Annotated in this window: 67 protein-coding genes and 2 pseudogenes (2 of these 69 only partly in view); 26 read left to right on the forward strand and 43 right to left on the reverse strand. The window is 43.0% G+C overall.

The features are described from left to right. Together tnpB (H8796_RS06320) and H8796_RS06325 are read left to right on the forward strand one after the other, a co-directional pair. A protein-coding gene (gene tnpB / locus H8796_RS06320; RefSeq protein WP_233530879.1) for an IS66 family insertion sequence element accessory protein TnpB crosses the window boundary here: on the forward strand, positions 1–193 show its 3' portion. It extends 149 nt beyond the left edge of the window; 193 of the gene's 342 nt are visible here — the last part of the coding sequence; the start codon falls outside the window, past its left edge; it ends in the stop codon at positions 191–193. 88 nt (positions 194–281) lie between these two features. Further along, positions 282–1,880, forward strand: coding sequence for an IS66 family transposase (locus tag H8796_RS06325; RefSeq protein ID WP_117937447.1), 1,599 nt, complete (start codon positions 282–284; stop codon positions 1,878–1,880). 183 nt (positions 1,881–2,063) lie between these two features. Here the strand turns inward: H8796_RS06325 and H8796_RS06330 are convergent, their stop codons facing one another. The 3 genes from H8796_RS06330 to H8796_RS06340 form a co-directional block, all read right to left on the reverse strand. Beyond that, the gene (locus H8796_RS06330) at positions 2,064–2,240 is read right to left on the reverse strand and encodes a TonB-dependent receptor plug domain-containing protein (RefSeq protein WP_117937448.1); all 177 of its coding nucleotides are present in this window, start codon (positions 2,238–2,240) and stop codon (positions 2,064–2,066) included. 21 nt (positions 2,241–2,261) lie between these two features. Beyond that, the gene (locus tag H8796_RS06335) at positions 2,262–2,612 is read right to left on the reverse strand and encodes a carboxypeptidase-like regulatory domain-containing protein (RefSeq protein WP_117937450.1); all 351 of its coding nucleotides are present in this window, start codon (positions 2,610–2,612) and stop codon (positions 2,262–2,264) included. 302 nt (positions 2,613–2,914) lie between these two features. Next, positions 2,915–5,761, reverse strand: a complete 2,847-nt coding sequence (locus tag H8796_RS06340) for an alpha-galactosidase (RefSeq protein WP_117937452.1) — start codon at positions 5,759–5,761, stop codon at positions 2,915–2,917. A 152-nt stretch (positions 5,762–5,913) separates the two neighbouring features. Here H8796_RS06340 and H8796_RS06345 point away from each other — a divergent pair. The 16 genes and pseudogenes from H8796_RS06345 (at position 5,914) to H8796_RS06420 (ending at position 34,521) form a co-directional block, all read left to right on the forward strand. Next, a pseudogene (locus H8796_RS06345) lies at positions 5,914–6,829 on the forward strand (IS982 family transposase). Positions 6,830–6,997: 168 nt separating this feature from the next. Next, complete coding sequence (locus H8796_RS06350; RefSeq protein WP_233530412.1) at positions 6,998–8,107, forward strand: glycerophosphodiester phosphodiesterase family protein; 1,110 nt, start codon at positions 6,998–7,000, stop codon at positions 8,105–8,107. A 31-nt stretch (positions 8,108–8,138) separates the two neighbouring features. Further along, the gene (locus H8796_RS06355) at positions 8,139–11,135 is read left to right on the forward strand and encodes a SusC/RagA family TonB-linked outer membrane protein (protein ID WP_117937456.1); all 2,997 of its coding nucleotides are present in this window, start codon (positions 8,139–8,141) and stop codon (positions 11,133–11,135) included. Between the two features lie 13 nt (positions 11,136–11,148). Next, a pseudogene (locus H8796_RS06360) lies at positions 11,149–12,924 on the forward strand (RagB/SusD family nutrient uptake outer membrane protein). Positions 12,925–12,979: 55 nt separating this feature from the next. Then, complete coding sequence (locus H8796_RS06365; RefSeq protein ID WP_117937457.1) at positions 12,980–14,431, forward strand: right-handed parallel beta-helix repeat-containing protein; 1,452 nt, start codon at positions 12,980–12,982, stop codon at positions 14,429–14,431. 19 nt (positions 14,432–14,450) lie between these two features. Then, positions 14,451–15,344: a fimbrillin family protein gene (locus H8796_RS06370; RefSeq protein WP_117937459.1), complete on the forward strand. Its 894-nt coding sequence runs from the start codon at positions 14,451–14,453 to the stop codon at positions 15,342–15,344. 18 nt (positions 15,345–15,362) lie between these two features. After that, a complete protein-coding gene (locus tag H8796_RS06375) occupies positions 15,363–17,513 on the forward strand; it encodes a fimbrillin family protein (RefSeq protein WP_117937461.1) in 2,151 nt (716 codons plus the stop codon). A 61-nt stretch (positions 17,514–17,574) separates the two neighbouring features. Beyond that, positions 17,575–18,477 carry a glycerophosphodiester phosphodiesterase family protein gene (locus H8796_RS06380; RefSeq protein ID WP_187343950.1) on the forward strand — a complete coding sequence of 301 codons (903 nt, stop codon included), beginning with the start codon at positions 17,575–17,577 and terminating at the stop codon, positions 18,475–18,477. Between the two features lie 17 nt (positions 18,478–18,494). Then, entirely contained in the window at positions 18,495–21,002 is a 2,508-nt protein-coding gene (locus H8796_RS06385; RefSeq protein ID WP_117937465.1) for a family 20 glycosylhydrolase, read from the forward strand. A 123-nt stretch (positions 21,003–21,125) separates the two neighbouring features. After that, positions 21,126–22,769, forward strand: a complete 1,644-nt coding sequence (locus tag H8796_RS06390) for a DUF6377 domain-containing protein (RefSeq protein WP_117937467.1) — start codon at positions 21,126–21,128, stop codon at positions 22,767–22,769. Positions 22,770–22,979: 210 nt separating this feature from the next. Next, on the forward strand, positions 22,980–25,985 hold the full coding sequence (locus H8796_RS06395; RefSeq protein WP_117937468.1) for a TonB-dependent receptor: 3,006 nt from the start codon (positions 22,980–22,982) through the stop codon (positions 25,983–25,985). After that, on the forward strand, positions 25,985–27,520 hold the full coding sequence (locus H8796_RS06400; protein ID WP_187343951.1) for a RagB/SusD family nutrient uptake outer membrane protein: 1,536 nt from the start codon (positions 25,985–25,987) through the stop codon (positions 27,518–27,520). Before H8796_RS06395 ends, H8796_RS06400 begins: the two co-directional genes overlap by 1 nt. 30 nt (positions 27,521–27,550) lie before the next feature. After that, a complete protein-coding gene (locus tag H8796_RS06405; protein WP_117937469.1) occupies positions 27,551–29,041 on the forward strand; it encodes a glycoside hydrolase family 30 beta sandwich domain-containing protein in 1,491 nt (496 codons plus the stop codon). A gap of 22 nt (positions 29,042–29,063) precedes the next feature. Beyond that, positions 29,064–31,061, forward strand: a complete 1,998-nt coding sequence (locus H8796_RS06410) for a DUF5125 domain-containing protein (RefSeq protein WP_117937470.1) — start codon at positions 29,064–29,066, stop codon at positions 31,059–31,061. A gap of 185 nt (positions 31,062–31,246) precedes the next feature. Continuing rightward, positions 31,247–33,499, forward strand: coding sequence for a glycoside hydrolase family 3 C-terminal domain-containing protein (locus tag H8796_RS06415; RefSeq protein WP_117937471.1), 2,253 nt, complete (start codon positions 31,247–31,249; stop codon positions 33,497–33,499). 212 nt (positions 33,500–33,711) lie between these two features. Further along, a complete protein-coding gene (locus H8796_RS06420; RefSeq protein WP_117937472.1) occupies positions 33,712–34,521 on the forward strand; it encodes a Fic family protein in 810 nt (269 codons plus the stop codon). 291 nt (positions 34,522–34,812) lie between these two features. On the opposite strand, the gene H8796_RS06425 is transcribed toward H8796_RS06420, so the two are convergent. The 3 genes from H8796_RS06425 to H8796_RS06435 form a co-directional block, all read right to left on the reverse strand. Further along, on the reverse strand, positions 34,813–36,378 hold the full coding sequence (locus H8796_RS06425) for an IS66 family transposase (RefSeq protein WP_187343914.1): 1,566 nt from the start codon (positions 36,376–36,378) through the stop codon (positions 34,813–34,815). 86 nt (positions 36,379–36,464) lie between these two features. Beyond that, positions 36,465–36,815, reverse strand: a complete 351-nt coding sequence (gene tnpB / locus H8796_RS06430; RefSeq protein WP_004296723.1) for an IS66 family insertion sequence element accessory protein TnpB — start codon at positions 36,813–36,815, stop codon at positions 36,465–36,467. Then, on the reverse strand, positions 36,803–37,207 hold the full coding sequence (locus tag H8796_RS06435; protein ID WP_122138311.1) for a hypothetical protein: 405 nt from the start codon (positions 37,205–37,207) through the stop codon (positions 36,803–36,805). The genes tnpB (H8796_RS06430) and H8796_RS06435 overlap by 13 nt, the downstream gene beginning before the upstream one ends. A gap of 524 nt (positions 37,208–37,731) precedes the next feature. Here H8796_RS06435 and H8796_RS06440 point away from each other — a divergent pair. Both H8796_RS06440 and H8796_RS06445 read left to right on the forward strand, forming a co-directional pair. After that, the gene (locus H8796_RS06440) at positions 37,732–38,220 is read left to right on the forward strand and encodes a hypothetical protein (RefSeq protein WP_117936413.1); all 489 of its coding nucleotides are present in this window, start codon (positions 37,732–37,734) and stop codon (positions 38,218–38,220) included. A gap of 195 nt (positions 38,221–38,415) precedes the next feature. After that, a complete protein-coding gene (locus tag H8796_RS06445) occupies positions 38,416–40,125 on the forward strand; it encodes a DUF5597 domain-containing protein (RefSeq protein ID WP_117936519.1) in 1,710 nt (569 codons plus the stop codon). 54 nt (positions 40,126–40,179) lie between these two features. Here H8796_RS06445 and H8796_RS06450 read toward each other — a convergent pair whose 3' ends face one another. From H8796_RS06450 to dapB, 4 genes are all read right to left on the reverse strand, one after another. Continuing rightward, positions 40,180–40,815: a WbqC family protein gene (locus H8796_RS06450; RefSeq protein WP_117936415.1), complete on the reverse strand. Its 636-nt coding sequence runs from the start codon at positions 40,813–40,815 to the stop codon at positions 40,180–40,182. A 69-nt stretch (positions 40,816–40,884) separates the two neighbouring features. Beyond that, the gene (gene lepB / locus H8796_RS06455) at positions 40,885–41,826 is read right to left on the reverse strand and encodes a signal peptidase I (protein WP_117936417.1); all 942 of its coding nucleotides are present in this window, start codon (positions 41,824–41,826) and stop codon (positions 40,885–40,887) included. A 42-nt stretch (positions 41,827–41,868) separates the two neighbouring features. Continuing rightward, complete coding sequence (gene lepB, locus H8796_RS06460; protein WP_117936419.1) at positions 41,869–43,353, reverse strand: signal peptidase I; 1,485 nt, start codon at positions 43,351–43,353, stop codon at positions 41,869–41,871. A 35-nt stretch (positions 43,354–43,388) separates the two neighbouring features. Further along, positions 43,389–44,153 carry a 4-hydroxy-tetrahydrodipicolinate reductase gene (gene dapB, locus H8796_RS06465; protein ID WP_117936421.1) on the reverse strand — a complete coding sequence of 255 codons (765 nt, stop codon included), beginning with the start codon at positions 44,151–44,153 and terminating at the stop codon, positions 43,389–43,391. A gap of 83 nt (positions 44,154–44,236) precedes the next feature. On the opposite strand from dapB, the gene H8796_RS06470 reads away from it, so the two are divergent. Then, a complete protein-coding gene (locus tag H8796_RS06470) occupies positions 44,237–45,526 on the forward strand; it encodes a DUF2851 family protein (protein WP_117936423.1) in 1,290 nt (429 codons plus the stop codon). Between the two features lie 75 nt (positions 45,527–45,601). Continuing rightward, positions 45,602–46,162 carry a hypothetical protein gene (locus H8796_RS06475; protein ID WP_004313843.1) on the forward strand — a complete coding sequence of 187 codons (561 nt, stop codon included), beginning with the start codon at positions 45,602–45,604 and terminating at the stop codon, positions 46,160–46,162. A gap of 86 nt (positions 46,163–46,248) precedes the next feature. On the opposite strand, the gene H8796_RS06480 is transcribed toward H8796_RS06475, so the two are convergent. The 5 genes from H8796_RS06480 to H8796_RS06500 are packed head-to-tail and all read right to left on the reverse strand — an operon-like array spanning position 46,249 to position 54,582. Further along, on the reverse strand, positions 46,249–46,764 hold the full coding sequence (locus H8796_RS06480; RefSeq protein WP_081353364.1) for a DUF1573 domain-containing protein: 516 nt from the start codon (positions 46,762–46,764) through the stop codon (positions 46,249–46,251). Positions 46,765–46,804: 40 nt separating this feature from the next. Next, positions 46,805–48,958, reverse strand: a complete 2,154-nt coding sequence (locus tag H8796_RS06485) for a DUF4838 domain-containing protein (RefSeq protein ID WP_117936425.1) — start codon at positions 48,956–48,958, stop codon at positions 46,805–46,807. Further along, positions 48,933–51,902, reverse strand: coding sequence for a hypothetical protein (locus tag H8796_RS06490; RefSeq protein ID WP_117936427.1), 2,970 nt, complete (start codon positions 51,900–51,902; stop codon positions 48,933–48,935). The genes H8796_RS06485 and H8796_RS06490 overlap by 26 nt, the downstream gene beginning before the upstream one ends. Before the next feature lie 26 nt (positions 51,903–51,928). Beyond that, the gene (locus tag H8796_RS06495; protein WP_004298138.1) at positions 51,929–53,404 is read right to left on the reverse strand and encodes a glycosyltransferase family 2 protein; all 1,476 of its coding nucleotides are present in this window, start codon (positions 53,402–53,404) and stop codon (positions 51,929–51,931) included. An 11-nt stretch (positions 53,405–53,415) separates the two neighbouring features. After that, the gene (locus tag H8796_RS06500) at positions 53,416–54,582 is read right to left on the reverse strand and encodes a HEAT repeat domain-containing protein (protein ID WP_008649008.1); all 1,167 of its coding nucleotides are present in this window, start codon (positions 54,580–54,582) and stop codon (positions 53,416–53,418) included. A 325-nt stretch (positions 54,583–54,907) separates the two neighbouring features. Here H8796_RS06500 and H8796_RS06505 point away from each other — a divergent pair, with 325 nt between their 5' ends. The 3 genes from H8796_RS06505 (at position 54,908) to H8796_RS06515 (ending at position 60,193) form a co-directional block, all read left to right on the forward strand. Beyond that, entirely contained in the window at positions 54,908–56,278 is a 1,371-nt protein-coding gene (locus H8796_RS06505; RefSeq protein WP_115485242.1) for an LruC domain-containing protein, read from the forward strand. A 115-nt stretch (positions 56,279–56,393) separates the two neighbouring features. Next, positions 56,394–57,086, forward strand: a complete 693-nt coding sequence (locus tag H8796_RS06510) for a DUF6250 domain-containing protein (RefSeq protein ID WP_117936429.1) — start codon at positions 56,394–56,396, stop codon at positions 57,084–57,086. A gap of 35 nt (positions 57,087–57,121) precedes the next feature. After that, on the forward strand, positions 57,122–60,193 hold the full coding sequence (locus H8796_RS06515) for a chondroitinase family polysaccharide lyase (RefSeq protein ID WP_117936431.1): 3,072 nt from the start codon (positions 57,122–57,124) through the stop codon (positions 60,191–60,193). A gap of 417 nt (positions 60,194–60,610) precedes the next feature. On the opposite strand, the gene H8796_RS06520 is transcribed toward H8796_RS06515, so the two are convergent. The 23 genes from H8796_RS06520 to H8796_RS06630 all read right to left on the reverse strand — a co-directional run bounded on the left by H8796_RS06520 (position 60,611) and on the right by H8796_RS06630 (position 105,835). Beyond that, entirely contained in the window at positions 60,611–61,897 is a 1,287-nt protein-coding gene (locus tag H8796_RS06520) for a DcaP family trimeric outer membrane transporter (RefSeq protein ID WP_117936521.1), read from the reverse strand. Positions 61,898–61,951: 54 nt separating this feature from the next. Further along, complete coding sequence (locus H8796_RS06525; protein WP_117936433.1) at positions 61,952–62,896, reverse strand: tRNA-dihydrouridine synthase family protein; 945 nt, start codon at positions 62,894–62,896, stop codon at positions 61,952–61,954. A gap of 144 nt (positions 62,897–63,040) precedes the next feature. Further along, entirely contained in the window at positions 63,041–64,081 is a 1,041-nt protein-coding gene (locus H8796_RS06530) for a DUF5017 domain-containing protein (protein ID WP_187343952.1), read from the reverse strand. A 30-nt stretch (positions 64,082–64,111) separates the two neighbouring features. Beyond that, positions 64,112–65,884, reverse strand: a complete 1,773-nt coding sequence (locus H8796_RS06535) for a RagB/SusD family nutrient uptake outer membrane protein (RefSeq protein WP_117936435.1) — start codon at positions 65,882–65,884, stop codon at positions 64,112–64,114. A gap of 27 nt (positions 65,885–65,911) precedes the next feature. Further along, on the reverse strand, positions 65,912–69,070 hold the full coding sequence (locus tag H8796_RS06540; protein WP_117936437.1) for a TonB-dependent receptor: 3,159 nt from the start codon (positions 69,068–69,070) through the stop codon (positions 65,912–65,914). Between the two features lie 159 nt (positions 69,071–69,229). Then, positions 69,230–70,765, reverse strand: coding sequence for a sulfatase-like hydrolase/transferase (locus H8796_RS06545; protein ID WP_117936439.1), 1,536 nt, complete (start codon positions 70,763–70,765; stop codon positions 69,230–69,232). Positions 70,766–71,057: 292 nt separating this feature from the next. Then, a complete protein-coding gene (locus tag H8796_RS06550; RefSeq protein ID WP_117936441.1) occupies positions 71,058–75,116 on the reverse strand; it encodes a two-component regulator propeller domain-containing protein in 4,059 nt (1,352 codons plus the stop codon). Between the two features lie 195 nt (positions 75,117–75,311). Beyond that, positions 75,312–76,607: an acetylxylan esterase gene (locus H8796_RS06555; RefSeq protein WP_117936443.1), complete on the reverse strand. Its 1,296-nt coding sequence runs from the start codon at positions 76,605–76,607 to the stop codon at positions 75,312–75,314. 5 nt (positions 76,608–76,612) lie between these two features. Further along, complete coding sequence (locus H8796_RS06560; protein WP_117936445.1) at positions 76,613–77,683, reverse strand: endonuclease/exonuclease/phosphatase family protein; 1,071 nt, start codon at positions 77,681–77,683, stop codon at positions 76,613–76,615. A gap of 22 nt (positions 77,684–77,705) precedes the next feature. Further along, positions 77,706–79,478, reverse strand: coding sequence for a RagB/SusD family nutrient uptake outer membrane protein (locus tag H8796_RS06565; RefSeq protein WP_117936447.1), 1,773 nt, complete (start codon positions 79,476–79,478; stop codon positions 77,706–77,708). 11 nt (positions 79,479–79,489) lie between these two features. Next, on the reverse strand, positions 79,490–82,522 hold the full coding sequence (locus tag H8796_RS06570) for a SusC/RagA family TonB-linked outer membrane protein (protein WP_117936449.1): 3,033 nt from the start codon (positions 82,520–82,522) through the stop codon (positions 79,490–79,492). Positions 82,523–82,534: 12 nt separating this feature from the next. Continuing rightward, a complete protein-coding gene (locus tag H8796_RS06575; protein WP_117936451.1) occupies positions 82,535–84,373 on the reverse strand; it encodes a RagB/SusD family nutrient uptake outer membrane protein in 1,839 nt (612 codons plus the stop codon). 19 nt (positions 84,374–84,392) lie between these two features. Next, positions 84,393–87,632, reverse strand: a complete 3,240-nt coding sequence (locus H8796_RS06580) for a TonB-dependent receptor (RefSeq protein WP_117936453.1) — start codon at positions 87,630–87,632, stop codon at positions 84,393–84,395. Between the two features lie 28 nt (positions 87,633–87,660). Further along, positions 87,661–89,409 (reverse strand): hypothetical protein, encoded by a 1,749-nt coding sequence (locus H8796_RS06585; protein ID WP_117936455.1) that lies wholly within the window; start codon positions 89,407–89,409, stop codon positions 87,661–87,663. Positions 89,410–89,446: 37 nt separating this feature from the next. Beyond that, a complete protein-coding gene (locus H8796_RS06590) occupies positions 89,447–92,956 on the reverse strand; it encodes an alpha-galactosidase (protein ID WP_117936457.1) in 3,510 nt (1,169 codons plus the stop codon). Next, positions 92,953–95,052 carry a glycoside hydrolase family 36 protein gene (locus H8796_RS06595; protein ID WP_117936459.1) on the reverse strand — a complete coding sequence of 700 codons (2,100 nt, stop codon included), beginning with the start codon at positions 95,050–95,052 and terminating at the stop codon, positions 92,953–92,955. Before H8796_RS06595 ends, H8796_RS06590 begins: the two co-directional genes overlap by 4 nt. 12 nt (positions 95,053–95,064) lie before the next feature. Beyond that, positions 95,065–96,219: a sugar MFS transporter gene (locus H8796_RS06600; RefSeq protein ID WP_117936461.1), complete on the reverse strand. Its 1,155-nt coding sequence runs from the start codon at positions 96,217–96,219 to the stop codon at positions 95,065–95,067. A 136-nt stretch (positions 96,220–96,355) separates the two neighbouring features. Continuing rightward, positions 96,356–97,957 carry a hypothetical protein gene (locus tag H8796_RS06605; RefSeq protein ID WP_117936463.1) on the reverse strand — a complete coding sequence of 534 codons (1,602 nt, stop codon included), beginning with the start codon at positions 97,955–97,957 and terminating at the stop codon, positions 96,356–96,358. 22 nt (positions 97,958–97,979) lie between these two features. Continuing rightward, the gene (locus H8796_RS06610) at positions 97,980–98,558 is read right to left on the reverse strand and encodes an SIS domain-containing protein (RefSeq protein ID WP_004310374.1); all 579 of its coding nucleotides are present in this window, start codon (positions 98,556–98,558) and stop codon (positions 97,980–97,982) included. 5 nt (positions 98,559–98,563) lie between these two features. Then, entirely contained in the window at positions 98,564–99,532 is a 969-nt protein-coding gene (locus H8796_RS06615) for an ROK family protein (RefSeq protein WP_117936465.1), read from the reverse strand. 5 nt (positions 99,533–99,537) lie between these two features. Continuing rightward, the gene (locus H8796_RS06620) at positions 99,538–101,940 is read right to left on the reverse strand and encodes a glycoside hydrolase family 2 protein (protein ID WP_117936467.1); all 2,403 of its coding nucleotides are present in this window, start codon (positions 101,938–101,940) and stop codon (positions 99,538–99,540) included. Positions 101,941–102,062: 122 nt separating this feature from the next. Beyond that, positions 102,063–104,699, reverse strand: a complete 2,637-nt coding sequence (locus H8796_RS06625) for a family 78 glycoside hydrolase catalytic domain (RefSeq protein ID WP_117936469.1) — start codon at positions 104,697–104,699, stop codon at positions 102,063–102,065. Between the two features lie 125 nt (positions 104,700–104,824). Next, positions 104,825–105,835, reverse strand: a complete 1,011-nt coding sequence (locus tag H8796_RS06630; RefSeq protein ID WP_117936471.1) for a LacI family DNA-binding transcriptional regulator — start codon at positions 105,833–105,835, stop codon at positions 104,825–104,827. Positions 105,836–106,022: 187 nt separating this feature from the next. Here H8796_RS06630 and H8796_RS06635 point away from each other — a divergent pair, with 187 nt between their 5' ends. Continuing rightward, entirely contained in the window at positions 106,023–106,664 is a 642-nt protein-coding gene (locus H8796_RS06635) for a carbohydrate-binding family 9-like protein (protein WP_117936473.1), read from the forward strand. 84 nt (positions 106,665–106,748) lie between these two features. On the opposite strand, the gene lpxA is transcribed toward H8796_RS06635, so the two are convergent. The 5 genes from lpxA to H8796_RS06660 form a co-directional block, all read right to left on the reverse strand. Next, positions 106,749–107,519, reverse strand: coding sequence for an acyl-ACP--UDP-N-acetylglucosamine O-acyltransferase (gene lpxA / locus H8796_RS06640; protein ID WP_008641754.1), 771 nt, complete (start codon positions 107,517–107,519; stop codon positions 106,749–106,751). An 18-nt stretch (positions 107,520–107,537) separates the two neighbouring features. Continuing rightward, positions 107,538–108,929 carry a TolC family protein gene (locus H8796_RS06645; protein ID WP_117936522.1) on the reverse strand — a complete coding sequence of 464 codons (1,392 nt, stop codon included), beginning with the start codon at positions 108,927–108,929 and terminating at the stop codon, positions 107,538–107,540. Positions 108,930–108,940: 11 nt separating this feature from the next. After that, positions 108,941–112,369 carry an efflux RND transporter permease subunit gene (locus H8796_RS06650; RefSeq protein ID WP_117936475.1) on the reverse strand — a complete coding sequence of 1,143 codons (3,429 nt, stop codon included), beginning with the start codon at positions 112,367–112,369 and terminating at the stop codon, positions 108,941–108,943. A gap of 16 nt (positions 112,370–112,385) precedes the next feature. Next, the gene (locus tag H8796_RS06655) at positions 112,386–113,561 is read right to left on the reverse strand and encodes an efflux RND transporter periplasmic adaptor subunit (RefSeq protein ID WP_117936477.1); all 1,176 of its coding nucleotides are present in this window, start codon (positions 113,559–113,561) and stop codon (positions 112,386–112,388) included. Positions 113,562–113,743: 182 nt separating this feature from the next. Beyond that, positions 113,744–115,343, reverse strand: partial view of a glycoside hydrolase family 2 TIM barrel-domain containing protein gene (locus tag H8796_RS06660; protein WP_117936479.1) — the 3' portion only. It continues 1,508 nt past the right edge of the window; 1,600 of the gene's 3,108 nt are visible here — the last part of the coding sequence; its start codon lies off the right edge, out of view — the gene reads right to left on this strand; the stop codon is at positions 113,744–113,746.

Consider the following 115,343-nt stretch of genomic DNA (forward strand, 5'->3'; position numbering starts at 1 on the left):
TCATGCGGAAACCGGCGGCTTGGTTCTGTACGAGAAGCTGCTTGAAGAGGGCACTTTTAAACTGCCCGATTACGATCCCGGAACGAAGTCATATCCCATGACCTGGAGCGATCTGGTGATGATGGTTGAAGGTATAAGTGAGGACAAGAAAAACCGCCAGAGGCGTCTGCGGGATCTGAAAAGCAGATGGTGATACTTCGAAAAATACTGAAAATAAACCGTTTGCATGTTTGCTTATCCCATGTTTTTTCATTATCTTTATGTCATAAATAAATCGGGAAATGACAAGGGAAGACACATTACTACAACTGATAGAGTCCTTGAAGGAACAGCTTTCCGCGATGGCGGAGACCAACCGCAAGCAGAATGAAACGATTGTCTCGCAAGCCAGAACAATCGAGGAACTCCGTAGTACGATAGTTGATCTGAACGCTTCACTGGCATGGCTGAAGAGGAAAGTGTTCGGGAAGATGAGTGAAAAATGCAAGCCCATCAATAACGGGGACCCCATGCTCTCTTTTGAATACGGCGGTCTGGAACAGATCGAGGCGGAAATCGAAGAAGCCCGAGGTAAAGCGGCTGCGCAGATTATCGTCCCGAAAGTCCAGGTCGCCGAAAAGACATCCCGCCGTAACCGGGTGATGATGGATGACCTGCCCGTGGTTACTGTCATAATCGAACCGGAAGGCCTTGATCCTGAAAAATACGTCAAGATAGACGAGGAACATACCAGAACGCTGGAAATGAAGCCGGGGTATCTTTACGTGAAAGATACGGTACGGCCCACGTATGCGCTCAAGGATGACACACAAGCGATAGAGAACGGAGAGAAAGCCGTGATAACCGCTCCCATGCCGTTAATGCCCATATACAAGGGAATGCCCGGCGCGTCCATGCTCACGGAGATGCTCCTGCAGAAGTACGTGTATCATGTCCCGTTCTATCGGCAGGTGAAACAACTGGAACATCTGGGGGTGAAACTGTCAAGGAAAACCCTGAGCGGCTGGTTCAAGCCTGTCTGCGAACTGCTGAAACCACTTTACATGGAACTTAAAAAGGAAGTGTTGTCTTCCGACTATGTACAGGTCGATGAAACCACACTTCCGGTTATAAACCATGACAAACACAAAGCGGCGAAGGAATATATCTGGATGGTCCGAGCGGCCATGCCGCACCTGCTCTTTTTCCATTATGACAACGGTTCACGCGCACAGAAAGTGGCGGTAGAACTTCTGAAGCCGTTCAAGGGATACCTTCAATGCGACGGCTACTCCGTTTATGATATTTTTGAGGAGAAGGAAGACGTGCATCTGTGTGCCTGCCTTGCGCACGTACGTCGTCATATAGAATCTGGAAAAGAAGAAAATCGGGAATATGCCATGCAGGGACTTAAACTCATACAGGACCTGTATAACGTGGAGCATATGGCCGATGAACAGCAACTATCCTATGAAGAACGTGCAAAATTACGTCAACGGCTGTCTAAACCCGTGCTTGACAGCTTCGAACTATGGCTTGAGAACACGTATCCCAAGGTTCTTAAACGCAGTCTTATGGGAAAGGCCATAGCTTATGCATATCCCCTCATGCCACGAATGAGGCATTATCTGTATGACGGACGGATTTTTATAGATAACAATAGAGCGGAGAATGCACTAAGACCAATAGTGCTGACCAGAAAAAACATGCTGTTCTGTGGAAATCAGGAAGCTGCCGAGAATACGGCGGTTATATGTTCGTTACTCGGCTCGTGCAAGGAATGTGGAGTCAATCCACGCGAATGGTTGAACCATGTCATTACCAAACTACCATATTATCTCGAACCTAAATCGAACAGGGATCTCCGGGAGTTACTTCCAAACAGGTGGACATCTGCATAGGACAAGTCCATGGACTGTCCATGGAAAATCCACGGAAAATCCGTAGACAATCCACTACGCTGTCTCTTCTGAAACACGATAAGTTGCACACAACTGATTAGACCCAACCAGCATCTTACGTTGGTTATGTGTGAGCCAAAAATCCCCAAAATCCAAATATGCAAGATGGAGTTGCTCAACCGCTTACGTTGAAAAAGCGTCTTTGATGATAGAAATGGATTCGATGTTGGCTGGATTCACACGATATAGGTCTCCTTCCACTCCGTTAATCAGCACTAACGGACTACTGCCATTGATGGAGTTGGTTCCACGAATGTTAATGCTGGCACCATTGCCCGGATTACCAGAAGAGGTTGTGATATTTAGTCCTGACGCTTTGCCTTACAACATGTGTGTAGCAGTGGATGCTGAACGGTCAATGAACTCTTTGCTGGAAACGGTAGAGATGACACCGGTCAAGTTGACCCACTTCTGTGTGCCATATCCTACTACAACCACTTCTTCGAGTGTTTTTGTTAAGGTGATATTCAAGAACGATTTTCCTTTTACAGAAATCGTCTTGGTGATCATTCCAACATATGAAACGCTTAGATGAGCACTGGGGTACACCTTGATGGAAAATTTTCCGTCAAGCTCGGAAATCATTTCGTTATTGGTGCCTTCTTCTTTGACAATGGCTCTGATGACAGGCTCACCGTTTGGGTCGGTGATTGCCCCTTCTACGATTTTAATAGATGATTTTTGCTGAGTGTTTTTTTTATGGTTAGCACGATTTTGTTTCCATTCAGGGTGTAAGAAACCGGTGTGCTGTTTATTTTTAACGTAACTTTACGCTTTATGTCGATTTGAGCTAAACAAGTATTTCGTTTCTTTCTTAATCTTTGAAAGGCTTACTTGGATGAAACTTTGTTCTTCATGAAGCGTAACTGTCTTATTTTGTGTAAAACAGTCATATTTAATATAAACAACTGTAGTTTCTCATTGTTTGTAAACTACAGTTGTAAATAATGGAAGTACGAAAAAACGGGGGACCATTAGAGAACTCTATATATTGCTTCTGCTATCTTCTTCATGCCTTCGTCATCGGGATGGGCGATGATGAAATCTTTGGTTACAGTATATGGTTTTCCGTGTATGTTATAAAGAGTGTCTCCGACTTTCGGACGTGAATCATACAAGCGGTCTATCCAGTCAATCGGAATATAAGTGAGTCCATGCATATGCGCAGCGTTGATGATGGCACGTTCTTTTTCATCATCCTTCCAGAAACAGCCGGTGATGACTACTTTGTCTGCTTTCCGCTTGCAATATTCTACCAATCGGAGGATACCTGATTTGAATGCTTCCTTATCTTGTACGTTTTCTCCCAGGCGGATAACGATCACATCCTTGTCTGTAGTGTGAGCGCCAATCAGTGAGTCGATACTGCAATTCAAGTTACGTTCCCAATAGGCGATGTTCAGCGGGGTAAGCACTGTGCCGGGACGGTTTTGCGAGAGCATCTTCTCCAATTGATGGCAATAGTCGTTTTCTTCTTTGGATGCTGCCATGCCCCATTCGGAGAACCATTCGATGTCCGCTTTATATTCGTGGCGGGTGATAGAGTTGCCTAAGCAAAGAACACGTAACGGAGGGCGTTGTTCTATCCGGTTGTCGGAAAATGAGGAAGTTACTTCTTCCAGATAAAGTACGCGGCTGGCATATTCGTTTTGTTTCGAAGGTTCCACTCTGTGGGTAGAGGGAATTTCCAGTCCGTTGTCATTCAGATATGCACCGCTGAAACTTTTACCTTCAAATTTTAAAGGTTCGGTGTCGATGCGGTTCAGCTCATGTACCTTATAATATTTGTCCGGATCAAGTCCTGCCATCTTCACCTGTGGCAAGTGCTGGTTGCAGAAATGTTCCGTTTTCCACCAGTAGAATACGGCTTTGTCCTTTTCCGGCGATACATACATCAGCGAAGCTACGCCCTGTTTGTCATACGGAGAAAGTAAACGGTAAATATCTCCGAACTGTACGACGGGGCGTATTGTTTTGTATTCGGCAATGGCGTTTCTGCACAATGCCTTTTCCTCTTCCGTCATATTCTTGGGCTGTATTTCCATACCTAAGCGTCCGCTCATCGCTACATCAATACGGAACTTCAACGGAACGGAACGCGATGTCTGATGGTTAGGGCTTGCGCTGATATGTGCCCCCATGCCGATGGCGGGGAAGAAATAGGAAGTGCCCCATTGGATGTAGATACGCTGAAGTGCATCTGTATTGTCGCTTGTCCAGAATTCATCGAAGTAGGGTAGTACGCCGTAGTTGACACGTCCTCCGCCGCTGGCGCATGCCTGCATCGTCAGTTGCGGATGGTTGGTGCGGATGCGTCGGCACACGTTCTCAAAGCCCCGGTGGTATTCGATGTTCAGGTGGCTTTGGTTGTCTTTGGTCAGGTATTGCGAACCTTGGGTGATGATGGACATATTGGCGTCCCACTTGATATAGTCAATGTCGGGATAGGAGTTCATCAACTCGTCCACCGTCTGTACGATAAAATCCTGCACTTGCGGGTTGGAAAGGTCGAGCACGACTTGTGTGCCGCCGCGGGCGCATACCACTTCCCGCTCGGGTGCCTTGATAATCCATTCGGGGTGCTTTTCGTACAGTTCGCTTTTGGTATTAGCCATTTCCGGTTCCAGCCAGATGCCGAACCGTATGCCATGTTTCCGGGCGTTGTCAAGTAATGATTGCAGGCCGCCAGGGAGTTTGGTCTTGTCTACGGTCCAGTCGCCCAAAGCATAAGAGTCGTTTTTGCGTGGATATTTGTCGCCGAACCAACCGTCGTCCATTACAAACAATTCGCCTCCCATGGCAGCGATATCACCCATCATCTGGTCCATGCCCTGTTCGTTGATGTCGAAATAGACGCCTTCCCAACTGTTCAGCAGAATTTTGCGGGGAGTGTTCCCGTTGGCGAGTTTATGCAGGCGTGCCCATTGATGGAATTTCCGGCTGCATCCGCTCATCCCTTCGTCGCTGTAGGTCAGTGCCAATGTGGGGGTGCGGAACACTTCTTCTTTTTTCAGATTGTACCAGGAGTTTTCTTCGTTGATGCCGGCGAGGAAATGGTGCCAGTCGTCTTCTTGCGTGTCAATACGCAGTTTGTAGTTGCCGCTGTAGCAAAGTGCTGCACCGATGACGCGTCCCGTGTTCTCCTGCGGTTTGCCGTCGAGCGAGAACATCACTTCTGCATGTGCCGATTGGGAGTTGCGTACCCCGTCCGTGTTTTTGATGACTTTCATACCCGGTTGCAACGCTTCCTGGCAGAGTTGTCCTTCGTTTGCCCAAGCACCGGAAAGATGTGCCAGCCAGACATTGCCACGGCGGACAGGCAGGTAGGCGGAAGCAAACTGCTGAAGTTGGACAGGCTTCTTCTCTTCGTGACGGATTTCAGTCCATGTCTCGATGACATCCGCATCCTGCCATGCTTTGTAGCAGATGTTGACGAAGAAAGGATACACTTTGTCTTTCAGTTCTATCACCGTCAAAATGGCATTTTCTTCTGTAAGGCGTGTTTCTTTTACGCCTATGACTGCCATTTGAAGTGTCAGGTTGCCGTCGGCATGGCGGATGGATAATGCCGTTTCGCATGGATATCCGATTCCGTAGGCGGGATAAGCATTTCTCCCGCGTGCTGTTTCGCAAATGCTTCGGATATCCGCATCGGAGGTGCGTGAGCCGTAATACAGTTGTTCCGGTGTACCGCCGTTTGGTGCCGAGAGGAGCAACTGTGTATGGGGAGTGGATATGGAAACATTTTGCGCTGGCAGAAGTGTAGACAACAGCCAGACGGAAATTAGGAAAAACAGACTTTTTTTGTTCATAATTATCATAATAGTAAATTACACTAGTGTCCCATTAAAACTGGGACAAATTAAAAATTACCCCAGTTCGGGATAAGAAATAGTTCATAAAAAAGTTGGTAGTCTCATAAATATTTTGTACCTTTATAACTGAAAATTAAACAGTTACAAACATATTTAATATGACTACCGATTACAAAGTTACAGAATTATTTTGTATAATAGACGAGTTTTGCAAACATTTTTTTTGCAGAAAATGCAGGAAATCTACTTGAAGACAATAGCGGAGTCAAGCGTAGACGTCGCCAAGCGTCGTTGTCCGACAGTGAAATCATGACCATTCTGTTGTATTTTCATTTTGGTACATTCCGCAATTTCAAGCACTACTACCTGTTCTTCATTAAGGGTACGATGAAGTCTTATTTTCCGAAAGCCGTGTCGTACAACCGCTTTGTGGAGTTGGAAAGCCGCGTGTTCTTCCAGCTCATGTTCTTCCTTAATCTGGGAGCTTTCGGAAGATGTACCGGCATAACATTCGTTGATTCCACGATGATACCCGTATGCCATAATCTCAGGAGATATGCCAATAAGGTATTCAAGGGAATTGCTACTGACGGAAAAGGAACAATGGGTTGGTGCCATGGCTTTAAGCTCCACCTTGCGTGCAATGACAGAGGCGAGATAATAGCCTTTGTCCTTACAGGCGCAAATGTCAGCGACAAGGATCCGAATGTGTTCAAGGTTCTCGCTAAACGTTTGTATGGCAAGCTGTTCGCTGACAAAGGCTATATTTCGCAGAAGCTGTTTGACTTCCTCTTTGAGGATGGAATACAGCTGGTGACAGGGTTGCGCGTAAACATGAAAAACAAGCTGATGCCGTTCTATGACAGAATGATGCTGCGCAAGAGATACATTATCGAAACCATTAACGACATGCTGAAGAATACTGCACAGATTGTACACTCACGCCATAGATCTGTAAGCAACTTTATCATGAACCTTATTTCAGCATTGGGAGCATATTGCTTCTTCGACAATAAGCCAAAGGCATTGCAGGGATACTGCATCGAAGACACCAAACAGCTGTCACTATTCTAAGGGCAAAACAACTTCTTTCAGCTTTCTGTTATTACCCACTCCTAATGGCATGGGGAGGAGGCGTATTCACGCTGCATTTATATTGTATAAGACACTCGGTTATCCCGAACTGGGGTATTACTGCATTTTTTTGTTCCGGAAAAAGGAAGAAGAACAAAGCGCCAGCCTATAAGCTGGATCTGCTGTTGGGCTATTCTACTGGGAATAGTTTGCAACGCTTGCTCTGACGACGATCCTGTGAAAAAGAATCCTTACCTGCAAGTGAGTACTCGTGCCATGCTGAAAGAGGTGGTAGAGGTCAAATTCAACAACATTGATGGAAATACCGATATTACTGTCGATTTTGGTGACGGGACGGTTAAGGAGGGGAAAGCTGCCACCCCTATCACTTATGCCTATACCCAGAGTGGTGACTATACACTACACGTTACGGCAGGTCAGTATGAGGTGCAGAAGAGAATCCGCATCTATAATCTGTTGGCGCTGACGGAGGCGATGAAGCAATTCAGAGAGCCGAATAACAAAAAAGTATGGGTCATGACACACCGGGCACATACGTCCGACAGAACTGTTCCCGAGAATTCAGTCTCTTCCGTAGAGGATGCCATTGATTCAGGAGCTGAAGTGATTGAGTGTGATACTCATGTGACAAGTGACGGAGTGGTAGTGGTATGCCATGACCAGACGATCAATGCTACTACGAACGGCACAGGCGACATCACGAAAATGACCTATGCGGAATTACAAAACTACAACCTGAAAGACCGGAATGGTCGGGTAACCGACGAAAAGATGCCTACTTTGGAAGAGTTTCTGAAAGCAGGACGCGGTAGAATCTATTACAATCTCGACTACTCTCCGCGTACAGCTACTTCGCAACAAGTGGTGGATATCGTGATGAAACTGGATATGATGGAATCTGTATTCTTCTACTGTAACAGTGCGCAGAAAGCGGAAGAAGTATTGGGCATTACTCCCAAGGCACATGTGTATACATGGACAGGAAGTCATAAACCGATGATAGGATTACCGGGCAACTACTTCGTGCAATACAGCTACCTGACGAATGGGAAAAGCACTCCTTTGGGAAGTTCAATCAATGATGGAATGCTTGCTACGGTGAATATGCTTCCTGCCAGTGGCAGTAGTGTGTCCGAATGGACGTTGAACGAGACTTATCTGGATGAACTCTTGCAAATCTATCCGATGGTATGTATGATACAAACGGATTTACCGGACTTGTTGATTCCGGCATTACAGGCAAGAGGGCTTCGTTAACTTTATCATCTAATATAAAAATCATCTATTTATGAGAAATATTTATTGTAGAACATGTACCTGTCTGTTAGGTATATTGCTGATGCTGTTTTCCGGCATCCAGGCAAGAGGAGCTTCCTGGGAAGTGCAGCAGGAACGTAAAATATCCGGTACGGTGATCGATGAAAAGGGGGAACCTGTCATCGGAGCTTCGGTGGTGGTTGTAGAGACAAAGCAAGGTAGCATTACCAATATGGACGGTAAATTTCAGGTGAGTGCTCCGCAGAACGGACATTTAAAAATCTCTTATATCGGTTATGAAACACAAGAAGTGGCTATCAAGGACCGGCAATTACTAAAAATTGTGTTGAAAGAAGAATCCACTGCTTTGAATGAAGTGGTAGTGGTGGGGTATGGTACGATGAAACGGAAAGAAATGACTTCGGCTATTTCGCATGTCGGTGCGAAAGACCTGAATCAAATATCTAGTCTTGATGCTTCCATGTTGTTGCAGGGAAAGGTATCCAGTGTCTCTGTTTCCAATACGGCTTTGGCCGATCCGAATAGTACGGGAAGTATTCAGATTCGTGGTATATCATCACGTAATGCCGGATTGGGTCCGTTGATTGTTGTAGATGGAGTGCCGGGAGGTGATATGACGAATATTAATCCTGCGGATATTGAATCTATCGATGTGTTGAAGGATGGTGCTGCTTCCGCTATTTATGGTACACGGGGTAGTAACGGTGTTATCCTTGTTAATCTGAAAAAAGGAACCCGTGACGGAGAAGTGCATACTACTTACAGTGCTGCCGTCACTTTCAATAAAGCAAAGAAAGAGCTGGACATTATGAATGCGGAGGAATATCGTGCTTATCGTACGGTGTCTAATCCACTTTCCGATATGGGAGCCAGTACAGACTGGTTTGATGCCGTTACCCGTTTGGGAGTGACACACATGCACACGTTAACCTTCTCCGGAGGTAATGCGAGGACCAATTATCGCGTAACAGCCGATTATCGTAAAGCGCAGGGAATCGACTTGCGTTCCGACCGTCGGGAATATGGTGCACGTGCCACCATCAGCCACACAACGAAAGATGGCCTGTTTACGTTCGCAGCCAATATGACTCCCCGCGTCATCGACCGGAACAAGTCAGCCAGTGTGTATGGCAGCGTTATTAAGAATAATCCGACGATGCCGGTTTATGATTCCGAATCAGCTAATGGGTACTATCGTTTTCCGTCCGGAGGAGATAGCTCGAATATTGTTGAGCAATTGAACGAGGAAGAAAATGGTACGGAGATTAAATTGCTGGAATGGAATGCTACTGCTACCGTTAATTTGCTGCCGTTGTTTAATCCAACAAACCCGAATATGGTCTTGAAATCACAGGTTACTGTTTCACAGTATCAGGTGGATAAGTTCAACGGATGGTTCATACCATCTACTTACGGTCCTAATGTGAATTCGGGCGTTGCCGGAAAAGCGAGCCGAGACTTTGATAAAAACACCAATAACAATCTGGAATGGGTGACCAACTTCTCTACACGTATTAAGGATCACCAAATCCGTGCAATGGTAGGTTATAGTTATAATTACGGTGTAAGTTCGGGTATGGGAGCCGAAAACTGGGATTTCTCTTCCGACGGATTGACGTATAATAATCTGGGCTCCGGTCTGGAAGCAGCCAAAGAGGGAAAGACCATGATGAGTTCTTATAAGAATGACCATAAGCTAATCAGTTTCTTCGGACGTGTCAATTATGACTGGAAAGAGCGCTATCTGTTTACTTTCTCTTTACGTCACGAGGGCTCTTCCCGTTTCGGTGAGAATCATAAATGGGGTAATTTCCCGGCTGTGTCTGTCGGCTGGCGTATTTCGGATGAGAAGTTTATGAAAGGATTTTCATGGATTGATGACTTGAAAGTGCGTTATGACTATGGTGTAACCGGTAATCAGGAAATAGGTAACTACCAGTCTTTGGCTACTTATAAGGCTTATGGCTGGTATCAGTATGGGGGCAACAACTTCCATGTATGGGGGCCGAGTAAGAATGTCAATTCGGAACTTCGTTGGGAGAAGGGACACAACCAGAATATCGGTTTGGACTTCTCGCTTTTTAAACACAAGGTGACCGGTTCATTTAACTATTTTCACCGTAAGCAAAGCGACTTGCTCGGTAGCTATTCCGTATCGGTTCCACCTAATTTGTTCTCTACAATCTATGCCAATGTAGGTACATTGCGCAATACCGGTTTCGAGCTTGATATAACTGTTAATGCTGTTCGGACAAAAGACTTTACTTATAGTTTCACATTAGTAGGTGCTACTAATAATAATAAGTTTGTCAGCTTCTCCAATGATGTGTACAAGGGACAGAAATATTACTCTACCTGTAATATGGCAAACCCCAATAATCCGGGATATTTGCAGCGGATTGAAGAGGGAGAGCGTATCGGTAACTACTTCACATACCGTTATGCGGGAGTGGATAAAAAGGGTGACTGGTTGATTTATGACAAGAAGGGAAATGTAATCCCTGTATCCCAAGGTACGGAAGAAGACAAAGCAGTGACCGGAAACGGTTTGCCGAAATTCACCGGTTCTATGACGCACAACTTCACTTATAAGAACTTCGATTTGACTGTTGCTCTCCGCGGTGCTGCCGGATTTGACATCTTTAACGTGCACGATTTCTATTTCGGATTACAGAGTATGAGTACCAATCAGTTGACCACCGCTTATTCGAAGAATGCACATATTACAACAGGTAAGAATGTGATTACCGACTATTTCATCGAACCGGGTGATTACCTGAAGATAGACAACATTACTTTAGGATATACGATGAACCTGAATAAGAAGTACATCGAAAAGATACGCCTGTTCGGTACAGCTAACAATCTTTATACGTTTACGAAATTTACGGGTGTAGATCCTTCTACATACGAAGTGAATGGACTGACACCGGGTACTTTCGGAGGAGGATACAACTATTATCCATCTGCTTTCCAGTTTATTTTAGGTTTACAAGTAAGTTTTTAAAAGAAAAACAATTATGAGAATAACAAAATATATTATAGGATTGGGTATGATGGCAGGTACAGTGTTAGGCCTACCGTCTTGTACTGATCTGTCGGAAACGGTGTATGACCAGGTAATGTCCAAGAACTATTATAACACGAAACAGGATGTTATCAACGCTGTCTTCCGTCCTTTTGAACACATGTACTGCTGTATCTGGATACGTCATGAGAATGAAGAACTACCGGCGGACCAACTGATTACTCCTACTCGTGGTACTTGGTGGTACGATGGAGGACTGTGGGAAATGTATCATCGTCATCAATATGATGATATCAATCAAGGGGACTGGTTGAGTGAATGGGACAACTTTTATGTAGGCATTGGTCAATGCAATATGGTATTGGATGACTTGGCACAGTTGAACCCGTCTAATTTTGGTTTAAGCGACAGTGAATTTGAAAGTTTTAAAGCGCAGCTGCGTTGTATGCGTGCCTGGGGGTATCTCCGTTTGTTGAATACACATCGCAACTGTATTCTAACAACCACATCGGATCAGGCAGTGAACGAACTACCGGAGAACCGGAAACAAGTTTCTCCGCAGGTGATGTTCGATTTCATCGAAAGTGAATTGAAAGACTACTGTCTGACAGCTTTACCCTCCAAGAGTGGACAATCCGGCAATGGCAGCCAGCAGGGACAGTTTACCAAAGCTGCTGCGGCATCTTTATTGGTACGCCTCTATCTGAATGCAGAAGTATGGATCGGCCAGGCCAAATGGCAGGAATGTATCGATATGTGTAAACGTATCACTGGGGGAGAGTTCGGATATTATACGATTGCTGATAATTGGTATGAACCTTTCGATTGGAATAATGAAATGTGCAATGAGGTAATCTTTGGTTTCCCCGGTTCTTATGGACTGACCAGCTGGCATTTGCAAAATGACAGAAGAACGGTTTACGGCCGTGGTTTGCCTTATGGCAGTGCGTATTACCTGAAGATAGAAGGAAATGGTGAACGGAATCCAAAATATGCGCTTTCACCAAGTTATGACAACCAGTAACCACGAGAACTGTTTGATTATAGCTTGGGAATGGTTACCCGGAAGTTTGCTAAATATCAGGGAGATATACGATATAAGCAATATATAAACACGGGTAATAACACACGCGAAGGTATGTTCTTTCTTGAAGGTAAGATTGCCAACTCTGCTGTCAGTGGAGGATATGCCAAGAATCCGGATAATCAATATGTGATTTATTTGCGTGACCAAGTCGGACGATTTGAGGGAAATGCAGAGTCTGGTTATATCTCTAATCCGGCTTATAAGGAATCCAAGTTAGGCAATGGTGATTTCAATTCAGGACTTTACTGTGTGAAGTATCCTTTCTATCCGTTTACCGGAGGTTATTATATCGAGTCTGACTACACGGAGATTCGTTTGGCCGAGATTATTTATTCGCAGGCTGAATGTCTTCTCCGTCTCGGACAAGCGGGTGAGGCCGGCAAGTTGCTGAACAGCGTGCGTAAACGCAACTACGAAAACTTTACAGCGAATATCGCTTATCAGCCGGAAGGTAACGTTGTGCTCGATCTGAAAGAAATGTTGGATGAGTGGGGACGGGAATTTCTGGCGGAAAGTCGTCGGCGTACAGATCTGATCCGCTTTGACAGGTATCAGGAAGCATGGTGGGATAAATCACGGGATGCAGACGATCATTATGAGTTGTTCCCCTTGTCGCAGACGCAACTGGAACAGAATGAATTTCTGAAACAGAATCCCGGTTATCCGGATATTTCCCGGTGAAATCGGTGAATTTGTGATTATTCTTATCTAATGTACAAGTTAAAAAAGAAAGAAAATGAAAAATAGATTATTCATAATATCGAAACTATGTATGCTGGCTTTCATGATTCTGTTGGCACAGGGATGCCAGGAAGATTATGAGATGATAGACCCGCCTATGATGACGGATTACGATGACGATCTGGACGAAGAAGTGATTATGCAGAAAGGATTGGAGAGTTACTTTGTGACTCAATTCGGTGAAGGTGAGATGGATGGCAGCTCTTGGGAACAGGCGCTGGATGCGGCTGGCTTTCGTAAGTTGTTGAGCGGTTCAATCGATCTCTCCAAGAGTACGATTTATATGAGTCAGGGAAAATATATAATGTCCGAAGAGAGTGGGCTTGGTGTAATCGTTCGCAAGGATGTCAAAGCGATTAAGGGCGGATATAGCCAGTTTAGTGAAGGAACGGATGTTTCGGCACGTGATATAGATGCGTATGTGACAGTCATCAGTGGTGATGTGAACGGAAATAAGCAGGCGGATGCCGGTGATTGTGGTTTGTTGCTTGTCAAGAAGGGGCATATAGCTATTGAAGGGGTTACTTTTCAGTATGGATATGTATCTGAAGCAGATGCCAGTGCTACCGAATGTGGTAGTGGAATTTATGTGAGTGGCAGTGCCAGTGATACTTCTATTGAGTTGACCGATTGCGTGATTAGAGATTGTAAGTCGGGAGTAACGACTTCTGCCAAGCAGGGTGGCCCGGCTGTTTTTGTCTTGTCGGGACAGGTACAATTGAATAAGGTAAGCTTGTTGGACAATACGGCTGCAGGTCGTGGAGGAGCTGTTCGTTGTAGTAGCAAGACGGCGGTGGTATTTATGAATGGCTGTCTGCTGAAAGGTAATTCTCATAACGGTTCGTGGGGAAATGGTATTCAGATGTCGGAAGGACATATTTGTATAAACAATACCACGCTGATAGAGAATATGGGGACAGGTGCCGCCTTGAACGGAGGAGGTAGCATACTGCTGACTAATAACACAATCATTGGAAATGCGAATGATAGTCATGGGGCTGTACGCTGTGAGACGGGAGTTGGCGGTGATACGAAGTTTATTAATAATCTGTTGATTTCTGAAAATCCTTCGGCTCCGAGTTTTAATCTGAATGGTAGTAACTTTGAGGCTTTCTCGAAGGGATATAATGTGTATCAGCGTGTGACGGGAATAACGATGAGTGCATCCGATACGGCTTATCCTAATCAGGTGAACGGTGCGCTGAATGAGGAGGGAGTGTATGTGTGGGATCTCAATCAGATTGGTTCGGTAAAAGGATATGCTACCAGACAGGCGGTGATAGAAGTTGCGAAAAGCTTTAACCCGGTGGCTTCGCCTATTACTAATTTGGGAGAAGTGTTTGTGGAATGGATCGGTGAAGATGCTTTCGGAATAGACCAGCGGGGAGTGACTCGTAATGTGAATAAGATGCAGGCCGGTGCTTATGATGCTGTTCTGACCAATTAAACCCTAAAACGACTGTAACATGAAGAAGATATTTTATATAATAGCCTTGGGCGTCGGACTAGCCGGATGCTCAAATAATGAGGATGAATTATTGTCAACGGGTAGTTTCCCAGAAGACCATGTAATCCGTATCATTACAGAAGTAAATGAACCTTTGTCGCGTGCAGGGTATGATGCAACGAATCTGGAACGTTTCGGATTGATGATCCGGAATAGCGAGAATGCTGCTTATAACTATCATAAACAAATGGTTGGTTCCGGAAGTGCCTGGAGTACGTCCGACGGTCAGCAGATGCTTTGGGATGCGGAAAGAACGCCGGTGACGATGATAGCGTATGCGCCTTATATGAATGAAGCCGCTCCGGATGCCTCTTTGGCAGTCAATGCTCTTACCAATCAGGCTACTGAAGAGAACGTGAAGTCTTCCGATTTTTTGTTAATGAAAGCAACAGTCGACCCGGAGCAGGATTTAACTGCGGATGGAAAGCTGAAAATCTCTTTGAGTCATGCCATGAGCAAGCTGATTATAAAAATCACAGTCAATGGAACGGCAGATGCTGCAATGAATAAGTTAGGGGATATGTCTATCAATGGGGCTGTTGTTAATGGCATTTGTGATTTGTCGGCAACGGTTCCGATGGTTGTTCCTGCGCCAGATGCGGTGGTCGCTACTGTGGCTCCCTATAAAGGGGTGGAGTCTTGCGAATGTATTCTGCCTCCGCAAAAAATAGCAGAGGGCTTCTCTGTGAACTTCAGCTATGACGGAAAACTGTATATCTGGACTGCAAAGGAAGCCATTGAATTGGAAAAAGGAGTGGAACATACTTTGACTCTGAATGTAAACACAACTGTCCGATTGGCTGGTAAGATGGCCAGAAATTGGGCAACCGGACAACTTATCAACCGGAATTAAAGAAGGAGGAGATAAACTATGAAGATTACAAAACTGATATTGGCTGCCTATTTGTTGATGGGTATGGCGGCTTGTGATACGGATAAGGATATAGCTGTGTACAGTGAAGATTCCGGTGCTATTCAGATTGAAGCTGCTATTAATACCGTCTTTACACGTAGTAATCCCGGTGCAACGGGAGATCAGCAGAAACAATTTAATGAGGGTGATGAAATTCAGTTAAGTTGTGAGGATGGATATCTGAATTATGTACTTTCGGAAGGAAAATGGGTGCCGACTGATAATTATTATTTAAGATGGGGGGAGGAACCGGTAACTTATTCGGCTTTCTATCCGGTAGTGAACGGAGCCAGTACGGCTAATTTTACACTTCCCACAAACCAGCAACGTTTGGAAAACCTGGCTAAGGCCGATTATATGACGTGTACCGTAGAGAATGCAATAGACGACGGATCCCGTATTCTTCGTTTGGGTATGAACCGGAAAATGGCAAAAGTGATTATGACGCTTGCAGATGTAGGCGGACAAGCTAAGGTTCAGGGAGTAAAGATTGGTTCCTATCAGGGATATACAAACGGGGAAGTGGTATCGGGTACTTCTTTAATATCCCCTTTCATTACAGTTCCCGAAGGTGGTAAGGCAGGACAGGATGGTTGTACGTATACTGCCATTGTGGCTCCCGGAAAAGCCGGGACAACTGCTACCTTTGTTTCCTTAAACTATTTGGGCGAAGATCTGGTGCTGCCCGGTATACCGGAACTGAAATCTGGAAAGTGTTATGAATTCACATTAAAAGTGGAAGGCTCGATCATAACTATCAGTGAACCGATTGTTTCTCCGTGGGATAGCGGTACTTTGCCGGGCGGAGATGCGGAAGAACTGCAACTGGCCGCTTACTATGTGAAAGAGCAACCTGCCGGAAATGCAACCGGTATGGATTGGGATAATGCAATGGGAGTAGATGCATTACGCAACTTATTGCAAACGAATAGTAACAGTGAAATTTCCAATGCTAATGCAGCCAAACTAGATGGTAAAAAGATTTATGTAGCTGCGGGCTCTTATGAGATTGCGAAAGAAAACTCCGGAGTGAAGATGGAATATAGCGGTTATAGTAAGCAAGTGGAAATAACGATTGAAGGCGGATATAATCCTTTAAGCACGGGAACGGATTTAACGAAACGTGACGTTGCTAAATACACGACTGCTTTCGTCAGAAATACCAGTAGTGGAGCATCTGCGACGTCCAACTCTTTATTAGTATTGGGTAATCAGACAAATATTATTTTCGATGGCTGTACTTTCAATGGACAATATGGATTGAGTGATGCAGGAAGTGTTCGTGCCGTGTTTGTTGCGGCAGGTGGAGGTGACGCAACCCTGCAACTGAATAATTGTGTCATAAAGAATTTCAATCGCGGAAGCGATGGTGGAAGCGATGGTGGAGCAGCCGTTAAAGTATCAAAAGGAAGAGTCTTGTTAAATCAGGTGGAGATGGTGAGCAATAAAGCGACAGGGCGTGGAGGAGCCATCACTACTACCGCAGCAAACAGCTTCCTGTTTATGAATAATTGCTTGTTGCATGAGAATTATGCACCAACCGCTTGGGGAACTAGTATTCATGCCGGAAATGGATATGTCTGCATGAATAATGTAACTGTACTTGGCACGGCAGCTACAGGAGGAAATAGTATCACTGTCAACGGAGATGCCTACTTTATGCTTGCCAATACTACGATTGTTGGAAATTCGGGCAATCCGAATGGTGTCTTCCGTGCAGGGAAAAATGCTTCTCTTGTGGTCAACTCTTTATTTGCCAAAGGAGCCGGAAACAGAACTATTTATGCAGGTAATATCACTTCCGGTGGATACAATGTATATCAGGCGGCAGATGCCGGTTGGGGAGCAGTTGCTACGGATACGGATTATTCATCTCAAACTCTTCCTGCTGCTACTTTAACGGATGGCGTTTATCAATGGACTGTGACCGGTGTTATTGACGAATTTGCAACCAGGCAGGCTGTGATTAATGCAGTGAAATCCTTTGATGCAACTGTGGGACAGCAATTTGTAGACTGGGTTGGTGAAGCCGGCTTTGGAGTAGACCAGCGTGGAGCAACCCGTAATGTCAACAAGATGCAGGCTGGTGCTTATGATGCAGGGTTGTAACTGTGGCCAAAATATAGTAGGTATTGAATGAAGTAAGAAGATTAAATAACAAATGAAAGATATGAAGAAAAGCAAGGTTATAGTGCTTTTGTTACTGCTCTGTCTGCAGCCAGGTTTCCTGGCTGCACAACGGGCGGAACTCATTCGCAAAGATGTGTTGAATCCACACTTAGATAAGGTTTTAGTGGTGGCGCATCGCGGAAATTGGAGTATTGCCCCCGAAAACTCTTTGGCGGCTATCGATAGTGCTATTCAGATGAAAGTGGATATTGTAGAGATAGATATCCGTAAGACGAAAGACGGTGAGCTGGTTCTCATGCATGACGATACGGTAGATCGTACTACTAATGGTACAGGAAAAGTAAAAGATAAAACGTTGGCTGAAATAAAGCAACTCCGGCTGAAAGACAAGGATGGTCAGTTAACGGAATATACTGTTCCTACTTTGGAAGAAGCATTGTTGGCAGCCAAAGGTCAGATTATGGTTAATCTGGATAAGGCCTATCCTATTTTTGATGATGTATATATTATATTGAGAAAAACCGATACTGCTGATTTAGTTATAATGAAAGGTGCTCAACCGGTGGAGACGGTGAAGCGGGAGTTCGGCTCTTATCTGGATAAGGTGATCTATATGCCTGTCGTAACGATTGATGAGGAAAAATCGATGAAGGTTGTTGAGGATTATATGGAACAGTTGCATCCGGTTGCTTTTGAGCTTTGTTACAGAAATGCTTCTAGCCTGGTACCAGCCAAAATGGAACGCAGGCTGGCAGGGAAAAGTCTGATCTGGTATAATACTTTGTGGGCCTCTCTGGCAGGCGGGCATGATGATGAGGCTGCAAAGAAAGATCCGGATGCTAGTTATGGGTATCTGATAAACAAGTTGGGAGCACGAATCCTTCAAACAGATAGTCCGGCTTTTATGCTCAATTATTTGAGAAGTAAAGGATGGCATGACTAATTACTAAGACTAAATTTATGAATGATATAAAATTTTCTTTATGGACAGTAGGGTGGCTGTGCATCCTATTCTTTGCAGGCGGTTGTAAATCGACGAATGATTCGGGAGCTCCGGTTTCTTTAACTTGGGAGATGGGAAACTACGATGAGAATGGTAAATATTATGAAAATTCATTTGTACTGAAGAATATATCAGATACTCCTGTAGGAAAAGAATGGGAGATTTATTATTCGCAGTTTCCCCGTACTATCCGGCAGGATGCTTCGTCACCGGTTAGAGTGGAGCAAGTGAATGCAACCCTTTTTAAAATGTATCCGGGAGAGGGATTTATCTCATTAGCTCCGGGAGATTCATTGAAAGTGATTTTCCAGTGTGATGGGGAAGTGCCAAAGAATTCGCATGCGCCCGAAGGAAGCTACTGGGTGAGCCAGTCGGGAGCATCGAAAGGTAAGCCACTTCCTGTAACATTGAATAACATACCATTACCTATGACGGAATGGCAAAGAACGATTGCCCGGAAAACGTATGAAACAAACCTTCGTTTGAACAATGCAGTTACTCCGGAGTTTCATTCAACGGATATAATACCTTCCATAAAAAAGGTGGTTACTACCGTAGGTAATATCTTATTAGAAAAACAACTAGCTTTGACTTTCCATGAGGATTTTGCCAATGAGGGAAAACTGCTAAAAGAGAAACTTTCCGGATGGTATGGCTTGGAAGTAGTGCCGGAAGCTCCGGTAACCATTACTCTGAATTACCTTTCTGACAAGAAGAAAGCAGTTAATGAGGAATATTATGAGTTGAGTATCGACAGTCAGCAGATAAGGATTAGCGCTACTACTCCACATGGCATTTTTAACGGAACGCAGACCCTGTTGGGGTTACTGAAAGGGCAGGAAAGCCCGTTCCGGTTGGAAGCAATGTCTATAAAGGATTATCCGGATTTATTATATCGGGGACAGATGTTGGATATTGCCCGGAATTATACAACGGTGGATCACTTGAAGAAACTGATTGATATTCTATCTTCTTACAAACTGAATGTGCTTCAGTTCCATTTTTCGGATGATGAAGGTTGGCGACTGGAAATTCCGGGCTTAGAAGAACTGACTGCCATCGGATCACGACGGGGACATACTACCGATGAAAAAGATAGGTTGTATCCGGCTTATGATGGTGGATATGATCCGTGTGCCGCTACATCGGGAAATGGTTATTATACCCGGGAGGAATTCATTGATTTATTGCGATATGCAACCGAAAGACATGTGCAGGTAATTCCGGAAATAGAATCTCCCGGCCATGCGCGTGCGGCGATTGTAGCAATGAATGCACGTTATCAGAAATACATCGATACAGACCCGGAGAAGGCGAAGGAATATCTTTTGAGTGATTTGCAGGATACTTCCCGATATGTTTCCGCACAGGCCTATACGGATAATGTTATGAATGTAGCCTTACCTTCTACTTACCGTTTTATGGAGAAGGTGATTCAGGAAATAGTGAGCATGTATAAGGAAGCGGATGCACCACTGACCACCATTCATTTAGGCGGTGATGAGGTGGCTAAAGGGGCATGGATAGGATCACCCTTATGCAGAACGCTCATGGAAGAACAGGGAATGGAAAAGGCACATGATTTGGCCGAATATTTCATTACCCGGGTGGTTGATTGTTTACAACAGCATAATTTATCTTTTAATGGTTGGCAAGAAGTAGCTTTGGGGCATAAGAAAGATACTCATACTTATTTGTCTCAACACGCAGCCGGTATCAATTCGTGGAAGACTGTTCCTGAATGGAAAGAGGATGAAATTCCTTATCAGATAGCCAACAACGGTTATCCGGTTATTCTCTGCAATGTGAATAACTTCTATCTGGATTTGGCTTATGATGCCCATCCCGATGAACCGGGACATTTCTGGGGTGGATACGTGGATGAATCCAAAGCATTTTCCATGCTTCCGTTCGATGTCTATCGTTCCTCCCGTACGGATATGGCGGGTAATCCGGTTGAGATCAGTTCCGCAGGAAAAGGAAAAACGGCATTGACTGCATCCGGCAGGAAACAGATAAAAGGTGTACAGGCCCAACTGTTTGCCGAAACAATTCGAGGATTTCAATGGGTAGAATATTATATGTTCCCTAAAGTGATGGGACTGGTAGAACGTGGCTGGAATGCGCATCCGGATTGGGAAGTCCTCTCCGGAGCAGCAGAGCAACAGGCTTTTGACCGGGATCTGGCACTATTTTATGAGAAAATCAGTGTAAAGGAAATGCCTTATTGGAGCCGGATAGGGGTAAACTTCCGTTTACCTCATCCGGGACTCTTCGTCAGAGGCGGACTTCTGTATGCGAATACTCCTATCGAAGGAGCACAGATACGTTATACGACGGATGGAACTGAACCGACGATTGATTCGATGCTATGGGAGGCCCCTGTAACCTGTCAGTCTGCTGTTGTAAAAGCAAAACTTTTTTATAGGGATAAGCAAAGTGTAACCAGCTGTTATTTACAGTAATTAGTGGAATAGTATAATAGATGTACTTTTAATTTCTATCTGTTTTATTCTTTAAAATACGAAGATTTTCTCTACATTTGTCTTTATTAGTCTTGTAATCTTCTATTAAAGTTTAATACTCCGATGAAAAAAAAGTACCTGTTGTTTCTTCTACTTCTCTCTTTTCCACTATATACCTGGGCTGATAAGACCCTGGACTCGCTGTTGAATGTACTTGATTTGACGATTCGGGAGCATGAGACTTATGTGGTTCAACGTGAATCACGTATCAGACATCTTAAAGAACTGACACACGGAATAGAAGTTAATTCTGTGGAACATTATAACCTGAACAGTCAGATATACAAAGAATATAAAGCCTTTATTTGCGACTCTGCAATCCATTATTTGAATGAAAATATACGGATTGCGGAGCGCTTGCATGATATAGACCGGAAGATAGAAAGTCAGTTGCAGCTTTCATTATTATTATCTTCAACGGGAATGTACACGGAGTCTATTGATGTTTTAGAATCGGTAGACCGGCAGAAAGTCGTATCCCGTTTAATAGCTGATTATTACACTTGCTTTGACCATGTGTATGGCGAATTGAGCGTTTATACCCAGGATAAAACTCTTTCAGGACATTACTGGAGTATCTCGCAGGCATATAGAGATTCTTTATATGCCATATTGCCTCCAGAATCGGAAGAATACCTACTGATGTATGAAGCATCACTTCGCGATCAACGCCAATATAAGGAAGCCCTGAAAGTGAATGACCTCCGGCTGGCAGAGATAGAAGCGAACACTCCACAGTATGCATTGGTCACTTACTATCGTTCTTTGATTTACAAGTACAGTAATGATAGCTTGGGAGAGAAACGGAATCTTTGCCTTTCTGCTATATCGGATATCCGTTCTGCCATTAAAGACCATGCCTCGTTGTGGATGCTTGCCCAGCTACTTTACGAAGATGGTGATATGGAACGTGCGTACCAATATATGCGCTTTTCCTGGAATGCGACGAAATTCTATAATGCCCGCCTGCGTAGCTGGCAGAGTGCCGATGTACTTTCATTGATTGATAAGACCTATCAGGCTATGATTGAAAAGCAGAATGACCGTTTGCAACAGAATCTGCTGCTTATCACCGCATTACTGGTGCTATTGATCGTAGCTTTAGGTTATATCTACCGTCAGATGAAAAAACTGGCAGATGCAAGAAATCATCTTCAGGTAGCTAACAAGCAGCTAAACGGATTGAATGAAGAATTGAGGCAAATGAATAGTTGCCTGTCTTCTACCAATATAGAACTTTCGGAGTCCAATCAGATTAAAGAAGAGTATATCGCCCGTTTTATAAAGTTATGTTCTACCTATATCAATCGGCTGGATGCTTACCGGCGTATGGTGAATAAGAAAGTATCTGCCGGACAGATTGCAGAGTTATTAAAGATAACGCGTTCGCAGGATGCTCTTGACGAAGAACTGGAAGAATTATATGCAAACTTTGATACAGCCTTCTTGCATCTCTTCCCTAACTTTGTGGGGAAATTCAATGACTTATTACAGGAGAATGAACAGATTTTGCCGAAGAAAGGCGAGTTATTGAATACTGAACTGCGAATCTTTGCTTTGATACGTCTGGGTATTGAAGACAGTTCACAAATTGCAGAGTTTCTTCGTTATTCGGTGAATACAATTTATAATTATCGGGCGAAAGTAAGAAATAAAGCCCGTGGTTCGAGAGAAGATTTTGAAGATTTAGTACGAAAAATTCGCTAATTCAGACTGTAAACTAACCACTTTTTTAGATATGTGTAACGAATGTAAATAGTTGATAATAAGTGGATTGTTGTTTTGTGTAATCCACTTATTGTCCCCTCCTTGTTAGCTCACTTTAATTTCTTTATACTTTTGACCTGTGCTTCGAAAGTAATGAGAGTAGCTCATTGCTGACAAGCGTCTTATTATTAACTTTAAAACTTAGTACGCATGAAAAAAAACAGGCGAAAAATCCTTTCGGGGAGTCGCAAGATTTTCTTTGCTATCTTGGCAATGTTTTTATCTTTGAGTGCATCTGCACAGCAAATTACTGCATCCGGTCAGGTCCTGGATGCTCAAAAAGAACCGCTAATCGGTGTTAGTGTACAAGAGAAAGGTACGTCTAATGGAGCAATTACCGATTTGGATGGCAACTTCACATTAAACGTTCAGCAAAACGCCATTTTGATATTCTCTTATGTGGGTTATAAGTCGCAGGAGGTAAAGGCAGCCCACCAGATGAAGATCACACTTCAGGAAGATAATGAAGTACTTGATGAAGTGGTGGTCATCGGTTATGGTTCGGTGAAACGGAAAGATGTGACTACCGCTATCTCCTCCGTATCTACCAAGGATTTGGATATGCGGCCTATCGTTTCGGCAGGACAGGCCATTCAAGGTAAAGCGGCCGGTGTCTCGGTGATTCAGCCTAATGGTACGCCGGGCGGTGAAATGTCTATCCGTGTACGTGGTACTACTTCAATGAATGGTAGTAATGATCCGTTGTATGTAGTGGACGGAGTACCTGTAGACAATATCAAGTTCCTTTCTCCGAATGATATTGAGAGTATGCAGATATTGAAAGACGCTTCATCGGCATCTATCTACGGTTCACGTGCCGCTAACGGAGTCATTCTGATTACTACGAAGGCTGGTGCAGCCGGTAATGCCAAAGTATCTTTGACAGCCCAATTCGGTCTGAACAAAGTAGCCGATAAAGTAGAATCCTTGAATGCAGCACAATATAAAGAGTTGCAGGATGAAATCGGGCTAGTGTCTTTACCAGACGGATTACCCGATCGTACTGACTGGTTTGATGAAACGTATACAACAGGAAAGACTCAAAATTATCAGGTAGCTGTATCCAATGGTAATGAGAAGATGAAATATTATTTCTCTGCGGGTTACCTCAAAGAACAGGGAGTGTTGGACATCTCTTATTACAAGCGTTACAATTTCCGGGTAAATCTGGAAAACCAGGTTCGTAAATGGCTGACAGTAAGTGCTAATATCTCATATTCAGACTATACAAGCAATGGAGGTGGGGCAATGGGAACAGGTTCGAATCGTGGTGGTGTTATTCTGGCTGTTATCAATACACCGACCTATGCGCCGGTGTGGGATGCTTTGAACCCTAATCAGTATTATAATAACTTCTATGGAGTGGGTAATATCACAAATCCATTAGAGAATATGGCCCGCGCGAAAAATAATAAAGACAAAGAAAACCGCTTGTTGGCATCGGGTAATATATTGCTGACTCCACTCCCGGAACTGAAGTTCAAGTCTACTCTTACTCTTGACCGTCGTAATGCCGTTAATACTACTTTTCTTGATCCGATTTCTACTGCTTGGGGACGCAATCAGTACGGTGAGGCTTCGGACAATCGAAATATGAACACGGTTCTGACATTTGATAATGTGCTGACTTATAATAAAAACTTCAAGAAACATGGCTTGGAAGTAATGGCCGGTTCGTCATGGACGGATTCAGACTATTCCAATAGCTGGATCAACGGCTCTCACTATCGTAGCGATCTGATTCAAACACTGAATGCTGCCAATAAAATATCTTGGGATAATACAGGTACAGGTGCGTCTCAATGGGGAATTATGTCATTTTTCGGACGTGTAGCTTATAACTTCGACAGTAAATACCTGGTAACAGCTAATCTTCGTGCCGATGGCTCTTCTAAATTACATCCCGATCATCGTTGGGGCATATTTCCCTCATTCTCTGCTGCCTGGCGTATTTCTTCGGAAAAGTTCATGGAGAACCTGACATGGATTGACGATTTAAAATTGCGTGGTGGCTGGGGACAAACCGGTAACCAGTCGGGTATTGGTGACTATGCATATTTGCAGCGTTACAATATCGGTCGTATTGAATGGTTTAAGAAAGGTGGCGAAGGTGATTCGACTGATTACGCAAATGCTGTTCCTACCATTAGCCAGGCAAACTTACGTACATCTGATTTAACATGGGAAACCACGACACAGACCAATATAGGTCTGGATCTGACTATATTGAATGGACGGTTGACGTTTAATGCCGACTATTATTATAAGAAGACCAAAAACATGTTGATGAATGTGTCATTACCAGCCGGTGCGGCAGCAGCTACGTCTATTGCCCGTAACGAGGGTGAAATGGTAAATAAGGGTTTTGAGCTTTCTATTAGTTCGAAAAATCTCCGTGGAGAAGCATTTACATGGGATACAGATTTCAATATTTCTTTTAATCGGAATAAATTGACAAAACTGGAATTACAGAAAGTTTATTACGATGCTAAAACAGCGGATGTAGTGAATGACTATGTGGTGCGTAATGAACCGGGACGTGCTTTGGGAGGTTTCTACGGCTACATAAGTGATGGGGTAGACCCTGAAACCGGCGAATTGATGTATCGTGATTTGAATAACGATGGTAAGATCTCATCTTCCGACCGTACCTATATCGGCGATCCGAATCCGGACTTCACTTATGGTATGACCAATACATTCTCTTGGAAAGGCTTTAATTTGAGCATCTTTATCCAAGGCTCTTATGGAAATGATATTTATAACGCTTCACGTATCGAAACGGAAGGTATGTATGATGGTAAGAATCAATCGGATCGTGTATTGAACCGCTGGAAAATTCCCGGACAGATAACAGATGTGCCTAAGGCTAATTTCAAATTGCTCAATTCTACCTATTTTGTAGAAGATGGCAGTTATCTAAGATTGAAAGATGTTTCCTTGTCCTACAACTTTAAAGGTAAACTGTTGAAGAAATGGGGGATCACCCGTTTGCAACCTTACTTCACGGCTACTAACCTGCTGACATGGACCAGCTATTCGGGAATGGATCCGGAAGTAAACCAATGGGGTAACAGTGGTACGGTACAAGGTATCGATTGGGGTACTTATCCGCATTGCAGATCATATGTGTTTGGTATTAATGTTGAATTCTAATGAAAGGAAAGATTATGAAACTAAGAACTATATTTTACGGATTAACCTCCGGTTTGCTATTGGGACTTTCTTCCTGCTCGCTGAATTATGAGCCATTAGACACCTATTCGGATGTGACGGAAGGAGTGACAAGTGATGGTACAAAGATCGTATTCAAGGATAAAGCTGCAGTCGAAAGCCATCTGACAACGCTTTATAATCAGATGCGTGACCGTCAGGAACATTGGTATGTGGATTTACTTTTGATTTCAGACTCCCATTCGGATAATGCTTATGCCGGTACTACCGGAGCGGAAGTTGTTCCGTTTGAGAATAATTCGATTGAAGGTTCCAATTCTGTGTTGGAACGTGACTGGAACCGTTATCTGGAAGATGTGGCCCGTGCTAATAAACTCATTTGTAACATTGACCTGGTGACAGATAATTCGTTGACTACTGCCGAACGGGCACAATACAAAGCAGAAGCGAAGATATTCCGTGCCATGGTAATGTTTGACATGGTACGTCTGTGGGGAGATTTTCCGGTGATTACAACGGTAGCTGATGATATTACTTCTGAAAACATTGATGAGGTATATCCGCAATATTTCCCCAAACAAAATACGGAACTTGAAGCTTATCAACAGATTGAAAGAGATTTGTTGGATGCAGTGCTGTATGCTCCGGATAATACTCCGGGGAATAAGACGTTGTTTACCAAGTCTGTGGCTCGTACCTTACTGGCTAAAATTTATGCCGAGAAACCTTTACGGGATTATACGAAAGTTATCCAATATTGTGATGAGGTGAAAGCTGACGGTTTTGATCTGGTGGATGATTTCAGTGATTTGTTTGGAATGAATGCTGCAGGAACAGATGCGAGGATGCGTAATACGAAAGAGTCGATTCTTGAAGCACAATTTACTTCCGGAGCAGGTAACTGGTGTACATGGATGTTTGGGCGTGATCTCGTGAACTGGAATAACAACTTCACGTGGGCGAAATGGGTGACTCCATCACGTGACTTGATTAGCGCTTTCAAACAGGAAGGGGATGAAGTCCGTTTCAAAGAATCAATAGTCTATTACGATTGTAATTGGAGCAACTATTATCCGTCTGATAATTATCCGTTCATGTATAAATGCCGTTCTGCCAACAGCAGTATCATCAAGTATCGTTATGCCGATGTTCTGTTGCTGAAAGCAGAAGCGTTGATTATGCAAGATACCCCGGATTTGGAAGGAGCAGCCGATATAATAGATGAAGTTCGCGAACGTGCCAAGTTGGGAGCACTTCCCACCACCGTCCGTTCAAATAAGAACCTCCTGCTGAATGCCTTGCTTAAGGAACGTCGGTTAGAACTGGCTTTTGAAGGGCAACGATGGTTTGATTTGGTCCGTCTGGACAAGGTAGAAGAGGTGATGAATGTAGTGTATTCTAAGGATTCAGGTCGTAAGGCGCAGATTTACACTTTTGATAAGAACTCCTATCGTTTGCCAATCCCGCAGTCGGTAATTGACGCGAATGATAAGATTCACCAAAATCCGGGTTATTAATTCAACTAAAAACATAGAAAACTTAAGATTATGATAGACATGAGAAATATAGCATTAACTTTTCTTGGATGCTTCACCATATTAGCTGCATGCAGCAACAGTGACGATGCGGAAAAACCGGTTGCACCTGTTCCAACCGGAGATGTGACCATTTATGCGACCACTAGCAGCCTGACTCGCGATTTGACTCGTGATGCCGTTAATTTCAGCTTGAAAGATAATTTGGCACCTACTTCAATCACATTGAATCCGGCTGAACAATATCAGACAATGGATGGCTTCGGAGTAGCCATCACTGGTGCTACTTGTTTTAACCTTCTGCAAATGAAACCGGAAGATCGTCATGCTTTCCTTACGGAAACGTTCTCTGACGACAAAGGATTCGGATTTAGCTATATCCGTATTTCCATCGGCTGCTCGGATTTTTCATTGAGCGAATATACTTGTTGCGATACAAAAGGTATTGAACATTTTGCTTTGCAGAGTGAAGAGAAAGACTATATTCTTCCGATTCTGAAAGAGATTCTGAACATTAATCCTTCTATTAAAGTTATTGCCGCTCCTTGGACTTGTCCAAAATGGATGAAAGTAAAGAGTCTCACAGACCTTACTCCGCTGGATTCATGGACAAACGGTCAGCTGAATCCGGTCTATTATCAGGATTATGCTACTTATTTTGTGAAATGGGTACAAGCATTTAAGGCTGAAGGTATTGATATTTATGCTGTGACTCCCCAGAACGAACCGTTGAACCGTGGTAATTCTGCTTCACTTTATATGAGTTGGGAAGAACAGAGAGACTTTGTGAAAACAGCACTCGGACCTAAATTTAAAACAGCCGGACTGGCTACGAAGATTTATGCATACGATCATAACTATGATTATAGTGATATTGAAACGGAAAAGAACTACCCCGGCAAGATGTATGAAGACGCAGCAGCTTCCCAATACCTGGCCGGAGCAGCTTATCACAACTATGGCGGGAATCGCGAAGAGCTTTTAAATATACATAAAGCCTATCCTGAAAAGGAACTTCTTTTCACGGAGACTTCTATCGGAACATGGAATAGCGGACGTGATTTGTCGAAACGATTGCTGGAAGATATGAAAGAAGTAGCATTGGGTACGATCAACAACTGGTGTAGGGGAGTGATAGTGTGGAACCTGATGCTTGATAATGACCGTGCTCCTAACCGTGAAGGCGGTTGCCAGACCTGCTACGGAGCGGTGGATATTAGTAATAGTGACTATAAGACAATTATCCGCAACTCACATTATTATATCATCGCTCATCTTTCAAGTGTAGTGAAACCGGGAGCGGTACGTATCGGTGCATCCGGCTATGCTGATAGCAATATTATGTATTCTGCTTTCGAGAATCCGGATGGAACTTATGCTTTTGTTCTGATGAATAATAATGAAAAAACTAAAAAGATAACCTTAAGTGATGGTAAGCGTCATTTTGCTTATGATGTTCCGGGCAAATCTGTAATTTCCTATCGTTGGGCAAAGTCGGAATAAGAACCTTAAAATAATCAAGACAATGAAAAAAAACAGTTATATTATATTGGCTCTAGCAGGAATGTTATCCATGAATTCCTGTAATGATGACGAATTCTTGCCCGGTAATCCGAGTATGGAAATCAAAGCAGAGAATGCAGATGCTCTTTTTGGTGACAGTCTTCCGTTTACGATTAAAGCCTCGGATGTGGATGTGCCTCTTTCTACGTTGAAAGCACAGCTTTTTTATGGAGAAGAGCAAGTGTCCGAAACGGTCATCCGTACAAAGACAAGCGGAAATGACTATACTGGTAAAATCTTTGTTCCTTATTATGCTAATATTCCTAATGGAAAGGCAACTTTGAGATATATTCTTCAGAACATTCATTTTACTACCACGGAAATGACGAAAGAACTCGCTCTGGCACGACCGGATTTCCCCTATCTGACATTAGTGGATGAGGAGGGAAAAGAGTACCGAATGGACCGTCAATCCATGTATGAGTATAGTGTGACAGGAGACTTCTCACAAAAAATGAAGGCGTATATCAAGACTCCGAAAGTGGGAGAGAATGGTAACGAATTGACTTTTGGTTGGGAGAATGGAACGATTGAAGCTGGTTCTACTAATTCTATTTCATTTTCTAATACGGAACCGGGAAATTATGCTATCAAGTTTAATACGTTGACTTACGAGGCAGAACCATTTGCCAAGTTAAAGGTGAACGGTGAAGATATGGAGTTGGTAGAGAATGATATCTATGCAATCAAGCTGACTTTGAAGAAGAATGACATTCTAGCGTTTGAAGGGGTACCTGATTATGATAATTGGTGGATAGACCAGGATTATTTTGAGAAACAGGAAGATGGAACATTGAAATTCCTTCCGATTGACGGAAGTTACAAGATAACAGCTAATGGTAAACTGAAGTATTTTTCTGTCATTGCTTTAAAGAATGGTGAGGCTGCCAAGTTGCAAGATGACGGAACAGGAGCTATCTGGGCTATTGGAACAGGAATCGGTAAACCGTCGGTGGCACTTTCTGAAGTAGGGTGGACGCCGGAAAACGGTTTGTGTATGCCACAACTTACTGCGAAGAAGTATCAACTGACATTTATAGCTGGAGTTACCATGAAAGTGGATGATATAAACTTTAAATTCTTCCATATCAATAAATGGGACAATGGTGAGTTTAAAGGGGATGCTATTTCTACAACGAGTGAACTGGTTAAAATCTCATCGGACGGTAATCTGGGACTGGAAGAAGGTCAGAAGTTCGAAAGAGGAGGCATTTACAGGTTTACAGTTGATGTGACGAAAGGCAATACCAAGGCTGTGTTGACAGTGGAGAAAGTAGGGAAGGTAGATTTACCTGCACCGGATATTTTCTTTGGTAATGATAAGATGGAGGTGACAGATACTGATATATATAAGTCGGATCAGGCGTTTACACAAGGACAAATGATAACTGTCACAGGTATTGATAATTTGAATGAATGGTGGATTGATCCTGACTTCTTTGAGAAACAAAGTGATGGTGCATTGAAATTCCTGCCGATTAACGGAGATTATCGGGTGACAGCTAATGCTGTTTTGAAGTATTTTTCCGTAATGGCTTTGAAAGATGGTAAACCGGCCAAATTGCAAGATGACGGAACGGGTGCAATCTGGGCTATCGGGAAAGGAATCGGTAAGCCTTCTGTTGCGTCTTCCGAAGTAGGTTGGGAGCCAGGTAAAGCGCTCTGTCTGGCGCAAGTTGCTCCTAAAAAGTATCAGCTAACCTTGAAAGCCGGGGAAACACTGAAGACTAGTGGCGACCCGGAAGTGATTAGTTTTAAGTTCTTCCATCAAAATGATTGGGGAGGAGAATTCGGCAATTATGCAAGCTCTATTTTAGTGGAACAGCTTAAACTTGCAGATTCCGGAAATTTGGAAATGCAGGATAATAAAGCATTTGAAGAAGGAGGTGTCTATCGGTTTACCATTGATGTAACGAATGGTAATGCAAATGCTGATCTGAAGGTTGAGAAAATAAATTGATCTGAAAATTGATACCGGATTTTTATTGAAACTATCCTGAAAGGGTATAATGATTTGTACCCTTTCAGGATTCATCTTAGGCTGGGATAATGTAAAAAACATTAATAAACCCGTCCGCAACTAGGAAATATTCCCTGTTTGGGAGTCTATATAAATAAAGTATTAACTTATTTCTTATATCATAAATGAACATGAAATTCAAAGCAATGTTACTTGGCCTGTCTGTGATGACTGCACTGCCTGCTTTTGCGCAGAAACCGGTGTACTTGGACACAGGTAAGCCTATTGAAGAGCGAGTGAAAGATGCGTTGAACCGGATGACCCTTGAAGAAAAGGTAAAGATGATTCATGCACAGTCTAAATTTAGTTCGGCAGGCGTTCCCCGTCTTGGTATCCCGGAAGTATGGGCTACTGATGGTCCTCACGGTATCCGTCCGGAAGTCTTATGGGATGAATGGGATCAGGCAGGATGGACAAACGATTCCTGTATTGCCTATCCGGCACTAACGTGCCTTGCTGCTACATGGAATCCCGAAATGTCTCATCTTTACGGGAAAAGTATCGGTGAAGAGGCGCGTTATCGCAAAAAAGACATTCTGTTGGGCCCCGGTGTGAATATCTACCGTACACCCTTGAACGGACGTAACTTCGAATATATGGGAGAAGATCCGTACCTCTCTGCCACAATGGTGGTTCCTTACATCAAAGGTGTGCAAGAGAATGGAGTGGCTGCTTGCGTGAAGCATTATGCATTGAACAATCAGGAATTCAACCGTCATACCACCAATGTACAATTAAGTGATCGTGCCCTTTATGAGATATACCTGCCTGCTTTTAAGGCAGCTGTTCAGGAAGGTGGCACATGGTCGATTATGGGCTCCTATAATCTCTATCAGGGAGAGCACGCCTGTCATAACAAACGCCTGCTTAAAGATATTCTTCGTAATGAATGGGGCTTTGACGGTGTCGTAGTGTCCGACTGGGGAGGTGTGCACAATACCGAGCAGGCGATTCACAATGGCATGGATCTCGAGTTTGGTTCATGGACGAACGGACTGTCTGCCGGAACGAGAAATGCCTATGATAATTATTTCCTTGCTTTCCCTTACCTGAAATTAATCAAGGAAGGTAAAGTAGGAACAAAGGAACTGGATGAAAAGGTTAGTAATGTCCTTCGTCTGATTTTCCGTACTTCAATGGACCCGCACAAACCATTTGGCTCTTTAGGTTCTCCCGAACACGGGCAAGCCGGACGTAAGATTGGTGAAGAAGGTGTTGTATTGTTGCAAAACAAGGATAACATACTGCCTATCGATTTGAATAAAGCTAAGAAAATAGCCGTTATCGGTGAAAATGCTATTAAGATGATGACTGTGGGCGGTGGTAGTTCTTCTTTGAAAGTGAAATATGAGATTTCTCCGTTGGATGGACTGAAAAGTCGTGTGGGCTCAAAAGCAGAAGTGGTATATGCCCGTGGATATGTAGGCGATCCGACAGGAGAGTATAACGGTGTGAAAACCGGTCAGGACTTGAAAGACAACCGTTCGGAAGATGAGCTGCTTGCAGAGGCTTTTCAAGTGGCTAAAGATGCCGATTATGTCATCTTCTTCGGTGGCTTGAACAAGAGTAATCATCAGGATTGTGAAGATTCGGACCGTGCTTCTTTAGGTTTGCCATACGCACAGGATAGAGTGATTAGTGAACTCGCAAAGGTGAATAAAAACCTGATTGTGGTCAATATCTCCGGCAATGCTGTGGCCATGCCTTGGGTAAATGAAGTGCTGGCTATTGTACAGGGCTGGTTCCTGGGTTCGGAAGCTGGAACTGCTCTTGCTTCCGTATTGATAGGAGACGCCAATCCTTCGGGAAAACTTCCTTTCACCTTCCCGGCAAAACTGGAAGATGTAGGGGCTCATAAATTGGGCGAATATCCGGGCAATAAGGAAGAACTGGCACAGTCTAAACATAGAGGAGATACGATTAATGAAATCTATCGGGAAGATATTTTTGTAGGTTACCGTTGGGCGGATAAAGAAAAAATCAAACCGCTGTTCCCGTTCGGACACGGATTGAGCTACACTACTTTCGCTTATGGAAAGCCTTCGGCTGATAAGAAAACAATGACAGTAGATGATACTATCTCTTTCACGGTCAATGTGAAGAATACAGGAACCCGTGAGGGGCAAGAAGTTGTTCAGCTTTATATCAGCGATAAGAAATCCTCTCTCCCTCGTCCGATCAAAGAGTTGAAAGGTTTCCAGAAAGTGAAACTGGCTCCGGGAGAAGAGAAAACGGTAACGCTGACGATTGATAAGAAAGCATTGAGCTTCTTTGATGATGCTAAACACGAATGGGTGGCCGAACCGGGCAAGTTTGAGGCAATGATCGGTAGTTCATCCAGGGATATTAAAGGTACTGTACCATTTGAGTTGAAATAGGTAGATGTTTGGTTAGATATTTTTTTAAGGAGATGACAGAGAGTCTGGGTACTCGGAAAACGCTAAGTGATTGCAACAAATCGACTTAGCGTTTTTTTATTGCCTAATTTTCCCAGCATTTGCAAAAAAATAGTAAGAAAGTAGTCGTTTCGCTTGGTAAAGTGTTGTATCAGAAGTAATTTTGGGAAAAATAACAATTAAGGTAACCTATTATGGAAAAAGGTATTTGGCTGGAAATAGAGGAACTGTATAAGGAGTTTCAGCAACTCGGTATCAGTCAGTCGGTGGACTATGAGAAGTACTACCTCTATTCTCTTATTACCCATTCTACAGCCATTGAAGGTTCTACACTAACCGAAATGGATGCACAGCTTCTTTTCGATGAAGGTGTAACAGCTAAAGGAAAGCCGTTGGTATATCATCTGATGAATGAGGATTTGAAGAAAGCATACGAGCTTGCTAAAAAGGAAGCGCAACGCAATACTGTTATAACTCCTGCTTTCTTGCGGAAGTTAAACGCTACTTTGATGCGGACAACAGGGGGAAGGCATAATACAATAGGCGGCTCTTTCGATTCTTCCAGAGGTGAGTTCCGTTTGTGTGGCGTTATGGCTGGTGTAGGTGGGCGTTCTTATATGGGTTATCAAAAAGTACCTGTTAAAGTAGAAGAACTTTGTTTCTTGTTGCAGGAACGGCAAAAGAATGTGGAAACGTTCCGTGAACAATACGAATTAAGTTTTAATGCTCACCTCAATTTAGTGACTATTCATCCTTGGGTGGATGGTAATGGGAGAGCAGCTCGCTTATTGATGAACTATATTCAATTCTGCTATCATCTTTTCCCCGCTAAGATTTTTAAGGAGGATAGGGCAGATTATATCCTTTCTTTACAACAGGCGCAAGATGATGAAACCAACCAGCCTTTTTTGGATTTCATGGCAGTGCAGTTGAAAAAAACACTGTCTTTGGAAATTCAAAAATATAAAGCTTCTCACAATAAAGGATTTAGTTTTATGTTTTAATCTTGTAGGGCTTCTTTTGATAAGACTTCCACCCATTGTATATTGTGTTGTTTTTCATTAAAGAAATCGCCGTTACAGTAACGGCGGTTGCATTTATTAATATCGAACTTATGTAATTCTCTAATAGTTTTTAATAAAGGTTCATCAGTTTCACCGTTAGTTGAATAGTTATAGACCAGATATTTATGGTGAAAGGAAACGCAAAATATAGAAATATTCATCCTTCACACTCGGTAAGCGTCTCCGCGATTCTATATAGTGTATTAAAATAAAAAGGCTAATGATCCCTTTTTAGTCATTAGCCTTTTCCCATCTGTCAGGAAGCAGTTCCCTGTATTTTTCAATTGGTGTGTTCGGTTGCCATTCGGCTGTTCTGTTTATCACATCCGTGAGATACTCAAATAAATTCACTTTATGCATCCTACAAGTGAGTGCTATCGTATAGAGTATGGCGCCTCGTTCGGCCCCCTTATGGCTGCCGAAGAACAATGAGTTTTTTCTTGATAAGGATATGTACCGGTTCATCCGTTCAACCATATTATTGTCCAGATAAGTGTCACCATAATTAAAGATGTCCACCACTGCATTCCACTCATTGCGAAGATAGGTAATGGCTTCCTGCAGTTCGCTCTTAGGTAATAAATCCCCCCGTTCTTCTATTTCATCAAGCATATCTTTTATTTCTCCGAGTATGTCCGGCGCATACTTTTTTCGATGCATAAGATTCTGTTCTACCGTCCATCCCTCAACCCCAACTTTATGCTTATGCTCGTTTTGATAAAGTGCGTTTATCAGCTCCACGATTCTTTTTGCATCCGGGTCCTTCTCACCGCAATCTATAAATTTCCGTTTTATATGTTGCAAGCACGGGATGCGTGTGATATTGGGATAAGCATCGCTTTCAAGCTTCCGGTAAGGTGAGTAGCCATCGCTTTGTATAATACCTTTGCAACCGCCTAATTCGTTAAGAATAACTCTTTCAGACCGGGAGCCGTCATCATAGAGCAGGTATATCATCCTGGTGTTTATGCCGACAACCACCCAAAGGTATCCCTTCCTGACTCTTTTTCCCTTGCTGTTCTTTTCCGGGACGAGTATTTTGTAATAGGTTTCATCGGCTGCCTTATAAGGATCACTCAAAGCTGTCTGCCGGATGCACTTATAAAGATTTTCGAAGAGGCTTGAGGCTTTTTCTATCAACTTATGAGCCGTAGGTTTCTTCAGCGTAAAGCCATGCCCCTCGAAGTAGTTGATGATTCTTTCAACAGGTAGCGATTGTATATAACGTAATTCCATCAATCCGGCAATAAATGAACCGTCATAGCTGGAATTCAAGAAGGCCGAAGCCGGTGTTTTTCCCTCAAACAGGCGACCTTCTTGCGTATAGGTGTGTATCTTGTAGACATGCTTGATGAAGCGCATGGGTACACATTCATAGCGGACGCATATTCTGGGAACAGTGGTAAACAACCGGGCCTTATTGATGTCAAAATCGGGATCATCGGGATAAACGACATGTTCTTCTTCCTCCATCTCATAATGCATGTCACGTTTGGCCCCATTGTTCTTTCTTGCTTTACGCTTATCTGCTTTTTCCGCTTCTATCTTCTGCCGCTCTTCTTCGGATATGGCAGATTGGGGAGCCTGTTGCTGTTCGGATGTGTTGGATACAAGTTTGGCGAGTCCCTTAGTAAGGCGCTGTTGCTTGCTAAGAGATTCGCCTTTTTGAAGGAGTGCCTCTTTAAGGGAAGAAACCTCCTTTATCAAAGCATCTATTTGGTCCAAGAGTCTGTTGTTGTCATCTCGTAATCCCTTGATTTGTTCCTTCAATAACTCTATGATCTCATCCTTTTTCATGGCATAAAGATATAAAAAATCAACAAATTAACCAAATAAACCGGATGATATCTTTAGTACAAATAACTAATAATCAAAATGTTGTATTAGATCCTAAAACGTTTTCTCAACCGTACAGACTTTAATGACACTCCATTCAAGATAAAAGACAAAACCTGATAAGAAATCTCGTAATTACCTGTATTGGGGTTAAATGTCGGTAACTCAAAACTTCCACCTTCGAGGCGCTTGTAGTACAGAAGAAAGCCATCGCCATCCCAACGCAGTATTTTTACACTTTGTCGGTTTTTACCAAAGAATAAAAAGATATCTCCGGAAACGGGAGACAAGTCCTTCATTTCCGATCGTATAATTTTGAATAAACCGTCAATGCCAAGGTTCATACGAACAAAGCCCTGGTACAGATAGTAGCGATTGGCTGATGTTAGAGAATACATGGATCTCCCTCCTTTCTTTCGTAATCGCGCAACATTTTAATAACACCACTGGGTGTGGCCCGTTTGACCGAAATGGTGGTTCCACTGTTAAAGGTGATTGTGATCCCGGCAAGACTAAACTCTTCTTCCGGCAACATGGCGGGTGCTATTTGAGTGAATGAAGGAGAGGAAGTTGTCGGTTGGGAGGGTTCAACGCCGCCATAATAATCACGGACCACATCTGCCTTGGCTTGTTTAACGCTATAGCCCCGTCTGGACATCCAGGAACTCATACCACCAAAAGTGGTATGCTGATCGCGGCAAACATCGGCTAAAGAACAATTGTAGTCTACTTTCAATACTTCAAGGAAATGTTTCCAAGTTTTTCCAAATCGATTTTCTGCTAAATCCATAATGCTTCATTTTTATACATAGCAAAAATATAAGAATGAAAAAAGGGCGACAAGATAGAATCGCGGAGACGCTTACGGATGGTTCTTTATTTTTTTATGTACCTCTTTCACCATAAACATCTGGTCTATAACTATTCAGCTAACGGTGAAACCGGTGAACTTTCCAAATGAATCTTATAGTAACAAGTAGGCTTTAGGAAGTTCTGCTTTAATTTATTACTGTAAACTTCTATTTATACTGATTTTCTTTTCTCTTTTCTGATTTTATATTCTATCTTTGTAATGCATTCCATTTTAAACCACGGCGGAGAACCTGCCGTATCAATGTGACGGGCTTTTTTATGTCCGTCCCATTAATCTTATATGGCGGTTTCGCACCCCCATGTAGGATGTTAGTGCACCTACTGCTGTCGTGGATAGTGGAATGCAATGGGACAGGCGGAACCGCTTCTTTTATTTCTTAAAACTACCCTTCTGTATCGCCCCATTGAACTTAATTTATTCACCATCTAATTAAAATTCTTATGGAAGAAGTTTTAAGCAACCAGCAGGCTCGTCCGGGGGACGCGACGCAACTCATGCACGTTATCTTTTCATCCGATGATGAAATGATGGATTTTTATCTAACCTTCAATCGTTTTATGAATCCTGAAAGCTATCTAGTGGAACGAACAGATCGAAAGAGATTGGAGGATTTAGCTAGTACGCTTTGTAGTAATGTGGCGACCTTTGAAGCCATCCGTAATTATAAGTCGATAAGTGTGAAAGAGGTGATTAGAGGATTCGGGGCGCACATGATGAATACGCTAATCTCCAATACCAATCGTTTCCAAAGTGCCGATGCCGTGGGAACGTTAATGAATTGCATACTGAATACCACTAAAAACAGTTGGCAGTTTAAGAAAATGGATCGGAATAACGATATACATCTTCAAAATGTACGCTATTTGTTGAATCGGCTGGATGCGGCAGAATCTAATGAAGAGAAGAATTGTGAAGAAGTAGCGATATAAACAGTTTTCTCTAAAAATTACTTAGGAAACGCAAATAGAGGGTATAAGAACCGGAGATAATGTATAGATAAAGGCAGATGTAACGTAACATAAAGCATCTGTAACCTGCCCGATAGAAAAGGAACACAAGACGTTGTGCTCCTTTTTTATATTGTTGTAACTTTGCTTTCAGATAATATGATAAAGCTGATTGTTATGAGAAACACACTTTTTGGGATTCTATTCCTTTTTATTTTGCCTCTTCAGGCACATCAGAAACTTCCGTATTTGCAGAAACAGGGAAGTACCACACAACTTATGGTAGATGGAAAGCCATTCTTAGTGATTGGCGGTGAATTGGGAAATTCTTCAGCTTCCTCTATTGAAGATATTGAACGTATATTCCCGAAATTGCAGCGTATGGGGCTGAATACGGTACTGGTTCCTGCATATTGGGATTTAACAGAACCACAGGAAGGTAAATTTGATTTTACCCTGACGGATAAAGTGATTCAACAGGCCCGTGCGAATGATTTGAAGGTGGTTTTCCTTTGGTTCGGTGCTTGGAAAAACTCAATGAGTTGTTACGCTCCGATCTGGTTTAAAGAAGATTATAAGAAATACCCGCGTGCCTATACGAAAGTAGGGAAGCCCCTCGAAATAGCCAGTTCCTTTTCGGAGAATGTGTTTCAGGCGGATAGCCGTGCTTTTTCCCAATGGATGAAACATATTGCTTCTGTGGATAAGGAAGAGGGAACGGTTATCATGATTCAGATAGAAAACGAAATCGGAATGTTGGAAGATGCCCGCGATTATTCCAAAGAAGCGGATAAACTGTTTTATGCACCAGTTCCGCCCCTTTTCATCGACTATTTGCAGAAGAACAAGAGATCTCTGCATCCCGAAATGCTGGCAAAATGGGAGAGCCAGGGATTCAAGAAGAAAGGTACGTGGCAGGAAGTGTTTGGTGCAGACGTGTATACGGATGAAATTTTTATGGCCTGGTCGTATGCGCAGTACGTAGAACGAATGGCAAAGTTAGCACGTTCTATTTATGATATTCCGTTGTATGTCAATGCAGCAATGAACAGTAGGGGACGGAAACCGGGAGAATATCCGTCGGCAGGACCATTGGCTCATTTGATAGATGTATGGCATTATGCAGCACCCAACATTGATTTTCTGGCTCCGGATTTATATGATAGAGGTTTCGTTGATTGGGTGGCAAAGTATAAACTGCACAATAATCCTCTCTTTATACCTGAAATCCGGTTGGAAGACAATGATGGAGTGCGTGCTTTCTATGTGTTTGGTGAGCATGATGCGATTGGCTTTTGTCCTTTTTCTATTGAAAGCGGTTCGGATAGAGCAGATACACCTTTGGTACAGAGCTATATTAAATTGAAAGAACTGATGCCTTTATTGACAAAATTTCAAGGCAAAGGAGTGATGAACGGTCTTTTGTTTGATGAAGAGAATAAAGAACGAATACTTTCATACGATGATTTGGAGATTACCTGTCGTCATTACTTCACTCTACCATGGGACCCACGTGCCCGGGATGGCAGCGCATGGCCTGAAGGGGGAGGTGTCTTGCTGCGTCTGGCTCCCAATGAGTATATCGTTGCCGGCAGTGGCTTGGTACTTGAATTTAAGAAACAGGGGGAAAAAAAAATGAAAAGTTCACCAGCGTTGGGCGAGGATGGTTTTGTCAGTGTGGGCGGAAAGGCACCAAAAACGGAAAATAGCTGGCAAGGTGGTATGAGAGCCGGTATTGGTTCTGTAGATGAAGTTAATGTGAACAAAGATGGTTCACTGAAATATATCCGGCGCCTGAATGGCGATCAGGACCATCAGGGAAGGCATGTACGTATTCCTGTCGGAGAATTCAGTATTTTACACGTAAAGCTGTACGAGTATAAATAATGTGACGACATGGTTCACCTTTGTTGGCTATATGCGTATAGAAGAGTGGAGTTATTACTTGCCTAGTACCAACAGACTTTCCGGTCCCATATTGAACAACAGGTCTATGATACTCAAATTAGGTAGAAAACCCAGTTTGGACTCGAAAACCTGATAGTAAGGTTGTGGAACAAACTCTGTATCTACTTCCCGGAAATCCTTTTTGGGATGAATGACTTCCCGAAAATCGAATTCTCCGGGAGCAAACTCCATCTTATATTCGCTAGTACGCTCCATAGTGGGGTGAATATCTATCAATTCACAGACCATCCGGCATAGTTCTTCGTTGAAATCGATTAAAAACTCGTATTTCTTTTCGTAGAAGGGACGGAAGTCGTCCTTGTAATATTCAAAGAAAGGAGTACTGTTGTAGGCTGATTCGATGGCGTTCCAGTGCAGATGTCTCCAGTTGCCGTGGTCGGAGATGCGGATATCCTTCATTGGACACTTCAATGTGTCGGGTTTTACGGTTGGGATAGAAAGAGCTAATTCGCCGGATGGGCCGGCAATGGTACATCGGTTACGATACGTTTGTTTGATATAGTGGTCGTGTTGTTCTACAAATACCTTGTCATAAGCCAGCAACTTGGTATAATATTCGACGGGAGCGAGATAAGCTGAAGATAAATAAGCTATGTTCATTTCTTTCATTTTAATTCGTTTAGGGGACTCTATAATGGAGGATATTATTAAGAAGTAGTTTTTTTTATGATCCGGAGATTATTTCACTGTTCTGAAAAAACGGTTCCATCGGTATCCGTCAAACAGTCCTGTATCTTTTTCTTTGGAGAACCAGATGACGGAGGCTTTTCCGATGACATGGTCTTGCGGGACAAATCCGAAAAGACGCGAGTCGGAGAAGTTGATGGTGTTGTTAGATCCCATCCAATAATAATCTTTTGTGAAATAACAGTGTTTCGTGGGCTTTCCGTCCACGTAGAGGGTATCGTTTTTTATCTCTGCCTGTTTGCCTTCGTGCATCACGAGCGTATTTCGTAGCAGGGTTATGTTCCAGGGATAGACACGTATAAATTGCCCCTTTCCGGGAACAATCAGCGGATTCGGATCAGTGTTTTCCTTGTTCGACAGAGGTTGAACGAAGCACTCTTTTCCATTCATCGCCTGTTCCAGCAGATAGTATTCGTAACGGCTGAAACTGCGCACGTGGGTACTGTCATTGCTTCCCATCAATCCGTCGTTGGTGATGGAAAGAGTATGCATCAGTGAGGTTATCAGATTTTCTTTTGAGGCGGGGTACGAATAAAGTCTTTTCTTATCCGGGTTGAACTGTGCCTCGGGAGAAATAACGGAGAAAAGGGAATCAACAAATAAGGTGTCACCCGGCATTCCGAGGCAACGGCTGATATAGATTTCCCGGCGGTCAATGATAGGTTCCCGAATTCCGGCCGGATTATTGAACACTACGATGTCTTGCCGACGCACGGGACTCTCGCACCAACGATGATAGGAAAAGAGCGACATGAAAGGAACTCGCAACCCGTAACTCCATTTGTTCACTAAGATACGTTCACCCTGGAAAATGGAGTTTTCCATGCCGGTGGAAGGGATAAGGCAGGACGTAAAAGCAAATCCCCGGAGCAGAAGCACTACGACTACTGCTCCGGCAAATGCTAGTATCCATTTGAATTTACGAATGTTCATCAATATTTATCACCTTATCACTCTATTCTATCCGTACACTTATCAGTCTACCCACTTGAAGAGGCGGTTCCAGCGAATCTTACCGTCAAACCATCCACGGTCTTTGTCAAGCGACAGCCATACGACAATCGGTTTGCCCACTACGTGATCTTCGGGTACAAAACCCCAATAACGGGAGTCGGCAGAGTTGTGACGGTTGTCACCCATCATCCAGTAATAATCCATTTTGAAGGTATATTCATTGGTCTTTTCATCGTTGATGTAGATACCGTCCGGTTTCACTTCCAGCTTGTTGCCTTCGTAGGCTACGATGCAACGCTCATAGATAGGCAGGTTGTCTTCTGTGAGGGTAATGGTAGCTCCTTTGGCAGGAATCCAGATCGGACCGTAATTGTTGCGGTTCCATTTAGTATAAAGGTTCAGCGGATACATCTGTCCGGCGTATTCTTCCGGTTCCATTACTATTTTGCTGATTAGCTTTTTATTGCCAAGGAGAGTCTCATACATCTTTTTAGTCAATGGAAGATGATATACCGGATTCAGTTTGCCTTGCGCATTCCGGTTGTCCAGTCCCATTTCCAATAATCCGCCTTCCCAGCCGGAGTCTTCTATCAGCATGGTATCATCCTTGCTGATACCTAATTCGCGAAGCATATCTTCCGGAATGTACGGACCGGTAGTCTGTACGAAGTAGTTGAATTGCAGGTTTTCGGGGTTCTCAATCGCCTTACCGTCAATCATCACCTGTCCGTCTACAATTTGCAATGTATCACCGGGCAAGCCGACACAACGTTTCACATAATTCTCGCGACGGTCTACCGGACGCCAGAGGACTTCGCCATAAGTGCGCGGGTTGTTCATTATCTGTTTACGTCCGGCAGCATAGTACAAATCATAAATAGCACGTTGTTGGGCACGTGTCAGACTGTCCATTTCAATCTGTTTGGAGTAGATGCGTTGTCCTTCACCGTAAGCCAGCGTATAGAAGTCCGTTGTCTGTTGGTAGTTCACTGCTACCGTGTCTCCTGCCGGGAAGTTGAAGACAACAATGTCATTCAGCTTCACTTTACCAAAGCCCGGTACCCGTTTGTATTTCCATTGTGGCCACTCGATATACGATTTAGTATTGAAGACAGGCAGCGTATGTTGTGCCAACGGCATAGAAAGCGGAGTGTTCGGTACGCGGGGACCGTAGCTCATCTTGCTTACATACAGGAAATCGCCTACCAGCAATGATTTTTCCAGCGAAGAGGAAGGGATCTGGTAATTCTGGAAGATGTAGATATTGACGAAGTAGACAGCAACCAACGCAAATACGATGGCATCCACCCAACTCATCACACTGCGGACAGCCGGATTCTTCGACTTCTTCCAAAAAGACCAAGGTATTTTCTTTGTGATATAAATATCGAAAATGAAAGGAACAACAATCAATCCCCACCAACTCCGTACCCAGAGAAGGAAAGCGAGGTAAAGTAGAATAGCAATGGCACATTTGATCCATTGTGCGCGTGTGGCTTGTCTCATAATGTTATATTTGTTTAGAACTAGCTTCTGAAATCTTAGTCGTTCAAGAATGGGAATAAATCACTCATGCCCAAAAAACCTTCGTGTGTGGCAGTATATTCGGCTGCCAGTACGGTTCCCAATACAAATCCGCCACGGCTTTTAGCATCATGCGTGATAGTTATGCTGTCTACATCAGATTCATAACGAATGGTATGCAGACCGAACACTTCTCCTTCACGGATAGAGGCGATCGGAAGTTCATTAGGCGCGCAATCGTTGGTTCCGCTAATGGTTCCGTCCGGTGCAAGGAAAGTTCCTTCCACCCATTTGTCCTTACGGTCCATCTTTTCCAGAATACCTTCTGCCAGTGTGATAGCTGTTCCGCTAGGAGCATCCAATTTATGAATATGATGTGTCTCGCTCATGGTGACATCATAAGTGGGGAACTGGTTCATAATTTTAGCCAGATACTTGTTGACGGCAGAGAAAATGCTGACTCCCAGACTGAAGTTGGACGACCAGAACAGTGTTTTGCCTCCTTCAGTGCAGAGCTTTTTGATTTCTTCGCCATGCTCGGCCATCCATCCGGTACTGCCGGATACCAGTTTCACACCTGCTTTGAATGCTCTCATATAATTGCTGTAAGCTACCATCGGATTGGTAAACTCAATGGCTACATCGGCCGATTTGAACGCTTCGGATTCGAAGTCATCCTGATTATTGATGTCAATGATGCAGACGATTTCATGTCCGCGACTACGGGCAACCTTTTCTATCTCTTTGCCCATCTTTCCGTAACCGATCAGTGCTATTTTCATTGTTTTCTGACTTATATTCAAAATAATAATCGCAAAGATAAGATTTTTATTACATTTGCAGCGCACATTAACGTCTTGTTAACATGGAACATCTTCTCCACTACGTGTGGAAACATAAATTATTTCCTCTGAAAGTACTGCAAACCACCAACGGCTTACCGGTAGAAGTGATTGATTCCGGGCTGCAAAACCCGAATGCCGGTCCCGACTTTTTTAACGCGAAACTAAAGATTGATGGCGCCTTATGGGTAGGGAATATAGAAATACATACACATTCTTCCGATTGGTTTCGCCACGGGCATGATTGCGACAAAGCCTACGATTCGGTAATTCTCCATGTGGTGAGCGAGGTGGATACGGAAATAACCCGTACCAACGGTGAACAGATACCACAACTATTGCTGACTTGTCCGGAAAATGTGCAATCCCATTATCATGAACTTTGCGTAGCCGATCATTATCCGGCTTGCTATCCCATCCTTGCCTCTCTTCCCAAACTTACTATCCATTCCTGGCTGACTGCTTTGCAAACAGAACGTTTGGAACAGAAAGCACAGTTAATCATGCAGCGTCTCGAACTTTGCAACAGTAATTGGGAAGATGCTTTCTTTATCACCCTTGCCCGTAATTTCGGTTTCGGCTTGAACGGAGATGCTTTTGAAACGTGGGCGGGATTGTTGCCATTTCGTGCGATGGATAAGCACCGGAATGATTTATTTCAGATAGAAGCTTTTTTCTATGGTTTGGCAGGGTTGTTGGAAGAGGCATTTCTGAAAAAGGAACAGGAAGACGAGTATAGTCTTCGTCTTTGCAAAGAGTTTCGTTATTTGCAGCGAAAATTTGAAATCGGGCAGGGGATGGATGCTACATTATGGCGTTTTCTCCGGCTTCGTCCGGAAAACTTTCCTCATATTCGCCTGGCGCAGTTGGCCTATCTCTATCAGAAAGGAGATAAACTGTTTTCACGTTTACTGGAAGCGGATACTCTGACGGATGTGAGAGCTTTACTGGATACACGTACGTCTTCCTATTGGGAGAATCATTATTTATTCGGGCGACTGTCTTCACAAAAGGAAAAGACGATGGGAGAGCGTTCCAAGGATTTGATTATCATTAATACGGTGGTTCCTTTTCTTTATACTTACGGTTTGCACAAGGCGGATGAACGAATGTGTGAACGTGCCGCACGCTTTCTGGAAGAATTGAAGGCGGAGAGTAATCACATCATTCGTTCGTGGAGCGATGCCGGGCTTCCGGTAGTCAGTGCGGCGGATAGTCAGGCACTGATACAGTTACAAAAAGAGTATTGTGATAAGCGGAAATGTCTGTACTGCCGCTTCGGTTATGAATATTTGAAACATACAAATATTTAGTTCTTAAAATAACCAAGATGCCAAACTTGTCATTATCTTTGCGCCGTCAATTAAACTCTTAATTTATATAGTGTTATGAGAGCTAAAAAGTTTGTATGCTGCTTGCTGGCTATGATGCTGCTCGCAGGTGTTTCGTTTATCTCCTGCGGTAATAGTTCCAAGGCAAAAGCCGATAGTGAACTGACTACACAAGACGGTGAAGATTTCAAATCCTTTTTGGATAAATTTACTTCCAGTGCAGCCTTCCAGTATACTCGTATCAAGTTCCCATTAAAGACTCCGATCACTTTGTTGGCAGATGACGGAGAAACCGAGAAAACATTCCCTTTCACTCGGGAAAAGTGGCCGTTGCTGGATAGCGAAACAATGAAGGAAGAACGTATCACCCAGGAAGAGGGAGGTATTTATGTTTCCAAGTTTACGTTGAATGAACCGAAGCATAAAATCTTTGAGGCAGGCTATGAAGAATCCGAGGTTGATTTGCGTGTCGAGTTCGAGTTGCAGTCGGACGGGAAATGGTATGTGGTAGATTGTTATACAGGTTGGTATGGATATGACTTGCCGATTGGAGAGTTAAAGCAGACTATTCAGAATGTGAAAGAAGAAAATGCCGCATTCAAAGAAATACATCCTTAGAAAGGAGAAATAAGTATTAAGTATCAAGTATTAGCCAGTCATTTGATGTTAATACTTAATACTTGATACTTAATACATGATATTGATTACGGTTCTCCGACATAATATCCCAGTTCAGATTCTTTTCCATCCACCATCTCTCTGACAATACCATTTTTGGTGTTGAACTCTTGATAGAGTTCTTCATAATCACGTGTATAGTCTGCATCGGGGACTACGTTGACATCAAATTTAAGTTCGGCTCTTCCGTCGGGGAGCATATTGCCGAAAATCCGGATGCGGTGAACCACCTCGCCTACATTCTTAATACTATTGTAGGTTGCCTTGAATTGTCTGATTCCGTCTTCGGGAATGATGATATGCGAACTTTTATCCAGAATGATACAGCCACAGGAAGGTTGCATTTCTGAAATGATTAACGGAGCATCTCCTGTATTGGTGATAGTAAACATGATATCGAGCTGCTGACCTTGCTTGATGGGGTAATAGTGCCTGATCGAGTCCTTTATCGTCATACTTGTGGGACGTACTTCCTTCCTGCACCCTGTTAAGCAGAGTGGAAGTGCCGTCAGTAGGAAAATATAGAATATAGATTTATTCATAGTTGCCATTTATTTTTTTGTTATGTCACTTTTCCAGCGTTTAGGGGATGAATGCAATTTCATCGATGCCCATTTGCGTTCCCGGTTTCTTTAAACAACTGATTTTGATGCTTAATTGTTCTGCTCCGTTCAGGTCTGCCGAAACGGTGGCTTTTATCATTTCCCCTTTTTCCGGGGCGTCTTCCGGTTTCAGGTCTATTGTTTTATAAGCTATTCCGTCTTTCAACAGTTGAATTTGCTGTGGAGCATAGATGCGATGCCGGGGAAGATTCAGGAAACTGATATAGAATGTTCCTGATGCGTTGATACCTTTCACCGGCAGGTTGATGGTACATTCTTCTCCCGGAATGATAACCCAACCGCAATGATAGTCTCCGGGTAAACCGTGAGTGCCGTCGGTCAGTTTCTTTGAATCATTTTTATTTAGTTTAGGGGTTGTGGAAGGATTCATTCCCAGAAACAAACTTTTCTTTATGTCGGAAGCAAGTATATATTGTTCCCATTCCTTTATATAATAGTCAATCTCATAAGCTGACTCATTATAATATTCCATTCCGGCAAATGCTTGATGCTCTTTGAGCTGGGTGATCCATTTCCGGGCTTGGGGAACCGATTGGATCTCTTTTCCATTTCGTTTGGCATATCCGTAAGCATCAAAGCCGTGGTCACGTCCTAATTCCAGGCGTGTGAAAGACAAAGCGGTCTGAAGTTCGTGCAGCTTTTTACGCTCTTTTCCTTTTGCTTCGGAAACAAAATCTCCCATTTCATCATAGAATTTGATGAATTGATCCGGATAGAGGAATGCTTTTTCTGATTCTCTGATACCGGCATAAAGTCCGAGTCGTTTTCCGGATTGGGCGTTGTTCTCCAATTCAGTGTAGTAATCGTACAGCCATTTTTTTGATGCCGGATATTCCTGATTAAAGTAACTTCTGATTAAGTCATCGACCGGGAGTTCCGGGTTGATAAGGAGGGAGGATAATACAAAAGTCCTCATTTCATCGAAAGAAGAATAGCTATATCCGCTTCCGTTGAAGAATATACCGCTGGCTCCATGTTGTTTGAAGAATTGGAGTCTTTGTTGGGCTATCTTTAATATGGGAAAAGGAGTGAGGTAGTCGTCAAAGTTGTTGATATAGTCCCATATATAGATGTTATTCGTCACTTTCTTCCAGTTGTCGAGTTGGTCGGCAAATTTCTTGTCTTGCTCATCCTTGCCGTCTGTCCGGCGAAGTGGGTAGTCGATGGCGCTGACGATTACTCCGGTGTTGGAGGGGAGTTGTTTGTCGGTGACCTGTTGTGTGGTCAGATAAGAAGTCGTAAAGAAAAAATGCTTGGGAAAACGTTGTGAAAGGCGGATGATAAGTTCCGTAACGGCCGGAGTGGCATTCTTCTCTGTGTTTCCCAGTGCGGTGCAGGTGGTGCACGTGCAGGCATACGGAGCATCATCCGGGGCTATTACAAAACGGGAATTCCCCTTTTCACCGAAGTTATCTACAATATAACTTTCTATCTGGCGGTACATGTCCTCGGAAGAGAAACATAGTTGTGAGTCATCTGTTTTTCCATGAATGGTGGCGTATACTTTTTCCGCTTCTTTCCCCAATACTTTCCGCAGGTTGTGTCCCCATATTCCCCAGCTGTCGTCGAAGTTATTCAGGCCGATAACGCCTGTATGATCGGCGTTCAGGCCGTATGGGGAATAAATGCTTTGATAGTCAAATGCAAAGGTTCCGCAAGTATCATTGAGATTGATAAGGGCGGGAGGAAGATCCGAACCGTCTATGCGCGGGTCTTCTTTGCTGATTTTCTTGATTAGTTGGTATTGTAGCCAAAGCATTTGTTTGTCGTCACTTGCTGTCAACCTTATGTCAGAACCTTTGCAGGCTACTTTGAATCCTCTTTCTAATGTTGGGTCTATTTGTATGATGATGCGCCACATATCCATTTCGGAAACGCCAAAAGCTACCATTTCATCGTCGTTTGCACGCTTCTTGAGATGCTCGTACAGGTATTTCGCCCACCGGGTGTCTCTGTCGGTCGGATCCTCACCAATGGTGACGAGATACCCTTCTTTAGATGGGAACATCTCCGTGCGTGCCTGCATACGGCAGCCGGATAAAAGGCAGCAAATACATATCATTCCTGCCAATACAGGGCCAAGCGTATCAGAATGAAATATAAACTTGTGCATAGATGTTATATAAGTTTTTATAGCGTGTCGATATGGATTCTATCTGGTTGGACGGACTTGTCCCTCGCACCGTATTGGTTTGGTTATAATAGGTGTTCCAGGTACCCATCAAGCCTATGGTAATGTTAGGACTGACCATATACTGGCCTCCCAATCCCACCATGGTATTGGTGTGAGAGAAAGAGCCGGGCAGCGCATAGTCCAGTACGGCCGTTTCCGGTGCCGATCCGATGCTTGCCATGGCGTTGATATTTGTCTTTCCGTCATTAGCCGGGAAATACTTGGCGCCAATCTGAGCATTGTAATAGAAGTTGGAGTTGAAGAAGTGCATATCTATCTTCGTGTTGAGACGAACGACTTCAATGGTCTTGGCTAATTCTCCGCCTACAGTGAGTAGGTTAGTCTTTGACTCATTCCAACCCGTAAACAGATAGCCATTGTCTCCGGTACCGCCTGCAAAGAATTCATCGTTCCATTCATAACGCTTCGTGTAGGCGGCTACCCGTCTATAACCCACATGCGCGCCTATTTCCCAATCATTCTTGAGATAATGCCGTAAAGCGACATCAGCCGTTATGTCCGGGAAGTATTTGGTCGCAAAGGCTGCATTGGCCGTGAGACTCCACTTCGGTGAGAAGTGATGCGTCCACTCACCTTGTACCTGAATGCCGACTCCTCCCGGTGTCTGCTCTTCCGCTTCCATGCTGTCGCTTGCCGAGCCACTTCGTCCTGCATAGTTGAGACGTCCCGTATAGCTGTTCTTCTGGCCTTTTCGGGTATATTCGGCTGTTGCAACAGAGGTAATGATATCTTCTTCTCCGTAGCGTGCACGAAGATAGGTCAAGGCAATCTCATTCTTGAGCATCATGCTTCTAAGACCCGATAAATGTCGTTGGAAAGAGCGATATTCCATGATGGATGGCTCGTAGTACTTTTGGTAATAATAGGCTGAATCCGCTTGACGGTTGGCTTCATATACCACTCCCTTGGTGTACTTCAATGATTTGTTCTGACTGTCATAAAGCAAAGCTGTATCAAGAACAGCGAGAGCCTTTTCCGGTTCTTTGGCCTTTGTCAGTTGCAGGGCACGGTATTCACTGCTCTGTGAGAATGCGCCTATAATCTCTTTGTTGCTCGGGTATTTATTGAGTATCGGCTTCAGGAATTCCAAAGAAGCTTCGTATCTCTTGTCACGTTCAAGCACGGTAGCTCTTTTTGCCTGATAGAATGGTTCTTCAGGATAATAATTGATTCCTTGTGCTGTATATTTCTCGAATTCATCGTATTTTCCGAGTAAACCGGACGAATTGATGGCATACCGTAATCCGAGATCGCTCGATGGATTCAGGCTAATTAGCTTAACAGATTCCTCGTATGCTTTCTTCGTAGCTCCGGCTTCCATACATTTCTTGATGTAGGGCACTGCCAGTTCCTCGTATCCGATAACATAGAAAATACGCATATCCTCATCACTCTGCTCGATGGCAGATAGATACAGTTGCAAAGCCTCTTCGGTTTTATCCATTTTATCGAGAATAAATGCCCTTTTTAACGTGCCGTTTTCGTAATCAGGGAAGTGAAGAGTGATGGTGTCCAATGTTGCAAGTGCTTCATTGTAACGTTTCATATTGATATAGCAACTCAAGGCTTTTTCCCATGCGGCACCGTTCACTTCATTGTCGTCTACATGTTTTTGAGAAACGAACAATACGTGCGGCAATGCTTCTGCGTACAGACCGAGTTCCATCAGTTTTTCAGCTTTCTTCATGTGTTGTGCGCTCATGGCAAGCGTAATATCATAATCATCAGGATACATCTCATACATCTTTTTCAGCGTTGAATAGGCAAGATCATCCTCATTCATCTGGCGATAAAGCATATATTCTTTATAAAGAATTCCTTTATCATTATTGCCATATTGTTTTTTAGCTTCTCTGATATAGAAGAGTGCATCATCGGTATATCCCCGGGTGACGGAAGTGTTCAGCAGGTAGTCTAATGCTTCCTTGTTCTTATTACCTCCTTCGTAGGCCATGCCATATAATACATAAGGATCCCGCTGCTTCTCTGCTCGGGCAGCCTCCATTAACAGGTCGTTATACATACGCCGTATGGCAGGGCTGTTGTTTCTTCGCATTTGCTCGCGTATAAACGCCAGAGCTTCCGGATAACGTGCCAATTCACTGAGGATACTCGCCCTTTTGACGATAAGCGCACCGCTTCCCGGTATGGCAGCCAAACCGTTGGATGACCAGCCTAGAGCAGCTTCCCGGTTTCCTTCCTGTAAATGCAGGTTAATGATGTCCAGATAATATTCTTCGTTTTGAGGAGATACTTTGATGAGCTCCGTCAGCTTTTCGATAGCCTCTTTTCGGTTACCACCTTTTTTCATTTGCTGGTAGCCTACCTCCATGCTGTAGATATAATCCTTCCTTAGAATCGTATCGTTCGGGTAAATCTGATTGATTCGTTTCAACAGACGGTCTGCTTCCACATCGTTGTTCTGCTTGCGGTACAGTTCAATCTTTCTTCGCCATAAACCTCTCCAATACGGATTCACTTCCAGCAACTCATTAACGTAACAAATAGCACTGGAATAATTCTCGGTGATATCTTCTACGTCTACCAGCAGATGTTTGGCATTGACGTTGTTGTAATTGTCATCTATCGCTTTGACAAGATGATAACGCGACTGGTCATAGTTCTTTTCGTGGAACCAGTATTTTCCCATGAGCCATTCAAGGTCAGAAACATTCGGGTATTTCTGAAGGCCCTCCTCCAACAGCTCTTTCCCTGCTTCCCATTCCTCGTTCGCAAAATGCTCCTGTACAATCTGGGCATATTGCTCCGGTGTCTGGAATCCGTTGTCGGTCCCGGAGGAAGAGGTTATCAGTAAAAACAGACAACCTAATATGGTGATCTTATGGAGAAATTCTCTGTTCATTCTATCTTGTCTTTAATCTTTCTTGTTTAAATCGTAGCAGGTTCGGGCTTCATTGCCGTTATATCAGTACCGTCTGCACTTTCTTCTTTCTGCTTGAATCCTTTCCGTTCCATGTTCTTCCACTTGAAGTCTCTATTGGTCAGATAACTGAGGTATCCTCTCAATGAACAGAAAGTGATGATGGGATGATAGAAGATGGGCTCCAATATGGACGCAATGATAATCCACAGGTATTCATATCCTCTTTTATATAGCATCCCGACATAGTAGTCGTAGGTAATAACAACGATGGAAAGGAACTGGCAGAACGTATAGATCGTCAGGTAAATCATCCATGCCGTGTTCCAGTTGACTGCTCCTGTAAAGGCCAGATAGATAAATACTATCAAACCGACGAGCTCGATGATTGGCGCCAGAAACTCAAAAACGAACATATAAGGCAGAGTTAACAGTCCCATCTGCTTATACGTCTTTTTGAAAATCATCTTACGATGGATATTAAGTGTCTGGAACAATCCCCGTGCCCAACGGGTACGTTGCCGGTAAAGCATTGCCAGGTTGGGAGGTCCTTCCGTCCAACAACAAGTATCAGGAATCTGTACGATCTTATAAGGACGGGAGAAGTCGCACATATATCCTACCATGCGGGTGATGAGGTCCATGTCTTCGGCAAAAGAGGGGGCATCGTATCCTCCGGCTGCAATCGCTACCGAACGGTCGAAAAGACCGAATCCACCGGAAACATTCGGCATACCATTGATTGCGGACCATCCCATCTTACCAATCAGATAGGAACGCATGTATTCCAGATTCTGGAAAAGTGGAATCGGTGTACGGGGAGTTCTAACGTCTATGATTTGTCCGTCTTTCACGACGCATCCGTTAGCCATCAACATCGTTCCGCTGACTGCAATTACTTGTTTTTCTGAAGATATAATGGGCGAGATACAACGATAAAGAGCATACTTTTCCAAAATGCAATCCACATCCGTGCAGATAAAATAAGGATGAGAAGCAACGTTGATACCCGCATTGGATGCATCCGCTTTGGTTCCTCCATTTTCTTTGTCTACAACGATGAGTCGGCTGTATTTCGGGTTGGAGGATTTGAGGAGTCTTCGGAACGGTCTGGTTTTGATTCGCTCGATATAAGCATAGGGCACTTCTACCAGTTCATAATATTCGGTCATCTTTTCCAATGTACTGTCCGTACTTCCATCATTTACAATAACCACCTCGAAAAGCGGATATTCCAATGCAAGCATGGAGTTCACATTATCAATGATTGTCTTTTCTTCATTGAAGGCAGGAGCAATTACCGAAATGCCCGGTGTATAGGGGGATTCCTTGATTGTTTTCCGCATATAGCTTTCCACATAGTAATCCTTTCTCCGTTTTAGAGAAATGAAAGAGAGGAAGGCGAATGTGACGAAGAATATCGCCAGCATGCTCGTATAAAAGAATACGAAATAATTGAAGAATGTAAATATTATATCTCTCATGTTCTCTAGTTTTACTGGTTGATTAACGGATGCTTGGTGTGGGCAAACAATATAGCTGTGTGGGAATCTGCTTTTCTTTCCAATTGATCGAATGTTTTCCTTCCCATTGCACTATACTCATAGAGGGCTTTGAGTATGACTCTCTTGGTTCCCCAGTTATCTGCTTCATCATAAGCATTGTAAAGAAATCCTAAAGCCTTATCGGTCTTTAGATCCGCAATAGCCGAAATGATTTGTCGTTTGACTTCTTCCGGTTGTACATTATACATTTCAATCAGCTTAGGTTCAACCTCTTTGTATTTTAGTTTACCTAAAGTCTTGATCGCTTCACCTCGTATTTCCACAGAACGGGCATTGAGTTGCTTCGCGAGAATTGGGGCACTTTCGGTTTCATTATATAGCCGGATTTCGTTGATAAAGAATATCTTAACGTTTTCTTCAGCTGAAGTATTCACCCATTTAATAAAGGTGGGTGTGTTATATCCCACTTTCTTACGGTGCTCCAAGATAGCGTGTAACTCCATCATGTCCCATTGCCTTAACTTCATGCCGATGTCTTCGTCGAAGAAGCGGAACGGGTCACCCTGGCTTAACCACATATAAGTATAGCGTGCCGAGTTTCTTAGTTCTAGTTCACGATGATAGAGGAAACGCACCAATACCGCTTCAGAGGCATAGCCATTGATGGACTGAATAAGTTTCAGAGCTTGTATCTTTGATCTTTTGGAACCGAATTGAAGTTCGCGTTCAAGGAAACGTGTGATTTGGAATACGGTTTGAATCGTTTGATAATTTAGTTCATTGATCTCATCTTCATGCACACTCTTGATTTCTGTTAACAGTTGAGTGATAATGCGTAACTCGTTAGGTTTCGGGCGCTTTTTCGTATCATATTCTAATCTGTCAGCTATCTCTTCTTCACTCAATGTGTTGGAATCTAGTGAGATAGATTTCATTTCTTCATAATACTTATCAAATGCTTTATTGTATTTCCGCTTCTCTTTTCGCCTTTTAAATATACCATATATAATATGGAATAGGAGAAATAAGTACGCAATAATACAAAACATTACAGCAATTGAGCATATTCTTATGATTAAAGGATAGCCAATAAACTTGTAATATATCCAATAGAAATAATATTCTATGTAATCTATACCATACAGTACTTGATCCATTTCCCTTGATATATTTATATATAGAACTTGTATATTCGGAATAAAAGCTCTATATTTGTTGTATTGAATGTTCTGTCTAATGCAAATATACGAAATAACTTGTATATATTATCCAGTGTTCATGAACAGGCCTTTTGAGCCCTATTTTAGCTCTTGTGATTATTCTCGATGGAAAGGATTGAAATTACAAATAAAGGCAAGCAAAAAGCTATTAGGAGTTAAATATATTTTTGATAAGTTAACAAATGGAGCCTGGAAATAAGTGTGATAAGCCAGGTTCTCATGCGAAACAAAAACAAACAATAAATTTAAAAATTAAATTAAGATGAAAATTAAAAGTTTGGTGTATGTCCTTATGGGGACAATGTTGGTTACTACTTCCTGCTCTGATAATGAGTTGGAAAAAGGTAACGATGGTTCGGGAACTGTTGACCCGGTAAATGCTTCTGCACTTGTGAATGTATATTCCGATAAAAGTGGTTCTGAAGCGAGCCTGCTTGTGGGAGATGTATTAGTGAAAGATTCCCGTACTCTTACGTTGAATGTTCCTGCTGCTTGCGAGAAAGTGTATATGAAATACAATACAGTTTCGGGAACAGAAGCTACAAAAGAATTTGCTTTGTCTCCTGTTAGTCGTGGTGTAGATCAGAGTACTGGTTTCAATTTTGAAACAAACCGTCTGGCATCGGTAACTCTTGCGCTTCCTGAAGATGCAGTGCAGCCGACAAATGAAACGGACCAAGGCTATCTTTTCTATCATAACACAGGTGTGGTGATGTTCGAAGATGGTTGGCCTATTCAACTGGATTCATGGTATGATGAAGATTTCAACGATGTTGTATTCGAGTATGACTTGAAGGTGACTGAATGTCATAGTCAACAGATGATGGAGACTGTAGGAGGTAAAGAAGAATTGTTGTTGACTTTGGATGTTCGTGCTGTAGGTGGTATATACCCGACTGTGTTAGGTGTTGTACTGGATGGTTTGAAAAGCGAGTATGTTGATCGGATTACTGCAAGCCTTGTACTAAAAGGTGGTCAGGGAACAATGACAGACTTAGCTAAAGAGGAACTTTCTACAAAAAATATAGTGAAAGTTGAAAATAAAAATTGGAATTGGAGTAATGATACTCGCAAAGAACCGCGTTTCGCAATATTGACAGTGGATAAAGCACAAGCGGAAGGAACTGTTATTACACTGGATGGTTTAACTTCTTTGATGGATAATAATCAGGATATGTTTCAGGTAACACAAGGAAAAGTAAGAGAAGGACTACCTATGTTGCGTGCTGAAGTTAGACTGATTGGTAAAGAAGGATTAACTGGAGCTGAAAGAGATGCTCAGCTTGCAGCATTTAGAGAGTTGATTTTAGATACTAATAGACAGAATTTCTTTATTAAGGTGAACGGTGGTAAAGAAATACACATGAGGGGTTATGCACCGACTTCTGCTTACAAAGCAGAATATGAAGCATTGGTTGCGGGTGACACTACACTGGATGCAAATGTTTATTATTCAAATACCAAAGGTTCCACTTGGGGAGTTAAACTTCCGGTTGGCACACGTCATGCTTATGAACGTGTACCATTTAGAGAAGCATATCCTGATTTTACTAAATGGGTAGATAGTAAGGGTGCTTCAAACCAGAAATGGTATGAGAACTTTGTTGATGAAAAAACTATAAGATATTGGTAATGCAAATTATCAGTCAATACGTTATTTGAGATATTTTGTACAATTTGAACCCCTCTTTTTTCGAAAAGAGGGGTTTCTTTGTATTCGGAAGAATAATCTTTAAACTAATACCGTAATGACGAAGCGATTTTTTATAGGCTACAGTTTGATTACTTTTTTTCTCTTAAATAGTGTGGTGCTTTTGGCACAACACAAAGCTTCCTTTGTGCAGCAATGGAAAATAGAAGATGCATCCCATGCTTTGCAGATAATAGAACGTGCAGATACATTAGAATTGATAGTTCCGGACGGACTGACTATGTGGTATCGGCAACGATTGACGGGCGATTATGAAATAAGTTATTGTATTTGTATGGTGATGCAAGGTGGAAAGTATGACCGCTTGAGTGATCTGAACTGCTTCTGGGCTGCCAATGATCCTAAATACCCTGATGATCTTTTTGCCCGTAGTCAGTGGCGTGACGGCATCTTTAAAAACTACAATACATTAAACCTTTTCTACGTTGGATACGGAGGAAATGATAACTCAACGACCCGTTTCCGTCGATACAAAGGAGAATATTACGGAGTGGCAGATGACAAGGTGAAACCTTTATTGAAAGAATATACCGATATCTCTCATTTACTCGTCCCCAATCAGTGGTATGAGATTCGGATTCGAGTGGAAAAGGGAATCACAACTTATTCTGTGAATGATGAAGAGTTGTTCCGCTATACCCTTGCGGGTGGTGAAGGTGACGGACACTTTGGTTTACGTCTTTTGCAGAATCACGTACTCTTTACAGATTTTAAAGCGACTATACTTTGACTTATATATTGAAAACCTAATAAGACTATATTTCCATGATGAAACAACCTTTTACTAAATTTGGAGTGACAACTCTGTTTTCTCTTTTGTGCTCAACATTCCTTCATGCGCAAGTTGTAACAGATGAACGGATGTTTTCTTTTGAAGAACCGCAAATACCGGATTGTATCACCGCTACCCATTCCCGCCTGTCGGTATCTGATCTGCATTATAAAGATGGAAAACATTCATTGGAATGGACATTTGAACCGGGTGGAATATTGGAACTCAAGAAAGACCTGAAGTTTGAGAAGAAAGATCCGACCGGCAAGGATTTATATCTTTCGGCTTTTATTGTGTGGGTTTATAATGAAGTTCCCCAAGATGCGACCATTGAGTTTCAGTTTCTGAAAGACGGCAAACGATGCACGTCTTTCCCTTTTGGTATTAATTTCAGTGGTTGGCGCGCCGCATGGGTTTGTTATGAACGTGATATGCAAGGCACACCGGAAGAAGGCATGAATGAACTCCGGATTATTGCTCCAAACTCAAAAGGAAGCCTTTTCATCGATCATTTGATTACGGCTACTAAGGTTGATGCACGTCAACAGACGGCCGATCTGCAAGTCCCTTTTGTCAATGCCGGGACCACCAACCATTGGCTGGTTGTCTATCAACACTCGCTTTTGAAACCGGATATTGAATTGACTCCTGTAGACGATAAGCAAAGAGCAGAAATGCAACTGTTGGAAAAGCGTTTTCGTGATATGATCTACACGAAAGGGAAAACGACAGATAAAGAAGTAGAAACCATCCGCAAGAAATATGATTTCTATCAGATAACTTACAAGAACGGCCAAGTATCGGGAGTACCTATTTACATGGTACGTGCTTCAGAAGCTTATGAACGGATCATACCGAACTGGGATAAAGATATGCTAACTAAACAGGGAGTGGAAATGCGTGCTTATTTCGACCTGATGAAAAGAATTGCCGTTGCATATAATAATGCGGCAAATCCGGTGATTCGGGAAGAAATGAAGAAGAAGTTCTTAGCAATGTACGATCACATAACCGATCAGGGGGTAGCTTATGGTAGTTGTTGGGGAAATATCCATCATTATGGCTATAGTGTTCGCGGTCTGTACCTGGCATATTTTCTGATGAAAGATGTGCTTAGGGAAACTGGAAAACTTCAGGAAGCCGAACGGACATTACGCTGGTATGCGATTACTAACGAAGTATACCCTAAACCGGAAGTCAATGGAATTGATATGGACTCTTTCAATACACAGACCACCGGACGCATTGCCAGCATTTTAATGATGGAAGATACACCGGAAAAACTACAATATCTCCGGTCTTTCTCCCGTTGGATTGATTTTGGTTGCCGTCCTGCATTGGGATTATCCGGTTCGTTTAAAGTAGACGGGGGTGCTTTCCATCATCGAAATAACTATCCGGCTTATGCTGTGGGCGGACTCGATGGAGCAACCAATATGATTTATCTTTTCAGCCGGACGGAATTTGCTGTTTCCGAGTTAGCTCATGAAACAGTGAAAAATGTGCTGTTGACCATGCGTTTCTATTGCAATAAGCTGAACTTCCCTCTTTCCATGTCCGGTCGTCATCCGGATGGAAAAGGTAAACTGGTTCCTATGCATTTTGCTATGATGGCTCTAGCTGGTTCTCCCGATGGAAAGGAGGAATATGATAGTGAAATGGCTTCTTCTTACCTCCGTCTGATTTCAGACCCAAGTATTGAAAATGACTCTCCCGAATATATGCCTAAGGTTTCAAATGCTGAAGAACGCAAGGTGGCAAAACGTCTTGTGGAGAAAGGTTTCCGTCCGGAACCGGACCCGCAAGGAAATATAGCGATGGGATATGGTTGCGTCTCTGTTCAACGTCGTAGCAATTGGTCGGCTGTGGCACGTGGACATTCCCGTTATCTATGGGCGGCAGAGCATTATCTGGGAGCAAATCTATACGGTCGCTACCTGGCACACGGCAGTTTGCAAATATTGACTGCTGCACCGGGACAGACAGTAACTCCCGCCACTAGCGGCTGGCAGCAGGAAGGTTTTGACTGGAACCGTATTCCGGGAGTGACATCTATTCATCTGCCATTGGAGCAATTGCAGGCTAAGGTGCTCAATGTAGATAGTTACTCTGGAATGGAAGAGATGCTTTACTCCGACGAGGCTTTTGCCGGTGGTTTGTCTCAACAGAAGATGAATGGTAATTTCGGAATGAAGTTACATGAGCATGATAAGTACAACGGATCACATCGGGCACGTAAATCTTACCATTTCATCGATGGAATGATTGTTTGTCTTGGTTCGGATATCGAAAATACAAATACGGAGTTCCCGACAGAAACGACTATCTTCCAATTGGCAGTTACTGATAAAGCAGGGCATGATTATTGGAAAAATTATCAAGGAGATAAGAAAGTATGGATGGATCATTTGGGAACGGGTTATTATGTTCCAACTCCCATCCGGTTTGAGAAGAACTTTCCTCAATACTCGCGAATGCAAAATACAGGAAAGGAAACAAAGGGTGATTGGGTTTCTTTGGTTGTAGATCATGGAAAGGCGCCGAAAAACGGAAGTTATGAATACGCTGTTCTGCCGCAGACGAATGAAGCTCTGATGAAGAAATTTGCAAAGAAGCCTGCTTATAAGGTATTACAGCAAGATCGGAATGCACATATTGTAGAGTCCGTCTCCGAACAGATCATTTCTTATGTGTTGTTTGAAACTCCTGAAACGACATTGCCGGGTGGTTTATTACAACGTGTGGATACTTCCTGTCTGGTTATGACTCATAAAGAATCTGCTGATAAGATTAAGTTGACGGTGGCACAACCGGATTTGGCTTTGTATCGCGGTCCAAGCGATGAAGCGTTTGATAAAGATGGGAAACGCATCGAACGTAGTATCTATTCACGGCCATGGATTGAAAATGCCAGTAGTGAAATACCTGTGACTGTAACGATAAAAGGGCAATGGAATGTAGAAGAAACTCCGTTTTGTAAGGTGATTTCTTCTGATAAGAAGCAAACAGTTTTGCAGTTCAGTTGTAAAGATGGTGCTAGCTTTGAAGTGGAGTTAAGGAGATAAAAGTCAGACAACAGGAGATCATTTGCTTTCCTTGATAGGGGAACAGTAGTTTCTCTTGGAGAAACCATAGTTTCCATGCCGTTGAAACTATTGTTTCTCGGTGCTGAAACTACAGTTTCCCAATGCTGAAACTTTAGTTTCCCGGTACAAAACTTTTGGTTTCAAGCCTTGAAACTAAAAGTTTCCCCACGAGAAACAAAGGTAATGCATTCATGAAATAAATAGGATTGCCTGGAGCTTCCGGAGTGAATACCTCCGCGTTGTGAAATGTAGCTTATCTGTTTCTGGTGACAGCATTATTGTTGTCACACTGCTGTCACCTATTGCTGTCACGGTGTTAATTGTTAATAATCAAACCGTTAAGCAGTAATCGGTGACAGGTGACAGATATATAATTAAAATAATTGTATAGAGAGGTTAGAACATAAACATGGCAACGGCAACAATACGGTTGTTACATACGGCATGGGTATCTTGAATTTTCCCATTGGACGTATTGAGCGAACCATACCATGCAGAGCTTAATGTATATTCCAACCCGAATTTCCAGTGGGGGACATTGTAGGTCAGTTCTGCTCCTGCCGTAACTAATTGGTTAAGGTCTGTTCCTGTTCCATAAAGTTTTGCATCATTTCCTTTGGGAGCATAGAGTGCATCACTTGTTCCCAGATTCTTGGCATAGCCTACGAAGATTCCCGGCTTCCATTTCTGTCCGTAGACAACGTTGAACCAAGAACTGGAGAAACGTATCGGAGTATATTCTTGTTCTCCCGTTTGTTCGTTGACAGACTTGATCCCGAATCCACCCAAACCGGAAGCTTGTGTCAGATTGGAGCCTAATACACTCTTCGCAGCGATGAACCAGTCTTTGTTGTTGTATTTCACATGAGCTTCATATGAAAGAGTTGTGATGCGTTCGTCTACCTTATATGTATATGTAGTGGGCAGCTTTAATATTGTTCCACCGGAAGTCCAGTATTCTTCATATTTATTTATAATGGATTCTGTACGTGGCTTCAGCGATAACAATTCAATGCCTACGCCAGCCAGTAAACCGCCACTCTTATAATCAGCTCCGACATAAATTTCGGGAATACAGCTTTGCTTCAGATAGTTATGCGTTTTCCCTTCCGGTCCTTGTGAAGTATATTGTGATTGCCACACTGCGGCTCCGGTAAGTTGGAAATTCTTGTTTGTATAGCGATAACGAATTTGTGGCGCACGGCTGAATGGTTGGAACGGTGCTCCTACAGAGAGATTAAGAATCTGCGGAGACACATCTCCGAATAGCGGATGCCAGTTCTGCCCGAGTAATAAAGCTGATTTTCCCCAATCCAGATTCAAATAAGCATGACGAAGGCGAATGACCGAATAAGAAGTGCCTGTGCCGCGGAAGTCGACTTCTACTTTGGCAGATGTCTTGGCTGTTCCCAGTTTTGGACCGGCAACGTCTACTCCAAGGCGCGAATATAAAGTATAGAAGTTACTGTTGGGTGTTGAGTTCAAATCGTTCCCCTCCGGATCACGCACTTTGTCTTTTGGATACATATAAAACAATCCGTCTACGGTTTCTTCGTTAGCACGACTATTATAATAGAAGTCAGTACGAATCTGTCCATAGAATTTGAACTTGAAATCCTGCATTTGTGCGAAACTGCCTGATACGGTTATCAGACAAAGAAAGATTAGAATGTATTTTTTCATAATGTGCATGTTTGTAAACGGGCGCAAAATTACGTAAAATTACTGGTTATCAGTTCATCGTTGATTAAAAAAGGCAAGGATTGCCTGATTATATTTGTTGAGACTTGTGCTTTTATGAATTGCTTTCAGTAATTTTCTGTCTGCTTGCGGCATTAAATATTCCCAGAAAGTTTTCATTTTGTTCAGAAGTTGTTCGTCTCCTCCTTCCAACTGTTCTGCATATTGATTGTATACGCATTTGTGCATAGATTGCAATTTTTCTCTCATTTCATCGAACTCGAGTGCACGGTTTTGTCTATACTCCAAAGCTAATGCCGGGTTGGCAAGCAATCCCCGTCCTATCATAATTCCGGCTAATCCGGGAAATTGTTCCTGAATACGGCGAATATCTTCTACGCTATTGATATCTCCATTATAGATCAGTGGATGTTTGCAGACATTTTGAAAAGCTTCAAACGCTGTAAGGTCAACTTCTCCTTTATATTGCTGTTTTCCCAAGCGGGGATGCATAACCACTTGTCGCAAGGGTAGCTCATTGATAATCGGAGCTAGTTTCAGACATTCTTCCGGATCTTCCCAGCCCAACCTCATTTTGATGGAGAAACCTATTTGCGGGTATTCTGTAATCAGGCTAAGTAACGCCTGAACTTCTTCGGGATAAGGAAGAATGCCGGAACCATTGTGACGTTTAGCCAGCATGGGAAAAGGACATCCCATATTGATGTCGACTTCCTTATATCCCTTTTCAATGAATAGGGATAAGATTTTTTCTGCTTTCTCAAAAGAAGGGGCTATCAGTTGGGGAATCAGATGGGCTACCTGATTATTCTCGGGTTCGATTCCTCGCACATCTCTATGGCGGAATCCGCCTTTTTCGAGTCGTACAAATGGGGTATAATAAGTATCTATACCTCCGAAGCAGGCAGCATGAGCATTACGGTAAAACACTTCGGTGTAACCTTGTAATGGGGCAAAATGAATAGGAAGAGTCTTTGGCATTGTTTTTATTTTTGTGCAAAGATACAGAAAAAGTAAAAGAGAGGAACCTCGCGGTCCCTCTCTTTCTGATGTTAAATTGATTAAAGTCTGATTTTTATAAACGTTTTCTATGATTGAAGGTTAGAAAAATTGGGGGATATATTTTTATTCTACAACGTTTATAGTCAGTTCACGTACTACTTGACCACCTTGATGGACGTAGTTTGCATTGTTGGCTACGAAGGTAGCGGTATATGTACCGGCCTCTTCATAGGTATGTGAGTATATCTCCAACGATTGCGAGATATTCTTAATCGCTACACCAGCGTCAGGATTGCAGGAACCATTGAGTAAGAGCGGTTCAGAGATTAGCCAACTATTTTTTAGTGTAGCTCCGGCCGCAGAGCTGGATACTATTATTTCCGTCGGTAAATTTGTTTTCCAGAATCCGGGGACACCGCCATCAACTGCTCCATACTCTCTGTCTTTAACTTTGTCCGATTGCTGGTCACTTTCATTATTTACAATGTTTAGTGGTGTGAAACCTAGATTTTTTGCATAGACAGTTTCTGATTTATTATTAAAAGCCAGTTCTATGCGTATATTGTTAAAGGAAAATTTAGGTTGTCTAACAGCACCATCCTGACCGCCTTTGTAATGGAAAGCAATGGTGATTTGCTTTCCAAGATAAGAAGCTAAGTCTTTAGTGTATGAATAGGATTTAGTATTGCTTTCTACTTTCACCGGCAATTCTTCTGTTGGTATTAAATATGTCCAGTCAAACCCTTCTACAAGTAGCTTATCTGCTTCGAAATTATTCTTGGCCATTCCCGGAAAATTGTCGGAAATGAAAATATCTAATGCAGTCTGTGGTGTATTTTTAGGCGGTGCATCATATTGGGCAACCATATCGAAATTAATTTCACATTTTTCGATATCCTCTATTTGCATCTCTGTCCGATTGCGGAATTTATATTCATGGTCAATTTCTCCACTGAAGAATGTTATAAAATCAGGGTCGCCATCGAAGCTGAACGTTACCGGACTTCCTTTCTTTACAGTCACAGTTTTGCCATCGAAGCTGACATTGCTGTCTGTCACCACACCAACTTCCATTGCTGTGTCTTCTTTTAATTCCTTGTCGCATGAAGCGAGACATAGTCCGGCAAAAGCGATAGTCATCAAACTTTTATATATTGTCTTCATATCCTTTTCTTTTTAAAGTTAATAAGGGATTTACCAACCCGGATTATTCGTTTTGATAGCACTGTTCGATCCTATCTCATTGGCAGGAATCGGGAAATAGTTGTAAGACTTCGGAATATTGAAGTAAGTATATACATTGGTTCCGAATTTCCAGGATTCGTCAGCCTGCGCCTTGTCCACTTGTTCCTGCATCAGTTTGTAATAGTCTCCCCAACGGATCAGGTCGAAACGGCGTGTGTACTCGAAACAGAGTTCCATTGCACGTTCGTCTTTGATAGCTTTGCGGAAGCTCTCTTCATCCAGATTTGCTGCAAGTTTTTTGATTCCTGCACGTTCTCTTACTGCATTGATACATTCATACGCCAAATCATTAGGGCCATGGTTGACTTCATTTTCTGCCTCTGCAATCATTAGCAGAATGTCAGAGTAACGGAGAAGAGGGAAGTTGATGGAAGTATCGTTTTTACTCTTCTTGTCTGCTTCATATTCTCTACGATATTTGGCGGCAGCCCTGTTGCGGTTCTTATTGGCATCGTTCTTCGATTCACGATCACCGTAAGTAGACCCCGGCTCTGTTTTACCATAGCTGAAGGATTTATCCCAGTATTGTTGTTCCACTTCATCTCTTTTTCCTTTTACAAATTCACGACCGTCTACCGGAGTACCTTCTCCTGCTGACTGGGTGTAAGTGAATGGAGCGATGTTCCAGTTGCAACGGTCAATGTCATCGTTTGCTTCATACAATTCCAGCAGTTTAGGAGTATTCCAGATAAAAGCGTATGCATAGCCCGGATCACCTTTACCAGTGATGGATGCTTTGGAAGAAAGGTCCTTACCCTGAATGCCGATAATATTACCGATTCTACCTTCTGCACGTACATCCGTCGAACGGTTACCTGCAAATTCTACTTCCCAAATACTTTCATTAGCCTTGGCACCATCCTTATTGAGAGCAGTGTTATACTTATCAGAACAAATGTCGATAAAGAAGTCCCAATATTTGGCAGTTAGTGAATGACCCTCATTCTTGACTAACTGTGCATAGTAACTTGCTTTTTTGAAATATTCTGTAATCTCGGCACTAGTCGTGTTGTTAGCCAAACCCACTTCCTTGTCACGTTTAGGTTCACCGGCCCGGAACATATATACACGCGCCAACATTCCCCAAGCAGCCGATTTGGAAACACGTCCCGGTAAATAGTTCAAATCTTGAGCAGATTTGAGATCCTCGGCAGAACCATACATCTCTTTGATGATAAAATCATAAATCGTCTGTTTGTCCGTACGTGGAATGGAGAGGTTATAGGCATCTTCTGTAGAAGTAGTCTTGAAAGGTACATCTCCCCAACATTCTACCAAAGTAAAATAATAGAATGCGCGTAAGAAACGGGCTTCGGCTTTGTACTGCTTGCGGGTATCGTCGTTCATATCGGGCACTGCATCAATATTTTCCAGGAAAATATTGGCTCTGTTGATGCCGGAGTATAATGTGTACCACAATGCTGCAACGGCCGGATCACTTGTGTTGGCATTGTTACAGATCAACCCACTTTTGTTAGGTCCGCGGTTGGCACCACCATAGTGTCCCAGATCGTCACCTCCTACAAGGTATAAGAACTCATTTCCGTAGAAGGAACTTTGTCCCAGAATGGCATAGGTTCCTGTCAGCCAAGAGGTAGCGTCCGCTTCATTTTTGAAGAAGTTTTCAGGAGTGGTGTATGTCGGGTCTTTTTCCAAGAAATCGCAGGAAGTCAGGTTAAGTCCGACAAGAAGTGATATGATGATTATTTTTATTGTTTTCATATACGTAATTGTTTGAAGGATGATTGATTAGAAACCTAAGTTTATACCAAAACTGATAGAGTAGGCTCTCGGATAAGCGGAGAAGTCCAGTCCCGGAGTCAGTGCGCCTTCACGGATAGATACTTCCGGGTCGTAACCGGAATACCCTGTACATGTCCATAGATTCTGACCGGCAACGAATACGCGTGCATTGTCTATCTTCCATTTCTTGGTCAGTTGTTTCGGCAGTGTATATCCTAAAGACACGGTCTTCAGACGAAGGAACGAACCATCTTCGATAATACGTGTAGAGAACACTTTGTTAGAACCGGAGTCGGTAGCTCTCGGAATATTACTTTCCGGATTTTCCGGTGTCCAGCGGTCTGCGTAACTTGCGTATTGGTTCAAGTCACGTGTTTTATTGCTGTTCTCGAAGAACAGGCGGTTGGCATTCAATACATCGTTTCCATACGACCATTGGAAGAAGATGCTCAAGTCAAATCCTTTGTATTCGAAATTATTGGTAAATCCACCTGTATGTTTCGGCATACCGTTACCGATCATAGTACGGTCGTTATCGTCGATAATACCGTCACCATTCAAGTCTGCGTATTTGGGCATACCCGGTTGCGTATTACTCTCGGAAGAGAAATATGGAACATTACGTTTCAATGTATAGGTATCACCCACCTTGTCGAAGTCTTCGTACTTGTATGTACCTTCATAGATGAATCCATACATCATCCCCATCGGATAACCCACTTTGGCGATGTAGCTGTATTGTGAGTTATAGTTTTGGTCAAATTTCGCAGCAGTTGGCATGGATACTTGGTTTTCTGCCAATGCCAATACTTTATTCTTGTTAAAGGCTATATTGAAGTTACTGGTCCACGAGAAGTTACGGTTTTTAATGTTGGTAGTATTCAAGGTGAACTCAATACCTTGGTTGCGTACCTTACCTATATTTTTCATCGCACTGGTAAAACCGGAAGAAGGAGCTGTTGATGCATTCAGCAGCAGGTCGCGAGTCGTCTTACGATACCAGTCTATGGTCAATCCGATACGTTCGTCAAGGAAGCCCAAGTCCAGACCCAGATTCCACTGTTCGGTAGTTTCCCATTTCAACTTTCTATTTCTTAAAGAAGTAGGTACCATACCTACGCTTGTCAGACTGTTTTCAAACGGATATACACCACTTGGAGTACTACCGACTGAAATAAAGTCTCCGACTTTATCTTTCAACATTTGATATAGAGCGTATGTATCATACTCGCCTACACGGTTGTTACCGGTCAATCCCCAGCTTGCTCTTAATTTACCTGAAGAAACAACTGGTTTCAATGGTTTCATAAAATCTTCTTCCATGAATCCCCAAGCCAATGAGCTGGAAGGGAAATAACCGAAACGGTTATCACCACGGAACTTGGAAGAACCGTCGGAACGGAAAGAAACCGTTGCATAATACAATGATTTATAGTTGTAGTTCAAACGTCCCAGGAAGGAAAGCATAGACCAGGAACTCTTTAATGATTTGGTTGTACTCGGAGTTCCTTCACTCATTCCTGCCATTCCGAGTGCTTCGTTTGGAATTTGCACTGTTTTGTATGAATAGTATTCATAGTCAGAATTTTGCAGGGTTACACCTACCATACTATTAAAGAAATGCTTCCGTTTGATATTGGTCTGATAGGTCAGAATGTTTTCGTTCAACCATGTTGCACGTTGAGAATGGTAGATTTCTGCATTTACCTTATCGGATGATTTCGGATTACCATAGCGGGTCTTCGAGTTGTTGAATGTTTCCCCTTTGCGGGTATCGAACGTGTAACCGCCGGAAACTTTCAACTTCAATCCTTTGATAAATTCATATTCTGCAAATCCGTTGAACTGGATATAGTTCGCGTACGTCTTGCGATATTCGTTTTTCAAAGACATGATAGGGTTGAAACGATAGTCGTTGGTATTGTTTATCGCATCGTCCATGATATTGTCCATCAACGAGTTTAATGGTCTGTCCGGTTCTGTCACAGGGCGATATCCCCATACACTATAGAACAGGTTATTCATACCACTGTATGAGTTCTGAGAAGGAGAACCACCGGTGGTTGTAGTACTTGAATAGTTGGTTGTCAGATAGATTTTCAGTTTCTTCTTTTGAATGGTAGTACCCATACGGCCTTGTATACGCTTGTAGTTTGATTCCAACAAGATACCGTCCTGGTCATAATAAGATAAAGAAGCGTTGTAACGAACTCCTTCCGAACCACCGGTCAGGCTGACATTGTGGCTTTGCATCCATGCGCTGCGGAAGATTTCATCCTGCCAGTTATATTGTGGGATATTTCTATAATCTTCCAATCCCCATTTCTTGCCGTCATAATTCATGAAGTAGGTAGTTTCCATATCTTTGGGACTACGTTCTGCCTGTAGTTTGACGAATTCATAGGCATCCATCATCGGGATTGTTTTGGTGATATGCTGAATACCGAAACTTCCGTCATATTTAATTTTAGGTTGGCCGATTGTTCCTTTCTTGGTTGTAATCATCACGACACCGTTGGCACCACGGGCACCGTAGATAGCAGTAGCAGAGGCATCCTTCAGGAAGTCGAGTGACTCGATATCATTCTGATTGATGGCTGCGGCTATGGAGGGGTCTTCCACCGGGAAACCGTCAATGACATAAAGAGGAGAGTTGTCCTGTGTCAAAGAGTTGTTACCACGGATGACGATGTTCATCTGCCCGCCCGGCATACCTTCGCCCGAACTTACGTTGACACCGGCAATACGTCCGCCTAATGTCTCGCCGAAAGAAGCCGTCGGAGTGCTAAGCAGTTCTGCCATGCTGGCTTTGGCAACAGAACCCGTCAGGTCTCTCTTGCGTATTTCCTGATAGCCGACTACTACCACTTCGTCCAGTGTCTTTGTATCTTCCTTCAATGTGATAACCATTGGCTTTTGAGTGTCCGCCTTTATTTCTACAGTGACATAACCAATGAAAGAAATAACCAATATCGAATTCTTATTGGGTACGTTAAAAGCAAATTTACCATCAAGGTCAGTGATTGTTCCTTGTGAAGTACCTTTTACCTGAACACTGGCTCCCGGCACTCCTTCTCCTAAGTTGTCCTTCACTGTACCTTTAACAAGTACCTGTGCAAGTACAAAAGAAACAGAAAACAAGATCAGTCCGATGGAGGAGAGCATCCTTTTTCTAGTTTGAGTGGATAAATGTTTTTTCATATATTAAAAATTAAGTGATTTTATTGAATCTACGCTTGCAAAGATAGACGGATTGAATATTCTAATATGGATAGAATTATTCAAGATTGGTGCAAAATCATACAATTTTTCTGTTCTCATAAACTATTTCTCTTTGATGGATTCTAGTAATTCGGATAACTCTTTCACTATGTCGGGATGTTGTTTTGATACATTCATTTTCTCCGATGGATCGGAGGATAAATCGTAAAGTTGAGGCTGTTTGTCGTTGCCTAACTCCATTTTCGTCCAATGTTCGATGGCGGGGCCGTCGCTCGGTTCGATGTATTTCCATTGACCTTTTATGATGGCAAGTGTGTTATTGAGATTCTGTTGAACGACATACTCACGGTTTGTATTATTTTTGCCGAGGAGAACGTTCAGATGTTCCTGACTGTCGGGGGCAGCTCCTTTGCGTAAAGGTTGATCCAAAAGTGAGGCGAGCGATGCATACACATCTATTTGAGAGAAAAGAGCTTGTTGCTTGTTCGGCTTCACCCGGGCAGGCCAACGGACAATAAATGGAACGCGTGTACCCGCTTCGTAAGCACTGTATTTCCCACCACGGTAGATACCCATCGGAGTATGTCCGTTGAGAAGTTCGTAAGCTTGGTCTTGATAGCCGTCGTCGATAACAGGACCGTTATCGCTGGTAAAGATCAGGATGGTGTTGTCTGCGATGTGGAGGCTATCCAGTGTGTGCATGATTTCACCGATGGTCCAGTCCAGTTGCAGGATGACGTCGCCACGAGTGCCGAGTCCGCTTTTGCCTGCGAAACGTGGGTGAGGGATGCGCGGTACATGTACGTCTTGCGTACCCATATATAAGAAGAAGGGTTCTTCCTGATGGGATGCAATGAAATTCTTAGCCTTATGGGTGATGATATCGGCTATGTCTTCATCTTTCCAAAGGGCGGATTTTCCTCCGGTCATCCAGCCGATACGGGGAATGCCGTTGATAATTGTATTGTTGTGTCCCTGACTGGGTTTTAAAGTGACGAGCTCCGGGTTCTCTTCTCCCGTAGGCCAGTCGCCGACTTTGTGGTCGTAACTTACGGTGATAGGATCATTGGGGTCAAGTCCTACGACATGTCCGTTTTCTACAAATACACAAGGTACACGGTCTACGGTAGCCGGAATAATAAATTCGTAGTCAAAACCGATGCTTTGTGCGTTAGGGGTAATCCGGTTGTTAAAGTCGGTTCCACCTTTCGGACCGAGTCCCAGATGCCATTTGCCTACTGCACCGGTTGCGTATCCTGCATCTTTCAGCATATCTGCCATGGTGATGCAGGTAGTGTCGATAATGAGTTCAGAGTTGCCGGGAGCGATTCCTGTGTTTTCTTGTCTCCATGGGTACATACCTGTCAGGAGTCCGAAACGGGAAGGAGTGCTGGTGGCAGAAGTTGCATAAGCATTGGTGAATTGTACTCCTTGTCCTGCCAACCGGTCGATGTTGGGAGTACTCACTTTCGTTGCTCCATAACAGCTTAAATCACCAATGCCGAGATCATCTGCAAATATATAAATAATGTTAGGCTTTTGGTTATTCTGCCCATTGCTCTTTTGGGGTGCATGACTGCATCCTGACAGCGTGACGATGCCGGACAATAGGGGAAGTAGACGCGAAACGTTTTTCATAATGCTGAATGTTTTAGGAAATAATGTAATGAACACAAAGATAAGCGATTGGAGGAAAAAGAATGAGTAGGAATGTACAAGTGAAGTACAAAATAGTACACTTAAGAAGTTACCTTCTTTATTCGGGCGAAGATGTCCGGACTAAGAAATCGTTTATATCATAAATTTAGGCACGGATCACACGGATTAACGCTGTTGTTTTCATACTCATCGTTTTTTAATCCGTGAAATCCGTGTGATCCGTGCCTAATAATATAAGATTATTTTGCAAGAGTGCTTGTATAGTTACCTGCTAATCTGTTTCTTCTCCGTCTCCTTCTTCTTCGCTCTCTTCTCCTTTACGATAAGCCAGCGGACTGACGTGATAAATCTCCTTGAAACATTTACTGAAATAGCGGGAGGAGGAGAACCCAATCCGGTCAGAGATCTCCGTGATATTCAGCTCCGGGTTATTTCTTAACATGACAGCGCCTTTTTTGAGACGTATGCTTAGGATGAAATCATTCGGGGTCTGGCCTGTAACTGCTTTCAGTTTGGTGAATAGGTTCGTACGTGCCATACCCATTTCGCGGGCGAAGATATTAACGTTGAAATCCGTATTGTCCAGATGACGTTCGATAATGGCCATCGCGCGGTCGAGCATCTCCTTATCCATCGGGTTGGTAGCCAACATTTGGGCAAAAGCCTGTGGTTGTTTGCTGAACTTCTCTTGCAATAGCCGGCGGGAGTTAACCAGGTTATTGCAGCGGGAAATCAGAAGATTGGTATTAAACGGTTTCGTGATATAATCATCCGCACCAATCTTCAAACCTTCGATATTGTGCTCTATAGCAGTACGTGCGGTTAATAATACCACCGGAATATGGCAAGTGTTAAAGTCTGTCTTGATCTGTTTGCAAAGTTCCGTACCCGACATGCGTGGCATTACGACATCACTTAAAATGATGCTCGGCATATCCTTCTGTATCATCTCTAATGCTTCTACTCCGTCGGAAGCCGTACTGACTTGATAGAATGTTTCGAAAATACCGACTAACATCTGCTTGATAGATTCATTGTCTTCCACTATCAGCATTTTGGCGTCTTCGATGCGCTTGTTATCTTCTTCTTTCCATTCCGAATCAGGGATTATTTCTACTGAAGGAACAATAGTCTCTGTTTGCTGGATGGTTTCCGTATCATCTTTCGCTATTTGCTCTTCTGTGAAGTGTTCCTTGCCTAGTTTGAGGGTGATAATGAAACTGCTTCCTTTGCCCGGTTCGCTTTCCACCCGGATTGTGCCGTGATGAAGTTCCACAATACCTTTCGTCAGTGCCAGTCCGATGCCTGTACCGGCTCCGGTATTCAGCGAGTTGAGATGTTCGGTCTGATAGAAACGGTCGAATATCTTATCAATTTCGGCAGCGGCGATACCTGTACCTGTATCTTTTATTTCAATGATGACATGGTCTTTCTCCTGCGATACATTAATCGAAATCGTATCTTCGGCCTTGGTATGCTTCACTGCATTAGACAGCAGGTTGTTTATCACTTTCTGCATCTGCTTTTGGTCATACCATACTTCAATGTCATCCTTCTGTTTGTTGAACTTGAAGTTGATTTGTTTACTGCTCGCATATTCGAGGAAGAGCAGATAATTCTCATACAGGAAGTTAACCAGATTGTGCTGGCTAACTTTGATCTTCATGTGACCCTGTTCCTGTTTACGGAAATCAAGTAGTTCCGTAATCAGTTCCCGTAATTGGAGACTGTTCTTGTAGATTCCCAACACCTTATTATATATATTAGGCGTAAATGTCTGCACCTGCAACAAAGTTTCCACTTGTCCCACGATCAGCGTTAACGGTGTGCGGAATTCGTGCGAGATGTTAGTGAAGAAACGGAGTTTCGACTGGTTCAATGCTTCGAGGTCTTCAATATGCTTCTTTTCGTACTTCAAAGACTCACGGAGTTTGATGCGCGAATTATAGTTCTGAATAAGATACCATAACAGGCTGATAGTGACAATGGTATAAATCAGGTAAGCCCACCATGTCTCATACCATGAAGGGAGTACGATAATCAGCAGTCTGGCCTCTTTTATTCCTTCCCTCTGTGATTTGATGACAAGGGTATATTTACCCGGATTCAGGTTTGTATAAGTAATCAGCGTTTGCTTCCGGTAAGTATGGTTCCATTCGTCTGAGAAACCCTCCAGTCGATAGAGAATCTCATCCCTGTTGGCAGGGATGAAGTTGGAAGTGGCATATTCGATGCTAAACATCGATTGATCCGCTTTCAGACTGATTTCCGGAGTATGACAGATCGACTGTTCCAGGATGCCGCTTTCATCTCCCGGAACTACTTCTTTTCCGTTGACAAGCAGGCGGGAAAGAATGATATTATATGATTTGGGAGTGAAATGTAATTTCTTCTCCCAGAAAGAAATCATTCCCTGAATACCACCAAGGAATACTTCTCCGTCATGTGTCACAAATAGTGCGTTTTCATTAACGGCAGTCAGCGGGAATCCGTTTTCCGTACCGTAATTATAGAATTTCTTGCTTGGATAGTCAAACTGTGAGAATCCTTGATTGGTAATCAGCAATAAGTCACCTTTCTGTATGGACGATTCGCATACTTCGTAGATACAGTCGCTGGATAAACCGTCTGTCTGTACATCGAAGTTTTCAAAGTCATCACTTGCCTTCCGGTAACGGTCGAGACCGCTTCCGGAAGTGCAGAACCATAGATTACCGTTACTGTCCTGCATGATACTGTTGATATTATTGTTGCTAAGACTGTTCGGATTAGCGGGATTGTGCGGATAATTAGTAAGTTTACCGCTGTCGAACCGGTAAGAATAAACACCCTCTCCGGTAGCCGCAATCCACAATGTACCGTCTTTATCAATGCAAAGACTGGCTACCATGCCAATACCTCTTCCTTCTTTAGTCTCTTTGAAGAGTTGTTGGCAAGCGCCTGTTGCCGGATTGAAAAGACAAACACCGTTTTGTGTGGCGACAACCAGCTTGTCCTTATAAGGTACAATGTCTCGGACGATATCCGAAGGTAGTGAGGTTGGGTCTCCGGCTTTCATCCGGTAGACTGTGAAACGGTTGGTACGCAGGTCGAGTTTGTTCAATCCTCCCAAGTGTGTACCTATCCACATAATTTCATTAGTCCGGTCGTAATAGATTGCTTTGACGTTGTTATGGGAAATACTATTTTTGCCCTCTTCGTGGCGATACCACCGATAGGTGTTATTTTTCCGGTCGTACACATTCACGCCACCGCCTTCAGTACAAATCCATAAGTTCCCGTCTTTATCTTCAGTCATTCTGCCGACAATCGGGCTACTTAAACCTTCTTTTTCTGTATCTCCCGTCTTGTAGCGGGTATAGATTTCATATTCCGGATTGAAATAGTTGACACCTCCGAAATAAGTACCCAGCCAAATTGTTCCTTGTTCATCTTTGACGATGCACCAGATAGAGGAGTGGGTGAGTCCGTCGGGTTTGTTCGCGTTGGCAGTGTAAAGTTGGAATTTACCTGTGCTCTTTTCATAGCGATTTAACCCGTGAAAGGTTCCTATCCACAGATTTCCTGCATTATCTTCACAGCAACTCCTTACGAAGTCGGCGCAAATACTGTTTGGATTTTTGGGATCATGACGGAAGTTCTCAATGGTACTGTCTGTTTTTATCCGGTAGAGTCCTTCTTCCCAGGTACAGATCCATAATTCTTTAGACGAATCTTCGTAAATACTCGCGATATTACCTCTTGTGACAGGTTGGGAAATCTTTTTGTCTCCCGATAAACAGTAAAGTCCGTTACTGGTAGTTCCCATCCACAGATTTTTCTTTTCGTCCAGGTGGAGGCAGGAGAGGGTGATATCTTTTCCGGCAAGATGATAGTAGAGATCGAAGTTTCCCGTACTTTCATTATATACAAATACTTCTTCTCTTTTCCCGATATATAATTTCTCGTTGAAATAAATAGCATCCACATTACCTTGCAGCAACGTTTTGAATCTTTGTGTAGTCAGATCGAATTCTGCCACCCCGTCCGTACAGAGCAGGTATACCTTTCCGTTTTTGTTTCCGGTGATGCGCAGCACTGTATTGCTGAACAAGCTGTTCGGATCGTTTTTATTAAGTTTGAAACTTTTGATATCGTTACCGTTATACCGGTTCAGTCCTTCACGCGTGCCGATCCATATAATTCCCCGTTCATCAATATAAAGGCTATTGACAGAAAATTGGGAGAGTCCGTCGTCCGTGGTCAAGTGGCTAAAAGTGATGTTTTGACCTTGTGTGCGGACTCCAGCTACGCTTAAAAATAGCAGAAATAAAAGAATTACTTTTCTCACTAATTTATTTTTTAAGGTGTTTACATCTATGCAAATATATTGTTTTTATTCGATTTCAGTGAACCTTATTAGAAGAAAGTAACTATAAAACACCGGAAGAGAATTCTATTTAACAGAATTACTCTTCCGGTTTCTAACCTAACTAACCTCTTGTTATAGTGTTTGTGCCTGTTTCGTTTTTATCAGTTCAGATTATTACCACACTACATACTGATTGAAAAAACGAGTACTTTCAGCAATCCATGAGTCCATGTTCTCATAAGCTGCAAAGTGTCCTGATGTAGGGTAACATATCCAGCGTTTAGGTGTACGGATGTGATTGTATGCTGCAAAATTTGTATGTGGTGGTGTAATGTTGTCCTGAAGTCCGAATCCCATTAATATTGGGCATTTGATCCATTCGGTCAGATTCTTCAAGTCAAAGTAAGTTAGTAATGAGAATATTTTATCTTTGTCAATATTCTGCCGGGCAGCTCCTTCGAATACCAAGCTGGCAGGCCAGTGAACCAAACGGAAATAATCGGGATAGTCTGACAGAAAGGGTACGATAGGCGCAGCTGCGGAAATACGATGGTCGAGTGACGCTGCTGCTAATGTGAGCGCTCCACCTTGCGAAATACCTGTAGCAAAAAGGTTTTGTCCGTCAAAGCATGGCTGAGCAAAAATAAAATCAATACTGCGGACTGTATCAGCAAAAGCACCTCTATAATAGTAATGTTTGGGTGAATCCAGTCCGAAAGCAATCCACTCACCAAAGCGGTTATAAGGTTTGTTGAGGCCTTGTCCACGGGGTGGAATGACCAAGATACACCAACCGGGATAGTCGTCGGGACCGGGAATCCAGGTGACGGCATCATAACCTTGATAAACCACTACGGCCGGATGACTCTGACCATCTGTAGGGACTGCCCAATACCCCCGTAAGATTTCTCCTTCAAGCGAGCACATTTCTACTTCGTAAACATCACGCTCTGGCTTCGAAGATTCAGGTAGACGTGTCATTTTATAGGCAGGTTGTACACGTTTAAGTTCGGTGATGGTTTTATTCCAAAATCTTTTTAAGTTAGGGAGACCATCCGGTTTGGATAAAATCTGTTCGGCTTCGTATCCAAAGAAGAAATGTTTCAGAGTGTCGGTGCCAGCAATGAAACAAGCCTGGTAAAACCCGGGAGTGAGATTCGTGAGAGTGACTGATGCACGACTGCGAAAGCCTCCACCGGGAGCTATCGAATCTGTTCCGAAAGAGTAGGTTATAAAGGTAGACGATACAGCATTGCCGAAATCTGTAGCAATGTCCATACGTATCCTATCCGAAAAACCTGACTGTGCAGATGTCAATTCCAGCATGAAGCGTACTGGATGTTCGTTATCGAACATCCAGTTTTGCTCAACAGGAATATTGAGATTTATGGTCTCCTGTGTATAACTTTTTATTGAGTATCCGGTCAGGAGTATAATGATGTATATCCACTTTTGCATCCTGTTAATCATTGTTATTACTCTTTGATATAAAACGTAATCAGCACTCCTTTATGATCGCTTGGCCACTGATTGTTTACGGGCGGAATGATTGGATCTTTGGTTTGTTCTTCTATTCTTTTTCCGCGTACAATAGAGCCTGTTGGACCTACTATCTGGGCATTTTTTATTTGTAGATTTTTATTTGGATAATAGTAAACGAAATCAATTCGTTCGCGTTCATCTGCCTCCGGTGCCCATGAGAGATTCTCTGGAATGACAGATTTATTGTCTGCAGGGAAAGTGAATCCCGGACATTTCATCGGATCGGGATGAATTACCCGGTAGGCATCTTTATATCCCCGTTGAACCAACAATTTGGAAGTTCCCCAATTGACGATACATCCGCGATGATCGAATAGATCTTTTGTATCGGCCTGCCAATCCAGATAAGAAGGCTCATTCAGATCTCCGGCAAAAAACACGAGTGCTCCTTGCTCTAGCTCTTTGGCAGCGTTGTTGATAAAAGCTTGGGCGGATTCTATACGGTCTGATTCTTCGCAGACAGCAAGTATCTTGTCTACATCAGTGATAGGAGCCGGAAGTTTATCCCAATTAACGCTACCGTCATTGTATCCTCGGGGATAGTAACAGGTGTAGTAACGATACTCCGAATGTGCCGGGTAAACGGCCACTCGTTTCCCATTGACATCCAGAATCGCTTTGAACATCCATTTGTTGATGCGTTCTGTCTCTTTGATCGGATATTTTGATATGACCGCTCTTCCGTCTATTCGTGCATCGTAATAGATGAGTCCCTTATCTTTAAGCCCTTGCATTAGTTTAGGCATCACGGGATCGTCTTGCGGACCTTTATATAATTCGCAAAATGTAGCAATGTCTGGCTGTAGGGAAGCAATCTGTTCTATCAGATATTCCGGAGCATGCTCCACCTTGGTACACTCCACCCATAAGTTGAGTTGAAGGAACTTAATCTCTGTTTTCTTTCCTGTTTCTTCTTCCGGTACAGATACTTCCGTATCGGTTTTAGAACATGCAGTGATAACAGGAAGTATGGCAATAATAATAGTTAATAACCACTTTTGCATAATCTGTATTTTTTAGATTTGATTACCAGCCCGGATTCTGACAGTTAGTTCCTGAAGCATTCTGTAACCGGATTGCTTCGTCACCCGGTATTGGATATAATAGGAATTTTTCACTATATGCTTTTCGGTTATTATCTACTACAAAACGGGAGTAACTTCCATCTGAGTTTGCTTTCATTCCGGTGATTATTTTGTCTGTTTGATCCAGTATCTTCCAACGGCGTACATCAAAGAAACGGTGTTCTTCAAAAGCAAGTTCTACGCGTCTTTCGTTCCTGATTCGCAGACGAAATTGCTCACAGGATAATCCGTAAGGAATGCCTGGCATACCTACTCTGGAACGTACTGCATTGACTGCGTCTACCGCATCATTGGGTACAGTTCCGGTAGTGGATGCTTCATTAGCTGCCTCTGCATAATTCAAATATAATTCAGCCAGGCGGAACTCTTTGAAGTAGCCATCCAGGTTGCCGGAACGTCCGGATTTATAATGCGAGAACTTACGTGTATAATAGCCGGTACAGGTGTAACGTGCGTTACTGGGATCAAGTGCACAGTTTCCTCCTGTCTTGGTTGAGAGTAGTGCACCGGTTTCCAGGTTTAGTTTGGAACCATCATAATAAATAGAAGCTTTAAGACGTGGATCACGGTTCTCATACGGTTTGGCTTGATTGTAGAGACCTTGAACAGCCGAATTCAAGTTAGGCTGTAGATGATTGGCATCCAGATAAGGGCTCTCTAAATTGAGCAGAGGATAAGATTCTGTCATGTCACCGTTCACAACTTCATAGGCATCAAGTAGCTCTTGCGACGGACACGCACCGGCATCTGTCTGGCCGTCGGTAGTTGGCAGGCCAGCATAATTCCACATATACATCTGTCCAACTTCCATAATGGTTTCTTTGTCATTAACTACCGGCAAGTCAGTGCGCGAATAGAAATACACATCATAAGGAGAATAACCTGCTGTAGCATTCGGCTGTTTCTTATAAAGTTCATAATTGTTCGCCAGACAGTCATCCAGAGACTTTTTAGTAATTTCTGCGGCTTCTGTCCAAGTGATTGTTCCGTCATTGTACAGAGGACTGGCTGCATAGAGTGATATCTGTGAACGGATGGCTGCACAGATGGCTTTTGTCATAACGTGACGGTAGTTCTCCTTATCTAAGGAACGCCATCCCCATTCTTCAACAGTGGGAATATCAATAGCAGCCTGACAATCAGCTAATATTTGGCGGGCACACTCGCCAAATGTACCTCTTTTAACCTTGGTATAATCGTAGTCGGGAGTTGTTATGATGGGAACACCTCCATAACGTTTCACCAATTGAAGATAATAGAAAGCGCGTAATGTAAGTACCTGTGCCTTGAAACTGTTACGGATATCTTCTGAGTAGACACTGGCAGTAGGAATATTGGCAAGAAAGATGTTGCAGGCACGAATCCCTTGATAATAATAATTGTAGTTTTCCGGATTTCCTTCGATGCCCTCCAGCGGATTGCTGAAGGGAGATAATTGTCCTTCATTCCATTTGCGGGTAACTCCGTTCTGTAGTTCCCAGGAATCTTTGGCTTCATCCGTACAACCAGCTAGCATGGTATAGTTATAGTTCATTCCGTAATTCAGAATCCATCCATAACATTGATTCATATAAGTATACGTTTTACGGTTCGTGGTAAACAAATCGCTGTAATCCGTACGGCCGTCCGGATGATCTTCAATTTCAGTACATCCTATGAATGAGGATAATATGAGCAAGGAGAATACTCCTGATATGATTTTATTTATTTTCATAACTTCAGTCTTTAGAAATTCAGGTTAAGTCCTATGTTAAATGTTCTGTAAATGGGGTATACAGAGTAGGAATATTGTTCCGGGTCCAGATTATCGAACTTGAGAGATGAGGTGGTCAACAAATTGGCTCCGCTGATATAGAATCTCATTTTCTCCAGTTTCAGCTTACTGCTCCAACGTTTAGGAAGTGTATAACCTAATACTACATTCTTCAATCTCATATAGTTATTTTTGGAATAGAAGAATTCATTCGATTGGAGACTTGAAGAGCTTCCTGTGGTCAAAGCCGGATAGCTGATTTTTTCATTTGTCGCATAGCGATCTGCTGTCCAGGCATTACGGTGCAGGTCTGTGTACACTCCTTGGTAAGCATTATCGAAGATACCGCATCCACTGTAATAGGCTGCTGTACCTGATACACCTTGTAACTGAACATACAGGTCAAAGTTTTTGTATTCCAGTTGAATAGAACCACCATAAGAAAGTGTAGGTAGTGTCTGGGCTTTGTCCATCGGTGCCTGGTCACGCTCATCTATATTTCCGTCGTTATTTAAGTCTTTGTAAATGAAATCACCTGGGCGCGGAGAAGCACCAGAGAATCGCAGACCGCTTTTATCTATTTCCTCCTGGCTATTATAGTAGCCGTTTCCGTTGGAATAGTCAATCAGATATCCGAACTGTTGTCCTGCAGAATAGCCGGTTTTACGATATGGATAGTAATATCCGCTGGCGGTACGGTTCAACTCTTTTATGTCAGTCACTTCATTTTTATTGTATCCCATATTCCCTCTGATAGTCATTCTTAATCCACATTTCAGATTCTTGATATAAGATAGTTCGATATCAAATCCTTTGTTGTTCATCTTACCCAGATTTTCAAATGGCAGATTTTCACTGGCGATACCTTGTGCAGAAGATACACTGTTATCTTGGATAGCCATTTGGGTCTGTTTCACGTTCCAATAATCAAATGTGATACCTAGTGAGTTGAATAAGGTAACATCTATTCCGTAATTTTGCTGGAAAGATTCTTCATAGTGGATATATGGATTACCTTGCATACCTTCTACAGTGTGAAAGCCATAGTAGTTGCTTAGTAAGTAACCTGCATCTTTATAACGTACATCCGTAGCATACAGGAAGCGGGTGTCAGATATCTGGTCATTACCCAGCCATCCGGCAGATGCGCGTATTTTGAGGAAGGACAACCAATCTGTGTCTTTCAGGAAACTTTCGTTGGATACCACCCAAGCGGCAGATACTGTCGGGAAGAATTTAAAACGGTTACCCGGTCTGAACTGTTCTGTACCATCGTAGGTAAAGTCTCCCTGTATATAGTATCGTGAATCATAGCCGTATTTCACATGTCCCATCAATGACAAACGATCGTATGGGAGATCACCGTTTTTCATCATATTCTCATTGAAATAGCTGACAAATGCATCTACTTCATGTCTGCCTCCAAAAATACGATTATAGTTGATGAATCCTTGGAAGTTGATAAAGTAGCGCATATTAGCGGTCTTGCTTAAACTTAGAGGAAGAGTGGTGTGAGTACCGAAAAGTCCGCTGCCATTGGCTGCATAACGTGCGTAGTCGGTAGAACCATAGATTGTTCCGTCATAGTTTGCTTCATAACCTACTATTCCTTTTACGCTCAATCCTTTAGTCAGGAATCCCAGATCCAGATTCATTCCATAAGCGACGTTCAGATTGATACCTGTTTGATGGCTATATCCGGAACGGTTGATAAGTCCGTAAGTAGGATATTCATTGTATTCTGCAGTAATCACTTTTCCGTCTTCGGTGATAGGTCCAGGTACGGTGGGGGCCATCTGATAGATCGAATTCATGATATCTCCTGTCCCGTTGTATCCTTGATTCATCCGGTCGATAGTGACATTTGTGTTAAGGAAACAGTTTAGATAACGATGCAGAGTGACGTCCACATTAGCTAAAATGTTGAAGCGATGCAATTTGAGTGCGGGATTATAATTATCATTCTTCTCTGCATCAATCAGGCTGTTTTGGTGAAGATAACCGGCATTAACAAGGTATTTAACCCGGTTGTTACCTCCGCTGATATTGACGTTGTAACGTTGCATACTGGCTGCATCATTCATAAAAGTGTCATACCAGTCGTGTCCCGGCATAGTTCCATCTGTAAATCCGGCTATTTCATATAAAGAATAGAGTGGAGTGCCACCGTCATTGAGTAAGGCCTGGTTACGCATTTGTGCGTATTCACCGGTACTTACTATTTTAGGACGCTGGGTAGCCTGTTGTATGGAGAAGTCCATGTTCACATTTACTTTAGTACGTCCTATTTCGCCTCTTTTTGTAGTAATAAGAATTACTCCGGAAGAAGCTCGCGGACCATATAATGCTTTAGCTGCGGCATCTTTCAGAATACTGACAGATTCTACAGTGTTGGCATCGAGTGTATTCATATCGAATAGTGGAGCCGGAATTCCATCGAGTACAACCAAAGGTGAATTACCGTTTATGGAATTCAGACCACGTATATACATCGTTGTTGCATCATCGGCTGGTGTGCTGGTGGATTGGATAGAAGTCAATCCTGCCAAGCGTCCGGTCAGCGTAGCTGAAAATCCGCTATTAGGTGTTTTAACTAACTCTTCTCCCTGAACGGTAGAGATTGCTCCTGTATAACCTCCTTTTCTCTCTTTTTGCAGCATGGCTACTTCGAGAGATGTATCCTGACCGGCGATGTCTGATATCAGACGAAACTCCACCGGTTTATTCAGAGTGAATTTCATTGTCTGGTTCCGATATCCCGGAATCTTACAAATGACCATACTGGCTCCCGACGGAATCTCCATGATAAATTTTCCGTCTTTGTCACTGCTTGTGGTGTATTCAGGATTGTCCGGAACAGAAATGATTGCGCCGTCTAAAGGTTCGTTGCTCTCATTCCGCACCACACCGGATATAACTTCTTGCACTTGTGCCCGGCATACTTCATTGCCTGTGAACAGGCATACGATGCACAAAAGTGTGATTATTCTGTTTTTCATATACATTCTGTTTTATGATTACCATCCTGCATTTTGCCACGTCTGTCCTGTCGTGCCTTCCAATACGGCTGCTTCACTGGCAGGGATAGGATATACGTGCCATTTCTTTTCATAACTCATTTTACTCGGTTTGCTGCCGTCCGTTCCCAAATTGATTCTTTCATAAGAGAATGAGTTTCCATTTTTGGTGATTCTCATACCTGTGGTAAACTTCTCATTTTCCATATTCTCATTGGCGGGTGTCCAGCGGCGGATATCGAAATATCTGTCTTCTTCACAAGCCAGCTCTATCTGGCGTTCGTGGCGTACCAATAAACGAGCTTCGTTCTTGTCGTTTGTCGACAGATCAACCGAAGGATCAAAACCTGCACGGTGACGGATTTCATTGATCCATTCCAGACCTTCGGGAAGGTGTCCGCTTTCAATAGCGGCTTCGGCGGCATTCAGATAAATTTTGCCTAATCGGTAAAAACGGAAACGGCCATCATATCCAGCCACTCCGGCTGCCTTACAGTTACCGTTTACCATTCTTTTTCTCCAATAATAACCGGTACGTGTGTTCGTATTTCCACTTGTACGGATTTCGCTATTTCCTCCCACGTACGTTTCTACTACTGCCGGTTCCTTTCCTAACAGCACAGGACTGTTATTATAAAAGACTGTAGCCTGGAAACGAGGATCACGTCCCTTATAAGGGTTAGCTGGGTCATAGCCGCTATTAGGGTTATAATTAGGTGACAGATGCTTCTCGTCGTTATAAGGTTTCGATAAATCCAGTACAGGCTTTCCTGTTGCCAGCATATCATAGGCGTCTACTAATTCTTGGGAAGGAACAATGGTTAATTGAGCGTTTCCCAATACCGGAGCTCCGATAACGTCATACAAAGGATTGGTGTATGGGTCGGGCCAATAGCCTTCGGTACTTTGCCAGATTGTTTCTTTATCACTGGGATCTGTTCCGATATAGTTGTTGAGCGTAAAGTACTCCATATAAGCATTGTTATAGTACTTTTCTGTATCCGCACATTTGGTATATAATTCATATCCATTGGCTTTCAGCTGTTCTAGACAGTCTTTGTTGATTGTGTAAGCCCATTCCCAAAGATCCTTGCCACCATTGTTGTAAGTGCTGGCTGCGAATAGAGATGCTTCGGAACGGATAGCCATTGCGATGCCTTTGGTCATTCTGATCTTCTCGTTGAGTGTTGTCAGTCGCCAAGGAAGGTTGCTGGATTGCAAAGCTACTTCGCAATCATCTACAATGAATCGGGCACAGTCTTCGAAAGTAGGACGTGATAGAGTTGAATAATCATAGTCTAACCCGTATGGCTCTTTCTCAATAGGCACAGGACCATACCATTTCAGTAACTCCATATAGAAATAAGCACGGAGTACATGAGCCTCTGCTACCCAACGGTCACGGTCGCTTTCGCTTGGTATGGCGGCGGTGGCTGCCCGTTGAAGGAATGTGTTGATAATACGGATTTGCCCCCAGTATAACTGCCAGTATCCTCCTTCTGAGTAGGTGTCGCCCATATCTCTGCGAACGTCGAGATAGAAGTCGGTGGTGGTACAGTTGCCGGATGCGGCATGTGCAAAGCCGGCACCGGAACCATCCGTGCAATCCCACGCTTCATCACTAAGTGCTACGGGATAGTTGCTCCAAAAATGATATCGCAAACTCTTTTTAGGCAGATAGTCAAAGCAAGTACTGAAATAAGCTTTAGTCAGATCGGGATCCTGGAATACTTCGTCCAGTGATAATCTTCCGTCGGGAGCTACATCCAACGCTTCATTACAAGAACTGAATGTGAGCAGGGAAGCAAACATGCATATATAAATAAATCTTTTTTTCATATCGGTTTTGTTTTAGCCGTTAAAATGTAATATTCAAACCTACATTGTACGTACGCATTGTCGGATAGGCTGCCGGACTGTTTTGTTCGGGATCGAAGCTGTCAGTCTTGAGGTGAGTCCATGTATACAAGTTATTACCGCTTAAATAGAAACGTACATTGGAAGCACCGATTTTCTTGCTGATACTTTCCGGTAATGTATATCCTACTTCTGCATTTTTCAGACGTATATACGAGGCATCCATGATAAAGAAGTCGTTGGGCTGCAAGCTCGGACCGCCACTACTGGACAGACGAGGATACGTAATCTTTTCGTGATTATTATAACGTTCTTCGCTCCAACGTTCCATGTGCATCTTGTAAAAGTTGCCGCTACTTTCATAAATACCAGCTCCTGAATAAGTTTTGCTGTATTGGCCTACTCCCTGCAACATGATAGAAACATCGAATCCTTTCCAGTTGGCAGATAAAGAGAAACCGTAGTTGATGCGGGGCAATAGGGAGGAATAGCCAATGGGAGCTTTGTCACGGTCATTGATGACACCGTCTCCGTTGAGATCTTTATAAATAAAGTCTCCGGGTTCCGGTGTTCCTACACCTTCGTAAGTCAGTCCGCTCTTGGCAATACTCTCGTCACTATAGAAGAATCCTGTGCCGTCACGCCCTTTTTCAGGATCATAACTGCGGTCGATGATATATCCCCAGTTTTGTCCTAATGAGAAGCCGGTGGTGCGGGTGCGATAAGCATAATCCTTACCTAATAGTGGCTCGTCATATTCCAATACTTTGTTTTTGGCATAACTGAAGTTTGCATTAGCAGAAACAGATAGCCCGTTTTTGAATTGTTTCTGATATCCGAGGACCATTTCGAATCCCTGATTCTTTACTTCACCATCGTTCATCAAAGGAAGAGCGGATGAGGGAAGACCTTGAATCATAGGAGTAGTCTGCGGGATAATCAGAATATTTTTTCTTTTTTCAACAAAGTAGTCAAATGAGAAGGAAAGATCATGATACAAGGATATGTCTATACCATAATTCTGTTTTTCAGCTGTTTCCCATGTGATGCTTTTGTTTCCTATATAGTTTTCGGCTATCTTGTAACCTTGTCCCCAACCGGAACCATTGGAAGCATATCCCAAGCTTGGGGATAACCAATGATCTCCTTTACTGTCGGTGACTACGGAATATTGACTGATATTATCCAGATAAAGGAAACGGGCTGAACCGAAGGCGTCGTTACCAACTTTTCCCCAAGAAGCTCTTAACTTCAGATTGGTCAAAACCGGATTATCCTGAAGGAAGCCCTCATTAGTAATCAGCCAACCGAAAGAGGCAGCCGGGAAGAGACCGAATCGTTTGTCCGGTGAAAATTGTTCAGAGCCGTTATAACCTACGTTGACCTCCGCAAAATAACGTCTGTCATAGTCATAAGTTGCACGTCCGGCAATACCGATGACGTTGTAAGGAAGCAGTAGGTCACCGGATGTTTCTTTGGATTCTTTGATGTCCCGTTGAGCTAGAAACATAGCAGTGACATTATGCTTTCCGGCGAAGGTCTGGTTATAGTTGATTTGTCCCTGTAAGTTCATAACCCAATAAGATTCGGAAGACTTTGTGAGTTCAATCGGGCCGTCTTCGTCCTCCAGGCTAGGATGGCGATTGATAAACAAATGCTCTCCTGAAGCTAATGTCTGATACGTATACCAGGTATAGGAACGTTTTCCGATTGTTTTCCCAAATCCTTTGGAGTCGAAAGATACCTGGCCTTTGACAGAGAGTCCTTTAGTGATAAATCCCAAATCTATTTCTACTCCTCCGATAACATTGATTCCCGATCTGGTTTCCAGTTGATAGCCCGAACGGTTGATTAGCGGATATGCACTCAATGAATTGTTGGCGGGATCTTCTACGGATAATCCGGCACCAATAGGGAAAGTACGTATAGCATCGGTAGCGTATGCACCTTCCGGGGTGAGATACATGGAAGTAGGGCGTGAGGTCAAAGCGCTGTTGAATACACTTGACATACTTGCGGAAGTTCCGTTGATCCGTTCCAGATAAGAGGAAGCGTTTAGGTTTATTTTTACCGATTTATTGACTTTGTAGTCGATATTTGAGCGGAAGTTGTAGCGGTCTAATGAAGACTGGGCATTGTATCCCAACTTGGATTTAGGTTCTACGTTGAACATACCTCCCTGATGCAGATAGCCTGCACTTACAAAGTATTGAAGTTTGTCCGAACCTCCTGAAACGTTTATGTTGGCTCTGGTCATGGGAGCATAATCTCTGAACAAAATATCTTGCCAGTTATTATTCGGATAAAAATCCGGATCTACAGGATTGCCTGTTTTCCATGAATCGAACTTATCAATGTCCGGTCCGAAGAATTCAGCGGAATTTCCGTCGTTCACGAGTGCTTCATTGCGAAGTCTGACCCAATCCCATGAATCCAGACGTTCGGGTTTGAAAGCGATTTCCTGCATGCTGAACTCTACATTGGCACTGATACGGGCAGTTCCTTTTTCACCTCTACGAGTGGTAATCATTATCACTCCGTTGGCACCACGTACTCCGAATACTGCTGTTGCGGAAGCATCTTTCAATACGGAGATATTAGCAATCTCGTTTGGGTCGATAGATCGCATATCGTCTACAGCTACTCCATCTACCATAATTAATGGGTTTGTTCCGTTTGTAGTGGCAGCACCACGCAGGAACATGGTGACTTCGTCACGTCCCGGTTCACCGGAGGTCTGGATAGTTGTCAATCCTGGGAGTTTTCCGGATAAAGCGGAACTTAGGTTGGGTGATGAGGATTTCATCAAATCTTTTCGATCAATGGAAGCTACGGAACCGATGACGGAAACCTTTTTCTGGGTACCGTAAGCTACCACTACAACTTCCTCCAGGTTCGCTACGTCCGGATGCATGATGATACGCATGTCTTTTTTAGCAGGAATGTCCTGTTTTTGATAACCTACATAACTGATTTCCAGTATAGCGTTTGGGGCAACCGATAAAGAGAAACGACCGTCTATGTCTGTAATAGTACCATTCGTTGCTGCTCCTTTTTCCATGACGGAAGCTCCGATCAGGCTTTCACCGGACTCGTCTACGACGACTCCGGAGGCTGTTATTTTAGACTGTTGCTGTGTCAGGGTAGCATCTCCGATATCCGATGCATTTCCTGTAACGGGAATACAGATTCCCAACCCAAGCAACAGGCACATTTTGTATAGCCAATAACTTCTTTTCATAACTATAACGTTTAAGATTGTTTTCTGTCTAATTAAATGAACTCAACATTTTATCCTTGTCGTATCCTATGTATTCATAGCGTTCTATCCGGACACCTTGATTCTTTGCGGTAATACATGGACTTGTGCCGTTCCATGGGCTATCCATCCACCATTCTTCTACTAATAGCTTTCTTTGAGTTGAAGAGCTGTTGGTAAATGAGAACTGAACCTTTGAGGCATCTACAGCTCCACCGGAGTAACCTAGTACGGAATAAGTACCTGCCAGATTACGCAGATCGACATAAGTGAGCGGACAACCGGATGCATTTAGTGATGTGATGGATTTGCACCGGTTTATATCCAGATATGCTAATCCCGGATTGTTGCTCACATCTATAGAGGTTATCATATACTGATCGCCAGAAATGAGTTTGGTTAATCCTGCATTCTTGGCACTGAAAGTCTGAATTCCTTTCTCATCTACCGGACCTGCCGTGTAGCTGGTACTGATTGCGTATTTACTAAGATCGATTTCTCCCAGATTATTTCCATCCAGAATGAGGTTTTTGTATCCGCAGAAGTATTGTAGTCCTTCCAGATTAGTGATTCCCTTATTGCTAAGATCAAGGGTCGTGTTATTCTTGAAGTATTCAGTATTTAGAGCAGCCACTGTCAGAACTTTATCTCCATCGAATACATCCGGAACCAATGCTTTGAGTGCGTTTCGCAGATTGGTATCAGGAATTTCTCCGTACTTTTTCATTGTCTTCTGATATTTTCCGTAACTGTAATAATAGTTGTTGTTTCCATCGGGATAGTCGTGCATCCAGTCGTACCCTTCCACTGTCACTCCATTATTGATGGCATCTACGATAGAACCGCTATTGCTGTAGTATGAGTCCATCCACCAGGATTCCATTTTCAGGAGTCGTTCTTTACTTGCGTCATCGCTGAAAGTAAATTTGAAGTCTGTGCTGTTGTAGTTCAGACATCCGCCATAGATACTGTGGTAATTGCGTACATCCAGATATACCAGTTTACAGTTTAGGGCAGAGAACTTCTCAATGTTATAACAATAATACAGGTCGACAGATTCTAGTTTGGTACTTCCATCTATGTTGAGAGATACCAATGTCGTGTTCGGCTGTTCCGAAGTGGCTAGTTCCAGTTTGGTCAGACCTGTGTTTTGTGCAGTCAGTTCAGACAGTCTGGATAGTACTTCTGCAGGAATTTCACTGATATCATTATTGTTGCAGATCAGTTTCCGAATGTTGCTGAAATACTCGAGTCCCTCCAGAGAAGTGATATTTTTATCGCTGATATTTAATGTGCCATCAGTGAAAGTGACATATTTAGCACTGGAAGATATCTTTTCTCCTTTAAATATATCAGGGAAAAGAGCAGACAAGGCATTACGCAGGTTTTCGTCGGGCATAACTCCAATAGTACTGTTGATGACGCCTAATGTTCGCATTTTGCTACCGCGTACCAATACAAGTCCATAAGAATCTTTGGTGGCCGTAGAGGGGTAAAGTACCGTGATATGATCGGATGCTACTTCTCTGGTTTCCATGTAGATGGGCTGTTCAGTACCTCCTGAAAGGGAAGAAAGAGCCAGTACATCACAGTCGATAAAGCCATTTCCCTGAATGGTAATCTCTGTGCCCAGGGATTCTTCCGAAATATCCGGAAGCACTACATTGGTTACTCCTAGGTCTGTGCCTAACTTTTCGTCTTCACATCCCAAAAGGAATACCATTCCAAGCATTAATAAAATGTAGAAATGTGTTTTCATAAATACTATTTGTTTAATGAATAAATAGAGTACATAGTTATTCTTGTTTTAAGACGATCACAGAATGAGCCGGAAGTAAACATAGAATTTTATCGTTCACTTTGAGAGGCTGGGCGTCCGGAGCCAACATTTGGTCTGTGGTAGGTAAACCGTCTTTGATATAACGGTAAACCTGATAATTCCCTTTGGCTTGCGTATGTTCGTTGATGAGGCTTATTGTTTTCTCCTGGTCCATTCCATTGGCGAAAACATATACCCATTTGCCATTTGTGTTTCGAACAGCAGTTCCTGCATACCATTCTTCCGGTGTTGCTATCGGATGGATTTCAGCTCCCGGGCGTATGAAACGTGTCAACAGAGAATAGGCATAGTACTGCGGGCGTACCTCGTAATCACTTTTGATATCGTTGTAGTATGGCTCCGAAGCGTATGTTTTCTTTACATACTTCCATAAACCCAGTTGCTGCATTGCTCCGTAGTCTGCATCCTTACCATAGTATTGGTCTATCAGGCTCCAATAGCTAACACCGCTTGCTCCTGCATTGAGTAGATTGATGACTATGCGTGTCATGAGTACTCCTCGTTCATACAAGTCGATATCTTTTTGTCTGGTGGCACCTACGCATTGATTACCTCCGAATTCACCGATGAAATGGGCTTTTCCAACTGAAGAGGCCAATTGAGAGTTTTGTTTTTCCCAATCCAGAATTGTGGAGTTCGGAGTTTCGTAGCCGAAGATATAGGTGTGGGAGTTGAATACGTCAGCAACGTTCGCCAGTCCTTTCGTGCAGGCTGCCAGATATTTATGCGTTCCTGTACCTCCGTCTGAATTGTCAGAAAGACTGAAATGTACTTTATTTCGTATTCCATCCTCTTTGAAACGTCTGTCGAGTACTTTACACATTTCAATATAGTCGGCGGTGGGAGCAGCTTTACCTTTGATGATATATGACCAATCTGGTTCGTTGATCGGAGTAATCTCTTTGACGCACGTGTATTTTTTGTTGTTGAGCAGGTGTTGTACAAGTGCGGAAAAGTTCTCGCTCCATTCTTCATAGTTAGTCGGGGCTACTACCCAGTTACCATAATTCCCTTCGGCCAGGAAATGTCCCGGAGGGGCTCCCCAAAGTACAAGGGTGACTTCCATTTTCTGTTCTTGTGCCATATTCAATACTTTGTAGAGTGATTGCATTTCTACAGAGTTGAAAGTGAAATTATGCCAGTCGATTTTGGATGCATCCGGATTGTCATTCTTTGGCTCATACCATTGTGGCATCACCATCACCCGTAAGCTTTGCAGTCCCATTTCTTTGACACGTTTCACAACGATGCGCTCCCAGTCTTCAGCTTTGGCTCCATCATTGCGGGTCACATTTTGTGAGAGGAAGTGGGGATCTAGTTCTGCACCTATAGCACGGAGCTTTACACCGGTTTTCTTTCCTACAGAAAGTTTCTGTATGGCAGTTGTTGAACTTTGGTATTTGATTATCAGACTACTTTGCGGGTTATCCAGTGTCAGCGTGAAGCCGTTAGCCAGTTCTTTACCGGTTTTCTTTATAGCCTCTCCTGTATCTTTATTGGTGAGTATATAAGTGTGGTCAGGGTGTAGTCCTGATAAATTGACAGTATAGCTCTTGTCCGGATTGTCTTTGCGGCGGAAAGCTACGATGTATCCGCTGTCATCCGACGGACGATAAAGTTGGTATGCTAGCCAGATATTTTCCGAAGTAATGTTGTTTATTCCACTCAACGGATAGTAATCTTCATAGAAATAGGGACGGAGTTCTTTGAACTCTGCCTGGCGGTCGCGCATATCATAGATGGATTGTCCGGCTTCGGTTATTTTCCAGTTGTAGATAATAGAGGTTCCGAGGCTGGAACGGAAAGTGAATTTATCGGCACTCACAGTTCCTGTACCATGCAGGGGAAGGTATAAGTTCAATCCGTAAGTATGGCATTGATAACCGATTGGTTCTCCATAACTGTAGTCTGTTCTCCACATCGGTGCACTGCGTGAGATACTTTCGAGGTCAATACGGCGTCCGCCACTGGCACAATTATCAACCAGCAAGCCCGGAAAGCGGTTCAGCAGATATTCCCAGAAAGAATAAAGTCCTTCAATGTATCGGATTTCGCAGATACCTTGTCTGCCAGGTTCATCATTGGCAGCCCAGAAACCTTCCGGTTCTATATTGAAATCCTGGCGGTAGTAGTCTATGCCATTTTCTTCGAGGAAGTCTCCGATATATTTACTCATCCATCGACATGCCTCCGGATTTCCGAGATTGAATAGATAAGAGTCGTGCTCACCATCTTTTGTCCAGTCTTCCTGTTTGGCTTTTCCTCTGGCATCCAACATCCATTGAGGGTGTTGCAGTGCCCAGGCTGAGCCTTTCATAACACGCTCCGGTTCAAACCATACCATGAACTTGGAACCAACTCTATGCACTTCGTCGGCGATGGGGCGTAACCCTTCGGGGAAACGAATAGAGTCGACGGTCCAGTTTCCTACGGTGTTCGCCCAATTCTTATGATTGGCTACATCTGCAGAGTGATTGTACCATCCGGCATCCAGCCAGAATACTTCGGGTACTAATTTGAATTGTTCATACCGTTTCACCATAGCAATGGCATAATCTGTAGTCAGGCAGGTATATTCATTACAGGGAGTAGGATCACCGTAGTTGAAACTGGTCGATATTGGATATACGGTCGGTTTACCATCTACTTTCCAAGTGTGGTGGGCTTGCACGAAACGGCGGAACTGGTTGTGTCCTTTCATCCGGTCGGAACCGTTCCAGAATGACAGGCATACACTGGAAGTGCGGATGCTCTCTTCCGGATACAGATAGGTTTTCAAACGTTCAATTCCGGAGGTAAGCGCTACGCTTTGCTGGTCTGCACAGCGCACATCGGCAAACCAGGTTCCTGTCCATCCGATGGCTACGATAACTCCTTGATTGGCCGGAGATTCAATATTGAAGAATGGCATACGCATTTGTGAAGAGCGTCCACCTTCCGGTCTCATATAAAGATTATCACCCGGAGACAAGATTGTAAGTTGCTGGCTGAAATCTGATTTGGATGCATGGCTGCCTTCGGAATGATGAAGGTTGAATGCTCCCGGATGCTGGTAGCGGAATGTGATATCAGACACTTTTACGTTGGCAATCTCCGGCGTATTTTTCTTTCCCTGGTTGGTGAAACGGAGTACCCATTCCACCGTATTGAAGTCGGTAAAGCCTTTCACTTCACATTCGACTTTTAATCCTCCGGATGGTTCACGATAAGTATAAAGGTATTTCAGAACCTTGGGATCGTCACTTTTCTGACGCGTAGCCGTATAAGACCAGCTTTTGATAAATTCCTGTGAAGGTTTACCTCCATATTCGAAAGAGAAAGGAGGGACCACACCGCGGGCAAAGTGGGTGGTTATCCATTGGCTGGTGTTTACCAGGCGGTCGCTCATGCGGGCTACCGTCTGTCCTGTTCCATTATGAGGGAACAGAAGCAGAATGAATAGATAATATAGTATTCTTTTTTTCATTCTTTATTCGGTTTTTCGTTGGTAACTTTATATTTTAGTAATAAGGAACTATGTGGCTTTTCGAGGAACAGTGGCAACAGACTGGTCAGTTCTTTTCCCTGATAGATTTTGCTCTGTCGGCTATCCATGTCTGTCACTGTATAGTATTTTTCCGGATCCACTCCTGAAAGTCTGACGGTGATTTGTTTGTCTTTGGAGGCGGTTCTGCGGAAAGCAACGATAATACCACTGTCGTCCGATGGACGATGCATTTGATAGGCTAGCCAGATATCATCCCGCGTCATGTCTTCTGTACCCGTCAGTGGGTAATAATCTTCGTAATAGTAAGGTCTGATTTCGTGGAATTCTTTCAGACAACGTTGCATTTCGTAAACGGAGGCATTTTTATCGGTTATTTTCCAGTTATAAATCAAAGCTGTGCTGACGCTTGAGCGGAAAGAATACGGATCGGTCTGTAAACTACCTGTTCCATGTAAAGGCAGGAAGAAATTCAGGCCATACGTGTGACATTGGTAGCCGTCCGGATCGTCGTAATGATAATAATCACTCCTCCATAGTGGTGCGCTTCGGCCGATTGTTTCCCAGTCAATACGTCGTCCCCCACTGGCACAGTTGTCTATGAGCAGGTTCGGGAATCGGTTCAGCAGATAATCCCAGAAGTAGTATAGTCCTTCGATGTGTCGTATCTCTTTCATTCCTGTACGTCCGGGCTCATCGTTGGCTGCCCAGTAGATGTCCGGCTGCATATTGAAATCCTGACGGTAATAGTCTATGCCGTTTTCTTCGAGCATATCGCCTATATATTTACTCATCCAGTGGCAGGCTTCCGGATTTCCCAGATCGAACAGTAGGTAGGTGTCATTGTTGTGTTCGGGAATGTCGAGCATCCAGTCGGGGTGTTCTACTGCCCATTGGGTACCACGGATGACACGCTCGGGTTCGAACCAGACCATGAATTTAGCTCCTACTTTGTGTATTTCGTCGGCTACAGGACGAAGTCCTTTGGGGAAGCGCAATGTATCTACAGTCCAGTTACCGGCTGTGTTGGCCCAGGTCTTGCCATGTTCGAAGTCTGCAGCATCGGTGTTCCATCCGGCATCCAGCCAGAATACTTCGGGCTTCAATCCGAACTGTATGTAACGTTTCACCATGGCAATGGCATAATCGGCTGTCAGGCATGAGTATTCCGTACAAGGTGCGGGGTCCCGATAGTTGAATCCGCTGGAAAGAGGATATTCGGCAAATTTTCCGTTGATTTTCCGTGACTTGTGTGCCAGGACAAAACGGCGGAATTTATTGTGTCCTGCCATCCGGTCGATATTTTCCCAAAACATCAGACTGATACTTGGGGTACGAATTGTTTCCTGTGGACGTAAGTATAATTTCATGGTTTTCATTCCCGAAGCCATGGATATTGTACGATTATCTTGTGCGCATACATCTGCATACCAGGTGCCCGACCAGCCTACTCCTAATATGACTCCCTGTCCGGCAGGTGATTCAATGTTGAAGAAAGGAAGATAGTCCCCTTCTGAAGAGCGTCCTCCTTGTGGAGACATCTGTTTGGTTTCACCCGTTGCCAGAGTAACTGAACGTGGATGGAAATCATATTTGGAGATATGGTTTCCGTCTGCATAGTGTAACTTGAATTCTCCTTTAGAAGCGTATTGCATGGCAAGGTCCACTACTTTCACTTGTTCCAGAGTGGGAGAGTTGCTCGTACCTTTGTTGGTGAAGTTCAATACCCATTCGGCAGCTTGATAACTGGGATAGCCTTTTACGGTACATTCTACTTTCAGTCCGTTGGTAGGATTGTAGTAGGTAAAGAGATACTTTATCACATCCGCTTCTTCGGATTCTATCTTTTGCTGGGAATAGTCCCATTGGCGGATAAATTCTGCGGAAGGTTTCCCGTCACATATAAACGAGAACGGAGGTGTTTTTCCTTTAGCGAATTGTTTCTGAATCCATTTTTCGATTTCAGGAATGTGTTTGGAGATTTTAGCCGTCGTCTGACCCACGGCTATGATGCTCCACACACTCATAATCAGTAATGAGAACAGGAATTTCGATTCGATTTTCTTGAAATGTTTCATTAGAATATAGGTTTATGTGGTTTTTACTTTTCTCATTATTCCGATCAGATAGCACCATACAATGGCAAGTACTATAATTGCAGATAACTGACTGTGGAATGAATCAGTGATTATTCCTAAAATAGGCGGGAGGACGGCACCGCCGGATACGCCGACGATAAGAAGTGCAGATACTTCGTTCGCTTTCTCGGGAACACGTTTCAAAGACAGAGAGAAGATGATGGAAAACAGATTGGCATATCCTATCCCGAAAACCGCTACACATCCGAGGATAAACCAGAGATTAGTGCTAATGGTCATCAGTATCAATCCTGTGAGAGCTATCCAGACGCTATAAATATAGAATTTACTTTCTGAATATTTCATCAGTAGGATACCACCCAAAAAGGCTCCTACAGTGCGGGCGAAGAAATACACACTATTTCCCATTCCTGCATCTGTCAGTGGTAGATCGCAACGTTCCATCAGGAATTTAGGGAAAGTCATATTGATACCTACGTCTACACCTACCAGCACGAGAATACCGATAAAGAAAGCAAGAATGTATTTGTCTTTGAATAATTCAAGAGTGACTTTGAAAGAAATGTTCTTCCGTTCCTGTTGTTTTTCTTGTATAGGGGTAAGCCATAGCCATATCAAAGCGAGCAGTGACAGTCCGGCATAAATGGGGAATATCATTTTCCATCCGAAAAAACTACCAGTCACCCAAGCTGCCAGGATAGGACCCAGGAATGAACTGACTGCTTTGACAAATTGTCCTAGGGTTAATGTACCTGTCAACTTATCGTTTGCAACGACATCCGTTACTAATGGATTGAGTGAAACTTGCAATAGAGTGTTACCGATACCTATCAAGGCAAATGCGATTAATATGGCGGTAAAGTCGTATGCAACGAGTGGAAGGCACATGGCTAATACATGGAATGCGAAGCTAAGTAGTACGGTTTTCTTGCGTCCGATGCGATTCATTAACATTCCGGTGGGAATAGAAAGCACCAGGAACCACAAGAAACAGGATAGAGAGATGAGATTAACCATCGTATCGGTGAGATGGCTGAAATCATTCTTCACATAGCTCGTGGTTATTCCGACAATGTCAACAAATCCCATAACGAAGAATCCGAACATGACGGAGAGCATTTTTACTATGGATATTTCTTTTTTCATTCGTGTACTTTTGATGATAAATTACTTGGTTGGTGGGCATATATATCCAGCACGGTGGATATATATGGCTAACATGGTGAATATATATGCCCAATACGGTGTATATATATCCCCACTAAATGGGGTATATATACTTCTATTTTTGTACTAATACCCTGATTGATGAACGAGATAATTTAAGTTTTAGGTTATTCTCTTGCGTGTTGACCGTTTCTGTTGATTCTATCAGATTATCACCTTCCGGTAGGCGTCCTTCCATATATTTGTAGACATTGTATTCTCCATTGGCACCTTCTTTATCATTTTCCAACTGTATCATCTTGTCTTTGTCTGTAGCGTTGGAAAGTACATACGTCCATTTTCCCTCTGTGTTGAGAAAAGCACTTCCGGCTATCAACTCGTCGCCGAGATCCAATGGATATACTTCGTCGCCCTGGCGGACAAAACGTGTCAACAGACTATATGCATAGTATTGAGGACGTACCTCGTAGTCTTCCTTGATTTTGGAATATACATCTGGGTCTTCGGTATAAGCGGATTTTAGATATTTCCATAAACCGAGTTGCTGCATTTCCGAATAGGAGGCATTGCGGTTATAATATTGATCGATCAGACTCCAGTAGCTTACTCCGCAAGCACCGGCATTCAGATAGTTCAGAGCAACGCGGATTAGCTGTACCCCTCGCGTATATGTGTCTATACCATATTGACGGGCACTTCCGTATCCAGGGAAACCGAATTCTCCAACAAAATGTCTTTTACCTCCTGCAGAAGCTATATTTTGACGTTCCCAATTTACGAGAGTCGAATTAGGGGTGTTGTAGTCAAACTTGTATACATGAGAGTTATACAGATCGGCTTCATCGTTTGTGAAAGCGGAAACACAGGCAGCGATATATCCGGGTGTACCGTCTGTATTGTCAGAAAGGTTGAAGTGTACCTTACTGCGTATTCCATCTGCTTTAAACTTGATATCCAGTGCTTTCACCATGGGGGCGTAGGTGTCCTGCCAACCCATGGTTTCAAAATCACCTTGCCACATGATGCGGCCGTAACCTGCTATATGACTGTCAGGTTCATTGAATGGAGTAATTTGATTGATACAGGTATAATGTTTTTCTTCAATCAGGTATTTCACCATTGTGGAGAAGTTTTCTGCAAATTCTTCATAGTTATCTATACCGGCAATCCAACCCGGATTAACGTTATAACTTCGTGCATCACACAAGAAATGCTTTTGACCATTGTTAATGCCTGATAGTAATTCGATATTGGTAATGGCTCCCCATACGACTAATGTCACTCCGATATTATTCTCCTGGGCCAGATCCAATACTTTGTATACAGATTGCATTTCTTCCGAATCAAAAGTGAATTTGCTCATATTCGCGACATTAGGATCGTTGTTGTCATTGGAGGGTTCCCACCATTGTGGCTGCATCATGATTCGGAATTGTTGTACTTTCATTTTCTTTACCCGTTGTACAACTATATTTTCCCAATCTTCAGCCTTTGAACCATCATTGCGGGTGATGTTTTGTGAGAAGAAGTGTGGATCCATCTCGACACCGATAGCATGAACCGGAGTTCCTGTTGAATTCCCTACTGCAACAGGATAATAGTTGCAAGCCGGGCAATCGTCATATTTGTTATAATCATCCGAGCAGGCGGACATTCCCCAAAGTGTGCAAACAATACTCAATAGAGTTTTACTGATATGTGTCATTTTCATTGCCATATTGATTAAATTTAGTAGGTTATTATTCAAAGCCTAATTCTGCCTCAATTGCCTGAATCAGAATGTGGATAACTTTGATGTGAATTTCTTGTATTCTGTCGGAATGTGCTGCTCGTGGCGCGCAGACTGCAATGTCTGCCAGTCGTGACAGTTCATTCTCTCCTTTTGAAGTCAGCGCTATCACTTTCATTCCATTGTTGTGTGCTTGTACGGCAGCTTTCAGTATGTTCTCGGAATGTCCGCTTGTGCTGATGGCCAATAATACATCTCCCTTACATCCCATAGCTTCTACATAGCGGGAGAAGATCTCGTTGAACGAAAAATCATTTCCCACACAGGTCATGTAAGCCGGGTCATTGATTGCAATTGCCGGTAGCGGGATGCGGTTGTTGCGGTAACGTCCGGTTAGTTCTTCTGCAAAGTGGGTGGCGTCACATAAAGAACCTCCATTACCACAGCTGATAATCTTATTTCCGGCTTTTAATGCTTCGGCGCAGGTAGAGGCTGCCTGTGAAATAATCCCGACTGTTGTTGTTTCCTCAAGAAAGCTCTCCAACGTTTGCCGAGCCTCTTCCAGTGTTGTTTCAATAAGCTCTTTCATAATAGTTAATCGGTTAAGTTAGCGGCTACAGAAAGAGCTGCATAATCTCCTATCTGCTCTCCCAAGGCGGCTGGTTTCACTTTACATACTCTGTTTGCACAGGATAATGCTTCCTGATCGATTATCTTTTGCATGATGGGTTCCATCATATTTTTATTCCGGGTATAGATGCCACCTATCACAATGACTTCCGGATTCAAGATATCGATCACCATGGATAATCCTTTTCCCAGATAAATAGCAGACGTCTCATATATGCTTTGGGCTAATTTATCACCTTTGGCAGCTTCTTCAGCCACTTTTCGGGCAGTAAGCTGATCTAGTTCCTGTAAGGTACACCATTCAACTTTCTGTCCGGTCTGCAATTTCTCCATCACATACATTTTGGAGAGTTGAGCAATACCTCCACCGCTGGCAAATCCCTCAAAAGAGCCCTTTTTACCGTAACCTATCGGACCGAAATCCGACAGGCGGATATGTCCCAGTTCTCCGGCATTGTCATTGGTGCCCGTATACAGTTTGCCATTTAATATTAATCCTGCTCCCAGTCCCGTACCGAATGTGAGAAAGACCATATTCTTAGTTCCTTTTCCTGCTCCGAACTTCCATTCGGCTAAAGCACAGGCATTGGCATCATTGTGTAGACTGGTTTTAATGCCCGTCTTTTTTTCCACCATTGCCACAATGGGGATGTTGTCCCATCCCGGTAGGTTAGGGGGAGACATCACGATGCCTGTTTCACTGTTGAGAGGACCTCCGCAACAGATTCCAATCGCTTTTGTGTTAGTAGGGGTTAGCTGGTGGAGGTTCATCATCTTTTCGGTTTCACAGAGAATTCTGGCTATTGTTTCGTCGACTGTGGTCGTATCAAATTTCTTTTTGTCGATGATATGTAGCTCGTCGTTTTCTTTGATACCGTAGATGATGGCGCATTTGGTGCCTCCTACGTCAATTCCTAACAAGTTCTCTTTCATAACTATTATTTTTTAGCGTATAATCCGGTTTTTTGTAACAGCCGCTTGTATTCTTTCAAGTTGAAAGGTGCCTTGCCGTATAGGTAATGATTCATGAATTTCTGATTACCGATCTGGTATTGGATCAGATAGATTCCTTGACCGCTTTCTTCCGGTAGTGAGGCTATTCTGACCTTTTGATTGGCTGGAATACGGAAAGTGCTCTCATAGATTTTACGTCCTGAGGATGCATCTGTTACCGTTACATTACCACTTTGTACGTTGCGTGTGTCATTCGTTCCTATCAGTGGGTAATTTCCGCCTTCTGCATCATTGATTAGTACACAAACATCCTGTTGAACATTCTTGATGAAATAATATGCCATCTTCTTTGAATTGTAGTAGTCAACAATCGCATCAGAGATCACTGGCCATCCATCCCGCAGGTTCCACCAGATAATACCAGTCTTGTCGTCAAACTTCTTTCCACGCCACATCTCTATGAAATATTTCATAGCTTCTGCCTGTACGGATTGAGAAGCGAATATAAAATCATCCAGTTTGGAGGGAACTTCACCAAAAAGTAAACGTACCTGATTAATCATAAGATTATTGCGATCGAATGTCTTTCCCCATTCTGGGAATCTACGAACAGATTTGGTAACCCATTCATCATTCCATTCATGATTTTTTGTCCAGGGATATACGGCATCTTTCGTCATCATTTTCTGGAGACTTTCTAAATTAGGGCAGCCGTGATAGCCGATTTCACTGACAAAGCAGCAGGTAGCATCCGTATAGAATTTGTCTTTGTAATATCCTCTGGGACCCCATAAATGGTTTTCTGGTAAATATTGGTCAGCACTTCCTCTTTCATATACCGCTTGGCTGTAGTAAGGAGAGCTGGGAAGATAAGGGCGAGTAGGGTCAAACTCATAAATAATTGCCGGGAGGACCTTGCGGCTAACTACATCCTGATTTGGATTAATATTAAATGGTTGCAAAGACCAGCGCAGTGCACAATCGTCTTCATTATTTCCTGACCATAAAACGAGTGATGGATGATTACGTAACTTGCATACAACAGAAATGGCCTCTTCTTCCAATGCTTGTGTAAATGAGCTGCGTTGAGGATAGAAAGTGCATCCCATCGTAAAATCCTGCCATACCATAATGCCGTTTTCATCGCATAAATCAAAGAAATGATGATCTTCATACACGTTGCCACCCCAACAACGTATCATATTGCAGTTTAATTCTACAGCCATGCGGATAGATTCGTCTACGAAAGAATGATCCCGGCTATGGAGTGCATCCATGGGTACCCAATTGGTTCCGTGAATAAAAATAGGTTCTCCATTGACTATGAAACAGAATTTACCCGGATGATCCGGTGGGAGGTTGATGTCTGTAATGTCTAGTTGAATCGTGCGGAGGCCTACCCGTTTATTATCTGTTGATAAAATAGTGCCGTCAGAATCTACTAACTCTACTTTTGCATCATATAAAGCCGGTTCTCCATATCCTCTTGGCCACCATAAATCAGCATTCTTGATTTCCATTATATATCGAAATGCTGGGGAAACGACAACAGAGCTTCCTTTATATATTTCTTTCCCATGGCGACTTAATGTATATACGGCTTTCACTTTGTCGAACTTTTCGAAAGGTAGTTTTACTTGTATATCAGTATACAAACGTACATTTCTGGTAGCAGTGTCTACATTGGCGACCATATAGTGAACATCTGTGAGACGTGCCGGATTCAATACGCGTAATTCTACATCTCTCCACAAACCTGCACTGACTAATCGTGGCAGAATGTCCCATCCATAGGTGTGCGGAGCTTTTCTGATGAATACGGATTCTTCAGACGGGAAGTTTCCAATACTGAATGTCCCTAACAGATGTTTTTGTCCTTCAATAACAGATGAACGGAGTATCACTTGGAGTTGATTGCTTTCTCCTGCTTTTATTTCTTTAGTTACATCAAAAGCATGTTCAATCATCATATTTTCTGCTTTGCCAATGTGCTTTCCATTCAGCCATATATCGGCCAGACAGTCTATTCCGGCAAAGAAGAGTTGATATTGTTGTCCTGGTTTTAGTTGTGGCGCTACGAATGATTTGGAATAACACCATTGATAGCCTTCCCATTTGCGTAATTCATTTACATTACTGCCAATCATCGGATCTTTAATTAAGTTGGCAGCCATTAGGTCTAGTTCTACATTACCGGGGACTTGGGCTGATAGATGTTTCACTTCAGCTAGTTGTATGTCCTTGGGCGAAGTTATAGGTTCTTCAGGTTGCATCCAATAAGAGAGTTCCCATGTTCCATTTAAGGAGATGGAACTACCGGAATCGGCAAAAACACCACTTGTACAAGTGAGAAATATCAAAAATAGCAGTGTACTGATTTTATTCATTGTTAATAGATTTGATTGATGGTGTGACAAAGTAACTAGTGTTATATTTTTATAGTATTACATAACGGTCTCATTTTTGCTTCTTTATATACCTCTATTAAACCTCCTTTCTTTTGTTTCAATTAAAATGTGAGTTGATGTTTTCCTGACCTTAAATCTATCTTTTTACCATTATATTCTACTGTTGCATTCGTATTGACTGGGATCGTGACTTTGAGAATCACTTGTTCTCCTTTACGTTCCCATTCAGAACGAATGATTCCGTTTACAGATTTATATTCTGCTTTTACCCAGTCAAGACCTTTTACGAAATGAGGTTGGATAAGAGTATGTTTGAATCCGGGTTTCTGTTCATCATAATTAATGCCTGCCAATACATTGTACATCCATGCGTTAATGTCTCCAAGAAACATGTGATTTACAGAGGCATCTCTAAATTCAGGTGAAAGTATCCATGTTTCTGCCAGTGTAGTGAAACCTTGTTTTATCCAGTTACCCCAAGATGGAGCTTCTTCTTGTGCGGCCATCTGATATGCCAAGTCAGCATATCCATATTTGGAAAGCATCCGCAGGACTGTTTTACTGCCTAAAACTCCAAAATCGAGCAGGTTTTTATTGGCTTTTATCATCGTAGAAAGATTATCTGCAACCTGCTGTTCGTATTCTTTAGGAACGATTCCAAGGTATAAGGCAACTCCTTGTGCTGCTTGCGAACCATTGGCATAAATAGCTTTGGATGTGTCGAAGTATTTGTGATTGATAAGCAATTTCAATTCTTCTGCTTTCTTAGCATAACTACTACCATCTTTTCCAATGAGTTCTGCAAATTTAGCCATATACAGATTGTCTAAATAATAATAGCAGGTAGTGGTGAATTCTGTAGGGGTTTGTGTTTTATGGAATACCCAGTCACCAATTCCGTAAGTTACGGTTCCTTCCGCGTCCTCGCGTCCTGCGAGGTAGGCAAGGTATTTGGTGCATACAGGCCATAGTTTTTCGATGCTTCTTGTATCTCCATAGTAGTGGTAAATTGCCATTGGCACGATAAACATGGCAGCATCCCATACAGGACCTATCCAGTCATCATAGCCCCATCCGGAACTAGGAATGATTCCCGATATACGTCCTTCTTCATTTTGATTATCAATCATATCATCCAGCCATTTTTCATAGAAAGTAATACCATCGAAGTTTAATAATCCTAAATCCATTGTTATGTGTGCATCGGCAGTCCATCCATTTTTCTCTCGTTGGGGACAGTCAGTCGGGATACTCATCAGATTTGATAAGTATGATTGATTAGCAGCTTTCCATATTTTATTTAATAGTTCATTTGAACAACTGAATTTACCAACAGGAGGAACAGCCGTATGTATGAATTGAGCGGTTAAGCTCTCTTTAGTAAGTTTTACAGGACGATCTGAACGAACTTCTACATATTGAAATCCATGATATGTAAAATCTGGAGTGAATGTACCTTGTTTTCCGTCCAATATATAAGTGTCTGTTTGAAAAGCGAGGCTAGGTAATGGTTTGTAGTAAATATCTAAGTTGCGCATTTCCAAGCGTCCGTTATCTTTTAGCAATTCGCCGTGTTGCATACTGACTTTAGTGCCTTTCTTGCCATTGATAGAAAGAGTACAGACCCCTGACATATTAACTCCAAAATCGTATACATAGACTGTATCACCAAAAGAACGCATATTGATTGGAGTGATAAATTGTTCCGTTTCAATAGCAGGCATGCTTTGTGATACTAGTAGGGGAGAAGGGGCAGCCACCTGAATTGCATTTGTCCATTTAGAGTCATCAAAACCCGGTTTGTCCCATCCGGCAATTGCAAGACATGCATCATAGGTATCACCACTATAAATATTGTTTTGTATATAAGGACCGGTACTCGTTTTCCAAGTAGAATCTGAATGGATGGTTTGCTTTTCTCCATTTTTATATAATATCTCCATTTCGCAGATCATTCTTGGGCGGTTACGCCAGCGGGCTTGCTCATAGCTCCATGTTGCTACAGGGGCCGATTCGTTGTAGAATCCGTTCCCAAGTATTGCAGATAGTACGTTCTCTCCTTTGAGCAGTTGCGAAGTGACGTCGTATGTGTTATACAGATTTCTTTTATCATAATGAGTAAACCCCGGATTGAGATGTGATGATGTTATTGATTTACCATTTAATGTCATTTTATAATATGCAGCGGCACTTACATATAATCTTGCTTGTTGTATATCATCTTGAGCGATAAACGACTTGCGCAACATGGGCGCTGGCGTATAATCTTTATCATGATTATCAGTAATCCATACTCCTGTCCAGTCACTTTGGTTGAGTTGAGCTGTTTCAAAACTGGATATAGGAGAGATAATCTTATGTTCCTTTGTTTTATCCCATACTATTACTTGCCAGTAATAACGAGTTCTGGATTTCAATTTTTCTGATCCTTGATAGGTCGCATGAGGAGTGTCAGAGTAAATAGTGTCAGATTGCCAGCTATTATCGGATGAGTTTCTCAAATCTTGTTCCCGGGTGGCGATATATAGCTGATAGCTGTCTTGAGAAAACTCTGTTGCATCTTCATTATTGGTTGTGTAATTCCAGGTAAAACGCGGTGCTGGTGAATCAATACCAATCGGAGAAATTTGATATTCACATCGCATATTTTCAATATCAATGTTGTTACTGCTACATGCCCATACTAGAAGTCCTAATAGAGCCAGCATGTATTTTTCATTTTTAATTTGGAACTTCATAATTCTGTATCTTTATGTTAATAATTAGAGGGCTATTTTCTTTATTATTACATCTGTTAATTTGATATCATTATTTATTCTCACTAAACCGGTTAAGTAAATGAAGAAAAAATATAAAATCACGACTAGGGTAATGAACATGGCAGGACAAGTGTTTCTACTTCTCTCTTTTCGGTCGAATTTTCCAAGCGATATTTGATATCGCCAAGTAGAATCCTTACGGCATTCTTACCGATCTCTTCTATCGGCATTCTTGCGATGTTCATATTAGGTGCTAAGACACGGAATGCTGATACTCCATGAATACAAGCCAATTCATATCCTTTATTTATATTGATTCCTTTTTCATAAAAGTAACGGAATGCTTCCAGAGCCAAAATATGGGTTGTGAAGAAGAACCCATCTACATCAGGTACTTTGCTGAATATTTGATCAAGAGTCTTGAAAACATTCTTCTCATAATCAACAAAGGTCACCTCTCCATATAGATCAGGATCAACGGGTAGGTTGGCTTCAATTAAAGCTCTGGCATACCCTTCTCGTCTCATATTCATTGTGCGGAGATGAGGATTCGTAGTAATAATAGCTATTTTAGATGATCCGTTATCGATCATTTTCTTTACTAACTCGTAGCTACTGCCTTCATTGTCAATAATGATGTAATTTGTCTGCATCTCTGGAAAGTAGCGGTCAAATAAGACTAATGGATAGCCTTCTTTGACTAGATTCTGTATTTCAATTTTAGAAACTTTTGTGGGGGCTACTATAATTCCATCCACCTGTTTCGCTTTGAATAACCGGATCATTCTGTTTTCTCTTTCTATTTCAGATTCAGAGCTACAAATCATTAATGAATAGCCTTGCGCTTCCGCTTCCATTTCTATAGAGCGGGCAACTTTGGAGTAAAAAGAGTCTGTAATATCCGGTATGATTAATCCGATCGTACCCGATATACCCGTATTTAGGCTTCTGGCTAATAAATTAGGCTGGTAATTCAACTGTTTGGCGCATTGAAAGACTTTTTCTTGTGTAGCGAGACTAATGCCTTTTTCATCCCCCTTACCAGAAAGTACCCAAGAGACTGTTGTCTTGGATAATTTTAAGGTTTCTGCTATGTCTTTAAGGGATGTTTTCATAAACAGTATCTATTTAATCGGTTAAGTGATGGCAAATATATGAAAAAATATCTCATTATATAATAGATGAGTAATATTTAACTAAATATTATTTTTTGATGTAATAATTTGCAATTTAAAAATAACATAGAAATAAGGTGTAAACCAAAGAAAGTAACTATATTTGTATCATTCAAACGAAAGATATATGAAAGTAAAGAAAATTAGTGCGGCTAACGTGGAGGCTTGTTCGCTTCCTAAACTATTCGATGAAGAAAAAATAGATTTTCAGCCGATCCAGTGTGTCAATTGGGCTGAATATCCTTACAAACCTAAAGTGAATTTTCGAATTGCTCACACACAGAACTCGATTTTGCTACATTTTAAAGTGAAAGAGGAGAGTGTACGTGCCAAGTATGGAGAAGATAACGGTTCTGTATGGACTGACTCCTGCGTGGAATTCTTTTCCATACCTGCAGGCGACGGGATCTATTATAATATAGAATGCAATTGCATCGGAACAATCTTGGTGGGTGCCGGTCCTGTCCGTAACAACCGGGAACATGCACCGAAAGAAGTGACTGCTCACGTACAACGCTGGTCTAGTTTGGGTAATCAGCCTTTTGCTGAACGCATCGGTGAAACGGACTGGGAAGTGGCTCTTATTATTCCGTATTCTGTGTTCTTTAAGCACCAGATTGATTCGCTCGATGGAAAGGAGATAAAAGCTAATTTCTATAAGTGTGGCGATGAATTGCAGACCCCTCATTTCCTTTCATGGAATCCGATACAGATTGAACAGCCGAATTTCCACCGCCCCGATTTCTTCGGAACATTGGAGTTTGAATAATGAATTGAATCTCTGAATTTGAAGATAAAAAAGAAGGTTGATACTTGAAAAAGTATCAACCTTCTTTATATGAAGTCACTTTGTTTATTTCACAATCCCTCTTTCCGAGTTCTTTACGAAATTTACAATATTCTCGATCTCCTCACTCATAGGAACCTGATCGATGATCTTCTGTACAGCATCCTGAACGCTAAAATTACCCTGATAAATCAAACGGTATGCGTTGGCGATGTGACGGAGGACTCTTTCCGATGTATTGCGATGTTGCGAGAGAACCACAGCGTTTACACCGTGATATGCCACCGGATTTCCTGACATGATAACGTATGGAGGTACATCCTTAGATATACGGCATCCACTTTGTACCAGTGTCCAGCTACCTATATGACAGTATTGGTGTAGGGTAACATTGCCACTTAGAATAGCGCAGTCATCCAGCATACACTCTCCTGCAATGGTAGTACCTATACCTACTACACAGTTATTGCTGATTTGTACATCATGGCAAAGATGCACCTTATCCATCAAGTAGTTTCCATTTCCGATTTTGGTAGCATTGCCGGCAAATGTAGCGCGGCTGATTACCACATTCTCACGAATATCGTTGTTATCTCCGATAATCAGGTTACTTTCTTCTCCTGTGTAGTGGAAATCTTGTGGTTCCGCTCCGAGGACGGCATTCTGATGTACCTTATTTCCTTTTCCCATTTTAGTACCTTGCAAGATACTAGCGTAGGACATGATGACGCAGTCATCTCCGATCTCTACATTCTTTTCAATGTAGGCAAAAGGCAGAACAGTTACATTCTTGCCCAGCTTTGCTTCGGGATCTACGTAAGCTAACGGACTAATCATAATAGTATATGTTTAAAGTTATTCTTCTCTTCCACCACCCAGTGCCTGGTAAAGGCTTACTACTGCCTGCATTCGATCAAAGCAATCAGAAACCTGAGAGATTTGTGCGCTCAGGTAAGACTGTTGTGCAGACAATACTTCCAGGTAGGTTGAGGTCCCTAAGTTAAACAATTCTTTTGTATCTTCCGAAGCTTTTTTAGCAGATTCTACCTGCATTTGGCGAGATTCTACCTTTTCACTGGTCTTTTGGTATAAACTTAGCGCATTGCTAACCTCACTACCTGCATTCAATAAGGCTTGTTGGAAAGATAATTTCGCTTGTTCTTCCTGCGCTTTAGCAGCTTTCAGGCGAGCGATGTTCTGTCCGCGGTAAAACAATGGCTGTGTCAGTGAACCGACAACAGAAGCCAGCAATTTGCCGGGATTAACGATTCCGGCTCCTGAATTGTTTGTCCATCCTGCTGAACCGCTAAGTGTGATTTGCGGATAGAAAGAGGCACGAGCCGAGTTGGTATTATAATAGCAACTAGCCAATGACATTTCGGCTGCTTTTACGTCCGGACGATTGGATAATAGCTGGATAGGCACACCGGCGGAAAGTTCGGTTGGAAGTACTTGTGCTTCCAATTCACCACGCTTGATGGCATGGGGAGCTTCTCCCAAAAGAGTAGACAGTGCATTTTCCGTTTCGCGGATGCTCTGCTCGATATCAGGAATACTGGCAAGTACCTGTGCGTAAGCGGCCTTGCTTTGTTCTACACCGGCTGAATTGATGTTGTATATAGCTCCCTCTTTCATAGCTTCCATCGCTTCGGCATTCTGTTTCAGGATTTCTGCCGTAGCCTTGGTTATTTCCAACTGACGGTCTAACATCATTAATGTATAATACATATTGGCGACGTTAGAAATAACCTGCGTCTGTACTGCCTGGCGGTAAGCCTTCGTTTGCTTCAGAGTAACCTGGGCATTCCGTTTTGCATTCAGTAGCTGACCAAACAAATCAATTTGCCAACTGGCTGTGACAGGTAATGAATAAGTTTTTGTGGCTGCATTCTTGTCGAAGCTGCTAATCGTTCCTTGCGGAGACAATCCCAGTGACGGAGCATAAGCCAAACGTGCCGACATCAGGGATGCTTCTGCCGCTTTCACATTCTGTGCAGCAGACAAGAGGTCCGTATTTTGTTTCAGTCCCGCTTCGATGAGAGACTGGAGTTGCGGGTCGGTGAAGACTTCTCTCCACGGCAGATTACCGAAGTTGGCCGTGTCCGAAACCAGTGTATCATTATCCGCTACCGGATCACGATACAGGCCGGAAGTTGTGATATCTTCGGGTCTGTCATACGACTTATAGATGTGGCAGCTGCTCAAGAGAGCAGTTGCACACAACATATATAGAATCTGTTTCTTCATATCGAATTTCATTATTTAGCGTATTGTTCAATCTCTGTTACGGCATCTGTATTGTCGATATCTTCCCATTCCATCGGTTTAACTTTCTCTTGCAGGTACTGGAAAATAACGAACAAGGCAGGAACGATAAAGATCTGGCAAATCATACCGATTAACATACCGCCGATAGAAGCAGTACCCAGTGTACGGTTACCGTGTGCACCTACACCGAAAGCAAACATCAACGGAAGCAAACCGACTACCATAGCCAATGATGTCATCAAAATCGGGCGGAGACGGGCACCGGCACCTAATACGGCTGCCCAAGTGATGCTCATACCCATTTTACGACGGTCGAGGGCAAACTCTACAATCAAGATAGCATTCTTGGCCAACAGACCCATCAACATAATCAATGCAATCTGCATATAGATATTGTTGGACATCGTACCGAGAATCATCTTCAATGCTGAGATATTACCGATAGCACTAACACCGTTGACAAACAAGAAGCTACCTAACAGACCGAACGGAACGGACAACAATACGGCCAATGGGAGTATGTAACTTTCGTACTGTGCACTCAACAATAAGTAAACGAATACGAAACAGAGCACAAAAATCAGTCCCGTAGCACTTCCGCTACTCTGCGCCTCTTCACGTGCCATACCTCCTAATTCATACGTATAACCGGTAGGCAGGTTTTCTTGAGCAACTTCTGCAAGAGCAGTCAGTGCCTGACCGGATGTGTAACCACTGGCAGGGGCTACCATCACCTTCATAGAAGTGTAAAGGTTGAAACGGCTGATAATATCCGGACCATATACCTTCTCTACAGAGATGAACTGGGCAATCGGAGCCATTTCACCTGCACTGTTGCGTACCTTGATATTCTTCAGCGATTCCAGGTTTTTGCGTGACAATGGATCAGACTGGATCATAACACGATACATCTTACCAAAACGGTTGAAGTTGGATGCATACAGACCTCCATAATATCCTTGCATAGTCGTCAGAATGTCGCTTGGGCTGATACCAGCTTTCTTACAAGCCGCCGCATCAATATCGATCATATATTGCGGGAAATTCGGGTTGAAAGATGTTTTTGCAGAGTTGATTTCCGGACGTGCTTCCAAGGCTGCTGTGTAATCATTCACCACATCGAAGAATTTGTTCAACTCACCACCGGTCTTGTCCTGCATATTCACTTCAATATCCGTAGATGCCGAGTAACCCGGGATCATAGGTGGAGCGAAGAACAATACTTGTGCTTCTTTGATAATCTTCTGTGCACGCATATATAAGGAGCCGACTACAACGTCCGAATTCTGTATCATGGAACGTTCGTCCCAATCTTTCAGTTTGATGATGAAAGAACCGTAGGAAGGTCCCTGACCACCGATAAAGCTGAATCCGGAAATCATGGTTCGTGACAATACAGCAGGGTCAGAAGCGATCAGACTGTCTACACGTGCCAAAATCGCTTCGGAGCGGTCCTGTGATGTACCCGGAGGCAGTGTTACTGCTCCCATCAAGGTTCCGGTATCTTCGTTAGGAACCATACCTGTCGGGGTGGTGTTCATGAAGAATATAAGTATTACAATAGAAGCGGTGACTAATCCCATAGACAGCCATTTCTTCTGAATAAAGAATAATACACGTTTCTTGTAACGTTTCAGGATGGACTCGTAGGTATCGTTGAATCTGGTTTTGAACTTCTTCGTGCTCATTCCGATCAGTGCCAGAATACTAAGAAGTACGAAAATAACCGTAACTACCGGATTGAGGCTGAAGAAACCGAAGATCATACCCAGGATGGCAATTATTGTGAAAGTAAGTGTAATGCCCGGATGCAGCATTTTTCCGATAGCTTCGGTGTATCTGTTAATCATGGTTGTATGAGCTGCCGTATAAGCTACTTTCATGCGTTCCTTCAATGTAGAGTCTTCCGTTCCATCTTCTTTCTTATGCGGTTTTAGAAGAACAGCACACAAAGCCGGACTCAATGTCAGAGCGTTCAATGCGGACAAACCGATAGCGATAGCCATAGTCATACCGAACTGACGATAGAATGTTCCTGCCGTACCTCCCATGAAACTTACCGGAACGAACACGGCCATCATGACTAATGTAATAGATACGATAGCACCACCCAGTTCATTCATGGCGTCGATAGAAGCCAGACGGGCGGAAGTATAACCCTGGTCGAGCTTGGCATGCACACCCTCGACGACCACAATAGCATCATCGACCACAATCGCAATGGCTAAGACGAGCGCACATAATGTCAGCAAGTTCAAACTGAATCCTACCAAAGACAGAATGAAGAAAGTACCGATAAGAGCTACCGGAATGGCAATGGTCGGAATCAACGTAGAACGTAAATCCTGCAAGAAGATATATACCACAATAAACACCAGAATAAATGCCTCGATCAACGTCTTCAACACTTCGTGGATAGAAGCAAACAAGAAGTCATTGGCATTCATGGAGATGTTAAGCTTCAATCCGGTAGGTAAGGTTTTTGATGCTTCATCCAGCAGTTGCTCAATATCACTGATGGTCTGTGTTGCATTGGTTCCTGCCATCTGGTATACGATACAGGTTACTGACTTATGACCGTCTACACGGTTTGTAAAGTTATAACCCAAACGATCCAATTGAATTTCTGCTATATCTTTCAAGCGGAGTACCTCACCGTCAGGCAGAGATTTGATAACGATGTTTTCAAACTCTTCCGGTTGTTGCAGACGTCCTTTGTAGCGGATGGTATATTGGAATGTCTGATTACTACGTTCACCGAATTGCCCGGGAGCAGCTTCGACATTCTGTTCTGCCAAGGCTGCAGATACATCACCGGGAACAAGTTTATACTGTGCCATGACATCTGGTCTCAGCCAGATACGCATAGAATAATCCTGTCCCAAAACGTTTGCATCACCTACACCTTGTACACGTTGAACTTGAGGAATCAAGTTGATCTTAGCGTAGTTTTCAATAAATGATTCACTATATGTATCTGTCTCGTCATAGAGAGAGAATACTACCAACATGGAAGTCTGACGTTTCTGCGTGGTTACACCGACTTTGGTTACTTCGGCAGGCAACAGACCTTGTGCCATGGAGACACGGTTTTGTACATTGACGGCAGCCATGTCCGGGTCTGTTCCTTGTTTAAAATAAATGGAAATATCACCGGAACCCGTGTTGGATGCAGTTGACGTCATGTACATCATGTTTTCTACACCATTAATCTGTTCCTCCAATGGAGCGATGACGGAGTTCAATACGGTTGACGCACTGGCACCCGTATATGTGGCCCTTACCGACACGGTAGGGGGCGCAATGTCCGGATACTGGGTGATAGGCAATGTTGCCAATCCGATAGCACCCAGGATGACTATCAAAATGGAAATAACCGTTGATAGTACCGGACGGTTAATAAATTTATCTAACTTCATACGATTATCTAAATTTTTAATTGAAAGCTGTAGCTAAATTACCATCGTGTTGGTCTTTCAAATGCTGTTGATAGTTTGCTTCTTTTTGAGCAGGTGTGATCGGTTGTATGCTCTGACCATCTTTCAGACTCTGCACGCCTTCGATTACGATTTTATCTCCAGGATTCAGACCTGAAGTGACGAGGTATTCTTTTCCGTTGTCCAGGTTGAAGATTTTGATTTCTGTATATTTCACCGTGTTATCCGGTTGCAGAACATAAACGAACTTCTTATCCTGAATTTCTACTGTTGCTGATTGTGGTATAGTAATCACATTTTCCATAGTGTAAGGAATCAGTACATTTGCTGTTCCACCACTGCGCAAGATGTGTTCTTTGTTCGGGAAGAGGGCACGCATGCTTACAGAGCCGGTTGATTGGTCGATCACTCCTGTGATTGCGTCTACCTTACCTTCGATGCTGTACTCTGTACCATCAATCAACTGAAGTTTGATAGACGGAATTTTGCTGATTTCTTCTTTGATAGTACCTCCTGTTTTAGTCATAGCCAACAGTTCTTTTTCTGTCATGGAGAAATATACATATACTTCTTCAATTTCAGAAACAGTAGTCATCGGAGTAGCGATAGAAGGACTAACCAATGCTCCCAGACGATACGGGATATCATTGATAACACCGTCAGAAGGACTCTTCACTTGGGTGAAAGAGAGATTCTGTTGAGCTGTGGTAAGCTGTGCTTTTGCTTGTGCCAACTGTGCCTGGGTCTGTGCCAATGAGTTTTCTGCCATTGACAAGTCATAGTCACTGATGATGTTCTTCTTGTTAAGCTCACGCTTATTGTCCACTGTCATTTGTTGAGTGCGTACAGCAGCCTCGGCTGTAGCAACGGCAGCTTTTGCTGTGCGTACTGCAGCTTCGTATTGTGTAGGATCAACAATGAACAGTACTTGTCCTTTACGAACAGTTGCTCCTTCGTCTACGCATAGTTTCGTAATGAATCCCGATACTTGCGGACGGATTTCTACGTCTTGTTTACCTTTGATGGTAGCCGGATAGGCAGTTGTTAAATTAGCGGTTGTCTTTTGTAACTCTTGTACTGCATATTCAGGAACTTTTCCTGTGTCATTGCCCTTATTGCCACAACTAGACAAGAGGGCTACGCAAAATGCAAATAAAACAATTCTACTTTTCATACTTTAAATATCTGTTTTTTTAATTTAATGCGTTTGTTGCCAGTGTGCTATTCGTCCATATAGATTAAGGGGGTAAAGAAGAAAAAGCCGGAAACTAATTCGGTTAAATTAGTTTCCGGCTGCAAAAGTACTTTAAATTCGGTATTCTTGTTCTCTGATACCGTGTTTTTTAACTATGTTTTTTACTTTATTTTATGATATACAGGAGTCATAATAAAACTTAACTCATAATCCTGGTAAGGAAGACGGTATTTTTCTAGTGGTATAGCTCCCCAACTGTTCACACAAGCAAGCCCCGTTTGTGCCTTGTCAATACAGAAATTGGTGAAGTCTGCTTTTTCTACTTCCGGTGAGTGACGTTGATCTTTACCGTCACCGTCATCCAATGACTCGATGGTATAATTCAGGGCAGAAGCAGAGAAAGGAGCATCCGATATGAATTGCAATCCGTTACCACTAATATTTAGAAGTCTCCACCAGCGGATATCCGTTTTGGTTCCGGTTTCCTGCGGGCGGATGTAAGGATAGAATTGTTCTTCTACCGTCTGGCGGTATTTGCCTAACATGGCTCCGTGGTTACGGTCAGCATAGTTCTCTCCCGGGCCACGGCCGTAGTACTCTACCTCGTTGAAGTTGACAGGCATACGCATTTGCATACCGAAGCGGAACATTTCAGAAACCTTCTTACTCTTGTCTGCCACCATCTTCTGCGTAACCTTCACTGCACCTTTATTATTAATAGTATAAGTCAGTGACAATGTTCCACCTATCGACTTCATGTCATATTCTGCACGAACCACTGCCTGATCGTTTTCAATAGCATGTTTCAGAGAAGTCAGTTTCAGTTCAGGATTCTTCCATGCAGCGTATTTATGTTGCAGTCCGGCTCCGAAATCATTGTCGGTCGGTGCACGCCAGAAGTTAGGAGTCAGTGCGCTGCCGTCTTCCATCATTTGCATGCCGTTGACGTCGTAGCGACAAAGGTAACCATTGTGCTTATTGAAGTCCATAGAGAAGTTTTCACCTTTCACAATCAGGTAATTGCGGTCGTTGTCCAAAATACTGGGCACGATAACCGGAATGTTGGAAGCCTGTTGATTTTCCAGTTTCAGTTCCGGTGCTTTGTAGTCGCGGATGCTTAACTGGTCGTAAGCGATAGTCGTTCCTGCCGGCAGCAACGTTTCGGCAGCTTTCAGTTTATAGCTCACATTCAGCAACAATTCCTTGCAAGGACAGATATTCTTCACGTCAAACGGAATTTGCACTTTCACAGTTTGCTGGGGTGCAACTTTCAGGTCGGACACGATGCCTGTTTGCACTACTTCCCCGTTTGCCAGTAATTGCCATTCCATATAATATGCAGAGAGGTCGCGGAAGAAATATTCGTTGAAGATATTGATTTCACCTTTGGCAAGATCCGCAGGAGTAGTCCATATATCCTGATAGAAATAAGCCACTTCATAAGCATGCGGATTAGGCACGCGGTCGGGGCTGATTAAACCGTTATCGTTGAAGTTGTTGTCCGAAGCGTCGTATTTGTTGAAATCTCCGCCATAACCATAGATATTTACTCCGTCTTTGTTTTTCCAGTGGCAGGACTGATCTACAAAGTCCCAGATAAATCCACCCTGATATTTCGGATATTTACGGATGATATCCCAGTATTCTTTGAATCCGCCTTGTGAGTTACCCATTGCGTGTGCATATTCGCATTGGATTAACGGTTTCTGGATATTACCTTCACAATATTTGATACAAGCGTCGTAGTCATAATACATCGGG

The organism is Bacteroides sp. M10, from assembly GCF_014334015.1.
Lineage (GTDB): Bacteria > Bacteroidota > Bacteroidia > Bacteroidales > Bacteroidaceae > Bacteroides > Bacteroides intestinigallinarum.

What these genes read in the sequence shown, in the direction of transcription:
- H8796_RS06325 (WP_117937447.1), top strand. Translation starts at nt 282, where the DNA reads ATGACAAGGGAAGACACATTACTACAACTGATAGAGTCCTTGAAGGAA.
- H8796_RS06340 (WP_117937452.1), bottom strand. Translation starts at nt 5,761, where the DNA reads ATGATAATTATGAACAAAAAAAGTCTGTTTTTCCTAATTTCCGTCTGG.
- H8796_RS06355 (WP_117937456.1), top strand. Translation starts at nt 8,139, where the DNA reads ATGAGAAATATTTATTGTAGAACATGTACCTGTCTGTTAGGTATATTG.
- H8796_RS06365 (WP_117937457.1), top strand. Translation starts at nt 12,980, where the DNA reads ATGAAAAATAGATTATTCATAATATCGAAACTATGTATGCTGGCTTTC.
- H8796_RS06370 (WP_117937459.1), top strand. Translation starts at nt 14,451, where the DNA reads ATGAAGAAGATATTTTATATAATAGCCTTGGGCGTCGGACTAGCCGGA.
- H8796_RS06375 (WP_117937461.1), top strand. Translation starts at nt 15,363, where the DNA reads ATGAAGATTACAAAACTGATATTGGCTGCCTATTTGTTGATGGGTATG.
- H8796_RS06380 (WP_187343950.1), top strand. Translation starts at nt 17,575, where the DNA reads ATGAAGAAAAGCAAGGTTATAGTGCTTTTGTTACTGCTCTGTCTGCAG.
- H8796_RS06385 (WP_117937465.1), top strand. Translation starts at nt 18,495, where the DNA reads ATGAATGATATAAAATTTTCTTTATGGACAGTAGGGTGGCTGTGCATC.
- H8796_RS06390 (WP_117937467.1), top strand. Translation starts at nt 21,126, where the DNA reads ATGAAAAAAAAGTACCTGTTGTTTCTTCTACTTCTCTCTTTTCCACTA.
- H8796_RS06395 (WP_117937468.1), top strand. Translation starts at nt 22,980, where the DNA reads ATGAAAAAAAACAGGCGAAAAATCCTTTCGGGGAGTCGCAAGATTTTC.
- H8796_RS06400 (WP_187343951.1), top strand. Translation starts at nt 25,985, where the DNA reads ATGAAAGGAAAGATTATGAAACTAAGAACTATATTTTACGGATTAACC.
- H8796_RS06405 (WP_117937469.1), top strand. Translation starts at nt 27,551, where the DNA reads ATGATAGACATGAGAAATATAGCATTAACTTTTCTTGGATGCTTCACC.
- H8796_RS06410 (WP_117937470.1), top strand. Translation starts at nt 29,064, where the DNA reads ATGAAAAAAAACAGTTATATTATATTGGCTCTAGCAGGAATGTTATCC.
- H8796_RS06415 (WP_117937471.1), top strand. Translation starts at nt 31,247, where the DNA reads ATGAACATGAAATTCAAAGCAATGTTACTTGGCCTGTCTGTGATGACT.
- H8796_RS06420 (WP_117937472.1), top strand. Translation starts at nt 33,712, where the DNA reads ATGGAAAAAGGTATTTGGCTGGAAATAGAGGAACTGTATAAGGAGTTT.
- H8796_RS06425 (WP_187343914.1), bottom strand. Translation starts at nt 36,378, where the DNA reads ATGAAAAAGGATGAGATCATAGAGTTATTGAAGGAACAAATCAAGGGA.
- tnpB (WP_004296723.1), bottom strand. Translation starts at nt 36,815, where the DNA reads ATGTATTCTCTAACATCAGCCAATCGCTACTATCTGTACCAGGGCTTT.
- H8796_RS06435 (WP_122138311.1), bottom strand. Translation starts at nt 37,207, where the DNA reads ATGGATTTAGCAGAAAATCGATTTGGAAAAACTTGGAAACATTTCCTT.
- H8796_RS06440 (WP_117936413.1), top strand. Translation starts at nt 37,732, where the DNA reads ATGGAAGAAGTTTTAAGCAACCAGCAGGCTCGTCCGGGGGACGCGACG.
- H8796_RS06445 (WP_117936519.1), top strand. Translation starts at nt 38,416, where the DNA reads ATGAGAAACACACTTTTTGGGATTCTATTCCTTTTTATTTTGCCTCTT.
- H8796_RS06450 (WP_117936415.1), bottom strand. Translation starts at nt 40,815, where the DNA reads ATGAAAGAAATGAACATAGCTTATTTATCTTCAGCTTATCTCGCTCCC.
- lepB (WP_117936417.1), bottom strand. Translation starts at nt 41,826, where the DNA reads ATGAACATTCGTAAATTCAAATGGATACTAGCATTTGCCGGAGCAGTA.
- lepB (WP_117936419.1), bottom strand. Translation starts at nt 43,353, where the DNA reads ATGAGACAAGCCACACGCGCACAATGGATCAAATGTGCCATTGCTATT.
- dapB (WP_117936421.1), bottom strand. Translation starts at nt 44,153, where the DNA reads ATGAAAATAGCACTGATCGGTTACGGAAAGATGGGCAAAGAGATAGAA.
- H8796_RS06470 (WP_117936423.1), top strand. Translation starts at nt 44,237, where the DNA reads ATGGAACATCTTCTCCACTACGTGTGGAAACATAAATTATTTCCTCTG.
- H8796_RS06475 (WP_004313843.1), top strand. Translation starts at nt 45,602, where the DNA reads ATGAGAGCTAAAAAGTTTGTATGCTGCTTGCTGGCTATGATGCTGCTC.
- H8796_RS06480 (WP_081353364.1), bottom strand. Translation starts at nt 46,764, where the DNA reads ATGAATAAATCTATATTCTATATTTTCCTACTGACGGCACTTCCACTC.
- H8796_RS06485 (WP_117936425.1), bottom strand. Translation starts at nt 48,958, where the DNA reads ATGCACAAGTTTATATTTCATTCTGATACGCTTGGCCCTGTATTGGCA.
- H8796_RS06490 (WP_117936427.1), bottom strand. Translation starts at nt 51,902, where the DNA reads ATGAACAGAGAATTTCTCCATAAGATCACCATATTAGGTTGTCTGTTT.
- H8796_RS06495 (WP_004298138.1), bottom strand. Translation starts at nt 53,404, where the DNA reads ATGAGAGATATAATATTTACATTCTTCAATTATTTCGTATTCTTTTAT.
- H8796_RS06500 (WP_008649008.1), bottom strand. Translation starts at nt 54,582, where the DNA reads ATGGATCAAGTACTGTATGGTATAGATTACATAGAATATTATTTCTAT.
- H8796_RS06505 (WP_115485242.1), top strand. Translation starts at nt 54,908, where the DNA reads ATGAAAATTAAAAGTTTGGTGTATGTCCTTATGGGGACAATGTTGGTT.
- H8796_RS06510 (WP_117936429.1), top strand. Translation starts at nt 56,394, where the DNA reads ATGACGAAGCGATTTTTTATAGGCTACAGTTTGATTACTTTTTTTCTC.
- H8796_RS06515 (WP_117936431.1), top strand. Translation starts at nt 57,122, where the DNA reads ATGATGAAACAACCTTTTACTAAATTTGGAGTGACAACTCTGTTTTCT.
- H8796_RS06520 (WP_117936521.1), bottom strand. Translation starts at nt 61,897, where the DNA reads ATGAAAAAATACATTCTAATCTTTCTTTGTCTGATAACCGTATCAGGC.
- H8796_RS06525 (WP_117936433.1), bottom strand. Translation starts at nt 62,896, where the DNA reads ATGCCAAAGACTCTTCCTATTCATTTTGCCCCATTACAAGGTTACACC.
- H8796_RS06530 (WP_187343952.1), bottom strand. Translation starts at nt 64,081, where the DNA reads ATGAAGACAATATATAAAAGTTTGATGACTATCGCTTTTGCCGGACTA.
- H8796_RS06535 (WP_117936435.1), bottom strand. Translation starts at nt 65,884, where the DNA reads ATGAAAACAATAAAAATAATCATCATATCACTTCTTGTCGGACTTAAC.
- H8796_RS06540 (WP_117936437.1), bottom strand. Translation starts at nt 69,070, where the DNA reads ATGCTCTCCTCCATCGGACTGATCTTGTTTTCTGTTTCTTTTGTACTT.
- H8796_RS06545 (WP_117936439.1), bottom strand. Translation starts at nt 70,765, where the DNA reads ATGAAAAACGTTTCGCGTCTACTTCCCCTATTGTCCGGCATCGTCACG.
- H8796_RS06555 (WP_117936443.1), bottom strand. Translation starts at nt 76,607, where the DNA reads ATGATTAACAGGATGCAAAAGTGGATATACATCATTATACTCCTGACC.
- H8796_RS06560 (WP_117936445.1), bottom strand. Translation starts at nt 77,683, where the DNA reads ATGCAAAAGTGGTTATTAACTATTATTATTGCCATACTTCCTGTTATC.
- H8796_RS06565 (WP_117936447.1), bottom strand. Translation starts at nt 79,478, where the DNA reads ATGAAAATAAATAAAATCATATCAGGAGTATTCTCCTTGCTCATATTA.
- H8796_RS06570 (WP_117936449.1), bottom strand. Translation starts at nt 82,522, where the DNA reads ATGTATATGAAAAACAGAATAATCACACTTTTGTGCATCGTATGCCTG.
- H8796_RS06575 (WP_117936451.1), bottom strand. Translation starts at nt 84,373, where the DNA reads ATGAAAAAAAGATTTATTTATATATGCATGTTTGCTTCCCTGCTCACA.
- H8796_RS06580 (WP_117936453.1), bottom strand. Translation starts at nt 87,632, where the DNA reads ATGAAAAGAAGTTATTGGCTATACAAAATGTGCCTGTTGCTTGGGTTG.
- H8796_RS06585 (WP_117936455.1), bottom strand. Translation starts at nt 89,409, where the DNA reads ATGAAAACACATTTCTACATTTTATTAATGCTTGGAATGGTATTCCTT.
- H8796_RS06590 (WP_117936457.1), bottom strand. Translation starts at nt 92,956, where the DNA reads ATGAAAAAAAGAATACTATATTATCTATTCATTCTGCTTCTGTTCCCT.
- H8796_RS06595 (WP_117936459.1), bottom strand. Translation starts at nt 95,052, where the DNA reads ATGAAACATTTCAAGAAAATCGAATCGAAATTCCTGTTCTCATTACTG.
- H8796_RS06600 (WP_117936461.1), bottom strand. Translation starts at nt 96,219, where the DNA reads ATGAAAAAAGAAATATCCATAGTAAAAATGCTCTCCGTCATGTTCGGA.
- H8796_RS06605 (WP_117936463.1), bottom strand. Translation starts at nt 97,957, where the DNA reads ATGGCAATGAAAATGACACATATCAGTAAAACTCTATTGAGTATTGTT.
- H8796_RS06610 (WP_004310374.1), bottom strand. Translation starts at nt 98,558, where the DNA reads ATGAAAGAGCTTATTGAAACAACACTGGAAGAGGCTCGGCAAACGTTG.
- H8796_RS06615 (WP_117936465.1), bottom strand. Translation starts at nt 99,532, where the DNA reads ATGAAAGAGAACTTGTTAGGAATTGACGTAGGAGGCACCAAATGCGCC.
- H8796_RS06620 (WP_117936467.1), bottom strand. Translation starts at nt 101,940, where the DNA reads ATGAATAAAATCAGTACACTGCTATTTTTGATATTTCTCACTTGTACA.
- H8796_RS06625 (WP_117936469.1), bottom strand. Translation starts at nt 104,699, where the DNA reads ATGAAGTTCCAAATTAAAAATGAAAAATACATGCTGGCTCTATTAGGA.
- H8796_RS06630 (WP_117936471.1), bottom strand. Translation starts at nt 105,835, where the DNA reads ATGAAAACATCCCTTAAAGACATAGCAGAAACCTTAAAATTATCCAAG.
- H8796_RS06635 (WP_117936473.1), top strand. Translation starts at nt 106,023, where the DNA reads ATGAAAGTAAAGAAAATTAGTGCGGCTAACGTGGAGGCTTGTTCGCTT.
- lpxA (WP_008641754.1), bottom strand. Translation starts at nt 107,519, where the DNA reads ATGATTAGTCCGTTAGCTTACGTAGATCCCGAAGCAAAGCTGGGCAAG.
- H8796_RS06645 (WP_117936522.1), bottom strand. Translation starts at nt 108,929, where the DNA reads ATGAAGAAACAGATTCTATATATGTTGTGTGCAACTGCTCTCTTGAGC.
- H8796_RS06650 (WP_117936475.1), bottom strand. Translation starts at nt 112,369, where the DNA reads ATGAAGTTAGATAAATTTATTAACCGTCCGGTACTATCAACGGTTATT.
- H8796_RS06655 (WP_117936477.1), bottom strand. Translation starts at nt 113,561, where the DNA reads ATGAAAAGTAGAATTGTTTTATTTGCATTTTGCGTAGCCCTCTTGTCT.